The following is a 108773-nucleotide window of genomic DNA, read 5'->3' as shown; positions in this document are numbered from 1 at the left end:
TCACGGGCACGCCCATACGCTTGACGGCCGGAATCACGACCGCCAGCTCGGCGCTTTCGCCGGAATACGAGATCGCGATCAGGACATCTTGCGGGGTGACCATGCCGAGGTCCCCGTGCGCGGCTTCGGCCGGGTGCAGGAACAGGGCCGGGGTGCCGGTCGAGGCCAGGGTGGCGGCGATCTTGCGGCCGATGTGACCCGATTTGCCGATGCCGGAGACGACCACGCGGCCCTTGCAGGCCATCATCAGCGCCACCGCACGCGGCAGGCTGTCGTCCTGGCCGAGGCGCGCGGTCAGCTTGCGGATCGCCTCCGCCTCGATGTCCAGGGTCTCGCGGGCCAGCTCCAGAGCGCGCTGCGCCTGGGTCTCGTCAAAACTTGTCAGCATTATTTTTTCATCGGTTACACTCATGGTGGAAGTATATCCGAATTGAGAAAGCAAAAAACTTGCCAGATGTAACCGAGCGTATATATTTACAGGACCCAGACCCGCAGCCCGCATGACATCAGGCCTTGAACTAACTTTACTTCTTCTGGGCAGCGCCGTCCTCGGTGTGGTGGCGTTCCGCATGCTGCACCTGCCCCCGATGCTGGGTTACCTGGCCGTCGGCGTGCTGATCGGGCCGCATGCCCTGCACCTGGCCGACAACGGCCCCACCACCCACGCGCTGGCGGAATTCGGCGTGGTGTTCCTGATGTTCTCGATCGGCCTCGAATTCTCGCTGGCCCAGCTCAGGGCGATGCGCCGCATCGTGTTCGGGCTCGGGCTGGCCCAGGTGTCGCTGACCATCCTTATCACCATGCTGGTCGCCCTCGTCAGCCCACGCCTGCCGCCGCCGCTGAACGTCGGCTGGCAGGCCGCGCTGGCCCTGGGCGGGGCGCTGGCAATGTCCTCCACCGCGATCGTCTCCAAGATGCTGACCGAGCGTCTCGAGCTCGAAAGCGAGCACGGACGGCGCATCATCGGGATCCTGCTGTTCCAGGATCTGGCGGTGGTGCCGCTGCTGATCCTGATCCCCTCGCTGGCGCGGCCGGCCGAGGAGCTGGCCATGAACCTGGGCTGGGCCGCCGTCAAAGCCGCCGGCGTGCTGGCGCTGCTGCTGTTCTTCGGCCAGAAATGGATGCGCAAGTGGTTCACCATCGTCGCCAAGCGCCGCTCGCAGGAGCTGTTCATGCTGAACCTGCTGCTGGTGACCCTGGGCGCGGCCTGGATCACGGAGCGCGCCGGCCTGTCGATGGCGCTGGGCGCTTTCGTGGCCGGCATGCTGATCTCCGAGACCCAATACAAGCACCAGGTGGAAGAGGACATCAAGCCCTTCCGCGACGTGCTGCTCGGCCTGTTCTTCATCAGCATCGGCATGCTGCTCAACCTGGAGCTGGTGCTGGCCAACTGGTGGCTGGTCCTGGCGATGCTGGTGATTCCGGTGCTGCTGAAGTTCGCCCTGATCGCGGCGCTGGCCAAGGCCTTCGGCTCGTCCGACGGCGTGGCCATGCGCACCGGCCTGGCCCTGGCGCAGGCCGGCGAGTTCGGTTTCGTGCTGCTGAACCTGGCCTCCGGTTCGAAGCTGATCGACCCTTTCCTGATCCAGCTGGTGCTGGCGGCCATGGTGCTGTCGATGCTGCTGGCGCCCTTCGTGATCGCCAACAGCGACAAGCTGGTGATGAAGATCGCCTCCAACGAATGGATGCTGCAGTCGCTGCAGCTGACGCAGATCGCGAGCCGCACGATGGCGGCGCAGAAGCACGTGATCATCGCCGGCTTCGGGCGCAGCGGGCAAAGCCTGGCCACCCTGCTCTCCGAGGAAAAGCTGCCCTGGTATGCGCTCGACCTCGACCCCGAGCGGGTGCAGGAAGCGCGCGCCGCCGGCGCCAACGTCTCCTACGGCGACTGCTCGCGCAGGGAAGCCCTGATCGCGGCCGGTATCAATCGCGCCAGCGCGCTGGTGATCACCTTTGCCGATACCCGCCTGGCGCTCAAGGTGCTGCACCTGGTGCACGAGCTGGCGCCGAAATTGCCGGTGATCGTGCGCGCCCATGACGACACCGAACTCGACGTCCTGAAACGCGCCGGCGCCACCGAGGTCGTGCCGGAGGCGCTGGAATCGAGCCTGATGCTGGCCTCGCACGCGCTGGTGGTGATGGGCGTGCCGCTGCGCCGCGTGGTGCACCGGGTGCAGGCCGCGCGCGACGAGCGCTACGCCTCGCTGCGCGGCTTCTTCCACGGCGCAGGCGACGTCAAGGAAGACCCGGAACACAGCTACGTGCGTCTGCACTCGGTGGTGCTGGCCGAGGACGCCGGCGCGGTCGGGCGCTGCATCGGCGACCTCGGGCTGGATGAAGTGGGCGCCGAAGTGACGGCGGTCCGGCGCGGCAACCAGCGCATCGAGCCGGAAGAGGACACCGAACTGCGCGCCGGCGACGTGGTGGTGTTGCGCGGGACCGGAATGGCGGTGAGCCGGGCCGAGGGGCGCCTGCTGCGCTGACGCCCGCGTGCGGCCTTACGCCGCGGCGACCGTGAAGCGGGCCCGCACATGGCGCGGCTGCTCGATCTCGTCGGCGATCGCCACCGCCAGGTCGGCCACCGAAATACCCGCCGGGCCCTCGCCCGCCATCAGCAAGTCCTCCCCGCCGACCCGGTAGGCGCCGCTGCGTTCTCCCGGCGCCAGCATGGCCGGCGGGCTGAGGAAAGTCCAATCCAGACTGGTATTGCCTCGCATGGCGCTCAGCGCATCGCGCGCCGCTTTCGCGCCCGGCACCACGTTCGGCGGCACATGGCCGGCGAATTCCGGGGTATCCACCAGTTGCACGCCGGGCGCCACGAACAGGCTGCCGGCGCCGCCGACGACCAGCAGGCGCTTGACACCGGAAGCCTCGACGCCGCGCACGATCGCCTCGCTGCCGCGCATGAATTGCGCATACAGATCGGGATGCTCCCAGCCGGGATTGAATGCCGATACGACGGCGTCGTGGCCACGTACGGCGTCGGCCACCACCGCACTATCCGCCGCATCGAGACTGCGGACCAGCAGTTGCGGATGCGATGCGATACGTTCCGGATGGCGCGCCAGCGCCGTTACCTGGTGCCGGCGGCCCAGCAGCTCTGCGAGGACGGCCGCACCGACAAAGCCGGTGGCGCCAATCAGGGCGATTTTCATGCTTGCTCCAATCATCGTTGAGGAAGCATCATGCTATTGACTTCACGATGACCTGATAAGACCCGTAAAATCACCAGGACTTTGAAGTGGAGCTTAATAATGGATGACCTGAGGCCGCTGGCCATATTTGCGGAAACCGTCGCAACCGGTTCGATGAGCGCGGCCGCGCGCCGGCTCGGCATCAGTCCGTCGGCGGTCAGCCAGGCCATACGCCTGCTCGAGCGCCAGGGCGGCGTGACGCTGCTGCACCGCTCGACCCGCAAACTGAGCCTGACAGAGGCAGGCGAACGCTATTATCCCCACTGCCGCCGCATGCTGGACGCCGCCCACGCCGCCGCGGAAGCCCTGCAGCAGGCGCGCGATGCACCGACGGGGGAATTGAGGGTGGCGGCGCCGGTCGGCTTCGCGAATCACATCGCACCGGCGCTCGCGCCTTTGCTGGCGGAGGCGCCGCAGCTGCGCCTGCGCCTTCTGGTCGACGACGCCATGATCGACCTGATCGAGGCCCGTATCGACGTGGCGCTGCGCGTCGGCCGGATGGCCGATTCGAACTGGGTGGCGCGGCGCCTGTGCGACTTCGACATGATCCTGTGCGCCGCGCCCGCCTACCTCGAACGCCACGGCATGCCGCGCACGCCGGAGGATCTGCCCGGTCACCAGTGGCTGGCGTTCGGACGTGAGGGCCAGGAGAGCACGCCGGGCAGCTTTGCCGCGGCCCAGGGGAACGCAAGAAGCGCGGCGCCGGGATTCCCGGGACTGCTGGTGCCGATGGACCTGCAGAACGCAGATGGCAAGCTGCAGCGCACCGTGGTCGAAGCGCGCATCGTCAGCAATAACCAGGTATCGCTGCAGCAGATGTGCGAACACGGTCTGGGCATCGCACGCATGGTGCGTGCCGACGTGCTTCCCGCATTGCTGCGCGGGGACCTGGTCCAGGTGCTGCCGTCGTGGCGGCTGGCGGCAATGCCGGTATGGGCCGTCACGCCGCGGCGCGAAGGCGAAGCGGCGAAAGTCCGGGCGGCGCTGGATTGCCTGAAGCGCTACTTTGCCGCGCTGGCGTAGGTGCCCGATATGACCCGGTTGCGTCCCTGCTGCTTGGCCTCGTACAAGGCCTGGTCGGCCTGCGCCACCAGCGCCTGGGCCACGGCCTCGATCGCGTGCTCGCGGTCGAAATCGTTCAGGGCCGCCACGCCGATCGACACCGTCACCGACAAGCCCTGCCCTTCCGGCAGCAGGAAGGGCTGGTCGGCCACGCTGGCGCGGATGCGCTGCGCCACGATGCCGGCGCTGTTCAGGTCCGCATCGATCAGCAGCACCACGAATTCCTCGCCGCCGAAGCGGCCCAGCGCATCCGACATGCGCAGCTCGGCCTTGATGCGCGACGCGACTTCGCGCAGCACGTCGTCGCCGGCCTGGTGGCCATAGGTGTCGTTGACCTGCTTGAAGTGATCGATGTCGATGTACATGCAGGCGATGCGGTAGGACTGGCGGCGGGCACGCGCGATTTCCTCGGCCAGGCGGCGGTCCATGTAGCGGCGGTTGTAGACGCCCGTGAGCGCATCGGTCAGGCCGATGTACTTCAGCATCTCGTTGCTGATCACGTTCTCGAGGCAGATCGCGATGATCGACCCCATGTGCTCGACGAAATCGGTGCCCAACAGCGGCGTGAAGCGGCCGGGGTCGCGGCTGCCCAGGTTCAGGCTGCCGATCAGGCGGCGGTTGCGGATCAGCGGCACCAGGGCGATGCTGGCCAGGCCGGCGGGCGGCAGCGGGAAGGCCATGCCGTGGCTGACCGGGTGGTAGGGCAGCAGCCGCGGACGCGGCAGGCGGCCCGGCTCGAGCGCGAAGCCCAGTTCCTCGGGGTGTTCATGGAACAGCAGGTTGGGCAGGGCGTCGAAGTCCACGCCCAGCTTGTGCATCACGGTGAAGATGTCGGCGCCGGTGTCGACCAGCGACAGGGTCACGATGTCCAGGCTGGAGACGATCGGCAGCTGGCGGAAGATGGTGGCGACCAGCTCCTGGAAGCTGCCCGCGCCCACGATGTCGAGGTCGAAGGCCTGGTGGCGCATCATGATCGCGTGGTTGCTCTCCGCCTGGTCGATCAGGCTGGCGAGCTGCCTGCGCAGCGCGGCGTTTTCCGCCATCAGTTCGCGCACACTGGCGCCCTGCTGCTCGTGCATGGACGTTCCTTTCAGCAATTAGCCCTAACATTACGCCAACTCGGCCGTAATGCAAATGGAAACTGTAGCAGGCGTTGTCAGAATGCGAGTTCGGCCGTCAGTTCCTGGCCCACCCGCAGCCGGCTGCCGACGCCCGCCGAGACGATGCAGTTCATGCCCAGGCAGATGCCGCCGTCCAGCCTGGGGTTGGCGCGGTAGGTCTGCAGGATGTCGAGCGGATCGGGGCCCGGGATGCCGGTCGCCTGGTCGATGGAGGGAATCGGGCAGCGCGCGCAGGGTTTCACGGGACGGATCTCGGCCGCGCCGGTGCTGAGGGAAGCGGTGTAATCCTCTTCGTAGGCTTCCAGCCCGGCCACCACCAGGTTGGGGCGGAAGCGGTCCATGGGCAGGGCTGCGCGCCCGGCCGCGCGCAGGCGGATGTTCACGTCGTCGAGCGAGGACTGGCCGATCAGCAGCAGCGGATAGCCGTCGGCGAAGCGCGTCTGCGACGGCAGGCCGCCGGTCCACTTGACGCTGGTCGCGCGCACCACGTCGTGCCGGAAGCGCACCAGGCGGACCCGTTCACGGGCGTCGAGCGCCTCGGTGAACCAGCCAGCGGCGACGTCGCCGCAGTCGGCAGCGCCGATGCTGTCGTCCCAGATCTGGACGTAACGGGTGGGTGCGGCTTCATCCCAGGCCAGCGGCAGCAGCAGGTCGCCCATCTTCGGGCCGCTCATGCGCAGGTTGCCGCCGTCGGGCGCCGGCCGGATCAGCGCCATACGCGGATATTCGCGCTGCGTCAGGAACTGGCCGGATTCCGTCACCAGCATCCATTCGCGGTCGTGCACGCCTTGCGCGGCCAGGCCGGATTCGAGCAGGGTGGCTTCCTGGACCGCCATGCCGGCGCAGGATTTGATCGGGTACAGCAGGAGTTGGGACAGGGTGGGCATTGCGGCGCTGGATTCGACGTCGGGCCGCATAGTATCGCACCAAGCTGTCCCGGTTTCAGGATTTTTGCTGGAATGCCGAGGACAGGGTCCCATGGTCGAACCCGGGCGCATCGCTGCCGCCGACGGCGTAGCGGTACAGCACGGCCGAATAGATCCCGCTCAGCGTCGCGTGCACCAGCATGCAGGCGAGGCCGGCCAGCACGGCAACGATGGCGAAGAGCAGGTACAGCGCCGGCGCCGCGCCCAGCTTGACCATGAACAGCGTCAGCACGACCGCGCCCGCGATCAGGAAGAAGTACAGCAGGCCGAAGGCGGCGCTCAGCCCGACCTGCCCGGCCACGTTCTCGCCCCAGGTCCGCTTGAGCAGGGCCGTGCTTTCGGAGATCGCGCCGGTCGCACTCTGCCCGCCGGTGGCGATCACCGGCACCACCAGGAAAGTGGCGACGGCCCAGCCGGCGCCCAGCAGGCCGGCGATGAAGCGGCCGATGAAGCCGACCCGCTCCTGGATGGCGCGCAGGATCACGCCGACGGTGGCGGAAATGACGGCATAGCCGAAGATAGCCCCGATGCGGCCGTTGGCGATGCGCAGGCCGTCGCCCAGGCTTGGGCTGCCGCCGTCGAGCCGGATCATGACCGCGCCGACCAGGGCGGTGTTGAAGTAGAAGATGACGAAGTACTGGACGATGTAGAACAGGAAGGCCGCCGAATACGCGCCGCCGCGGCCAATGCCGTCGATCGAGGCCAGGCCGAGCAGCGGCAGCGCGAAGGCGGCCAGCACCAGCACCAGGGCCAGGCCGGAGATGATCGGGAACAGCATCAGGTGCTTGTCCTGCCTGAGCACGTCGGCGCTGGCGCCGACGAGGCGGAAACTGCGTTTCAGACGGTCGAACATGGTTTCTCCTTGAAATGTTTAATGAGTGGCGCTATTCCGCCAGGCTAGCACCGCCGCCTTGAGCGCGGCGGCCTCGCGTAGCGCCGCCGCCATTTCCTGGTCCGGGACATTCTGGTGGTTCCGGAAGATGTGATCGAACTCGTCTTCCAGGCGGCCGGCGCGGTACAGGAGGTCGTCGGGCGCGTGCTGTGCGGCCAAGGTTTTCGTGTCGATCTCGCCGCTCACGATGCTGCGCTGCAGGCCGTAGATGAAGCGTCCGATGCGCTCGTAATCCGACGTGGCTTCCTGATGTACCGCATGGCCGCTCAGCTGCGCTTTCACATAGGCCAGCCATTGGTCGTCGGGATTCACAACGCCGTCTACCTTGTCGAGCTGCTCGAAACTGCGCCAGGTCGGCCGCGCGTCCAGGAACACGAGGTAGCTGTTGCCGACGACGAAACTGGGATGGATGACGCAATCGCCGTCGTTCATCACGCGTCCGCCGCCGCGGGCCCAGAACACGAAGGCCCGGTGTTGGTCGAAGCTGCTGTCCTTGGCGCGGGACGATCCGGCGCGTCCGGTTACCGTAAACACTTTACGATCCGGGCCCGCTAGCTGGTCCAGCACCAGGAAACGGTATTCGACGTCCTCGCCGCCCAGCGGAGTGGCACCGATCACTTGCGCCACCGCGACATCGGTCGCCGCAGCGAGCTGCTCGGCGGCGCCGATGAGTTGCGCCGCAGGCGGCACCCGGCAGGCCTGGGAGGCCGCCGCACCGAGCGCCAGCACCCCGAAGGCGAGGCCGCGCATTATCGTCATCTTGTTCATCATGAACCCAGCTTATCAGCCCGGTGGAAGGAAAAATGCGTGCTTTGTCACGCGGCGCATGGATTGCCATTGTCTCAAAACCCACGTACACTCCGCCCGTCGCTTCTTCATGAAACGACAACAACGCTAGGGGTCCTGCGCCGGTCGAACAGATCGGACGCGGGTGAGAAATACCCTCCGAACCTGATCTGGATAATGCCAGCGAAGGGAAGCTACAGAGTCCTCGCATGCCCTCGTGCCTGCGCCTGCCTTTGCACTCCTCCGCTGGATCGCCGATCTTCAGTGAACACAAGGAGTGCACTTGAACGCCGATCCGAAATTCCTGTCCGCCAGCGCCACGGTCGATGCCGCGGCCGTGACGCCTCTTCCCAATTCGCGCAAGGCCTACGTGGCCGGCTCGCGTCCCGACATCCGGGTGCCGATGCGCGAGATTCACCAGTCGCCGACGCCGGCGTCCTTCGGCGCCGAGCCGAATCCGCCGGTCTGGGTCTACGACACTTCCGGGCCCTACACCGATCCGGAAGTGCGCATCGACATCCGCGCCGGCCTGCCCTGCCCGCGCAGCGGCTGGATCCGCGAGCGCGGCGACACCGTCGAACTGGCCGGTCCTTCATCCTCGTATGGCCAGCAGCGCCTTCGCGACCCGAAGCTGGCCGAGTTGCGCTTCGACCTGCAGCGCAAGCCGCGCCGCGCCGACGGCGGGCGCAACGTCACCCAGATGCACTATGCACGCCAGGGCATCGTCACGCCCGAGATGGAATTCGTCGCCATCCGCGAGAACCTGCGGCGCGAGGAGTACCTGCGCAATCTGGAAGCGGCCGGCCCCACGGGAAAGAAAATGGCCGCCATGCTGGGCCGCCAGCACCGGGGCCAGTCCTTCGGCGCGGCGATCCCGCCGGAGATCACGCCTGAATTCGTGCGCGACGAGATCGCGCGCGGCCGCGCCATCCTGCCGGCCAACATCAACCACCCGGAATCCGAGCCGATGATCATCGGCCGCAACTTCCTCGTGAAGATCAACGCCAACATCGGCAATTCGGCCGTCACTTCGTCCATCGGTGAGGAAGTCGAGAAGATGACCTGGGCCATCCGCTGGGGCGGCGACACGGTGATGGACCTCTCTACCGGCAAGCATATCCACGAGACGCGCGAATGGATCATCCGGAACAGCCCGGTCCCGATCGGCACCGTGCCGCTCTACCAGGCGCTGGAAAAGGTCAATGGCAAGGCCGAGGAACTCAGCTGGGAGATCTATCGCGACACCCTGATCGAACAGGCCGAGCAAGGCGTCGACTACTTCACCATCCACGCCGGCGTGCGCCTGCCCTTCATTCCGATGACGGCGGAGCGCCTGACCGGCATCGTCTCGCGCGGCGGCTCGATCATGGCCAAGTGGTGCCTGGCCCACCACCGCGAATCCTTCCTGTACACGCACTTCGAAGAGATCTGCGAGATCATGAAGGCCTACGACGTCGCCTTCAGCCTGGGCGACGGCCTGCGCCCCGGCTCCATCTACGACGCCAACGACGAAGCCCAGCTGGCGGAACTGCGCACCCTCGGCGAACTGACGCAGGTCGCGTGGAGGCACGAGGTCCAGACCATGATCGAAGGCCCGGGCCACGTGCCGCTGCAGCTGATCAAGGAGAACATGGCGCTGCAGCTCGACCAATGCCATGAGGCGCCCTTCTACACCCTGGGCCCGCTGACCACCGACATCGCGCCCGGCTACGACCACATCACCTCGGGCATCGGCGCCGCCAACATCGGCTGGTATGGCACCGCCATGCTGTGCTACGTCACGCCGAAGGAGCACCTGGGCCTGCCCGACAAGGACGACGTCAAGGACGGCATCATCACCTACAAGATCGCGGCGCACGCGGCCGACCTGGCCAAGGGCCACCCCGGCGCGCAGATCCGCGACAACGCCTTATCGAAAGCGCGCTTCGAATTCCGCTGGGAAGACCAGTTCAACCTCGGCCTCGATCCGGACAAGGCGCGCTCCTTCCACGACGAGACCCTGCCGAAGGACTCGGCCAAAGTAGCCCATTTCTGCTCGATGTGCGGACCGCATTTCTGCTCGATGAAGATCACCCAGGAGGTGCGCGATTACGCGGCGGCCGGCATGCATGAAAAGGCGGTGGAGTTCGTGCGCAAGGGCGCCGAGCTCTATGGGAAGGCCTGAGCATGCTGGAGATTGAACTGAACGGCACGCCGTATGAGCTGAATGCTGTGCTGCCGGGCGCGGCCAGCCTGCATGCGCTGGTCGAATCGCTGGGCCTGTCCGGCCAGGCGCTGGCGCTGGCGGTGAACCGCCGCGTGGTGCCGCGCGAGCACTGGCGCACCACCCTGCTGCGGCCGCGCGACCGCGTGGACGTCGTGCGCGCCATCGGCGGCGGTTAAACAATCGGAGAAAAATATGAACGACATGAACGACCGGCCCCTCGTCATCGCCGGCAAAGAATACCGCTCGCGCCTGCTGGTCGGCAGCGGCAAGTACCGCGATCTGGACCAGACCGCGGCCGCCACCGAAGCCTCGGGCGCGGAGATCATCACCGTGGCCATCCGCCGCGTGAACATCGGCCAGGACCCGCACGCACCGAATCTGCTGGACGCGGTGCCGCCCTCGCGCTACACCATCCTGCCGAATACCGCCGGCTGCTACACGGCCAGGGATGCGGTCTACACCCTCCAACTGGCGCGCGAGCTGCTGGACGGGCACAAGCTCGTGAAGCTCGAGGTGCTGGGCGACGACAAGACCCTGTTCCCCAACATGCCCGAAACCCTTCGCGCCGCTGAGGAACTGGTGCGCGACGGCTTCGACGTGATGGTTTATTGCAGTGACGACCCGATCCAGGCGCGCATGCTGGAAGAGATCGGCGTGGTTGCCGTGATGCCGCTGGCGTCCCTGATCGGTTCCGGCATGGGCATCCTGAACCCGTGGAACCTGTCGCTCATCATCGAGCAGGCCAAGGTGCCGGTGCTGGTCGACGCCGGCGTCGGCACAGCCTCGGACGCCGCCATTGCGATGGAGCTGGGCTGCGACGGCGTGCTGATGAACAGCGCCATCGCCCTGGCCCGCGATCCGGTGCGCATGGCGCGCGCGATGCGGCTGGCGGTGGAAGCCGGCCGCGACGCGTATCTGGCGGGACGGATGCCGCGGCGCTTCGCGGCTTCGCCTTCGTCGCCGATGGTGGGAAGAGTCTGATGCGGCCCTGCGTACTGGTGTTTTCCGGCCTCGATCCGTCCGGCGGGGCCGGTATCCAGGCCGACATCGAGGCGATTGCGGCCCAGGGCGCGCACGCGCTGCCCATCGTGACGGCGCTGACGGTGCAGGACCACGAGCGGGTGCACGAGGTGGCGCCGGTGGATGCCGCCCTGCTCGCGCGCCAGGCCATGCTGCTGGTCGACACGATGACGATCCGCGCGGTCAAGATCGGCATTCCCGGCAACCTGGCGAATGCCGAAACGATCGTCTGCATCGTCCAGCTGCTGCGCGTGCGCATGCCGACGCTGCCGGTGGTGCTCGATCCGGTGCTGGCCAGCGGCCGCGGCGACCCGCTCGCGCGCGGCGATGCGCTGGCGGCGCTGGCGCCGCTGCTGGCGGTGGCGACGGTGCTCACGCCGAACCTGCCGGAAGCAGCGGCTTTATCCGGCGCGATGGCGTGTCCTCATGTGCTGGTCACCGGCGGCCATGGCGACGGCGATGAAGTCGTCAACCGCTGGCACAGCCGCGACGGCGTACGCGAGTGGCGCTGGCCGCGCCTGCCGGGCGAGTTCCACGGCAGCGGCTGCACCCTGGCGTCGAGCCTGGCCGCGCGCCTGGCCCTGGGCGACCCGATGGCGCAGGCGCTGGAACGCGCCCAGCGCTGCTGCAACCAGGCGCTGGCGGATTCGTATGCGATCGCCCACGGCCAGCGGATTCCACGGCGGATCGAACATCGGGGAGCCTGAGCATGGATATGAAAGGACTGTATCTGGTCACGCCCGACTGGGCGGACACAGACCGGCTGCTGGCGGTAACGGCGCAGGCACTGGATGCCGGCGCGGCGCTGGTCCAGTACCGCAACAAGACGGCTTCCGCGGATTTGCGTGAGGAGCAGGCGGCGGCCTTGCTGGCGCTGTGCCGCCGCCATGGCCGCCCGCTGGTCATCAACGATCACGCCGGCCTGTGCCTGCGGCTGGATGCAGACGGCGTGCACGTCGGCGGCACCGATGCGCCGGTGGCGGCGGTGCGGGCGGCGCTTGGTCCTTCGAAGATCGTCGGCGCTTCCTGCTACGGCCAGTTGGGGCTGGCGCGGGCGGCGCAGGATGCGGGGGCCAGCTACGTGGCCTTCGGCGGATTTTATCGGTCTAAAGTGAAGGCGTACGAGGTGAGCACGCCTTTGCATCTCGTTGCGCAGGCCAGGGAGCTGTTACGGGTGCCGGTGGTGGTGATCGGTGGGATGACGGTGGAGAATGCGCGGCCGCTGGTGGGGCTGGGGGCTGACATGGTGGCGGCGATCAGCAGTGTGTATCTGGCGCCGGATCCGTTTGCGGCGGCGCGGGAGTTTGCTGAGCTGTTTTGAGACTGGTTGAACGCGTGGGCACGGGGTGCCCACCCTACCTGCTGTTCGTAGGGTGGGCACCCCGTGCCCACGCATGACGTTTGCTTACGCCTTCGCCAGCTTGAACTGCGTCAGCTCACCGGTCAGGTAACCCACAGCCGCCCCGAACTTGTCCTTGTAGTTCGCCTTGATCAGCGGATCCAGCGTGGTCTTCACGTTGGCGTGGATGCCGCCCCAGTCGCCCGGGTGCTGGAAGTTGCTCATGATGTAGGTCCAGCCGTTGATGTCGTCGACCGCGTGCAGGCCGGTCGATTCGCCGCCGGCCGGCACCGACAGCAGGCGCGAGAGCTGTTTGGTGTCGACGTTGTAGGCCCACAGGAAGTTGTTGACGTGCTGGCTGCTGTCCTCGCCGATGAACAGGGTGCGCATCTTTTCCGAGAACTTCAGGTTGTCCGGGTTGCCGACCTTGTTCGGGTTGGCGGTATTGCCCAGCGCGTCGGCGGCGATGTCCTCGCCCACCAGCAGGGCCTTCGTATCGGCCGGCATCCACTCGCTGTTGATGGCATTGCCGGCGGTGTCCTTCTGGCCGCCCTTCAGGTTCAGCATCATCACCGCGCCGGCGTCGAGCGCCTTCGGGATCGAGATGCCGTTGCCCGGCACGTTCAGCGCATTCCCCGCCACCATCGAGCCCTGGCAATTCTGCAGGGCCGAGTAGGCGATCTTGTCCTTCAGGTTGACGGTCGTGCCTTCCATCTTGGTGAAGCCCATCGAGGCGCCGACCAGCGCGGCGTAGCGGTGGGTTTCGAGGAAGGCGGCGGCCTTCTCCATGCCCGGCTTCAGCTTCAGCCACTCGGTACGGCCGTTCGCAGCGACCTTGGTGTAAGTGGCGTCCGCCGGATCGGTGGTTTTGACGTCCATGATGTCGGTCGGCTTGATCGAGGCGGCCAGCGAGCGGATCTCGTCGCTGGTGGCGGAGCCCAGCTTGATCCAGGTGAGCGGCGCGGCGGCGGCGGCCGGGTCCAGCGAGAAGCCGGCGCCAACCTTGGCCACGTACAGGGTGCCGCTCGACAGGTCCTTCTCCTTGTCGGCCACGAACACGAAGTAGCCGCTGTTGGTGGCGTCGTCGCCCATCAGCACGGTGCGGTTGTCGCCCATCACCTGCACCAGTTCGTGCGAGATGCGGCCCATGCAGTAGTGCTTCTTGATGGATGCGGTGCCATCAAGGTTGACCGTCACTTCAGGCAGGTGGCCGTAGTTGTAGGGGTTGGCCTTGGTCTCGTCGCCGTACAGGCTCTTGCTGAAGCCCTTGAACTGGGCGTCGGTGGCGGCAGTGAAAGCGTTCGGCTCGTACTCCTCGCTCGACAGATGGGTGCCCCACGGCGACAGGCTGGCGCCGCAGGTGATCCACAGGCCGTTGACGCTCGAGGTGTCGACGTTGTGGTACTTCACGAGGCTCAGCTTGCCGTTGGCCGGGTCCTGGTCCAGGGTCAGCACGGCGATCGGCGACGGCAGCTTGCCATACATGCCGGTCACGCCGTCCTGCGCCCAGGTGGTGTATTCGAACTGCACCACGGCGAACACGGTATTGCCTTTCACACCGGTCACTTTGGCGTTCGGCACGGTCAGCAGCGAGGTGCCGTCCGGCGAATCCGAGAAATACTGGCGCTCCTTGCCGGCCACGGTGGTGTCCAGGATCGGCTTGTTGTTGATGTCGTAGTAGCCGCCGGCGAGGATGGTGCCGCCATTGCCGTTCGGGACCAGGTCGCCGGTGATGAAGAAGGGTTTATAGGACAACTTGAAATCCAGCTTGCTGCTGTCGCTGAAAGTCACGCTCATGGTCGAGCCGACCGTGGTGGTGGCCATCGCCGCGGCATCGCTCAGGGCCGGCGCCGTCGTCGAACTGAAGGAGACGCTGGACAGGGTGACGGGCGGCGGCGTGGTCGTTACCGGCGGGGTCGGGGCGGTCGTCACCGGGCTGTCGTCGCCACCGCCGCAGCCGGCGAGCATGGCGCCCACGGTGCCGGCGCCGATCGGCAGCATCGGGGTCGCACCCAGCAGGCGAAGCAGGCGGCGGCGGGACAGGTCGGTATTCGGATTCATGCGTCAACACTCCAGGATCAGGTCAGTGGGACCGCGTCGTAGCGCGGCGATCGCTGGGCAGAATAGTGGAGATGTATGTCAGGAAGATGACGGAAATTTAACGGTTTGATGACATGCGGCCCTGTGTTTACCCGCAAACGCGCTTTGTCATGTCGGGAATCTCTTAAAAGTTGTAAGCATCCGCAACAAAGCTGCATTGCTCATCTGTTCGTAAATTGACCTCTTCCGAAGTCAACGCCGATCATTTTTCCTGACGAGAAAACATACATATCTGACTTTTCGGTCATTTATATGCACAGCGGTAACAGATTCTTACTAATCCGACAGTTTTTCAAAAGAAACAAGCTGCTACCTTTGTTCGGTCGCGATGCGGGTGCATCGCGGCACAGTGAAAACCAAAACAAAGGAAAAACAATGAAGAAGACAATTTTCGCAGCGCTCGCAGGGATACTTACGATGGGGGCAGCGCAGGCCCAGACCACCAGCTTCACCGACACGGCGCCGCATGCCTACGTTGGCATCGGCACGGGCATGGTCAAGGACTCCATCACGAACGACCGCAAACGCACGACCAAGATTTTCGGCGGCTATGACTTCGACCAGAACTGGGGTGTCGAAGCCGGCTATTCCTGGCTGGGCAAGACCGGGTTCTATGTCCCCTTCGGCAACAACGACTTTGCCTACACTCACGTAAAGAGCTCAAGCTTCTACGCCGCCGCGAAGTACACGATCCCGGTGAGCGAGCGCTCGTCGGTGTACGGCAAGCTGGGCTTGGCCCATAGCGAACAGAAGTACTCGAGCCAGGCGCCCGGCTGGAATTTCAAGGAAAGCGATAACGGCCTGTATGCCGCGGCAGGCGCACAGTTCAAGGTGACCGACAGGGTGTCGCTGTACGCTGAAATCGAGCGTAACGGCAAGTCGCCGCGCAACGGTCCCAAGAACCATGTCCTCAACGCCGGCCTGAAGTTCGGCTTCTAATCAGAACGCGTTCTAAGCTGCCACCGCGTTCAGCGCCTCCATCGACGCGACCAGGTCGGTAAAACGCTGGCCCTGCACGGCCACATGGCTGCGCAGGAAGTCGGCCGCCTTCTGGCCGTCGCCGTCGATGATGGCCTTGACCACCGCGTCATGCTCGCTGAACGAGTGCTTCATACGGTCGCGCACCCTGAGCTGCAGGCGCCGGTAGGGACGGAGCCGGCGCGACAGGGCGCGCGCCTGCTCCGCCAGGAAGTGGTTGTGGCTCCCCGCAAAGATCATCTGGTGGAACACCTCGTTGCGGTAGTAGTACTCGTCCGGGTCGCGCGCCTCGTAGGCGCTGCTGCAGGCCTGGTGCGCTTCCAGCAGCTTGGCATGCTCGGCGGCCGACATGCGCCGCGCCGCCAGGCGTGCACACATGGCTTCCAGCTCGGCCATCACCTCGAACATCTCCACGATCTCGTGCGGCGACACCGTCGACACCACCGCCCCGCGGCGCGGCCGGATCTGCACCAGCCCGGCCGAGGCCAGCTGGATCAGTGCTTCGCGGATCGGGGTACGCGATGCCCCGAATTCATTGGCCAGTTCCGTCTCGTCGAGGTGCTGCCCCGGCAACAACTTCCCAGTGGCAATTCTTTCCTCAATCTGTTCGCGTAGCCGATCAGAGAGCTTTTTCATGGCGCTGCTTCCTGCTTAAAAAAATCATATTAACCTGATTGACATTGTATTTTTTCTGGTTCATCTTGTATACATAAACAAAAAATTTGCATGCAACAGCATGCGTTCCCGTGAAGAGAACTGAGGAGATAGATATGGCAATCAAGCGACGCACCGCCCTGGGTGTACTGGCACTGAGCATCGGCATGGCATTCGGCGCGGCCCCGGCCTGGGCCGAGACCACCACCATCAAGATTTCGCACCAGTTCCCTGGCGGGACCATCGACAAGGGCGATTTCCGCGATCGCCTGGTGCGCATGTTCGCCGCCGAGGTCGAGAAACGCACCAAGGGCGGCGTGAAGTTCGAGATCTATCCCGGCTCCTCGCTCATGAAAACCAACGCCCAGTTCTCGGCGATGCGCAAGGGCGCGCTCGACATGTCGCTGGTGCCGCTGTCGTACGCCGGCGGCGAAGTCCCCGAAACCAATATCGGCCTGATGCCCGGCCTGGTGACCTCGTATGAACAGAGCGCCGCCTGGAAGAACGCCGCGGTCGGCAAGGAACTCACGAAAATCCTCGCCGAGAAGGGCGTGGTGATGGTCAGCTGGATCTGGCAAGCCGGCGGCATGGCCTCGCGCGGCAAGCCGATCGTCGAGCCGGAAGACGCGAAGGGCATGAAGATCCGCGGCGGCTCGCGCGAGATGGACCTGATCCTGAAGGAAGCCGGCGCCGCCGTCGTGACCCTGCCCTCGAACGAGATCTATGCCGGCATGCAGACCGGCGCCATGGACGCCGCCCTCACCTCCTCGACCTCGCTGATCTCGTTCCGCCTGGAGGAAGTGTCGAAGGCGCTGACCACCGGCCGCGGCAAGTCCTACTGGTTCATGCTGGAGCCGCTGATGATGTCGAAGGCCGCCTTCGACCGCCTGACGAAGGAGCAGCAGGCCATCATCCTGCAGGTCGGCGCCGAAATGGAAGCCTTCGCGCTCAAGGAAGCCAAGGAAGACGATGAAGAAGTCGCCAAGGTGTTCACCAAAGCCGGCGCCAAGGCCGTCGACCTGAGCGACGCCACCGTCAAGAAATGGCAGGACATCGCCCGCCGCACCGCGTGGAAGGACTTCGCCGCCAAGAACGCCAACACCGCCAAGCTGCTGCAGCTCGCCGAACAGGTGAAGTGATGAGCGCGCACGGATTCGAGGCGCAGGCGCCGCAAGCGCCCGCGCTGCCCTCGCACCGCGGGGCGGCCACCCTGGCCCTGTTCCTCAACAGGGTCAATCACCTGCTGCTGGTGATCTCCATGGCGGCGATGATCCTCACCGCCCTGGTGCTGAGCTATTCGGTGGTGATGCGCTACTTCTTCAAGGTCGCCACCGACTGGCAGGACGAGGCCGCGGTCTTCATGCTGGTCGGCGCCACCTTCTTCTGTGCGGCCTACGTGCAGTCCTTCCGCGGCCACATCGGCATCGAGGCCCTGGCCGGGCTGCTGTCGCCGCGGGTGAACCGCATCCGCCTGATGCTGGTGGACCTGCTGTCCTTCCTGTTCTGCGCCTTCTTCTCCTGGAAATCGTGGGCGATGTTCCACGAAGCCCTGGTCGAAGGCCAGACCACCTCGTCGACGCTGGCGCCGCCGCTGTGGATCCCGTACTCGCTGATGGCCTTCGGGATGACGCTGCTGACGGTCCAGATCCTGGTGCAGCTGATCGGCCGCCTCACCGAAAAGGAATAAATCATGAGCGCTCTTTCTCTCGGCGTCGGCTACGCCGCCGCCACGCTCGTCGTCATGTTTTCGGGCATGCCGATCGCCTTCGCATTGGGCATGGTCGCCACCGCGTTCATGTACTTCTTCATGCCGGCCTCCTCGCTCGACACGATCACCCAGAACGTGTACGAAGAGATGGCCTCGATCACCCTGCTGTCGATCCCGCTCTTCATCATGAAGGGAGCGGCGATCGGCAAGTCCCCGGCCGGGCGCGACCTGTACTCGGCCATCCACGCCTGGCTGAACAAGGTGCCGGGCGGCCTGGGCATCGCCAACGTGTTCGCCTGCGCGCTGTTCGCCGCGATGGCCGGTTCCTCGCCGGCCACCTGCTCGGCGATCGGCTCGGCCGGTATCCCCGAGATGCGCAAGCGCGGCTATTCGCCCGGCTTCGCGGCCGGCATCATCGCCGCCGGCGGCACGCTCGGCATCCTGCTGCCGCCCTCGATCACGATGATCCTGTACGCGGTGGCCGCCGAGCAGTCGCTGGGCCGCCTGTTCCTGGCCGGTATCGGCCCCGGCCTGATGCTGGTGCTGCTGTTCGCCGGCTATGCCGTGTACCGGGCGCGCAAGGAATACCGCCTGGCGCATGAACTCTACCAGCGTGGCGGCGAGAAGTCGGCCTACCTGGACACGCACAACTACACGCTGGCGGAGAAGGTCGAGATGCTGCCGCGCGTGCTGCCTTTCCTGGTCCTGCTGACCGGCGTGATGATCGCGCTCTACGGCGGCTATGCCACGCCTTCGGAAACCGCGGGCCTGGGCGCGCTGCTGGCGATCGTGCTGATGGCCGTCGTCTACGGCATCTGGCGGCCGAAGGAACTCGGGCCGATCCTGAGCTCGACGATCAAGGAGTCGACCATGCTCCTCATGATCATCGGCATGTCCCTGCTCTACTCCTACGTGATGAGCTACCTGCACATCAGCCAGTCGGCGGCGCAGTGGGTAGTCGGGCTGCATCTGTCGAAGTGGGTGCTGCTCTCGGTGATCCTGCTGATGGTGATCGTGTTCGGCTTCTTCCTGCCGCCGGTGTCGATCATCCTGATGACCGCGCCCATCATCCTGCCGCCGCTGCGCGAAGCCGGCTTCGACCTGATCTGGTTCGGCGTGGTGATGACCATCGTGATGGAAATGGGCCTGATCCACCCGCCGGTGGGACTGAACATCTTCGTCATCAAGAACATCGCCCCGGACATCCCGCTGTCCGACGTGATCTGGGGCGTGATGCCTTTCGTGGTGCTGATGTTCGTGGCCGTGATCCTGCTGTGCGTGTTCCCGCAGATCTCGACCGCGCTGCCCGACATGATCATGGGAGCGCGCTAGATGGCTGCGAATGAACGAAGCTGGGACCGGCAGCGCGCCAACCGCGAGGGGCGCCTGCAACGGGCCCGCGAAAGGCTCGGCGCCGGCTTGCAAGGCAAGATCGTCGATACCGCGCAGGCAGCGGAGCTGATGCACCAGGTGATCGAGTGCGGCGACCGCGTTTGCCTGGAAGGGAACAACCAGAAGCAGGCCGATTTCCTGGCCAGGACCCTGGCTTCGCTGGACGCCGGCCGGGTCAACAACCTGCACATGCTGCAGTCGGTGCTGGCCCTGCCCGAGCACCTGGACGTGTTCGACAAGGGCATCGCCGCAAAGCTGGACTTTTCCTTCTCCGGACCGCAGGCAGGACGCCTGGCGAAACTGGTCTCCGCCGGCAAGCTGAATATCGGCGCGATCCACACCTACCTGGAGCTGTTCGGCCGCTACTTCATCGACCTGACGCCGCAGGTGGCGCTGGTGGCGGCGCAGGCCGCGGACCGCCACGGCAATCTGTACACGGGCCCGAACACCGAGGACACGCCGGCCATCGTCGAAGCCACGGCATTCAAAAGCGGCATCGTGATCGCGCAGGTGAACGAGATCGTCGACGAGCTGCCGCGTATCGACATTCCTGCCGACTGGGTCGACTTCGCGGTGGCGGCGCCGACGCCGCACTACATCGAGCCGCTGTTTACGCGCGACCCGGCCTTGATCTCGGAAATCCAGGTGCTGATGGCGATGATGGCCATCAAGGGCATTTACGGCGAGTACCAGGTCGAGCGCCTGAACCACGGCATCGGCTTCGACACCGCCGCCATCGAACTGCTGCTGCCGACCTATGCGGCCTCGCTGGGCCTGAAGGGCAAGATCGGCCGCAACTGGGCGCTGAACCCGCACCCTGCGCTGATCCCGGCCATCGAAGCCGGCTTCGTCGAGACCGTGCACTCCTTCGGCTCCGAGCTCGGCATGGAAGATTACGTCCGCGCGCGTCCCGACGTGTTCTTCACGGGCCCGGACGGCAGCATGCGCAGCAACCGCGCCTTCAGCCAGGTGGCCGGTCACTACGCCTGCGACATGTTCATCGGCTCGACCCTGCAGATCGACTTGCAGGGCAACTCGTCCACCGCCACGCTGGGCCGCATCTCCGGCTTCGGCGGCGCCCCCAACATGGGCGCGGATGCGCGCGGCCGCCGCCATGCCAGCGCAGCATGGCTGAAAGCCGGCGAGGAAGCGCGCCGCGGCACCAACGCCATCCCGCGCGGCCGCAAGCTGGTGGTGCAGATGGTCGAGACCTTCCGCGAGCACATGCAGCCGGCCTTCGTGGAGACACTGGACGCCTGGCAGCTGGCCGAGCAGGCGAAGATGGCGATTCCGCCGGTGATGATCTACGGCGACGACGTCACCCACATCCTGACGGAAGAAGGCATCGCCAACCTGCTGCTGTGCCGCACCGAAGAAGAACGCGAGCAGGCGATCCGCGGCGTTGCCGGCTACACCCCGGTGGGCCTGGCGCGCGACGCCCGCATGGTGGAAAACCTGCGCGACCGCGGCATCGTCAAGCGCCCCGAAGACCTCGGCATCGACAAGCGGCTCGCCACGCGCGACCTGCTGGCGGCCAGGAACATGAAGGACCTGGTGCGCGCTTCGCACGGTCTGTACAAGCCGCCCAAACAGTTCAGGAACTGGTAATCATGGAAACCCTACGATTCAATTTCAGTGGCGGCCAGCGCCGCCTGGACGGCGCGCGCCTGGTGGGCGTGGTCGGTTCCGGCAATCTGGAAGTGCTGATCGAACAGCGCCCATTGAACGGCGCCTGCGAAGTCGAGATCAGCACCGCCGCCCACGGCTTCGGCCCGATCTGGGAAGCGGTGGTGCGCGACTTCCACCTGCGCTGGCAGTTGGCCGACGTCCACGTGGCCATCAACGACATGGGCGCGACCCCGGCGGTGGTCAGCCTGCGGCTCGACCAGGCGGCCGAATCGATCACCGGAGGGGTCTCATGAGCAGCTACCAGGAAGCCACCGCGCGCCAGCGCATCGCCGGCATGCTGGACCCGGGCAGCTTCGACGAATTCCTGCCGCCGCAAAAGCGCGTCACCAGTCCTCACCTGCCCCAGCTGGATGCCCCGGTCTCCTTCGACGACGGCGTCGCGGTCGGCCGCGGAACGATGCACGGGCGCCGGGTCTTCATCGCCGCCCAGGAGGGCGGCTTCATGGGCGGCGCGGTCGGCGAGGTGCATGGCGCCAAGCTGGTCGGCATGCTGAAGCGCGCGGTCGACGAGAAAGCCGACGCAGTGCTGCTGCTGCTGGAAACCGGCGGCGTGCGCCTGCACGAAGCGAATGCCGGCCTGATCGCCGTGTCGGAAGTGATGCGCGCGGTGATGGACGTGCGCGCCGCCGGCATCCCGGTGATCTCGCTGGTGGGCGGCTCGAACGGCTGCTTCGGCGGCATGGGCATCGTGGCCCGCTGCACCAACGGCGTCGTCATCTCCGAAGAAAGCCGGCTGGCGATGTCCGGGCCGGAAGTGATCGAGACCGCCGGTGGCGTGGAAGAATTCGACGCCCGCGACCGCGCCCTGGTCTGGCGTGTCACCGGCGGCAAGCACCGCTACCTGCTGGGCGATGCGCAAGCCATCGTGGCCGACGATATTGCAAGCTTCCGTTCCGCTGCGCTGGCATTGGCCGATGCGGCGCGCAGCAGTGGTAACGGCAGCGGCACCGAGCTGACGCTGGAGGCGCTGGAAGCAGAGCAGCGCATGCTGGCGAACCGCATCGAGCGCTTCGGCGGCCTCGAGGATCCGCTCGAAATCTGGGAAGCGCTCGGCATCGACGACCCGCACAGCGTGCCCCTGCTGGAGACCGACGCATTCCGCGAACTGGCCGACGGCCACCGTGAAGGAGCAGCAGCATGAACTGGCAGACCGTGGCGGACGCCCTGTTCCCGCAGGGCCATCGCATCGCCGAACGCGACAACTTCCTGAGCGGCGAAGCGCAGGTGGGCGGGCAAACCGTCGCCATCATCGGCACCACCGAACACACGCCGATCGGCGTCGAGATCGCGCTGGCGCAGGCCACTGCCATCCTCGACACCGTGCGCAATCACCCGGGACGGGCGATCGTGATCCTGGTCGACACCGTCGGCCAGCGCCTGCGCCGGCGCGACGAAATGTTGGGCATCAACAGCTACATGGCCCACCTGGGCAAGTGCATCGAACTGGCGCGCCGGCGCGGCCACCGCATCGTCGGGCTGGTGTACGACCAGGCCTTGTCGGGCGGTTTCATCACCAGCGGCCTGATGGCGGACGCCTGCTATGCGCTGCCCGACGCCACCATCCGCGTGATGGGCCTGCCGGCGATGGCGCGCATCACCAAGGTGCCGCTCGAAAGGCTGGAAGCGCTGGCGGTGGACAATCCCGTATTCGCGCCGGGTCCGGAAAACTACCTGCGCATGGGTGGCGTGGCCGCGATCTGGTACGGCGACCTGGCTGCCGCCATGGCGCAGGCGCTGCATGAAGCGCAGCCGGAAGACCGCCGCGCGGCGCTGGGACTGGAACGCGGCGGCCGCAAGCTGGCGCTGCCGGTTGCGGCGGCAGTACGCACGGGGTCCGATGTACAGGCGGCATGACCTGGTCTGGCTGACGCCGCAGGGCTGGGACACTGCGCTGCACGGCCTCGAAGGCAGCCCGCGCGAGCTCGCCCTCGAGTGGCACACGCGCGGCCTGCCGGCCGTGGTGCGACGCAGCGAACCGGGCACGCCGCCCACCCTGCTCTGCCTGGGCATTCCGGCGCCGCCGGACGCACACAGCGGCCAGAAAATCAGGCTCGGTTTCACCGCCGAGCGCAGCCAGGTTGCGGAGGCGCGGCCGGCGCTGGCGCTGGACCAGGCGGAAGCGCCGGCCGCCTGGCAGCCTGGCCTGGCCAGCCTGGGCATCGCCTTGCGCGCCGCGGGCGTCGACTGCCGCGTGTTCGGCTCGCTCGCGATGCAGACCCTGACCGGCAAGGCCTATCTTGGCGCCAGCTCCGACGTCGACCTCCTGCTGCGCCCCCTGAACGGCGCCCAGCTCGAGGCCGGCCTGGCGCTGCTGGCGCGCCATGCACAAAGCCTGCCGCTGGATGGCGAGATCGAATTCCCCTTCGGGCACGCGGTGTCCTGGAAGGAGTGGCTGGGAACGGACGCCCACGGCGGCGCCGAACGCGTGCTGGCCAAGCACCTGGACGCGGTTTGCCTGAAGCGGCGCGACGAGTTGCTCGGCCAGTTTGGCGTGGATGGAGGCTGGCATGGCTGAGGCCTGCTTCCTGGAACGCGTCGATGCCGCTGCCGATACCGCCGGCGTTCTGATTGCACGGCTTGCGGTGCGCAGCCTGTACCAGGAACTGGCGCTGTATCCCAAGCCGGGACTGGTCTCGCTGGTCGATACCGGCAGCCACGACGACATGGATGCCGCGACCTTTGTCCGCAGCCTGTTCTCGCTGCGGCGCTATTTTCTCGATATCGCGCTGGCCGGTGCGCAGGGTGCTGAATTCCCTGTACTGCGCGAGCTCGGCATCGAAGCGGAGCGGCGCATGCTGGCGGCGACCGGGGGTATCAACACGCATCGCGGCGCCATCTTTTCGCTGGGGATGCTGTGTGCGGCGGCCGGGCGCGCTGTCTCCTGGCAGCCAGACATGCTGCGCGCAACGCTGGTGGACCGCTGGGGTTCGGCGCTGTCTCAGCATCGTGGAGCGGCCGCATCAAACGGTGCGCTGGCCCGCGCACGTCACGCAGCGCCCGGCGCACGCGAGCAGGCGGCGGCTGGGTTTCCCGCCATTTTCGAATTGGCCTTGCCTGTGCTGCGCCGGACGCTGGCTTCTGGCCGCGGCCTGCGCTGCGCGCGCATCGACACGCTGTTCACGCTGATGGCGGAGCTGTCCGACACCAATGTCTATCACCGCGGCGGCGCGGACGGGGCGCGCATCGTGCGCGAGACCTCACTGCGTTTCCTGGAACGCGGCGGCACCGCGGCGGCCAGCTGGGAACACGATGCTGTGGCCGCACACCGCGTCTTCGTCGCGCATCGCCTGTCGCCGGGCGGCGCGGCCGACCTGCTGGCGGCGACCTGCTTCGTGCATTCGCTGGATACCTCGTCATGACGATGCGCCTGGCCATCCTCTGCCCCGGACAGGGTTCCCAGAGCCCGGCCATGTTCGACCTGGCGGCGTCCGATCCGGCGGCGATGGATCGCGTCCAGGCCTGGCTGCGCTCGGCCAATGGTCCGGTGTCGCAGGCTGCACTGCCGGAACTGCTCGCCCACCCTTCGGTCATGTTCGACAACCGCAGCGCGCAGCCGCTGGTGGTCGCCGCCACGCTGATGGCCTGGTCCATGCTGGCCGATCGTCTGCCGCGGCCTGCGCTGGTGACCGGCTACAGCGTCGGCGAGATCAGCGCTTACGCGATTGCCGGTGCGCTGCCGCTAGACCGGGCGGTGGCTATCGCCTCGCAACGGGCGGCGATCATGAGCGAGGCTGCGGAGCGCAGCGGCGAGCAGGGCCTGGCTGCAGTGTCCGGCATCGCTGCACAGGCTGCGCTGGAACTCGTGACGCAAGCCGGCTGCGAAGCGGCCATCGATACGCCCGGCGCGCTGATCGCCGGCGGCCTGCGCGCCGATCTCGAGCGGGTGGCGGCACTCGCAGCGCACACCGGCGCCGGCTGCAAGCCCCTGCCCATCAATATCGCTTCGCATACCGGCCTCCTTGCCGATGCGGTCGATCCGCTACGCAGCCTGCTGCAGGGCCACGCACGCGCGCCTGCTTTGCCCTTGCTGGCGGGCGTGAGCGCAAGCACGGTCAGCGACGGTGCCCAGGCCGCGGACCTGCTGGCCCGGCAGACCGCCAGCACCATCCACTGGACCGACTGCCTGGACGCTATCTTCGAGGCGCGCATCGACGTGGCGCTCGAGCTCGGTCCCGGCAATGCGCTGTCGAAGATGCTGCGCGAGCGACATCCGGACATTGCCTGCCGTTCGGTGGCGGATTTCCGCAGCGTCAAAGGGATTGTGGCCTGGGTCGAGGCGCAGGCCACAATCCCATGAAAAAAGCCCCGGCGCCAACAGGCGCACGGGGCTTTCTTATTGGAGCCGCAGGATCAGACGTTGAACAGGAAGTTCAGCACATCCCCATCCTTGACCACATATTCCTTACCCTCAGCCCGCATCTTGCCCGCTTCCTTCGCACCAGCCTCGCCCTTCAGCGCGATGTAGTCCTCATAGGCAATCGTCTGCGCACGGATGAAGCCGCGCTCGAAATCGGTGTGAATCACGCCGGCCGCCTGCGGGGCGGTGTCGCCGACATGGATGGTCCAGGCGCGCACTTCCTTCACGCCGGCGGTGAAGTAGGTTTGCAGGCCGAGCAGCTTGTAGGCGGCGCGGATCAGGCGGTCCAGGCCCGGCTCTTCCATGCCCATGTCGGACAGGAAGGCGGCCTTGTCGGCGTCGTCCAGATCGGCGATTTCCGCTTCGATGGCGGCGCTGATCGCCACGATCGGCGCATTCTGCGCTTTCGCGTATTCGGTCAGCTGGTCCAGCAGCGGGTTGTCCTTGAAGCCGGTGTCGGACACGTTGGCAACGAACATCGCCGGCTTGGCGGTGATCAGGCACAGGGTCTTGATCATGGCCATCTCGTCGGCGTCGAGGCCGGCGGTACGCACCGGCTTGCCTTCGTTCAGGTGCGGCATCAGGCGCTCGCAGATGGCAACCAGCTTGGCCGCATCCTTGTCGCCCGAGCGCGCCTTCTTGTTCTCGCGATGGATCGCCTTTTCGACGGCGCCCATGTCGGCCAGCGCCAGTTCGGTCTGGATCACTTCGATGTCGTCCAGCGGGCTGACCTTGCCGGCCACGTGGATCACGTTGTCGTCTTCGAAGCAGCGCACCACGTTGACGATGGCGTCGGTCTCGCGGATGTGCGACAGGAACTGGTTGCCCAGGCCCTCGCCCTTCGAGGCGCCCGCCACCAGGCCGGCGATGTCGACGAATTCGACGATGGCATTGACCATGCGCTCGGGCTTGACGATGTCTGCCAGCGCCTGCATGCGCGGATCCGGCACCTCGACCACGCCGACGTTCGGCTCGATGGTGCAGAACGGATAGTTTTCAGCCGGGATGCCGGCCTTGGTCAGGGCGTTGAACAGGGTGGACTTGCCGACGTTGGGCAGGCCGACGATGCCGCATTTGAGACTCATGGGAAGCTTTCAGTGATCGAATTTACGAAACCCCATATTGTACCTCTGCTCGCCGCCAAAGACTGCAAATGCTCGCTCAAAGCGGACGAATGCGCGACAGATCGGGCTTGTTCACAAACGCCGCAAACTCGTCCCGCAGGCGCCCGCCCTCATCCATCGCCTGCTTCCAGGCAAGAATCCGCGCCTCGTGGTTCAGTCCGTAGAACTTGAAATCGCTACGATCGATTAGTTTCCCACGCGGCAACTTGCCCAAAAATTCAGCACTCGGCGCAACGATCAGCACATTGTCCAGCCAGCTACGGTTCGGCCCGCGTGCGGCGCGGCGCCAGGGCAGCGCCTTGTCCAGCCAGCCCGGCACGATGTGTTCGCTGAAGTGCGGGTAGAACACGAGCGCGCCCTGCTCCTGCTCGGCCAGGCGGGCATACGGCAGGGCCAGGTTGTAGTCGATGATGCCGCCGTCCCAGTAATGGCCCGGCGGCGCCCCGGCGATGTCGCGCACCGGCTTCATCAGCATGGGCAGCGTACCGGAGGCCAGCAGGCCGGACGCCAGGTTCTCGCCCGTGAGCGGCGAGAAGTGCGTGGCGAAGCTGTCGAAGCGCTCGCGCAGCCAGGACGCGGCACTGCGCACGTCGCCGATCACCACGCGGTCCATCAGGTGCGCCAGGCGGTCGCGCGAGGCCAGGTTGTGCAGGGCCGCCGCGGCGAATCCCTTCATTTCCGCATAGCGGTGGCCGGGGGCGGAAAGAAGACGCTTGCCGCGCACCGTCAGCAAGTGCAGGCGGTGCTGTGGGTGGTTGACGATGTCGTCCTCGTGGCCGCGCACGAATTCTTTCAAGAGACCCTGCACCACCTCGTCGATCTGTTCCTGCGACGGTTTGGTGCTGGTGTAGCGCTGGCCGCTGTAGAGCTCGCCCAAACGCTCGAAGGCCTTGACCGGATCCTTCTGGCAGGCGGCGGCCATGCGCCAGGCGCCGATCGAGGAGCCGATCAGGGTGCGCTCGCGCGGCGCGGTGGGAAACCACTCGCCGAACACCCACTGGTCGAGCGAGCGGAAGATCAGTCCCTTGGGACCGCCGGCGGCGGCCGGCACGACGGCGATGTCGCGTGCGCGCAAGCCATGCGCGCGGATCTGAGCCAGGGCCAGCGGCCCGGCGTGGAAGGTTAAGGCGCTCATGGGCGAAATTATCGCAGGCCTTGCCGTGCTGCGCTTCCCTCCACTCAAATTGCATTGTGACAATAGGTGAGTTTTTGGCGCAAAGATCTCGCATACACTCGGTTACCACTCGTCAAGGAGGCACTATGGCCACGCAAGCGCTGTTCGATATCGGTAACGTCATGATGGATCCCACGCCGACCTTTGCCCGCTTGAAGGGCAAGACCAGCGCCTGGCTTCCCCTGCTGATCCTGATCGTGCTGTCCATGGCGATCCTCTACTGGTGGATCTCGACCCTCGACTTCGCCTGGTTCGTCGAGCACCTGGTGGCGTCGCAGCCCAAGGCCACGCCGGAGGTGCGGGCGGCGATGGAAAAATTCATGACGCCGACCTCGATGCTGGTGAGCTCGAGCATCGGTGCCGTGGTCGGCACCTTGGTGGCGCTCCTGCTGTCGGCCCTGTACTACCTGATCGCGAGCAAGGTCATCGACGCCCAGATCGGCTTCGGCAAATGGTTCGGCTTCGCGGTGTGGACCAGCGTGCCGCGCCTGCTGACGATTCCGCTGTCCGCGCTGCAGATCGTGACCTCGCACGGCCGCCTGGCGCCCGAAGACCTGAACATGGCTTCGCTCAATTTCCTGGTGTTCCACCTGCCGATTGGTAACCCCTGGGCCAGCCTGGTCGGCAGCATCGACCTGACGATGTTCTGGAGCATCGCCCTGGCCGTGCTCGGCCTGAAAGTCTGGACCGGCCGTTCGACCGCGACCTGCGTGACGGTCGCCCTGCTGCCCTACGCGATCGTCTACGGCCTGTGGGCCGCGAAAATCGCCTTCTTCGGATAAGCCATGCGCAAGAAACTGATCGGTGCGGCCGTCGCAGCCGCCGTCATTGCCGTCCCGGTGGCGGTCAAATTCGGCAGCAGCAAGCCGAGCCGCGAGGCCGAGCTGGCGACCGTGCAGAAGCTGGAGATCCACCCGTCCATCCTCGCCACCGGCAACCTGGTGTTCCGCCAGGAGGTGCAACTGTCGGCCGAGGTCATCGGCAAGGTGGCCGGGGTGCTGGTCAAGGAAGGCGACCAGGTGAAGCGCGGGCAGATCCTGCTGAAACTCGATCCGACCGTCTACCTGGCCGAGGTGGCGCAGCAGGAAGCCAGCCGCCGCAACGCCGCGATCGCCATCGAGCGCGCCCAGATCAACCTGGCAAACCAGCAGCGCAGCCTGGAGCGCACCGGCCAGCTGTACAAGGCCAAGTACATCGACATCTCGAAGTACGACGACGCCGTGCACCAGGTCGACGTCGCCAAGGTCGACCTGCGCGCCAGCCGCGAGACCCTCGAGCAGGCCAGCGCCCAGCTGTCGCAGTCGCGCGAGCACCTGGCCAAGACCGAGGTGCGGGCGCCGATCGACGGCACCGTGACCGCGGTCCCGATCAAGATCGGCGAGACCGCCGTCGCCAGCGCCACCGGCATCGCCGGCTCCTCGCTGATGACGATCGCCGACGTCGGCTCGATCATGGCCGAAGTCAACGTGGACGAAGCCGACATCGCGCGCGTGGCCGTCGGCCAGCAGGCCAAGGTGTTCCCGTCTGCCTACCCCGACCAGCCGCTCACCGGCAAGGTGGAGAGCGTGGCGATGGCGCCGAAGAGCGCCATGCCCGGCGCACAAAGCCAGGGCCGCAACTACGTGGTCAAGCTGCACCTCGACGAACCGAAGCTGGCGCTGCGCTCGGGCATGACCTGCCGCGTCGAGATCGTGGTCGGCGGCAGCGCTGCCCGTCCCGCGGTGCCGATCCAGGCGGTGATGAACGAAGAAGTCGCCGGCGCGAAGGAGAAGGACCACGTCAGGAACACGAACTATGTGTTCGTGATCCAGGACGGCAAGGCGAAGAAGACGAACGTCGAACTGGGCCTGTCCGACGACGCCAACCAGGAAGTGACCAAGGGGCTGGCGCCCGGCCAGACCATCGCGGTCGGCCCGGCACGCCTGCTGCGCGAGCTGCACGACGGCGACCAGGTCAGCGCCAAGAAGGCGGACGTCAAGGCTGCGGACGCGAAGGTCGCGCAGCGATGATCCGCCTGCAGGGCATCACCAAGGAATACCGGATGGGCGACCAGACGGTCCACGCGCTGCAGGGCATCGACCTGGGTATCGAACGCAACGAGATGGTGGCCTTCATCGGGGCGTCCGGTTCCGGCAAGTCGACCATGATGAATATCGTCGGCTGCCTGGACCGCCCGAGCAGCGGCGAGTACTGGCTCAATGGCCGCGCCGTGGCCACGATGTCCGGCGATGACCTGGCGCGCGTGCGCAACCAGGAAATCGGCTTCATCTTCCAGAGCTTCCACCTGCTACCGCGCGCGAGCGCGGTCGACAACGTGGCCCAGCCGCTGATCTACCGCGGCATCCCGCTGCGCGAACGCCTGGCGCTGGCCGCGCAGGCGCTGGAGCGCGTCGGCCTGGGCGCGCGCATGCACCACCGTCCCAATGAACTGTCCGGCGGCCAGCGCCAGCGGGTCGCGATCGCGCGCGCGCTGGTGGGCAACCCGTCCATCCTGCTGGCCGACGAACCGACCGGCAACCTCGATTCGGCCACCAGCCTCGACATCATGGCCCTGATCCGCGAGCTGCACGCAGGCGGCCAGACGGTCGTCATCGTCACCCACGAACCGGAAATCGCGGAGCAGTGCCAGCGCGTGGTGCGCCTGCGCGACGGCCGCGTCATGTCGGATACCCGCGTGGCGGAGCGTGCGGCATGAACCTGTTCCTGGAAGCCGTGCGCTCGGCGCTGGCATCGATCCGCGCGCACCGGCTGCGCAGTTTCCTGACCTCGCTCGGCATCGTCATCGGGGTGGCGTCGGTCATCACCGTGATCTCGCTGATCCAGGGCCTGTCGAAAAGCGTCAGCGACCAGTTCGAGGGACTGGGCGGCAACGGCCTGACGATCCAGGCGCGCAACGAGTTCAAGGACCGCATGCGCGGCAAGATCAACTACCTGCGCGTCGAGGACGTCGAGCAGCTGCGCCTGCGGGTCGACGGCATCCGCGAGCTGAGCCCCTTCTTCGTCCCCGGCCAGTCCGAGGTGCGCTTCACGGGCATGACGGCCACCGCCCAGGTGTTCGCCACCTCGGCCAGCTACCAGGAGGTGAACCAGCGCTTTGCCCGCCTGGGACGCTTCATCAGCGACTCCGACAACGCTGGCGCGCGGCGCGTGGCCGTGATCGGCGAAAAGCTGATCCACGACCTGCACCTGCCCGAGAATCCGGTCGGGCAGTTCATCCTGTACGGGAACGAGTGGTTCAAGGTCATCGGCGTGATGGAAAAGCGCGGCGAGGTCTTCGGCATGTCCCAGGACAACTACATGATCATCCCGTTCAAGACCGGGCAGAGCCTGATCGGCAATAACACCCGCCCCTACCTGGCGATCACGGTGGCCGTGCGCGACCTGGCCCGGCTGGACGAAACGCGCAGCCGCATCCGCGCCGTGATGCGCCAGGCGCACCGCCTGAAACCCGACGAACGCGACGACTTCGAGATCGAATCGGCGGACCAGATCGCGAAGAGCTTCGACAAGCTCAGTGCGACGGTGACCCTGGTGATGAGCGGCGTGGTCGGCATCGCCCTGCTGGTGGGCGGGATCGGCATCATGAACATCATGCTGGTGTCGGTCAAGGAGCGGACCCGCGAGATCGGCATCTGCAAGGCGATCGGCGCGCGCAGCCGCGACATCCTGCTGCAGTTCCTGATCGAGGCGGTGACCCTGTCGCTGCTGGGCGGCCTGCTGGGGCTGGCGATCGGCTACGGCCTCGGCGTGGGGATCGCCGCCATGATTCCCGATTTCCCGCCGGCCGTGGTGCCGTGGTGGGCGGTGGCGCTGTCGGTGCTGTTTTCGGGCAGCGTGGGCGTGGTGTTCGGGGTGGTGCCGGCCAGCCAGGCCGCACGGCTGGATCCGATCGACGCCTTGCGCTACGAGTAAGGTAGGCACAGGCGCGCTTGTGCGTGCTCAAGGGTTGAAGCATGAGCCTGCGTAACATGGTCCGGTCGCGTTTGCGCCCCATGCGCCCGGAGTCTTCATGCCTTGTCGATATTGCGCCATGCTATTTATGTGCTTGCTGTTCCTGTGCGGACCGGCACCGGCGCGCGACACCGGCACCGATCCGGCGCTGACGATCGACCGCTTCATCCAGCACTACGTGGTCGAACCCGACGGCAGCTACCGGCTCGACGTCGACCTCGCCCGGACCATCGTCCAGCAACGCGCGCTGCGCAGCCACGGCCAGTACGCGATCAGCTACAACCGCACCCTGGACGAGATCCTGGCGCTCGATGCGTACACGCAAAAGCCGGACGGGCGGCGCGTGCCGGTGCAGCCGGGCCAGGTGCAGGACCAGCAGGAAGCCGCGGCCGCGCCCGGCGAGGCGCCGATGTTCGAAGACACGCGCCTGAAAGTGGTGGTGTTTCCCGAAGCGGCGGTGGGCGACCAGCTGGTGCTGCGCTACACGCTGCGGCGCAAGGCGACGCTGTTCCCCGGCCATTTCGAGGACCTGTCGTCCGCGCCCTTCTACGCCAGCAAGAATTACCTGCTGGTCTACGACATGCCGGCGTCGATGCCTCTGTACGCGGACGCCGCCGGCTTCGCGGCGGTGCCAAGCGACAGTCCGCCGGGGCGCCGGCGCTATCAATGGCGCTACGTGAACGGCGACAACGAGCGCCTGGAGGCCGGCTCGGTCAGCTACCTGGACTACGGCAAGCGGCTGGCGGTATCGACCTTTGCCGACTACGCGGCCTTCGCCCGCGCCTTCCGCTCGGGCGCCGCCGGCAGGACGCAGCCCTCGCCGGCCATCGCGGCGCTGGCGCGCCAGCTGACGGCCGGGCTGCCGGACGCGCGCGCGCGCGCGCTGGCGCTGTCGGACTGGGTCAGGCACAACATCCGCTACGTCGGCGTGTACGTGGGCCCGGGCGGCGTGGTGGCGCACCCGGCCGCCACCGTGCTCGAGAACCGCTACGGCGACTGCAAGGACCACGCCGGCCTGCTGGAAGCCTTGCTGGCGGCGGCCGGCATCGACAGTACGGGCGCGCTGGTCAACAGCGGCAACGCCTACCGCCTGCCGGCGGCGCCGACGCTGGGTGTGTTCAACCACATGATCACTTATGTGCCCAGCCTCGGCCTCTACCTCGATCCGACCGCCGAAGCGATGGGCGCCGGCTATCTTCCTGCCGGCATCCTCGGCAAGCCGGTGCTGCTGCTCAAAACAGGCGGCTTTGCGATGACGCCCATCCTGCAGCCGGAGCGCAACCGCAGCACGACCTGGTTCGACATCCGCCGCGATGGCCGTAGCAGCTTCAGGCTCAGCAAGACAGCCGTGGGCGCGATCGCCGAACCCTACCGCACCGCATTGCGCGATGCGCGCCAGGCCGAGCGCGAAGCCTTTGCTCAGCGCATGCTGCAGGGTTTAGGAAGAAAGAGCCGCGGCGTGTTCGATGCCCTGCCCGGCGATGGCGGAAAGGCCGGCGCGGCCGATGGCGACGAGGTCAGGCTGTCCTTTTCCGGCACCAGCGACGGCTTCCTCGACCTGCCCGGGCCGAGCGCCCTGGCCACGACCTACGATTTCTGGGGCGGACTGGCGGAGGCCGTGTCCAGCCTGGGCCAGGAAAGCGAACGGCGCCAGGACTTCGTCTGCCCCGCCCTCGACCACGAGGACGAGACGGGCTTCCGCTTCCCGAAAGGCGTGCGCATCCTGGCGCTGCCGAAGCCGGTAAAGCTGATGGATGGCGGCATCTATTATCGGGCCAGCTATGCGCGGCGCGGCAAGGACGTCGTAGTGAAGCGCCGCCTGACCTTCCGCCACGGCCGTGCCACCTGTACGCCGGCCGATTACCGCGCCATGCAGCCGGCGCTGGAACGCATCAGCCGCGATCTGCGCAGCCAGATCGTGGTGAGCGGGGACTAGGCGCGCAGCTTTTCGATGGCCGCGTCAGTCAGCTCGAAGCGCAAGTCGACCCGGTCCCGCCCCGAACGGTAGCCGCCCGGCCAGCGCGCGATCTCCTCGAAGCCGCAGCGTTGAAAGAAGCCGGCCGTGTGCGGGTGCGTATCGACCGTGACGTAACGCGGACGCTGCTTGCGGCCGGCCATGTGCAGCAGGCGGTAACGCAGCAAGGCGCGGCCGATGCCGCTGCCGTGGCGATCCGCTCGCACCAGGCCGAACACCAGCGTGCCCAGGTTGTAGAAGCTTGACAGCTCGTAGCCGCCGAAGGCCACCACCTGGTCTCCCTCGACCACGACGAAGAAGGGACCGTCCGGTTCGTCGAGGGCCGAGCGCAGCCAGGCTTCCTCGGAGGCCGGAAAATGGTCGGGGACATTGCTGCGGAAGGCTGCCAGCACCGCCTTGCGGTCGGCGTCCCGATAGCGTCTGATGCGCTGCTTCATTGCGTGCTCCTTGTTCACTCTCCTGTTGGCCGGTACATTATGGCCATGCAACTCGACGAAACCATCAGCGTGGAAGATGCCGTGCAGGTGCTGGCCATGGTCGGCGACCTGAGCATGGGCCTGCCGCCGGATCACTCGGTCCGCACGGCGCGCCTGGCCGCACGCCTGGCGGAAGAAAACGGCGATGCCGCGGATGCCTGCACCAGCACCCGCCTGGTCGGGCTGCTTCGCTGGTCGGGCAGCACGGCCACCGCCGCCGGCTTTGCCAGCCTGCTCGGCGACGACGTGCTCGGCCGGCACGCCATGGTAACCCGTACCCTGTCCGGCAATCCCAACCTGACCCTGCCGAACGTGCTGCCGCTGGCCCAGATGCAGTGCGAGGTCGCGGGCGACATCGCCCGGCTGCTCGGTCTGCCGGGCGACGTCGAGGAAGCGCTGCGCCAGCTGTTCGGCAGCCACCATCGCGGCGACATGCAGGATGCGCTGTTCGCACCCAACATCCCGCGCGCCGTCTACTACGTGCGCCTGGCCGGTGACCTCGAAGTGCTGGCGCCGGCCCACGGCACCGAGGGCGCGATGCGCCTGATCGGCGAGCGCGCCGGCGTGAAGTATCCGGCGACCCTGGTCGAACGCCTGGCGCCGCATGCGCAGGAATGGATCGATGCGCTGGGCGAGCCGTCCTGCGCGGCCGACTACGAAGGCCACGACCGCCGCGTGCCGCTCACCATCGTCGCCGACGTGATCGAGCTGAAGCTGCCCTGGCTGGCCGGCTACTCGCGCCGCGTGGCGGAGCTGGCCAAGCGCAGCGCGGTAGGCGCCGGCCTGATCGCCCTCGAGGAAAAGCCGCTGGTACGCGCCGCCCTGCTGCACGGCATCGGCCGGGTGGCGGTCCCGAACAGCGTGTGGCAGCGGCCGGCCAAATTGAGTGACCTCGAGTGGGACCAGGTGCGCAAGGTGCCGTTCTGGACCGCGCGCGCCGGCGCCCAGGTGCCGGCCATCGCGCAGGATGCGACCCTCGCCTCCTTCGTCTACGAGCGCATGGACGGCAGCGGCTACTTCCGCAAGGCGCGAGGCGAGGCGATCGGACCGCAGGAACGGGTGCTGGCGGTGGCCGCGGCCTACACCGCGATGACCTCGCCGCGGCCCTGGCGGCCTGCCCATGGCGATGCCGCCGCCGGGACCCTGCTGGTGGCGCAGGCCGGCGCCGGACGCTTCGACCGCCAGGCGGTGGCCGCCGTGCTCGATGCGGCGCGGGCGATGGCCCCGAAGCCGGGGCGTGCCAGGCCGGTGCACGATGCGCTGCTGTCCTCGCGTGAGGTGGAGGTGCTGCGCCACATCAGCCTCGGCGAGACCAGCCGCGAGGCGGCGCGGGCGATGAAGATCAGCCCGGCCAGTGTGCGGACCCACGTGGACACGATTTTCGAAAAGCTTGGGGCACACTCGCGCCCCGCTGCAACGCTCAAGGCCCTGACCCGCGGCTTGATTTAGTGCCGGTTGCGTGGGCACGGGGTGCCCACGTACGGCATCGGCAAGTCAGTCGGTATGCAGCTGCGTCGTCGCCTGCGCCATCTTCCCGTCGCACACCATCGGAATGATGCGCAGCGCCTTGTCGATCGCTTCCTCGATCAGGCTCTGCTCTTCGCGGCGCGGGCGGTGCAGCACGAAATCGGCCACTGCCTGCTGCAGGTTGAGCGTGCGCGGATGGCCGATGCCGAGGCGCAGGCGCCAGTAGTCCTGGGTGCCGAGCGCCGCGGTGATGTCCTTCAGGCCGTTGTGGCCGCCCGAGGAGCCGCCGCGCTTGAGCTTGGCCGCGCCGGGCGGCAGATCCAGTTCGTCGTGCACGACCAGCACCTCTTCCGGCGCGATCTTGAAGAAGCGCGCCAGCGCGCCGACCGACTGGCCGGAGCGGTTCATGAAGGTCAGCGGCTCCAGCAGCCAGACGTCCTTGCCCGAGATCGAGGTCTTGGCGACCATGGCGTTGAAGCGCGATTCGCGCTGCAGGTGGCAGCCGGGCAGCGTGTTGGCGAGGTTGTCGACTAGCCAGAAGCCGGCGTTGTGGCGGGTTTGTTCATATTCCGGGCCGGGGTTGCCGAGGCCGACGATCAGGCGGATGTGCATAAATTGTCAGAATAAGGATGCGTTAGGCTCGATTATCGCGGAAACCGTGCTGCGACAGATAACAAAAAACCCGCCGGACCAGGGTCGGGCGGGTTTTTGTCTTGCCGCTCCCGAAAGAGCGGCAGCGAGCAGCGATTACTCAGCAGCGGTTTCAGCAGCTGCAGCACCGCGCGGGATCGACGAGGTGGCGACGGTCTGGTCCTTGCCGTGAGCAACCACGGACACGCCTTCCGGCAGGGTCAGGTCGGACACGTGCACCGATTGACCGGCTTCCAGCTTGCTCAGGTCGACGGTGATGAATTCCGGCAGCTTGCCCGGCAGGCAGGACACGTCCAGCTCGTTCAGCACGTGCGACACGATGGCGCCGCTCAGCTTGACTGCCGGCGAGACGTCGGCGTTGATGAAGTGCAGGGCGACCTTGGTGTGGATCGGCTGCGAAGCGTCGACGCGCTGGAAGTCCACGTGCAGGACCAGTTGCTTGTATGCGTGCATCTGGAAGTCGCGCAGCAGGACTTGCTGGGCTTTACCATCCAGTTCCAGGTCCAGCACGGAGCCGTGGAATGCTTCTTTCTTGAGGGCGTGCCAGAGGGCGTTGCCATCGACGGCGATCAGTTCCGGGGTGGCGGCGCCACCGTAGATGATGCCCGGGGTCTGGCCAGCTTTGCGCAGGCGGCGGCTCGCTCCGGTCCCCTGCAGTTCGCGTTTGAATGCGACGACTTTCATGGTATTACTCCAAAATAAAGGGCTCGCGCCGGAGATATCGGCCGGTTGCCCAGGTAATGGACACCCCCGCGACCAGGGGCATCCGTGAAATGAGCGCTGACTGCGCACTCAAGAAATTCTGTAATGCATCGTGGGCACGGGGTGCCCACCCTACCGTTCAAAGTAGGATGGGCACCCCGTGCCCACGTTCTTATCTTAGTCGACGAACAGCGAGATAACCGAGTCGCCCTTCACGATACGCTTGAAGGTTTCGGCCAGCAGCGGTGCGCAGGTCAGCTGGCGGATCTTGCCGCAAGCCTGGCCGGCCGGGCTCAGCGGAATCGTGTCGGTGACGACCAGCTCGTCCAGCGGCGAGTTCGAGATACGCTCGATTGCCGGGCCGGACAGGACCGGGTGCGTGCAGTAAGCGACCACTTTCTTGGCGCCGCGCTCTTTCAGGACTTCAGCGGCCTTGGTCAGGGTGCCTGCGGTGTCGACCATGTCGTCCATGATCACGCAGTTGCGGCCTTCGACTTCACCGATGATGTTCATGACTTCCGACACGTTCGCCTTCGGGCGGCGCTTGTCGATGATCGCCAGGTCGCAGCCGAGGCGCTTGGCCAGCGCACGGGCGCGCACCACGCCGCCGACGTCCGGCGATACGACCAGCAGGTCGTCGTAGTTGCGCTTCTGCAGGTCGCCCAGCAGGATCGGGGATGCGTAGATGTTGTCGACCGGGATGTCGAAGAAGCCCTGGATCTGGTCGGCGTGCAGATCCATGATCAGCACACGTTCCACGCCGGCTTCTTCCAGCATGTTGGCAACCACCTTGGCCGAGATCGCAACGCGCGCCGAACGCGGGCGGCGGTCCTGGCGGGCATAGCCGAAGTACGGAATTGCCGCGGTGATGCGGCCTGCCGATGCGCGCTTGAGAGCGTCGACCATCAGCATGATTTCCATGAGGCTGTCGTTGGTGGGAGCGCAGGTCGATTGCAGAACGAAGACGTCCTTGCCACGAACGTTCTCGTTAATTTCGACCATGACTTCGCCGTCGGAGAACTTCGAGACCACGGCCTTACCGAGAGGAATGCCGAGGCTTTTTGCGACCCCTTCTGCTAGCGCCGGATTGGCATTGCCGGTAAAAACCATCAGGTTTTCGTAAGCCATGGGGAGTCCCAGAAGAGTAATTGAAAAATCTGAAAAGCCGTTAATGCAAGAAGATTAACGCTTGAAGTACAAAAAAAATGGGCCGCTCTAGGCGGCTCCACTTCGATTGCCTGCTGGAGCACTAGTCATCAACAGGTCAGGCAATAAAACTTTGGCAGGGGAACAAGGATTCGAACCTTGGTATGCCGGAATCAAAATCCGGTGCCTTAACCAGCTTGGCGATTCCCCTACACGAACTTGCTGCTTGCCGACGCTTTAACTATGTTGCCGCTGCGTCGACAGGCAAAATTTTATTCTACAACTCGTTGATTTGCAATAGCGATTTCATCGGATGTTTCGTTAGCGACCTTGCTTTCCATGCTGTCCACTTTGCCGGCACTTGCTTCAGTACCTGCTCTGCTTCTTGCTCTGTGAAAAACGCGCTGAACACACACGCTCCGGAACCAGTCATCCTGGCCGCCCCGTGATTTCCCAACCATTCGACCGCCTCTGCTACCGGCGGGAACAGGCGGGCTGCCACGTCCTGCAAATCATTCTTCCCGAACCCAACTGAATCTTTCGACGCAGCTTTGTGCCCTAGGAAGTCCGCTACTGTAACGGGTTTCGTGTTTCTTGTCAAATCCGGCGCCGTGAAAATCGCGGCAGTCGGCACCGAGACGCCCGGTGCTATCACCACATACCAGCAGTCCGGGCCCGGCACTGCCTGCAAGTCCTCGCCTACCCCTTCGGCGAAAGCGGTCTCGCCGAACAGGAAAAAGGGGATGTCGGCGCCCAGCGGCAAGCCGATCGCCATCAGCTCGGCCGTGCTCAAGCCGGCCCGCCACAGGTAGTTGGCCGCCATCAGCGCGGTGGCGGCGTCGGACGAGCCGCCGCCCAACCCGCCACCCATCGGCAGGCGTTTTTCGATCCGCACATCGATGCCCGCAGGCAGCTTATTAAAGCGACGTTCGTATTCAGCCTGCAGTGCACGCAAGGCGCGCACGATCAGGTCCTGCTCTTCGGGCACGCCGGGCACCTCGTTGACGCGGACGATACGCTCGTCCTCGCGCAGGTCGAAGTCGAGGGTGTCGCCGTGATCGATGAGCTGGAACACCGATTGCAGCAGGTGGTAGCCGTCGGGGCGGCGGCCCGTCACGTGCAGGAACAGGTTGAGCTTGGCCGGCGCCGGGCAGCCGTGCAGCGAGGTCAGGACCATCTCAGCTTTCCGGGAGGATGGTGATGCTGATCGACAGTTCGCCGCTGTTGGCGGTGGCGCCGCGCTCGGCGCGGATCAGCTTGGGCAGCGGTGCGCCGTTCGGTCCCGGCTTGTCCTGCCATTCCGTAAAGCGCAGGCTCCAGCCGTCGCGCGTGTAGACGTTGTTGTTGGCAGGCGAGGCCGCGAAGCGCTTGCCCTGGGCGTCGACCGCATAGCCTTGCAGCCAGTCGCGCAGCCCTGCCACCGGCAGCGCATAGCCGAGGGTCTGCTGGGTCAGCGCGTCGATGTCCTTGGCCGTGCGCGGCTCGCGATTGGCCTGGGTCAGCGTGGCAGCGTCCGGGGTGACGGCGATCTCGGCGGCGGTCTGCCCGGTGGGCGTGAACAGCGCCACGTCGATGCGTCCCGGGCGCTGGGCCCAGCTGAAACTGGCGCTGACAACTTCCCGTCCACCCTCGCTTTTCTGGGAGACGACGTTGATTTTGCCGTTCAGGTCGATGGTGTCGCGGTAGGCGCCGACCGAAGCGCTGGACAGATTCGCGGTGGAAGTGGCGCAGCCCGCCAGGGAGATGGCGATGGTGGCTGCGGCAAGGAGTTGGCAGGACAGTCGGGTCAGGGAACGTTGCATCGAATCGTGAATGTTTATTTCAAAAACAAGGTCTTATTGAAAGATTCTTTCAGAGCGAAGCGCGCAGGCGCGTCAGCGTCGTTTTGAGCGCATCGTTTTTCGGATCCTTGGCACGGGCTTCGCGCCACAGCTTGCGCGCATCGTCGTGCTGGCCCTTCTTCCACAGCACCTCGCCCAGGTGGACGGCGATCTCCGGGTCGTTGCGCAGCTGGTAGGCCTTGCGCAGCTGGGTCTCGGCCGCGTCCAGCTTGCCCAGGCGATATTGCACCCAGCCCATGCTGTCCATGATGAAAGGATCGGCCGGCGCCATCTTCTGCGCCTTGTCGATCAAGGCGTAGGCTTCCTTCAGGCGCACGTTGCGGTCCGCCAGCGAATAGCCGAGGGCGTTGTAGGCGTGGTGGTTTTCCGGCGACTTGGCGATCACCTGGCGCAGCGATTTTTCCATCACCTGGGTCTTGCCCATTTTCTCCGCCATCAGCGCGAAGTCGTACAGGAAATCGGTGTTGTCCGGGAAGCGCTTAAGGCCCTGTTCCATCAGTTTGAAGGCTTCCTGGTTCCTGCCGGCGTCGCGCAGCAGCTGGGCTTCGATCAGCACGATCTGGGCCTGCTCGGCCTTGTCCTCGGGTTTCAGGGTGCCCAGCAGCTTGCGGGCGCCCGGCAGGTCGCCCTGCTTGGCGGTCAATTGCGCCCGGCGCAGGTCGGCGCCGAACTGGATTTTGGGATCGCTGGTGTCGAGGCGATCGAGCCAGCTCAGGGCGGCGGGGATGTCGCCGCGTTCCTCGGCCAGCTGGGACAGGATCAGCACCGCCTTGGTCGGATCGCGTTCCTCGTCCGGGGCCTTGTCCATGACGTCGACGAAGCGCGTGAAGTAGTCTTCGGCGGTCTTGCTGTCGTTCATCTGCATCGACAGGATGCCGAGCGCGTACAGGGTGCCCGGATTGTTCGGCTGGGCTTTATCCAGGGTCAGGAACTCCTGGCGCGCGGCTTCGTACTGCTTGGCGTTGACCAGCAGGCGGGCATAGGCCACGCGCACTTCCTTCGCGTCCGGGTGCGCCACCAGGTAGTCGGCCAGCACTTTGGCGGACTGCTCCTCGCCTTCCGTCACCTGGGCCAGGGTCAGAATGGCGATTTCGGAATCGGGCTTGATCTGCAAGGCGGCGCGGGCTTCGCGCTCGGCATCCGCCTTGGCGCCGCGGGCCAGCGCCGTTTGCGCCAGCACCACGTGGGTCTCCATCATGTTGCCGTAGGGCGCGACCAGGCGCTCGAGCATGGCGACGGCGGCTTCCTTGTCCTTGGCGCGCATCACCAGCTGCTGCATCTGGAACATCACCAGGCCGCGGGAGCCCGGTGTGGCGTCGGCCAGGCGCTGTTTCAGCGCATTTTCTGCATCGGCGAGGTTGTCGGAGAGGATGACCAACCCCAGATAGTACTGATTGGCTTCGTCGGAATTGGGCGAGAACTGGCGCCACAGCTTGACCGCGGCGAGGGCATCCTCGGCCTGCTTGGCGGACAGCGCCATCTCGGCGGCCCGCTTGGCCAGGCGCGGATCCCTGGTCTGCTGGGCCAGGCTCATCAGCGTCAGGTAGGGTCCCTGCCAGTCGCCCTTCTTGTAGGCCAGCTCGGCATTCATGAGCTGGGTCATCATCTGGGGCGTCAGGCTCACGTTCGGCACTTGCTCATCGCTCTGCGTGGCGTCCTGGGCAGCTTCGCCAGCAGCAGCGCGGCGCTGGGCTTCGGCGGCGGCGAGCGGCCGGTCGGCGTTGTCCTGGGACGGCGCGGTCTGCTGTTTGGGCGCCACAGCGCACGCGGATAACAAGGCCGAGAGAGTTACAATGGCGAAAGTGTTTTTCAAGGTCGATCCCGCATTGACAAGATGGACCGATTCTACGCTCAACGCCCCTCGCGCGTGCGCCGCTGCAACACGAATTTACATACTTTTCTACTGTTCTTCTTTGAAACATGCCTGAACTCCCGGAAGTAGAAGTGACCCGGCGCGGCGTCGCGCCGCACCTGGAAGGCCGTGTCGTCGAACAGGTCGTGCTGCGCCGCGAGGGCCTGCGCTGGCCCTTCCCGCCCAACCTGAACGAGCTCCTGAGCGGCCGCGAGATCCTGTCGACCAGCCGGCGCGGAAAGTATCTGCTGATCCATTTCGAGCACGGCACGCTGATCGTCCACCTCGGCATGTCCGGCCACTTGCGGGTGCTGCCGGAGGGCGTCGACCTCAAGAAACACGACCACTTCGACCTGGTCGTGCGCGGTCCCGAAGGCCGGCGCGTGCTGCGCCTGCACGATCCGCGCCGCTTCGGCGCCGTGCTCTGGCATGGCAACGACGACGGCGAACTGGAACAGCACATCCTGCTGCGCGGCCTAGGCGTCGAACCGCTCGAGGACGGCTTCTCGGGCGCCCTGCTGCATCGCGAAACGCGCAAGCGCAGTGCGCCCATCAAGCAGGTGCTGCTGGCCGGCGACATCGTGGTCGGGGTCGGCAATATCTACGCCTGCGAGAGCCTGTTCCGCGCCGGCATCAACCCGAAGACGGCGGCCTCGCGCATCAGCCGTGCCCGCTATGACAAGCTGGCCGAGGCCATCCGCGAGATCCTTGCTGCCGCGATCGTGCAAGGTGGCAGTACCTTGCGTGACTTTATTGCTGTAAATGGTCAATCCGGATATTTCCAGCAGACATATTTCGTCTATGATCGTGCAGGAGTGCCTTGCAGAAACTGTGGCGCGCCGGTGCGCCAGATCGTCCAGGGCCAGCGGTCGACGTTCTACTGCGCGACCTGCCAAAAGTAAGGCATTAATAGGCGGTACAACATGCAAGATATTCAACACTACGGGGCCTGGCGCACGCGCGTGGCCGAAGCGCTGGAACAATACCGCGGCTGGGTCCAGGCGGCCGAACTGCTGGACGGCGCCGCCGAGCAGCGTCTCGCGCGGGCGCTGACCCGCGTCCGCGACGACCGCCTGTCGGTGGCCTTCGTGGCCGAGTTCTCGCGCGGTAAATCCGAGCTGATCAACGCGATCTTCTTCGCCGACTACGGCCAGCGCATCGTACCCTCCAGCCCCGGCCGCACCACCATGTGCCCGACCGAGCTGGCCTGGGAGCCGCAGCTGCCGCCCTGCATCCGCCTGCTGCCGATCGAGACCCGCGCCCAGCGCCTGGCCACCAGCGACTACCGCGAAGATGCCGCGGCATGGACCGTGCTGCCGCTGGACCTCGACTCGCCGGAGCGCATGATCGAGACCTTCCGCCAGGTCAGCGTCACGCGCCGCGTCAGCGCCGACGAGGCGCGCAGCTACGGCCTCTACGATCCGGAAGACCCGGACCTGGCCGGCACGGTCGGCGACGACGGCCTGGTCGAGATCCCGCAATGGCGGCATGCGTTGATTAATTTTCCGCATCCGCTGCTGAAGCAGGGCTTGGTGATCCTCGATACGCCGGGCCTGAACGCGATCGGCACCGAGCCGGAGCTGACCCTCAACCTGATCCCGAACGCGCACGCGGTGCTGTTCATCCTGGCCGCCGAGACCGGCGTGACCAAGAGCGACATCGAAGTCTGGCGCACCCACATCGGCGCCGGCCCGGGCCGGATGGTGGTGCTGAACAAGATCGACGCGCTGTGGGACGAGCTGCGCAGCGAGCAGGAAAACGACGCCGCGATCGCGCGCCAGCAGGCCAGCGTGGCCCAGCTGCTCGGCGTGACCGAAGCGCAGGTGTTCCCGGTGTCGGCCCATAAAGGCCTGGTCGGGCGCGTCAACCAGGACATGGCGCTGTTCGAGAAGAGCCGCATCGGCCTCTTGGAATCGGCCCTGTTCAACGAACTTATTCCGGCGCGCCAGGACATTCTGCGCCGCCAGCTGCGCGAGGACATGGACGCCATTACGGCCGGCCAGCAGGCGCTGCTCGGCACCCGCATCCGCGACCTGGTCGAGCAGCTGCAGGAGCTGCAAAGCCTGCGCGGCAAGAACCAGGGCGTGATCGCCCACATGATGCGCCGCGTCGAGATGGAAAAGAAGGAGTTCGACGCCAGCCTCTTTAAACTGCAGGGCACGCGCGCCGTGTTCGCGACCCTGTCGACGGAGCTGTACACCAGCATCGGCATGGACGTGGTGCAGGAGCAGGTGGAAGCCGTGCGCACGGCGATGGAAGGCGTGCGCTTCGCCACCGGCCTGCGCGCCCCGGTGCGCGTGTTCTTCGACGAGGCGCGCGCGAACCTGGATGCCTCCAGCGCGAAGATCGGCGAGATCTCCGCCATGATGGAGAGCATGTACCGCAAGTTCTCGACCGAGCACGGGCTGGCGCTGGCCATGCCGATGGCGCTGTCCCTGGGCCGCTACCGCTTTGATATCGACGCCATCGAAGCGATCTGGCAGAAGCAGTCCGGCACCGCCACCCTCCTGATCACCAGCCGCAGCACCATGCTGGAGCGCTTCGTCGATTCGATCGCGGCGCGCGTCAAGGCCACCTTCCGCTCGGCGAATGCCGACGTCGAAGCCTGGCTGAAGGTGATCATGGCGCCGCTGGAGGCACAGATCCGCCAGCACCGTGAACAGCTGCGCCATCGGCAGTCCTCGATCCAGCGCATCCACGATGCCACCGAGGGGCTGGAACAGAAGATCGCCGCCTTCGAATCGGCGCAGCAGGACCTGGAGCAGGTCAAGGCAAGGCTGGCGTTGCTGACGGGTGCGGTGACGCGGGTACTGGATGCGTCGCTCTCCGAAGAGGCGTCTTCGGCATCGGCAGCGCAGACTTTGGAAGTGGCATGAAACGATTGACTGAATTCGACGCCAGCGAGCTGGCGGACCCCAGCTTTTCGCGCGCCGTGATCGACTGGCAGCGCAAACACGGCCGCCACGCGCTACCGTGGCAGAACACGCGCGACGCCTACCGGATCTGGCTGTCCGAAATCATGCTGCAGCAGACCCAGGTGGCTGCGGTACTCGGCTATTACGCGCGCTTCCTGGAGCGCTTCCCGACCGTCGTCGCCCTGGCCGAAGCGCCAGTGGAAGACGTGATGGCGTATTGGGCGGGCCTCGGCTACTACACGCGGGCGCGCAACCTGCACGCCTGCGCGCGGCGCGTGGTCGCCGAATATGGCGGCGTGTTTCCGTCGGATCCGGCGCTGCTGGCGGATTTGCCCGGCATCGGACGCTCGACCGCCGCGGCCATCTCCGCGTTTTCGAGCGGCACCCGCGCGGCGATCCTGGATGGGAACGTCAAGCGCGTGTTTGCGCGCGTGTTCGGCATCGATCAATTTCCCGGCCTGAAGCCGGTCGAGGATGCGCTGTGGCGCCGCGCCGATGCCTTGCTGCCTCTCGAAGAGGGGATTGAATCCTATACCCAGGGCTTGATGGACCTGGGTGCGACCCTGTGCACGCGCTCGAAACCCGACTGCCCCCGCTGCCCGCTGCAGGATCGCTGCGTGGCCTACGCGACGGGCCGCACCGCCGAACTACCGATCCGCAAACCGAAAAAGGCAACGCCGGAAAAGCGCACGCAGATGCTGGTCGTGATCGACAAGGGCCAGGTACTGCTCGAGCAGCGGCCCGGCACCGGCATCTGGGGCGGCTTGCTGTCGCTGCCGGAGGTGGATGGCCACGTGGCGCTGGACGACGAGGAAGAGCTCGACCTGGGCGCGGCGGCCGAAGCGGCGGAAAAGTTCGGGATTGTGGCGGAGACGGAAGCGCTGCTGCCGCTGGAGCACGGCTTCACGCACTACAAGCTGCACATCCATCCCTACCGGATCGGCTTGGCCTCGCGCGGCGAGATCCCGGCCGGCTACCAGTGGTGGGACCTGGCCCGCATCGAAGAAGCAGCCCTGCCGGCGCCGGTCAAGAAGCTGCTCGGGCAGCTGGGCCAACCCTCCCTCTTCGGCTAACCCGACAATTCGGGGTCAGAGCACTTTTTTGAACAATTGTCCCGATAAAACATCGGGCTGCATCGGCTTGCGCGCTGCCTCTGGCTAGCGCAAGTCGTTCACAAAAGAGATGCCAAGAGGCCATTGCCCGAAAAAGTGCTCTGACCCCGAATTTTTAGAGTTCGTCGAGGGAGAAGATGCGCTTGTGCTCGCGGATCGCATAGCGGTCCGTCATGCCGGCGATGTAGTCGGCAATCTTGCGGGCTTGTTTCATGGTGTCGCCTGGCGCCGCCTGGTAATCGGGGGGCAGCAGCACCGGGTCCGTCATGAAGGCTTCGAACAGCTCGCGCACGATGCGGCTGGCTTTTACGCGCATGCGGTTCACCTTGTAGTGGCGGTACAGGTTCGCGTACAGGAAGCGCTTCAAGGCCGTGGTCTCTTCGCGCATCCTGGCCGAGAAGCGGATCAGCGGCGGGCTGGCGCGCACGTCGTCGATGCTCTTCGGGTTCGCTTCCTTCAGCAGCCTGCACGACTCCTCGACCAGGTCCGCCGTCATCGCCGTGATCATCAGACGGATCGTTTCGTACAGCTCGCGCCGGCCCGGCAGGCCCGGGTACTGCTGCACGACCTGGCGGTGCAGGCGCGCGAACAGCTCGACCTCCTCCATCTGCTTCATGCTGAGCAAACCGGAACGCAGGCCGTCGTCGATATCGTGGTTGTTATACGCGATTTCGTCGGCCAGGTTGGCCAGCTGGGCTTCCAGGCTGGGCTGCTTCTTGTCGAGGAAGCGCTGGCCCAGTTCGCCCAGCTGGCGCGCGTTGTTCGGCGAGCAGTGCTTCAGGATGCCTTCGCGCGTTTCGAAGGTCAGGTTCAGGCCGTCGAAGGCGCCGTAGTGCTCTTCGAGTTCGTCGACCACGCGCAGGCTTTGCAGGTTGTGTTCGAAGCCGCCGTGGTCCTTCATGCATTCGTTCAGCACGTCCTGGCCGACGTGGCCGAAAGGCGTGTGGCCAAGGTCGTGGGCCAGCGACACCGCTTCAACCAGGTCTTCGTTCAGGCGCAGGCTGCGCGCCAAGGTGCGCGCGATCTGCGCGACTTCGATCGAGTGCGTCAGGCGGGTGCGGAACAGGTCGCCCTCGTGGTTCAGGAAGACCTGGGTTTTATATTCCAGCCGCCGGAAGGCGGTGGAGTGGATGATGCGGTCGCGGTCGCGCTGGAATTCGCTGCGCGAGCCGGCCGCGGGTTCGGGATGGAGACGCCCACGGGACTTCGACGAGTGCGCCGCATAAGGGGCCAGGTGGGCGTCGAAATCGATCATCCGCGCGCCTTTTCCCGATTCGTCGCCACGTTCGCCGCCAAGGTCGCCAGCAGCTGTTCCTGCGGCGCACCGGTGATGCTCGGGCTGCCCAGGGGTTTCAGCAGGATGAACTTGATCGCGCCGCCCTCGTTCTTCTTGTCGACTTCCATCAGCTCGATCCAGCGCTCCGCGCCCAGGTCCGGCGCTTCCACCGGCAGCCCGGCCGCCTTGACCAGCCGGCGCACGCGCAGCGCGCTGTCGGCGTCCAGCAGGCCGAGACGGTGCGACAGGTCCGCCGCCATTACCATGCCGCAGCCGACCGCTTCGCCGTGCAGCCATTCGCCGTAGCCCAGGCCGTTCTCGATCGCGTGGCCGAAGGTATGGCCGAAGTTCAGCACCGCGCGCAGGCCGCCCTCGCGCTCGTCGCGCCGCACCACGTCGGCCTTGATCTCGCAGGAGCGCAGGATCGCATGCGCCAGCGCGGCGTGGTCGCGCGCGACCAGCTTGCCGATGTTCGCTTCGATCCAGTCGAAAAAGCCCAGATCCAGCACAGCGCCGTGCTTGATCACCTCCGCCAGGCCGGCCGACAGCTCGCGCGCCGGCAGGGTGTCGAGGGTGGCGGTATCGGCGATCACGGCGCGCGGCTGGTAGAAGGCGCCGATCATGTTCTTGCCGAGCGGGTGGTTGATGCCGGTCTTGCCGCCCACCGAGGAATCGACCTGCGACAGCAGGGTGGTCGGGATCTGCACGAAGGGCACGCCGCGCATGTAGCTGGCGGCCGCGTAGCCGGTCAGGTCGCCGATCACGCCGCCGCCCAGCGCCACCAGGGTGGTCTTGCGGTCGCACTTGTTGGCCAGCAGGGCGTCGAACACCAGGTTCAGACTCTGCCAGTTTTTGTGTTCTTCGCCGTCCGGCAGCACGATGGTGACGACTTCGCGGCCGGCTGCGCGCAGCGGGCCCGCCACCTTGTCCAGGTAGAGCGGCGCGACCGTGGTGTTGGTGACGATCGCCACCTTGCCGCTGCCGGAGCCAATGTGGCGCGTCAGCAGCGCGCCGTCGTCCAGCAGCCCGCGCCCGATCAGGATCGGATAGCTGCGTTCGCCGAGATCGACGTTAAGGGAGATGCATGCCTGTTCGTTCATGTTTGTCCGTGGCTTGGCCCGCTGGCGTGCCGCGTCCATCGCGGCCAGCTGGTCCAGAATTGTCTGAACCATCGATTGTACGTTAGGCCGCCCGGTATCGATGACGAGGTCGGCGATCTCGCGGTACAGGGGCTCACGCTGCGCGGTCAGGTCTTCCAGCTTGCGGCGCGGATCGGCCGTCTGCAGCAGCGGGCGGTTCTTGTCGTGCGAGGTGCGCGTCAGGATGCTGTTGACGCTGGCGCGCAGGTAGATCACGGTGCCGCGCTCGGCCAGCAGGCGCCGGCTGTCCGGATTCAGCACGGCGCCGCCGCCGGTGGCCAGCACCAGGCCGCTGCCGGCCGATAACTCGCGGATCATGTCGGCTTCGCGCCGGCGGAAGCTGGCCTCGCCTTCGATCTCGAAGATCCAGGGCACCGATGCGCCGGTGCGGGCCTCGATCTCATGGTCGGAATCGGCAAAGTGCATGCCCAGCCGGCGGGCCAGCATGCGCCCGATCGTGGTCTTGCCCGCACCCATCAGGCCGACAAGGAAGATATTGTTATTCTTGCAGTGAGGCACTATTCGCTATCGCTCAAAATGCAAACGGCCAGGATACCCTGGCCGCCGCATGGTCAAACCCCGTTTTTACGGGCAGGTGAACAACAGTTTAAACGGAATAGCGGTCACTGTGCCTCCCGGCGTGGTGATCGCCACGTTGAACGATGCCTGCGCCGAGCTCTTGCACTCGGTCGGGGTGGTGCTGGAAATGCTGAACGTGTGGATCGAACCCTGGGCGCCGCTGACCGTGTTGCCGGTCTTGTCGTCGCCGGAGCTGCCGTGCGGCGCGATGTTCGGCACGGTCGCCGGCGAGACGGCGGCCGCGTTGGCGTTCAGGACGCTGGTCAGCTCGACGCGGGTACCGGCCGGCATCGGGTTGTTGTTGACGTCGTTGATCTGCAACTGGAACACCTTGGTCTCGCTGGACTTGACCGCACCCAGGTCGTTGGCGGCGCCGAAGGACACCAGGGCGCCGTTCATGGTCGTGTTCACGGCCCCGCTGCCGCTCATGAAGATGGCGGTCTTGGCGAACACGGTGTTGGTGCCGTCGGTCGAGCTGGCGCAGACGGTGGCCAGGCCCGGACGGGTGCTGTCCGCGCTGGAACCGCTGCCGGTATTGCAGGGCGTGGCCGGGGTGCCCGGGATGGCGACGCGCGGATTCTGCGTACGGAAGATGACCGAGCACAGGCCGTTGACGGTGTTGCAGCCGCCTTTGTCGGCCGAACCGATGGCGCCCATATTGGTCTGGAACACGACCGGGGTGCCGTCCGGGACCGGGTTGCCGAAGGCGTCGGCCAGCATCACCTGCACGTTGGTGGCGTTCGGGTTGTCGATGCTCCAGCCTTCGACGTTGAACGACCCCGAGCTGATCGAGAATGCGCGCTGCACCGGCAGGCCGGTGGTCACGACGATCGAGTCCGACATGGTCGAGATGTCCCCATTGCCGTTGGCGGCGGTGCCCGGCAGGGTCGCCATCACGCGGAACGAGGTCGGGGTGCTGCCCGAGTTGACGGTGGTGACCACGCTGCCGGTGGCATCGGTGGTGTCGCTGGCCTTGTTGATCGTGACGGCGCTGGTGCTGGCGCTGAAATTCACCTGCTTGCCGGCCAAGGGGTTGCCGAAGATGTCGACCACCTTGAAGCTCAGGGTCGCGGTCTCGGTGCGGCCGTTGCCGCCCTGGCCGCGGATCACGATCGACTTGTCGGATGGCGCTGCCTGCACGAACTGGACCGACGCGGCGGCCGGTGCGGCGATCTGCAGCTGGGTGCTGGCCGATTTCGCCACGCCGTCGGCGGACACGGTGATGGTGTCGTTGTTGGCGCAGCCCTTGTCGCGGTAGACCGTCTGCGCGGTGCCGTTGTTGGTGGCGACGGTGGTGGCCAGGGTGGCCTTGCCGGCGGCCACGCAGGCCGAGCTGAAGCTGACGTTGACCTGCTGCTCGGTGTACTTGCCGGAGCCGGCCAGCACGTCGACCGACAGCACGGTCGAGCCATAGGCCTGGATGCTGGTCGGCGACGCGCTCAGGGCGCCGAAGCTCAGCGTGGTGGCGCCGACCGAGTAAGCCGATTCGCCGGTGATGGTGCTGCCGGCCACGGAAGTGCTGGCGGTGACCTTGGCGGCGCCGCCGGCGGCCAGGCTGGCCACGCGCATGGTGACGCTGGCCACGCCATTGACGTCGGTCAGCGCGGTGCCGGCCGTGGGCGAGAATACCGCCAGGTTGTTGTCGGTAGCGAAGCTGACGATGGCGTTCGGCACCGGCTTGTTATCCTTGTCGAGCACAGTCGCCTTGACCGTCAGCGGGGTCGCGCCGGTCAGGGAGTTGCTGCTTGCGCCGCTGGCGTTCACCGAGGTGACGTTCACTTTCGGCGCCGCGGTAACCGTGGTGCCGCCGGTGCCGGTCCCGCCGCTGCCGGTCGAACCGCTGCCGCCGACGGAACCGGGATTACCGCCACCGCCGCCGCATGCGGCCAGTACCAGCGCCATCACCAGCGCGGTGGCCACGGGCGCGCCGTAGCGCTTGAAGTTGGTATTGCTCATGTCTGCCTTCTTCTTGTTGATTGGTTTGATCGAATCAGTGCGCCGCGTTCTGCAGTCGGTCGGTCACGATCTTCGGGGTGATGAACACCAGCAATTCGGTCTTCGAGGTCGAACGCGCGGTGGTCTTGAACAGGTGGCCGACCACCGGCAGGTCGCCCAGCATCGGGACCTTGGAGTCGTTTTCGCTCTCGCTCTGCTGGTAGATACCGCCCAGCACGACGGTGCCGCCGTTCTCGACCATCACCTTGGTCTTCACGTGCTGGGTATTCACGGCGAAGCCGGAGGCGGTGCTCTCGCCCTTGGAATCCTTGGAGACGTCGACGTCCAGCACCACGTTGCCGTCCGGCGTGACCTGCGGGGTCACTTCCAGGCGCAGGTTGGCCTTCTTGAAGGTGACCGCGGTGGCGCCGCTGCTGGTGGCCTGCTGGTAGGGCAGCTCGACGCCCTGCTCGATCACGGCCGGCACGTTGTCCTCGGTGACCACGCGCGGGCTGGAGATGATCTTGCCCTTGCCGTCGGCTTCCAGCGCCGACAGTTCCAGGTTCAGGAAGCGGTTCGCGGCCGACGAGAACAGCGAGAACGCGATGGTCTGCGCCGCCACGCCGTTGATCGGCGCCGCCGGCAGGTTGACCAGGGTGCTGTTGGCAAACGTGCCGCTCGGGTCGACCTGGCCGCTCACCTGGCCGGCGCCGGTCAGGTTGCCGCCGATCGCCAGGCGGTTGTTGCCGTTCAGCTGGTAGCCGCCGTCGCCGCCGCGTTCCGTGCGCAGGTCGGCAAAGCCCAGCTTGGCGCCGAGGTTGCGCGAGAAGCCGTCATTCGCTTCGACCAGGCGGGCCTCGACCAGCACCTGCTTGGTAGCGACGTCGACCTTCTGGATCAGCTTGCGCACGTCGTCCAGCTTGGCCGCGGTGTCGGTCACGAACAGCTGGTTGGTGCGGGCGTCGATGATGGCGCTGCCGCGCTTCGACAGCACGCGGTTGGTGTTGCCGCCAGCCGTGCCCGCGCCTGCGCCGCCCGCGTCCAGCCCGAACACCGTGCGGAAGGCCTCGGCCTTCTGGTAGTTCAGCTGGAAGATCTCGGAACGCATCGGTTCGAGGTCGGCAATCTGCGCGCGCTGCTCGAGCTCCAGTTTTTCCTTGGTCAGCAGTTCTTCCTTGGGCGCGATCCACAGCACGTTGCCGTTCTTGCGCATGTCGAGGCCCTTGGCCTGCATGATCACGTCGAGCGCCTGGTCCCACGGCACCTGCTTCAGCTGCAGGGTCAGGCTGCCGCTGACGGAGTCGCTGGCGATGATGTTCAGGCCCGAGATGTCGGCCACCGCCTGCAGCGCGGCGCGCACTTCGACGTTCTGGAAGTTGAACGAGATCTTCTCGCCCTTGTAGCCCTGCGGGCCGGAGGCCAGGCGGTTCGGGTCTTCCTTGACCGGCTTGACGTCGATGACCAGCTGGGTGTCGCTCTGGTACACGCTCTGTTCCCAGCTGCCCTGGGCGTCGATGGTCATGCGCACGTTCTCACCCTGCGGCGCGGTGGTGATGCGGGTCACCGGGGTGCCGAAATCGGTCACGTCCAGGCGGCGGCGCAAGGTCGGCGGCAGCGCGGTGCGCATGAAGTCGACGTGGATCTGGTTACCGGCCTGGCGCACGTCCACCGGGACCTGGCTGTTCGGCAGGTCGACCACGATGCGGCCTTCGCCGTTGGCGCCGCGGCGGAAGTCGAGGTCGCGCAGGGTCTGGCGGGCCGCCGCGGGGGCTGCCGCTTGTGCCGGCACGCCGGCCGCCGTCACTGCCTGCGCCGCGCCGCCCGAACCTTCGACGGTCAGGATCACCGACTTGCCGTCGATCGCGGCGGCATAGCTCAGCGGGCGCTTCAGGTTCAGCACCAGGCGGGTGCGCTCGCCGGCCTGTACCACGTTCAGGCCGCGCACGTCGCCGAGGTTGATGTCCTGGGCGCTCTTGCCGGTGGCGTTGGCGGTGGAGCCGAAATCGAGCGCGATGCGCGCCGGGTTCGTGATCGAGAAACCGATCGGCAGCTTGGCGGGCGTGTCCTTCATCGCCACGTTGATGACAACGTTATTGCCTTGCTGGTTGGCGCTGATCGATTCGATCGCGTTGTTCTGCGCGAAGGCGCTGCTGGCGCCGAACGCCAGCACCAGGCTGAGGGCGATGCTTCCAAGTCGGGTCATTTGCGGTTCTCCTTGCTTTGCAGTTCCAGCTTCGACAGGCGTTCGACCCACTCGCCGGCGGCGTCCTGCACCACTTCACGGATATTGATGGCGTCGTCGCCCACGCGGGTGACGATGCCGAAATTCTGGCCGATGCGCTGACCTGCGCGCACCTGGTAGACCGAGCGGTCGACCTGCAGCAGCGCGTAGTTCACGCCGGCCTTCTGCATCGTGCCGACCATCTGCATGGTGTCGAGCGGGAAGCTCTCCAGCAGTTCGCGCGGGCGCTTCAGGTCCGGCTTGTTCGGGTCCGGCGAAGCCTCGGCGGCCTTGGCCAGCTGGTTCAGCAGCTTGTTCGGGCTGAAGGGTTCCACCTCTTCCTTGGCGTTGTAGGCGTAGGGAATGAAATCCTTCGGCTCCGACAGCGGCTTCACGGCCGGCCGGGTTTCCTGCTTCACCTGGTCCATCCAGGCGTGGACTTCCTTGACGTCGCTGTCGCCGCAGCCGGCCAGCAGCAAGGCCACGGCCGCGAAGGAAGCGGTCTTCTTCATCTGCCCGCTCATGACTTGGCCTCCTTCTTCTTTTTCTTGCGGGCCTGGGACTGCTGGTCCAGCTCGTCCTGGTCGAGGTAGCGGAAGGTCTTGGCGACCGCGTCGAGCGACAGCACGCCATCCTTGCCGGTGCTGAGCGCGAGATTGTTCAGGGTGACGATGCGCGGCATCTTCGCCATGTCGGCGGCGAATTCGCCGATGTCGTGGTAGCTGCCGGTGACCTTGATGTCGATCGGCAGCTCGGCGTAGTAATCGCGCACCACCACCTGGCCCGGGCGGAACAGCTCGAACTGCAGGCCGCGGCCGATGCCGGCCTGGTTGATGTCCGACAGCAGGGCCGCCATCTCGGCCTTGCTCGGCAGCTGCTTCTCGAGCCGCTCGACGTAGCGGTTGACCTGCTGCTGCTGGGCTTCCAGCGCCTCCAGGTTGATCGCCTGCGCCATCTTGCTGCGGTACTCGTTGCGCAGGGTTTCCTCCTGCGCGGCCAGGGCGTCGTGTTCCTCGAACTGGCCGCTCCAGTACAGGAAGTAGCCGCCCACCAGCACGGCCACCATCACGCCGGCCGCGCACAGCAGGCGCGGCGCCAGCGGCCACAGGCCCGGGTGGCGGCCCTGCAGGCCCTCGAACTGGGCCGAAAAGTCGGCGCCCAGCTGTTTCAAATCGATGTTCATGATTTCGGTCCCGGCTTGGCGTTTTCCTTGGCCAGCTCTTCTTTTTCACGCGCGCGCTTGATCGACACGTTCAGCGTGAATTCGACGACCTTGCGTCCGGTCTTGCTCTGGGCCAGCGTGGCCGCGCGCACCTCGGTCAGGTCCGGGCGTTCCAGCCACGGCGAATTGCCCGACAAATTGCGCAGCAGTTCGGCCACCCGTTCCTGCGACTGGGCGACGCCGTTCAGCAGCACCTTCTGGCCATCCTGCTTGAAGCTCTTCAGGTAGACCCCTTCCGGCGTCTGGCGCACCAGTTCGTCGAGCAGGTAGACCGGCTGGTTGCGGTCGCCCTGCAGGTCTTCGACCGCCTGCTGGCGCGCCTTCAGCGCCTCGATCTCGGCCTTCAGGTTGGCGATCTTCTTGATCTTGACGTCGAGGTCCGCGTTGGCTTGCTTGAGCACCTGGTTGCGCTGGTTCTGGGTCGAGATCTGGCTGGCGTTGTAGGCGCCCACCATCAGCACCAGGGCGCCGCCCAGCAGGCCGCCCAGCGCCATCAGCGCCGCGAAGGCGGTCTGCTTCTGCTTGCGTTTCGCTTCCCGGTGGGGAAGCAGGTTAATCCGGATCATCAGCCAAACCTCCGCAGTGCCAGGCCGCAGGCGACCAGGTAGGCCGGCGCTTCGTTGCGCAGCTGCTGCTCGCGCACCGAAGAACCCAACTGCATGCCTTTGAAGGGCGAAATCACCGCGCTCGAAATCTTGGTGCGGCTGGCGATGATGTCGAGCAGGCCCGGCACCAGGGCGCAGCCGCCGGCCAGGTAGATCTGGTCGATGCGGGTGTACGGGGTCGAGGTGAAGAAGAACTGGATCGCGCGCGTGACTTCCAGCGCGGCGTTCTCCAGGAAGGGCGCGAGCAGGTCGCCGGTATAATTGTCCGGCAGGTCGCCCGCCTTCTTGCGCGCTTCCGCCTCCTCGAAGGACAGGCCGTAGGCGCGCACGATATCTTGCGTTAGCTGGATCCCGCCGAAGGGCTGCTCGCGCTCGTAGATGGTCTCGCCGTTCTGCAGCACCGAGATGTGGGTGGCCTGGGCGCCGATCTGGAACAGGGCCACGATCTGGCCTTCCTGCGCGCCGCCCTGCTCGTCGATCGCACGCTGGGCTGCGCTGCGCGCCGCATACGATTCGATGTCCATCACGGTGGCGGTGAGGCCGGCCGCTTCCGCGATCGCGACCCGGTCCTCGACCTTCTCGCGGCGCGCCGCCGCCAGCATCACTTCCATGTCTTCCGGCGAATTCGGGGCCGCGCCGATGACGTCGAAGTCCAGGCTGACCTCGTCCAGCGCGAACGGAATGTATTGGCTTGCTTCGGATTCGACCTGCACTTCGAGCTGGTCTTCGGCCAGGCCGGCGGGCAGGATGATTTTCTTGGTGATGACGGCGGCCGGCGGCATGCCGAGCGCGACGTGCTTGACCTTGGTGCCGCTCTTCTTCCAGACCCGCAGCACCGCCTCCGACACCGCTTCGATGTTTTCGATGTTGCCGTCGACGACAGTGCCGCGCGGCAGCGGCTCGGACGCATAGCGCTCCAGCCGCAGTTCGCCTTTGCCGGCATCGGCCAGCTCCACCAGGCGCACGCCGGACGTACTGATGTCGATCCCGATCAATGGCGGGTTGGACTGTCCGAACAAGGAACCTAGACTGATCACGAGCGTTGCTCCCTCTTTTACTACTGCTGCGTTCCGCGGAACGGCTTATTGAACGCCCGGGCGGGGAATGATTTCTTAGAATAATTAGCCACTTACTGCAGCTAATTTATGTATACGCTTAAGGCACTGCGTTAAATCGTAGCAATAAGGATGACCACAGACAAGAAATTTCTGCACAGGAACATATTTAGCCGAAGCGGGAAAGAGACACTTCGTGATAAGCGCTTTTCCGCTGTGATAGCTCAATCTTGACGCTCTTTACACACCTGTTATCGACTTGACCAGTCGTGTTTCCACCCCGACCCTGCCTTATAATGAATCTGGTCAACATAGCGAACCATTCATGCGCATGAAAGCATCTTCGAACGGGGCGCCGACCCCGCCGTCTCCGCCCTCGTCTTCAAACAAGCACAGCCCGAAGCGAATCGTCCTCACCCTGCTCGCCGCCCTGTCCGGGTTGGCCGTGTGCGGGGTGCTGGTGGTCGTGTTCGCGCTGGCGATGGCCTATCCCAACCTGCCCGCCCTGGATACCCTGACCGACTACCGGCCGAAGATGCCATTGCGGATCTTCACCGCCGATAACGTCCTGATCGGCGAGTTCGGCGAGGAGCGCCGCACCCTGGTGCACTTCAAGGACATCCCGGACGTCATGAAAAAGGCCGTGCTGGCGATCGAAGACACCAACTTCTACGAGCACGGCGGCGTCGACTACTGGGGCATCCTGCGCGCAGCCTTCCACAACGCCACCGGCGGCGCACGCCAGGGCGCCTCGACAATCACCCAGCAGGTGGCGCGCAACTTCTTCCTGTCATCGGAACAGACCCTGAAGCGCAAGGCCTACGAGGCCCTGCTGGCCTGGAAGATCGAGAAGAACCTGACCAAGGACCAGATCCTCGAGGTCTACATGAACCAGATCTACCTGGGCCAGCGCGCCTTCGGCTTCTCGTCGGCGGCGCAGATCTACTTCGGCAAGGACCTGCGCGACATCACGGTGGCCGAAGCGGCCATGCTGGCCGGCCTGCCGAAGGCGCCCTCGGCCTACAACCCGGTGGTGAATCCGAAGCGCGCGCGCCTGCGCCAGCAGTACATCCTGCAGCGCATGCACACCCTCGGCTACATCACCGACGCGCAGTACGAAACCGCGAAGAACGAGGAACTGAAGATCAAGACCGACAGCACGGCCTTCGGCGTGCATGCCGAGTACGTGGCCGAGATGGCGCGCCAGCTGGTCTACGAGCAGTTCAAGGAAGACACCTATACGCGCGGCCTGAACGTGTTCACCACCATCACCAAGGCCGACCAGGACGCCGCCTACCTGGCGCTGCGCCGCGGCGTGATGGACTACGAGCGCCGCCACACCTACCGCGGCCCGGAAAAGTACATCGAGATCCCCTCCAGCAAGGGCGAAGCCGACGAAGCCATCGAGGCCGAACTGGCCGAACACCCGGATTCCGACGACATCGTCGCCGCCATCGTGCTGCAGGCCTCGCCCACCCAGGTGACGGCGGTGCTGGCTTCCGGCGAGGAGATCAAGATCAGCGGCGCCGGCCTGGCCTTCGCCCAGGGCTGGCTGTCGCCGAAAGCGGCCGAGACCCGCCGCGTGCGCCGCGGCGCCGTGATCCGCGTGACCCAGGACGGCGGCTCGAGCTGGAGCATCACCCAGATGCCGGAAGTGGAATCGGCCTTCGTGGCGGTGAATCCGGACGACGGCGCGATCCAGGCGCTGATCGGCGGCTTCGACTTCAACCGCAGCAAGTTCAACCACGTCACCCAGGCCTGGCGCCAGCCGGGATCCTCGTTCAAGCCCTTCATCTACTCGGCCTCGCTGGAACGCGGCTTCTCGCCGGCGACCCTGATCAACGACGCCCCGATCTCCTTCGACGCCGGCTCGACCGGCGGCCAGGCCTGGGAGCCGAAGAACTACGACGGCAAGTACGAAGGCCCGATGACGATGCGGCGCGGCCTGACCAAGTCGAAGAACATGATCTCGATCCGCATCCTGAACAAGATCGGCGCCCGCTATGGCCAGGAATACGCGACCCGCTTCGGCTTCGACGCGGATAAAAACCCGCCCTACCTGACCCTGGCGCTGGGCGCGGGCGCGACCACGCCGCTGCAGATGGCCGGCGCCTATTCCGTGTTCGCCAACGGCGGCTACCGCGTGATGCCTTATCTGATCTCGAAGGTGACGGATGCGGACGGCAAGGTGCTGTCGGAAGCGCGCCCGGAACGCGCCGGCGTCGACGCCAACCGTGTGATCGACGAGCGCAACGCCTGGCTGATGGACAGCATGCTGAAGGACGTGGCGCGCTACGGCACCGCCGCCAAGGCCCAGCAGACCCTGAAGCGCCCCGACATCGCCGGCAAGACCGGCACCACCAACGACTCGATCGACGCCTGGTTTGCCGGCTACCAGCCGCACCTGGTGGGCATCGCCTGGATCGGCTACGACCAGCCGCGCAACCTGGGCAACAAGGAAACCGGCGGCGGCCTGGCGCTGCCGATCTGGATCGGCTTCATGCAGAAAGCATTGAAGAACGTGCCGGTCGAGGACCGCCCTGCCCCCGCCGGCCTGGTGCAGTACGGCGACGAGTTCTACTACATGGAAAACCCGCCGGGCACCGGCGTGCAGTCGCTCGACGTCGGGGTACCCGCGCCCGCTACGGAGCAGAAGGCGCGCGATGCCGTGAGAAACGAGTTATTCTGACGAAACTGACGAATTGGCGAAAGAGCATCCATGAGCAACCAGAACACCTCCAGCACGGCATTCATCTCGACCGGCATTCCCGGCCTCGATAATGTCCTTGGCGGGGGCCTGACCAGGGACAGGCTGTACCTGGTCGAAGGCGACCCGGGCGCCGGCAAGACCACGATGGCGCTGCAGTTCCTGGCCGAAGGCGCGGCGCGCGGCGAGACCGTGCTCTACATCACCCTGGCCGAGACCGAAGTCGAGCTGCGCGCGGTGGCGCAGGCCCACGGCATGTCGCTGGACGGCGTGACGGTGCAGGAAGTGATCCCGGACGAAAGCCTGCTCGACCCGGGCGAGCAATACACGGTGCTGCACCCGGCCGAGGTCGAGCTGGGCGAAACCAACAACCTGATCCTCAAGCTGGTCGAGAAGCTCAACCCGACCCGGGTGGTGCTCGACTCGCTGTCCGAACTACAGCTGCTGTCGGGCAGCCCGCTGCGCTACAGGCGCCACGTGCTGGCGCTGAAGCAGTACTTCGCCAAGCGTTCCTGCACCGCCATCCTGCTCGACGACAAGACCTCGGTCCAGGGCGACCAGCAGGTGCGCAGCATCGCCCACTGCGTGATCTCGCTCCAGCACACGGATTCCGAATACGGCGCCGAGCGGCGCCTGGTGCGGGTCCTGAAATACCGCGGCGTGGCCTTCCGCCGCGGCCCGCACGATTATTCGATCCTGACCGGCGGCCTGACCGTCTATCCGCGCATCGTGGCCGCGGAAACGCGCGAACTGCGCCGGCGCAACCAGGTCGGCAGCGGCCTGCCGGCGCTCGACATGCTGCTGGGCGGCGGCATCGAGGAAGGCTCCAGTACCCTCATCTCCGGGCCGCCGGGCACTGGCAAGTCCAGCGTGGCGGTGCAGTTCGTGAAGGCGATGACCGACCTCGGCGAGCGCGCCGCCATGTTCCTGTTCGAGGAATCCTTCAATACCATGCTGAACCGCAGCGAAGGTCTGGGCATCGACCTGCGCGCGCCTTACGAAAGCGGTCTCCTGGAGGTGCACCAGATCGATCCGGCCGAGATGTCGCCGGGCGAATTCAGCCACGCCGTGTGCGGCGCCGCGGACGAGGGCGCGCGCGTGGTCGTGATCGACAGCCTGAACGGCTACATGAACGCCATGCCCGAAGCCGGCTTCCTGTCCACCCACCTGCACGAGATCCTGACCTACCTGGGCCAGCGCGGCGTGGTGACCTTCCTGGTCGGGGTCCAGCAGGGCATCGTCGGCAGCACCATGTCGACCGGTATGGACGTCAGCTACATGGCGGACAACGTCCTGATCCTGCGCTATTTCGAGGCCCAGGGCGCGGTCCAGAAGGCGATTTCCGTGTTCAAGAAGCGCGGCAGCGTCCACGAGACCACCCTGCGGCAGTTCGACATCACGCCGCGCGGCATCGCGGTCGGCCCGGTGCTCAGCAATTTCCAGGGCATCCTGACCGGCGTCCCGACCATCCTGGAGGCCGACCGCAGCCAGGGCAACCCCTTTTCCGCGACGTGATGCCTGAGGCCGGTCTCGAATACCGCATCCTGATTCATGCGCCGGTAGGAAAGGACGCAAGGCTGATCGCCGAACTGTTCGGACGCGCCGGCATCGAGTGCGGCGTGTGCGCCCATCTCGGCCAGCTGATGGAAGAGCTCGGGCGCGGAGCCGGGGCGCTGCTGGTCGCCGATGAGGCGATCACTCCGGAATTCCTGCGCGCGGTGGGCCACTTCATCGAGCACCAGCACGGCTGGTCCGACCTGCCGGTGCTGGTCATGAGCCGGCGCGAAGCCGCCTCGCCGGGGCTGCAGCACCGCTACCTGGAACTGGGCAACGTCTCGCTGCTGGAGCGCCCGGTGCAGGGTGTGACCCTGGTGAGCGCGGTGCAATCGGCCTTGCGCGCCCGCCGCCGGCAATACGCGATGCGCGAAGTCGACCAGCGCAAGGACGAGTTCCTGGCCATGCTGGGGCACGAGCTGCGCAATCCGCTGGCGCCGATCCGCGCCGCTTCCGACCTGCTGCGCATCCCGACGCTGGAGCGCGACAAGATCCAGCAGACCAGCGAAATCATTTCGCGCCAGGTGAAGCACATGACGGGGCTGATCGACGACCTGCTCGATCTGTCGCGCGTGTCGCGCGGCCTGGTCACGCTCGACGAAACCCTGCTGGACGCCAGGCAGATCGTGACCGGCGCCGTCGAGCAGGTGCGGCCGCTGATCGACAGCCGCCGGCACCGCGTGACCATCCAGATGCCGCACGAAGGCGTCTTCGTGCACGGCGACCAGAAGCGCCTGGTGCAGATCGTCGCCAACGTGTTGAACAACGCCGCCAAGTACACGCCCGAGGGCGGCGAGATCGTGGTGGCGCTGTCCGCGGATGACGACACCGTCAGCTACACCGTCAGCGACAACGGCATCGGCATGGCGCCGCACATGATCGGGCAGGTGTTCGACATGTTCGCCCAGGCGGAACGCAGCTCCGACCGTTCGCAGGGCGGGCTCGGGATCGGCCTGGCGCTGGTGCGCAACCTGGTGGCCCTGCACGGCGGCCGGGTCGCGGCCTACAGCGAGGGCATCGGCAAGGGCAGCCGCTTCACGATCACGCTGCCGCGCGCCCAGGAGCCCGGCCGCGCCGCCGTCCCGGAACAGCACGGCATGGCGCCGACGCAAGCGCGGGCGCTGCGCCTGCTGATCGTCGACGACAACGACGATGCCGGCCAGATGCTCGGCCTCTACCTGGAAGCCGCGGGCTACCGGGTGACGGTGGTGCAGAGCGCGCGCGCCGCACTGGAAGCCGCGCGCATCGATCCGCCCGACGCCTGCCTGCTCGATATCGGCTTGCCCGACATGGACGGCAACGAGCTGGCGCGGCAATTGCGCCAGCTGCCGGCCCTGGAGGCGGCGACCCTGGTCGCGATTACCGGCTACGGCCAGGAGGCGGACCGCGCCAGGACCGCGCAAGCCGGCTTCGACCACCATTTCGTCAAGCCGGTGGACATGCAGGCCTTATTGGGCGTGCTTGCCGGCTGACGCGGGCACGGGGTGCCCGCCCTACGTTCGCTGTAGGGTGGGCACCCCGTGCCCACGCTCACATCAGCGCAGCTTGACCGGCGCCCCGCCCTGCTGGGTGGCGTAATCCGCCAGCGAGGTAAACAGCTCGCTGTCGTCGCGGGTGTTGCGCCACTCGCCGTTCACGCGCTTGTAGTGGAAGCCGCCGGCGCGCGCCGCCACCCACATCTCCTGCAAGGGCGCCTGGCTGTTGACGATGATTTTCGAACCGTTGTCGACGAATTCGATTTCGAGCACGTTGCCGCTGCGCTTGCATTCGACGTCGACCACGTCCTGCTCGAACAGGCGGTCGAAGGCCAGTTCGATCTCGTTCAGGGTGGCGTCGGCCAGGTCCAAAAATTCGGTTTCGGTCATGCTACACTCCAAGGTCTGCTAATCAAACCGTGATTCTAATCGTGAAGTCCCCATTTGCGCTCCCGGCCGCAGTTGCCATGGCCACCCTGCTGTCCGCCTGCGGCCAGCCCGGCCCGCTCTACATGCCCAAGCCGCCGGCCCGCGCCGCTGCCGCCACGCCGGCGCCTGCGACCCCGGTGACGCCCGTGACGACAGCCTCGCCGCCTGCGCCGGCAGCCGGCATGACCGTCCCGACCTCTGGATCGAACGCCAACAACACGCAAGCTCCGCAATCCTCTTCCCCCGCCACCCAACAGTAACCATGTCGCATTTCTCGTACCAAGACGGCGTCCTGCACGCCGAAAGCGTTCCCCTGCCCGCCATCGCCCAACAGTTCGGCAGCCCGACCTACGTCTATTCGAAGGCCCAGCTGCTGCAGAACTTCCGCGGCTACGCGGCGCCCAGCCAGGGACGTGACGCCCTGGTCTGCTATGCGATGAAAGCCAACTCGAACCTGGCCATCCTCGACATCCTGGCACGCGAAGGCGCCGGTTTCGACATCGTCTCGGGCGGCGAACTGCTGCGCGTGATCGCCGCCGGCGGCGACCCGGGCAAGGTGATCTTCTCGGGCGTGGGCAAGACCGTGGCCGAGATCGAGCTGGCGCTGAGCAAGGGCATCCTCTGCTTCAACGTCGAATCGATCCCCGAACTGCACCGCATCAACGAAGTGGCCGGCCGCCTCGGCAAGCGCGCGCCGGTGTCGCTGCGCGTGAACCCGAACGTCGATCCGAAGACCCACCCCTACATCGCCACCGGCCTGAAGGCCAGCAAGTTCGGCGTGGCCTTCTCGGACGCCCTGGCCACCTACCGCAGCGCCGCCGCCCTGCCGCACCTGGACGTGGTCGGCATCGACTGCCACATCGGCTCGCAGCTGCTGGACGACGCCCCGCTGCTGGAAGCCCTCGACAAGCTGATCGAACTGATCGACACCCTGGCGGCTGAAGGCATCGTGCTGCACCACCTCGACGTCGGCGGCGGCCTGGGCATCGACTACGGCACCGGCGACAATGCCCCGGTGGCGATCGGCGATTACGTCTCGCGCGTATTCGCGCGCATCGACGCCTGGCGCGCCGAGAAGTACGAGGGCAGGCCGATCAAGGTGATCTTCGAACCGGGCCGCTCGATCGTCGGCAATACCGGCGTGCTGCTGATGTCGGTGGAATTCCTCAAGCCCGGCGAGGAAAAGAACTTCTGCGTGGTCGACGCCGCGATGAACGACATGGCGCGCCCGGCCCTGTACCAGGCCTGGATGGACGTCAAGCCGGTGGCCCGGCGCGAGGGCGCCACAGTCAAGTACGACCTGGTCGGCCCGATCTGCGAATCCGGCGACTGGCTGGCGCGCGACCGCGAGCTTGCCATCGAGCCGGGCGACCTGCTGGCCATGATGACCGCCGGCGCCTACGGTTTCACGATGGCCTCGAACTACAACACCCGCGGCCGTGCGGCCGAGGTGCTGGTCGACGGCGACAAGGTCCACCTGATCCGCCGCCGCGAAGAGCCGGCCGAGCTGTTTGCGATGGAAGCGATCGTCAAATAAGCTGCGCAGCGAATAAGGAGCCGGGATTTCGATCCCGGCTTTTTTATTCCTTCGCGCCCGGCGTGATGGACTTGCTGACCTTGCCCTGCTCGTCCAGCATCTGGATTTCCGCCTTGCCGTCCGCCGACACCAGCAGCATCATGCGCGTGCGTCCCTGCGCGTCCTTCAGCATCAGCGACGAGCCCTTGCTGCGCGTATTGCCGAGCCAGATGCGGTTCTGCGACAGCCTGCCTTCGTCGGCCAGCTTCTTCCAGTACGCCTCCTGCTGCGCTTCCGGCAGTTTGCGGCTTTCCTCGCCGAAGTGCGTGACGTCGGCAATCGACGTGGTCTTGAAATAAGGGACGTCGTTGATGCTGATGCCGGTCTGCTGATGCATGGCGCTGTCGTTGTTGAGCAGTTGCAGCGCCTGGTCCTGGCGGAAGCGGTCGAAGGTCAGCGACAGGCCGGACGAAATCTTGCCGTCGGCGGCGATGCTGCCCTTCTGGATCAGGCCGCCGTTTTCCGTGCCTTCTTCGTTGATGAACAGCATGCCGGCAAAGTCGCGCCGGTTCGGACGGGGGCGCTCCTTGCCTTCCTGGAAGTCGCCCGGGAACTGGGCCTTGTTCGAGATGACGATCCGTTTGGTGCCGTCCGGCTCGACGATGTTGATGCGGCCGACGGTGATCTCGTCGAAGGTCTCGTGACGGGGTGGGCTTTTGGCGCCGGTCAGGGTGAGGACGGCGGCCAGGGCGGCGGCCATGGTGGTGGCGCCGGCGAGGAAGGTGCGGATCTGCGACATGGGAAATCCCTTGGTGGGTGCTTAGCGGGCTTTGGTTTTCAGGCGGCGCAGGCGCCATTCGATGAACAGGCCGACGAAGCCGGATAGCAGCACGATCGCGCCGAGGTATTGCAGGACGCGGTTGCCGGGCGAATGCACGTAGGTGGTGTGGACCAGGTCGAAGCGGCGGCGGCCGTTTTCGGCGGGTTCGAAGTAGACCGTGCCGCGGTTGACCGGCGACTCGACGGTGACCGGCCTGGAACGGTTCGCCAGGAAGGCTTGCAGCTCCTTCAGCGCGTCCTGCCGGGTGATGATGCCGGCGTCCTCCTTGAGCGCCAGGATTTGCCTCTGCTTGTCGAAAATGTCTTCCGCCTCGCCTGCACGAATCACACCGGGCGAGTCGTATTTGTAGAGATTGTTCGAAAAGAAAATGCCGTCGTTCGCCGCCAGCATCATGGCAAAGCCGAGCACCCAGGCCACTGCCGAGCCGTATAGCCACCGCCTGGTATCTTTGACCTGGGCGACCACGGCCTGGCTGGTGAACTGGGACACCGCCGGAATATGGCGCAAGGTGGTCGCAAGGACGTCCTTGTCCACCTCGCTCAGGAAGGCCGCGGCGTCCATCTCGAGGCCGGCGAGGATGGTGGAAAACATCTCGGCCGAGGGCACCGATTTGTCGTTTTCCAGCTTGGACAGGTAGGACTGCTCGATGCCCGCCAGCTGCGCAAATTGCGGCTGGGTCAGGCCTTTATCGGTGCGGATCTGTTTGAGTCTTTCGCCAAAATTCATGACAAGCTTTCCTGAACGTCAATGGAATGCTTGTATTCTTGGCTATTCATGCATGACTTGGAAGATGAATATGCGCGAATAACGGTGAATTTTGGCCAAAACTACTGTCAGTGCCGGCCGCGCCAGCCGCCGCGTCCTCCTCCCCAGCCGCGGCCACCCCAGCCGTGCCCGCCGTAATGACCGTACCCGCCGCCGCGATAGCGATGCTCGTAGTAGCCGAAGCTGAGCGAGATCGGCGGCCCGACATAGGTCGGATAGCTGTAGGGATAGTAATAGTAGGGAGCGGCGGCCACCGGCGCCGCGTCGTAGGCCGCATACGGCGGCGGTGCGTAGACGCAGCCTGCCAGGGCCCCGCCCGCCGCCAGCGAAAGGATCAGGCGTTTCGCCGCGCCTTGTCCATAAAGTTCCATGTCGACGTCCTCATCTGCCGTCTACCTTGATTCTAGGCGAGGGGAGGCCGATTGCAATCTCATTTACTTTTCTGCGCGCCTGCATGGGTGCTAAGCTTCCCAGATCCATTTTGAAGGCGGCCCATGCAAGCACTCGATCCTTCCGACAGCCCGTCCCTGCCCACACTGACCCTGCCCGGGGTCGGCAGCCGGCGCATCCTGCTTGGCTTGCTGCAGGGCCTGCTGCTCTACCTGCTCTACCGGGCCGGCAAGGAGCAAAGCTGGCCGGCCACCGTGCCGCTGCTGTTCGTGCCGCTGGTGCTGGCAGCTTTGATAGCGCCGGTGATCCTGGTCTCCGGCCTGGGCCACATTCCGCGCCGCCAGCTGATCCTGTGGGGCGGCGCAGCCATGCTGCTGCTGGCCGGCCTGGGTTGCTACGATGCCTGGCGCGTGGCCGACCTGCCCTTGCCGCCCACCAGGCAGGATGGTCCCTTCCCGCCCTCGCCCGGGCTCTACCGTTCCCTGTATCCGTCGCCGCAGCTGCTGTTCTTCGCCATGGCCGGCTTCTTCATCGCCCATACCCTGGTGCTGGCCGCCGTGCGCGACAAGCGCCGCATCGCCGCGTATGGCACCTATTTCGACATCGCCTGGAAGCACGGCGCGCAACTGGCTTTCAGCGGCCTGTTCACCGGCGTCACCTGGCTGGTGCTGGCCCTGGGTGCGCAGCTGTTCGAGCTGGTCAAGCTGACTTTTCTTACCGAGCTGATCCGCGAGGAATGGTTCGCGATTCCGGTCACCGCCTTCGCCTTCTCCTGCGCGATGCACCTGACCGACGTGCGCCCGGCCATCGTGCGCGGCATCCGCGGACTGCTGCTGGTGCTGTTGTCCTGGCTGCTGCCCGTCATCGTGCTGCTGGTCGGCGGCTTCCTGCTGGCCCTGCCCTTCACCGGCCTGGAACCCTTGTGGAATACGAAGCGCGCGGCCGCGGTGCTGCTGGTTGCCGCCGCCGGCCTCGTGGTGCTGATCAATGCCGCCTGGCAGAACGGCGAGGACGGCAAAGCGGTCGCGCGCGTGGTGCGTGTGGCCGCGCGCGCGGCAAGCCTGCTGCTGGCGCCGCTGGTGCTCATTGCCGTGTACGCCCTGAGCCTGCGCGTGCGCGACTACGGCTGGACCGGGGACCGGGTCAGCGCCGCGGCCTGCATGCTGGTTGCCGCCTGCTATGCGGCCGGTTATTTCCGCGCCGCCCTGCGCCCTGGCTGGCTGCCCTCGCTGGCGGCGGTCAACACCGCCACCGCCTTCGTCGTCCTCGGCCTGCTGCTGCTCTTGTTTTCTCCCTTGCTCGACCCGGCCAGGGTCTCGGTGGCCAGCCAGGCCGCGCGGCTGGCGTCCGGCAAGGTACAGGCCGACCGTTTCGACTTCGCCTTCCTCCGCTTCGACGGCGAGCGCTATGGGCGCGCCGCGCTGGACCGCATCGAACGCGAAGCCACGGGAGCGGAGGCGGCGCTGGTGCGGCGCCGGATTGCGCTGGTGCGCAGCATGAAGAGCCGCTGGAACCGCATTGCGCCGCCAGCGCAGCCGGCCGACATGAAAGCGAACCTGATCCTGCGCCAGCCGCGCATGAAGCTGCCGGACAGCTTCCTGCGCACCGACTGGGCGCTGAAGGGCGACGCTTTCACCTATCCGGATTGCCTGCGCGAGCCGGGCAAGCGCTGCGATGCCTTCCTGCTGGACGTGAACGGCGACGGCAAGCCGGAGGTGCTCCTCAGCAGCCGCGGCGACGCTGCCAGCGCCGTGCCGGCCAGCTTCATGCCGAATGCCGTCGTGTTGGCCGAAGATGCGCAGGGACAGTGGTCGGCGCTGGCCCGCGTCATGCTGCCGCAAGCCGATTGCCAGGCCTTGCTGGACGACCTGGCGGCGGGCAAGGTCGCGGTCGCGCCGCCGGCCCTGGCGGACATCGAGATCGGCGGGGCACGTGCGCGCCTGCTGCCGCTGGCGCCGAATTACGGCTGCCTGCGTCGCAAGCGCTAGGCGGACGAACGACTGCAGCGCAGCAGGCGCTGCACGCATGCCCCCACCGCCGCATGCAATTCGGGCGGCTGGCGGATCTCGAAATCGAAGGGCATGCCGGCCAGCTGGCGCGCGAACCAGTCCAGCTCGTCCGACTGGGCGTGGATCACCACGCCCTCCGCGGTTTCTTCCAGCACCCCGGCCTCGGCAAACAGGTGGGCGCGCACCGAGGCCGCATCGGTTTTCAACAACACCTCGATGGTGATGGCGCGCGGCAGCGTGGCCACCGCCTGCACCACATGGGCCATCGCATCGAATCCTGGCGGACGTTCGAATTGCTCCGCCAGCGGCTCGACCACGACCACCCGGTCCAGCCGGAAGGTGCGCAGCGCCTGCCGCAGATGGCACAGGCCGGCCGCGTACCAGCGCCCATGGCGCAAGGCCAGGCCGTAGGGATCGAAGCGGCGCATCGATTCCTCGCCTCGCTGGTCGCGGTAGCGCAGCAGCACCCGCCGGCAGGCCTGGGCGGCGCCGGTCAGCGCCACCAGCGCCTGGTTGTCGGGCGGCGCAATCGCGCGCGCCGCATCCAGCTTCACGGTTTCGTCGACGTCCCGCACACGCCGCTTCAGCCCATCCGGCATCACGCGCTCCAGCTTGGCCTGGGCGCTGGCCACCGCCGGCGCCGCCTCCGCCAGGCCCAGGCCGCGCGCGGCGAGCAGGCCGAGCGAGAGCGCCAGCGTCTCGTCTTCGGTGAACATCATCGGCGGCAGCTTGAAGCCCGGCATCAGGGCATAGCCGCCCGCCGGCCCGCGCTCGGCCGTGATCGGGATGCCGATGTCTTCCAGCTTGCCGATGTAGCGCCGCAGGGTGCGCCGGTCCACGCCCAGGCGCGGCGCCAGCTCGGCGCCGGACATGCGGCCATGGGTCTGCAGCAGCTCCAGCAGGGCGAGAACGCGCGTGGTCGGTCGGTACATAGGACCAATTATGACCTATATACCGCTTACGCTGGCGTTTTGACCATGGAGATAGCCGTGAACGCGACTGCAACGCTGTGGCTGTATTTTGTCCTTGTATTCGGCATCATCGCCCTCCCCGGGCTCGACATGGCCTATGTGCTGGCCAATTCGCTGACGGGCGGCCGCAGCGCCGGGCTGGCCGCGGTGGCGGGCATCGTCGCCGGCGGCGTCTGCCACATCGCGATGGGCGCGCTCGGCGTGGCGGCCATCGTGCAGCTCTGGCCCGCGCTGTTCAATCTGTTGCTGGTCGCCGGCGCGGCCTATATCGCCTGGATCGGCTGGCAGCTGACGCGTGCGGGCGCGACCACGCTCAAGGTGCGCACGGATACGCCGGCGCGCCCGGCATCGTCAGTGTTCCTGAAGGGCATGCTGACCTGCCTGCTCAACCCCAAGGCTTATGTGTTCATGCTGGCGGTGTTCCCGCAGTTCCTGAAACCGGCGCAGGGTCCGATCTGGGCCCAGGCCAGCGCGCTTGGGCTGATCACGGCCGGCACCCAGGCCGGCGTCTACGGCGGCGTGGTCCTGCTGGCGCAACGGGCCGGCGGCTCGATCGGGGCCAGCGGCCTCGCCACGCGCGCGGTCGGCATGCTGCTGGTCGGCACCGGCGTGGTCACCGTGGTGCAGGGGTGGCAGGCATGAGCCGCCGCCTTTTAAACGGCGCCGCACTTGTCTGCGCGCTGTCCTTGCCGCCTGTTGCAGACGCCCTCGCGCAGGACTGCTGCCCGGTCGTCGAACTGCGGCAGTACACCATGTACCCCGGCAAGCGCGACGCGCTCATCAGCCTGTTCGAAGAACGCTTCATCGAAAGCCAGGAAGCCACCGGCATGCGCATCGCCGCCACCTTCCGCGACCTGGCCGGTCCGGACCGCTTCGTGTGGGTGCGCGGCTTCACGGACATGCAGGCGCGCCACGAGGCCCTCACCGCGTTTTACTACGGCCCCGTATGGCAGGCGAATCGCGAGCGGGCCAATGCCACGCTGGCGGACAACGACAATGTGCTGCTGTTGCGGCCCGCCTTTATGGGCAGCGGCTTCGCGCTCGATGGCCTGGTGCGGCCTGCATTGGGGTCGAAGGCCGGCGGCCGGCTGGTGGTCGCCACCATCTACTATCTGCGCGCGGATGCCCTGCCCGGCTTTGCCGCCGCGTTCAAGCGCGACATCGCGCCGTTACTGGAAGGAAGCGGCGCACGCATCCTGGCGCAGTATGTGTCGGAGAAGAGCCGGAATACCTTCGCACGTTTGCCGGTGCGGGAGAAGGAAACCGTCTTCGTCAGCTTTGCCGCCTTCGAGGATGCGGACGGCTACGTCAGGCAGCAGCGGGCGCTGGCGGCGGACGCGCGTTGGCGTAGCGTGCTGGCTGCGCATGCCGCAGGCATGGAGCGGGCGCCGGAGACTTTGATGCTGCAGCCGACGGCGCGTTCGCTGGTGCGCTGAAGAACCAGCGTCAGCTCCTAGACCGGCCGGGCACCGGCAGGCTTCCTGCGCGGCCAGTAGCCCCACATGACGCCGAACAGGCAGGCCAGCAGGATGAATCCCCATTCCATGCCGTGCTCGCCCGGACCCGTCACATACCAGCCATGCGGGCGATGGAAATGGATGATGCCGAAGCTGACGATGACGATATGGCCCAGGCAGGCAGGAACGATGGCGCGGCCGGCGATCAGCGCCACGCTGCACAGGGTTTGCAGGATCAGCACCAGCCAGGCCAGGACGCCTCCCATCGGATAACCCAGGCTGGCGAGGTAGCCGCCGAAGCCCGGCGCGACATCGCGATAGTGGAAGTAGCCATGCAGGGGATGCATGAGGATGATCAGGGCTACCCCTATCCGCACGATGTCCAGCCCTTGCACGGCATTGCCTGGCTTCGCGTTGAACCATTTATCGAGCATGAACTAGCACCAATCCTTGTCCGGCTGCATTTTTAACCGCTTCGCCGCATCGATCACATCCTGCAATTCCACCGGGTCGCTGAACGGGTCCACGTCCAGCTCGGTCACCCGGTTCAGCTCCTTCTGCCAGCGCCGCAATTCGGCGATGTACTCCTCATCCGGCACCCGCTTCAAATCGCCCTGCTCATCGCACACGTCGCAGATGCCGTTGTGAACCCACTCGCCGGTATGCCAGTCGGGCATGTCGACCGCCGGGAACAGGCAAATGCCCTGCAGGTCGATGCCGCGGTCCACCGCCGCCAGCGATTCCTGCATCACGTCCCTGAGCCAGCTCTCGCGCCCGTGGCCGAGGCCGCTGGTTTCACCGATGATCATCGGCCGGTGGTAGCGCTGCCAGGCCATCTCCAGCATGTCGCAGAGCGGGGCGATGCGGTCGTCGCCGGGCGCCAGCGGGGCGTGCGGGCCATGCTCGCGGTATTCCATCTGGCCGAAGGAGTAGACGTTCGCGCCGACGATATCCAGGATCTCCGGCGCGCCGCCCAGTTCGGGGTGCTCGCGTCCGGCGATGATGTCCCAGGCCATGAAGGTGTCGACGCAGGTCTCGTGGTGGGCGGCGTCGACCTGGTCGGGGCGGTCGCGCGGCGCCACCACGCGCACCAGCGGATCAACGTGCACCATGCGCGCTTCCGGGTCGACTTCGCGGATCGCTTTGACCCCGGCGATCGCGGCCCGGCACAGCGCCAGCCGCAGGCGCATCCGGTCTTCGCGGCGGCAGTGATAGGGCGCGGCCCAGCCCCATTCGCCGGCGCAGAAAGAGAAGAAGGTGATCTCGTTGATGGGGGTAAAGAAATGCGGGCCGCGGACTTTCGGCACCACGTATTCGGCGGCGGCGCGGCAATAACGGGCGAAGCGGTCGACGAATTCGTCGGAGAAGGGATCGAGATCGTCCGGGTAGCCGTAGTGGCAGAGGTCCCAGATCGGGATGATTTTCGACGCGTTCATGGCGTCGATGAAGGGATCGATGTGCGAAAAGTCGTAGCTGCCGCCCTTGTCCACCGTCGGCCACGGAATGCCTTCGCGGGCCACGGCGATGCCGAGGCGGCTCAGCTGCTGGTAATCCTCGGCGACGTGGCGGTCATGCCCGGTTTCCGCAACCAGGTTGCGCCGCACGCCCTCGCCCCACAGGAAGGTGGAGCATTCGAAACCGGACAAAAAGAATGTTGGAAAGATCCCTGGACGCTGCGCCACCCGGCTCTCCTTTCGTTTTTACTCCCGCTCGCGCGAGCGGTCTTCCGGCCAGGCCTGGCGGGCGCAGGCGGCCGCCTGCTCGTTCCAGCGTCCATCCAGCACCATGCAGCGCTCGACCGAGGATCCGGTGCGGAAGCGCGACACGGCCAGGACCAGCACGAGGGCTAGTACCAGCAACAGGCCGATGACGGACGGTCCCTTCATCATGCTAGGAGACCGGGCGGGACGTGGCGGGACTGCGCGTGCGGCTCCAGCTCCAGTACACGCGCAGGCCGAGCAGCACGGCGACGACCGTGCCCCAGACGATGGGCTGCTCGAAGTTATGCTTGCCCGCCTTCATCCACCAGTAATGCAGGATGGCCAGCGGCGCGATCGCGTAGATCAGGCGGTGCAGCTGCCCCCAGCGCCGGCCGAGCCGCTTGATCATGGCGTTGGTGCTGGTGGCGGCCAGCGGCACCAGCAGGACGAAGGCGATGAAGCCGACGGTGATGAAAGGCCGCTTGAGCACGTCCTTCCACATGGCGCCGAAGTCGAACTGATGGTCGGCCCACAGGAAGGTCAGGAAGTGCATCAGGGCGTAGAAGAAGGTGTATAGCCCCAGCATGCGCCGCAAGCGGATCAGCCAGTTCCAGCCGGTGAAGCGGCGCAGCGGCGTGATGGCGAGCGTGGCGCACAGCAGGTAGAGGGCCCAGTCGCCGGTGCCGTGGGTGACGAACTCGACCGGCTCGACCGGCACCTGCTGCAGGATCAGCCAGACGATGCGCGCAAACGGCAGCAGCGCCAGCACGAACAGCACGCTCTTGATGGCGGCGAGCTGTTTCGGCGATGGGCTGGTAGTCGGTCGTACTGGCGCGTTCTTTGTCATCGAGCCTCGCTCAGAAGTACTTCTTCAGGTCCATCCCACTATACAGGGAAGCGACCTGGTCGTAGCCGTTGAACATCAGGGTCTTGCGCTTGGGCGCAAAGAAGCCGCCTTCACCGATGCGGCGCTCGGTGGCCTGCGACCAGCGCGGATGGTCGACGTTCGGGTTCACGTTCGAATAGAAGCCGTATTCCTCGGGGGCGATGCCGTTCCAGGCGGTGCGCGGCTGGTCCTTCAGGAAACGGATGCGCACCAGCGACTTGGCCGACTTGAAGCCGTATTTCCAGGGCACGACGATGCGCACCGGGGCGCCGTTCTGGTTCGGCAACACCTGGCCATACATACCCACCGTGAGCAGGGTCAGCGGGTGCATGGCTTCGTCCATGCGCAGCCCCTCGACATACGGCCATTCCAGCACGCGGCTGCCCACGCCCGGCATCTGGCGCTTGTCGCCCAGGGTCGTGAATTCCACGTACTTGGCATTGCCGTTCGGCTCGACCTGCTTGATCAGGTTGGCCAGCGAGTAGCCGACCCAGGGAATCACCATCGACCAGCCCTCGACGCAGCGCAGGCGGTAGATACGCTCTTCCAGCGGCGCCAGCTTGGTCAGCTGGTCGATGTCGAGGGTCAGCGGTTTCTTGACCTCGCCCTCGATTCGTACCGTCCACGGCCGCGTGCGCAGGGTGTGCGCGTTCTGGGCCGGGTCGGATTTGTCGGTGCCGAATTCGTAGTAGTTGTTGTAGTGGGTCGCGTCTTCGAAGGAAGTCTGCTTTTCCGTGGTCGACAGGCCGGCGTTGTGGGCTGCGGCAAGCTTTGCGGCCGGCGCTCCCTGGGCAAATGCCTCACGGTTCGCAAGTTCCCACAGCGAGGAGCCGACGGCCGCGGTGGCCGCGATCTGGGCAATGAACTTGCGTCGGCCTTCGTAGACCTCCCGCGGCGTTATTTCGGATGGGAACGGCAAGTCGATACCGTTCGGGTTACGTTTGATCAGCATGGCTGGCTCCACTAAGCAGGTCGGACGCTCACATTGCGTCCGACATAACAACCTTACACCATCTGTTCCTGCCTAGCCGTCACCGTTGAGCTTTCTTACGATTTGTAATCTGGCTGTCATCTCAGAGCTTGCCGTACGAGTGCAATCCCGACAGGAACATGTTCACGCCCAGGAAGCCGAAGGTCGTGATCAGCAGGCCGAGGATGGCCCACCAGGCGGCGGCGCGTCCGCGCAGGCCGGACATCAGGCGCATGTGCAGCCAGGCCGCATAGTTCAGCCAGATGATCAGGGCCCAGGTTTCCTTCGGGTCCCAGGACCAGTAGCCGCCCCAGGCCTCGGCCGCCCACAGCGCGCCCAGGATGGTCGCCACCGTGAAGAAGGCAAAGCCGACCGAGATGGCCTTGTACATCACGTCGTCCAGCACCTCCAGCGAAGGCAGGCGGTCGGCCAGGATGCCGTGCGACTTGAGCACGTAGGCGCAGCCGACCATGGCCGCCAGCGAGAAGGTGCCGTAGCCGATGAAGTTGGCCGGCACGTGGATCTTCATCCACCAGCTCTGCAGGGCGGGTACCAGCGGCTGGATCTCGGCGGCGCCGCGCGCCACCGTGTACCACAGCAGGAAGCCGACCGCGGCCGAGATGACCAGCAGCACGAAGGGGCCCAGCTGGCGGGTGCCGTAGCGCTGTTCGTAGTACAGGTAGAACAGCGCGGTGATCATCGAGAACAGGATGAAGACTTCGTACAGGTTTGAGACCGGGATATGGCCGACGTCGGCGCCGATCAGGTAGGACTCGTACCAGCGCACCATCATGCCCGTAAAGCCCAGCACCACGGCGGTCCAGCACAGCCTGGAGCCGACGCTGGCGCCGAACGGCGACCTGGCGATCAGCCCGCCCCAGTAGAACACGGTCGAGAAGCCGAACATGGTGCTCATCCACAAGATTGCGGACTGGCTCGACAGCATGTACTTGAGGAAGAAGCGCTGGTTGGTGGCATCCAGCGAACCGCCATACAGCGAGATCGCCCACAGCGACAGCAGGCCGACCAGCGGAATCAGCCAGCGCACCGGTTTCCAGTGCCAGCCGAGGAAGGCGAAGGTGGGCGCGGCCAGCACCAGGATCGCCTGTTCGTAGACGTCCATGAAGCTGCCGTAGCGCTGCAGCGCAAACAGCGCCGCCGCCAGCAGGCCGGCGCCGTACAGCCAGTCGATGGCCGTAAGCCGTTTGAAAAAGCCCGGGGGCTGCGTGTACGCCGTCTGCGAAGGCGTGCCGGGGGTGTGCGTTGCTTGCGACATAGGTTCTCTCCAGTTCCAGGTCTAGCTTACGCCGATTTGCGCGGATTGCGGCAGCCTGGTCTTCAAATCGTCGAACTCGCGCTCGAAGTCGAGCGTCTTGCGCTGGGTGCTCATTGCCATCATGGCGTGGGCATCGCCGCCCTGCTCCTTCACCCATACCCAGATGCGGCGCTCGCGGATGTAGAACATCGAAAAGATGCCCAGCACCAGCAGCAGGCAGCCCAGGTAGACCACTTTCTTGCCCGGAGAACGCGTCACCTGCAGTACCGACGCCTTTACTTCCGTGAAATCTTCGAGCGACAGGTACACCGGCGCACCATAGAAGAAGCTGTCCGACAGCGCGTTCGTCGCCAGCTGCAGGAAGCGGCCATGCGCCTCGGTCGGCTCGACCGGCGGCTCGCCCGCGCGCGCATGGGCAGCCTGCCACAGCTCCCACATGGCGCCGTTGAGCATCTTCATGAACACGTTCGCTGCCTTTTCCTGTTCGGGCGCCGGAATTCGCTCGAGGAACTGCGAGACCGCCAGGTAACCGCCTTTTCCGTTCGACCCATCGCCGGCGAAGATGGCCAGGGTCTTGACCGCCGATTCCTGCAGCTGGCGCGCCAGCACGGCGTCCTCCTTGGCCTGCGGCATGGCGCGCTCGGCATAGCGGCGCGCGGCTTCTTCCCGCAATGTCGGGTCGGCCAGCGCGGCGCGCAGGCGCATCCATTCGCGCACGCCGTGCCGGTCGTCGGCCGGGATGCGCAGGAAGCTGAACGGGTCGCCCGGATTGCTGCGCACGCCGGCCAGGTAGACCTCTGCACCTTCGAGCGTCACCGGCTGCATGTAGTTCATGAATTCGCGCGCCTGGCCGGTCTTGTCGCGCAGCTTGTACTGCACGCTCGGGCCGACATTCTTGAGGTCCTTGTTGTTGGCGTTCTTCGCCGCCGAGCCCGTGTGCTCGGACAGGGTACGCGCCAGCTGGGCCTCGAGCGACTCGCCTTTCTTGACGTCGCGCACGTCCTGGCCCTGGCCTTCTTTCGTGTTCTCGACGTTGAAGGCGCGGAAGCCCGACCACTCGACGGTATAGGGATCGTCGCCGTGTTTCAGCTCGGTTACGCTGCCGACTTCACCGGCGATATCGAAAGCCTTGTCGGAGGCGCCCGCCATCGGATAGCCGGTCAGCTTCAGCTTGCTGCCGCCGTCCTCGATGCCGGACTGGTAGATCGCCACGCCGCGGTAGATCAGCGGCTGGTTGACCTTGATGCTGGCCGGGAAGGTTTTGCCTGTCTCGGGATCGTGGATCGTGACTTCGCTGGCGAACAGCTTGGGCATGCCGGTCGAGTAGAAGTCGACGATGAACTTGTTCAGGTGGATCGTGAACGGCAGCTCCTGGATCAGCACGCCGCTCGCCTGCTGCAGGATGGCGGTGCTGCTGTTCTGCCCTTCCGGGATCATGGTGTTGCCGCGGTAACTGGGGTTGCCCAGGCCGAGGCGGTGCTGCGGCGGGATCTGCGAGATCAGGCCGGCGCCCATGTAGGGCGTCTTACCCATGAACCATTGCTGGAAGCGGACAGTCAGGTCGGAATCGAGCAGGCCGCCCAGCAGGATGATGACGATGGCCGAGTGCGCGAAGATGTAGCCGAATTTGTTGGCCGCGCCCTTCTTGGCCGCCACCAGCACGCCGTTCGGCTTGTCGACCAGCTTGACGCGGTAGCCGGCGTCATTGAGGCGCCGGGCGGTCTGGCTGGCCAGCGCCACCGCGCTGCCCGCCGTGGTCCATTCGGTCTTGTGGTGGAAGTTGCGCAGCGATTCCTCGCGCACGCTCTCCCGCCAGCTGCGCATGTCGCGCAGCATCTTGGGCGCGTTGCGGGCGATGCACAGGCTGGTCGAGACGATCAGGAAGGCCAGGATCAGCAGGAACCACCAGGCGCTGTAGACCGCGTACAGGCCCAGCTTGCGGAAGATCTCGAACCAGAACGGGCCGAACTGGTTGATATAGTCCGGTTCGGCCTTGTTCTGCTGCATGATGGTGCCGATGATGGCGGCGATCGCCAGCATCATCAGCAGGGCGATCGCGAAGCGCATCGAGGACACCAGTTCGACTGCCTCGGCCAGTGCGCGGCGGCGCGTCTTCAGTTCAATTCCGGTGGTGCTCATCGAATTCCTGGCGGGCGCCAGGCGCCCGGGTTGCTTCCGCTTACTTCAGGCCGGCGATGTAATCGGCGACGGCTTTCATTTCCTCGTCCGACATGCGCTTGGCCAGTGCGCCCATCTGCGGGCTGTTGTTGCGCGCGCCCGTCTTGAAGGCCTGCAGCTGGTTGAGAGTGTAGTCCTGGTGCTGGCCGGCCAGGCGCGGGTACTGGGCCGGGATGCCCGAACCGGTGGCGCCGTGGCAGCTGGCGCAGGCGGCCACGCCGCGGTCGGCGATGCCGCCGCGATAGATCTTGCGGCCCAGTTCAACGGTGTCCTTGTTTTTCGCGGCGCCCTGCTTCGGCTGCTGGGTGGCGAGCCAGGCGGCGATGTTCGATTTTTCTTCCTCGCTCAGCATCTTGGCGTAGGTGGTCATCACCGGCTGCTGGCGGTTCGGGGTCGTGAAGTCGACCAGCTGCTTGTGGATGTAAGTACCGACCTGGCCGGCGAGCTTGGGATTGGCGACGATGGTGGAGTTGCCGCCGGCGCCATGGCAGGAAGCGCAGGCCGGCAGGCCGCGTGCGTTGTCGCCGGTGTCGTACAGGGAGCCGCCCTTGGCGGGGTCAAGCTTCGGCGCCGCTGCGCCGTGGGCCGCATCGGCTGCGGAGGCGCTACCGGCAAATGCCAGGGTCGCGAGCAGCAAAGACTTTACGATTGCCGCACCTGCGGCCGGGAAAAACACACGATTCATTCAAGCACCCTGAAAAAGTAGAAATATTCTTGCAGTTACAGTGCAGCGGCCATGCTCGTGTCCTGCCATCAGACTTACAAACGACAGGTAACTCCCTATTGTACAATAGCTTTGTTTCCGAACCGCCTTTTTCGTTGCCTTTTTCGCTTTACTTTCCGCATACTCTTTCATGTCCAAACTCTGGCAAGCCCGTTTCTTCACGACCGTCAACCAGCTGCGCGACCTGCCGCGCACGCAGGCGCCGGAAATCGCCTTCGCCGGACGCTCCAATGCGGGCAAGTCGACGGCGATTAACATTCTCACCAACCAGAAGGGCCTGGCCTTCGCGTCCAAGACGCCCGGCCGCACCCAGCACATCAACTTCTTCTCGATCGGCGGCGCCCACATTGCCATGCACCGCAAGGACCCGACGAACGTCGACGAGATCCGCGCCCTGCTGGTCGACCTCCCCGGCTACGGCTATGCGGAAGTGTCGGGCGACGCCAAGCTGCACTGGCAGCGGCTGCTGGGCGACTACGTCCAGCGCCGCGAGCAGCTGGCGGCCCTGGTCCTGATCATGGACTCGCGCCGCCCGTTCACCGAGCTCGACATCCAGATGCTGGAATGGTTCGCCCCGACCGGCAAGCCGATCCACTGCATCCTCACCAAGGTGGACAAGCTGAACCGCAACGAATCGACCAACGCGCTGCGCCAGGCGCGCCAGGTGCTGGACAGCTACGTCGACGAGGAAGGCAATGGCTTCCCCTTCACCGTGCAGCTGTTCTCGGCCCTCAAACGCGTGGGCATCGACGAAGCGAACGACAAGATCATCGAACTGCTGGGCCTCGAAGACGACGAAGAAGACGATAGCGACGCCCCGCAGGACGATTCACTCTGATCATTTTCCGAGGACCGATATGCCCATCATCACGCCATCCCAGTACCCTGCCGTGCGCATGCGCCGCATGCGCCGCGACCCGTTCTCGCGCGCCCTGATGCGCGAAAACACCGTGACCTCGTCCGACCTGATCTACCCGGTGTTCATCCTCGACGGCCAGAACCAGCGCCAGCAGGTGGCCTCGATGCCGGGCGTGGAACGGGTCTCGGTCGACCTGCTGATGAAGGTGGCCGAGGAATGCGTGACGCTCGGCATCCCGGTGATGGCGCTGTTCCCGGTAGTCGACCAGTCACTCAAGACCTATGACGGCGTCGAAGCCACCAATCCGGACGGCCTGGTGCCGCGCGCCGTGAAGGAACTGAAGCGCAACTTCCCGCAACTGGGGATCATGACGGACGTCGCGCTGGATCCGTACACGACCCACGGCCAGGACGGCCTGCCGGACGAGAACGGCTACATCGTCAACGAAAAGACCATCGCGATGCTGACCCGCCAGGCCCTGGCCCAGGCCGAGGCCGGCGTCGACATCATCGCCCCCTCGGACATGATGGACGGCCGCATCGGCGCGATCCGCATGGCGCTGGAAGAGAAGGAGTTCATCCACGCCCGCATCATGGCCTACTCGGCCAAGTACGCCTCCGGCTACTACGGCCCCTTCCGCGAAGCGGTGGGCTCCAGCGCCAACCTGGGCAAGGCCGACAAGAACACCTACCAGATGGACCCGGCCAACAGCGACGAAGCCCTGCGCGAAGTGGCGCTGGACATCGCCGAGGGCGCCGACATGGTGATGGTCAAGCCCGGCATGCCCTACCTGGACGTGGTGCGCCGTGTGAAGGACGAATTCAAGGTGCCGACCTTCGCCTACCAGGTCAGCGGCGAATACGCGATGCTGCAGGCGGCCTTCCAGAACGGCTGGCTGGATCCGGACAAGGTCCTGCTCGAGACCATGATGTCCTTCAAGCGCGCGGGCGCGGATGGCGTGCTGACCTATTTCGCGCTGGATGTGGCGCGGCGCCTGAAGGCGATGGCCTGAGTTCCGGCTGCCTGAAACGAAAAACCGCGCTCGATGCGCGGTTTTTTTTTATCTCGGCGGTTTGTAGTCCGGGAACATTTCCTTGTACAGGAAATCCATCAGTTCCTTCTCGTCCTGCGGCCTTGCCGACATCGTCACCACCTTGTTCAGGCGGTGCGAATCCCATTCGAAGTCGCCGTTCTTTTCCTTGCGGATCAGCTCGATCATCTTCTTGACGATGGCAGTCTCGATGTCGGGCTCGTTGCCGCGATCGACCGAGGCGGTGGTCAGCCAGCGCCGCTTGAAATTCGGATTCCAGCCGCGGAACTTCACGTCGGCATGACTGAAGGTCTTGTTGGTGACACTGAACACGCCGCCGGTTTCGTTCGGGTCCTGGCCGCCGCGGCCGTTGATGGCGGCGATGTTGGCCAGCGCGTTGCGCATGCCGCGCTGGGCGTCGCTTTCCTCGGCCGGCTGCTCGCTGCGGGCGCCGCGCGCCTGGCGCCGCTTCTCGATATAGGCCGCCATGTCGGTTTCGTCCGGCTGCAGCTTGGTCTCTTCCTTGGGCTTGGGCTTCGGCGGCTCGACCGGCTTTTCGTTCGGCAGCGTGATGGTATCCGGCAGGCGCGGCACCACGATCGGCGGCGGCGGCGTGAATTTCGGGGTCGGCAGCGCGGTGCTGGGGCTCTGCTTGGCCGCGGGCTGGGCGGCTTGCGGGGTCGGCTTGTTCGGTTTTACCGGCGGCAGCCAGACCACGGCCTCGCCGGCCTTGGGCGGCGCGTGGTGCTCTTCTTTGGGCTGGAACAGGTAGATCGCCACCAGCAGCAGGTGCAGGCCGACCGTGACGATCAGGCCGGTACGGTTGGGGCCCTGCTCTCCGTAAGTGACCGTTTTCCGCCCGGGCAGCGGCTGACCGCAATGTGCGCAGACATCGCTGTCTTCCGTATGGATGTGGGAATGGTCACGCAAGATGGTTGAACAACTTTCCGGGAAGTAGCAAAGAATGGTCCGAGGGCCGCAGTCTAACCTGTTTTGGGTGAGACGCACATGTTTGTTGGACCTTCGCTAACAGCTTACAAGCTGCCGGAATTGATGGTTGTTACAGAATGTATCCGTGATGCGACAGGAGGCGGGTCATCGTGGGCATGTGATGCCCACCCTACAATTGGTCGTAGGGTGGGCACCCCGTGCCCACGTAACAAGTTCAGGCTGCCTTGGTCAGCACCACCTTCGGCGCCTCATGCTGGGGATGCGTCTCCAGCGCCGCCAGGTGCTCGTCCGTCATCGGTCCCTTGCCGCTGTACCTGTCGAGGTAGAGGTAGATCACCGGGGTGATGTACAGGGTGATGACCTGCGAGAAGATCAGGCCGCCGCACACCGCCAGGCCCAGCGGCTGGCGCAGCTCGGCGCCGGCGCCCAGGCCGAGGGCGATCGGCAGCGCGCCCATCAGCGCGGCCAGGGTCGTCATCAGGATCGGACGGAAGCGCAGGATGCAGGCCTCGCGGATTGCCTGCTCAGGCGTCAATCCCTGGTTGCGCTGGGCGTCCAGGGCGAAGTCGATCATCATGATCGCGTTCTTCTTGACGATACCGATCAGCATCAGGATGCCGATCATGGCGATCATCGTCAGGTCCATGTTGAACAGGCGCAGGGTCAGCAGCGCGCCCACGGCCGCCGACGGCAGGCCGGCCAGGATGGTGATCGGGTGGATGAAGCTCTCGTACAGCACGCCCAGCAGGACGTAGATCACGCCCACCGCCGCGATAATCAGGATCAGCTGGCTCGACTGCGAGTCCTGGAACACCGCCGCGTCGCCGCCGTATTTGGTGATGATCGAGGCCGGCAGCTTCATGTCGCGGCCCATCTGCTCGATCGCCGCGGTGGCGTCGCCCAGCGGGGCGTCCGGCGCCAGGTTGAAGGACAGGGTAATCGCCTGCAGCTGGCCCTGGTGGTTGACGGCGATCGGGCCGACCGTGCGTTTCACCGTCGCCAGGCTCGACAGCTGCACCAGCTGGCCGGTCTTGCTGCGCACCGACAGGCGCGACAGCGCATCCTCGAACTGGCGGTCTTCGGTGGCCGTTTCCAGGATCACGTAATAGCTGGCCGCGGTCGAGTAGATGGTCGACACCTGGCGCTCGCCGAAGGCGGCGTACAGCGCGGTGCGCACGTCGCCCAGCTGCACGCCGAGCAGGTTGGCCTTGTCGCGGTCGATGTCCAGGGTCGCCTGCAGGCCCTTTTCCTGGGTGTCGCTGGTGACGTCGCGGAACAGCGGGTTGCCGCGCATGCGCTCCTGGAACTCGTTGGCCCAGGTGCTGATGTCCGCGCCCGACACGCTCTGCAGCGTGTACTGGTAGCGGCTCTTGGACTGGCGGCCGCCCAGCTGCAGGTTCTGCACCGGCGACATGTAGACGTTGATACCGGCGATCTTGCGGGTGGCCTTGCGCAGGCGCTCCATCACCTGCGGCATCTTGTCGCGCTCGTCGCGCGGTTTCAAGACCACGAACATGCGGCCGTTGTTGCCGCCGCCCGAGAAGGCGGTGGTGTCCTGCACCGCTGGATCGGCCTGGATCGCGGCCGCGACCTGGGCGTGCAGGGTCTGCATGGCGGAGGACGAGATGTCTTCGGCGGCTTCGGTGGACACGCGCAGCTGGCCGATGTCTTCTTCCGGGAAGAAGCCTTTCGGGATGGTCGTGTACAGCAGCGCCGTCAGCGCGAAGGTACCGAAAGCGATCAGCAGCACCACGAAGCGGAATTTCAGGGCGATATCGAGGGTCTTCTCGTAACCGTTGCGGACCTTGGCGAAGCCACGCTCGAAGTGGCGGCCGATGAAGCTCTTCTCTTCCGTGTGGTCGTGGCCGTGCTCAGGCAGCAGGCGCGAGGACAGCATCGGCACCAGGGTCAGCGAGACCACCGCCGACACCAGGATCGCCAGGCCGACGATCACGGCGAATTCGTGGAACAGCAGGCCGATCACGCCCGGCATGAAGAAGATCGGGATGAACACCGCCACCAGCGAGATCGAGATCGAGATGATGGTGAAGCCCATCTCGCGCGACCCTTCCAGCGAGGCGCGCAGCGGCTTCTTGCCCATTTCGATGTGGCGCACGATGTTTTCCAGCACCACGATCGCATCGTCGACCACCAGGCCCACCGCCAGCGTGATGCCGAGCAGCGAGATGTTGTCGAGGCTGTAGCCGAAGGCGTACAGCAGGCTGAGGGCGCCCAGCAGCGAGATCGGCATCGTGATGGCCGGGATGAAGGTGGCCGAGACACGGTGCAGGAACAGGAAGATCACCAGCACCACCAGGCCCACGGTCAGCGCCAGCGTGAAGTTCACGTCGTGGATCGCTTCGCGGATCGACTTCGAGCGGTCGTTGACCAGGTTGATCTTGATGGAGGCCGGCAGCTGCGACTGGAAGCGCGGCAGCAGCTCGCGCACGTGGTCGACCACGGCGACGGTGTTGGCGTCCGGCTGGCGCTGCACCAGCAGCACGATGGCGCGCTCGCCGTTGTAGGCGCCGTAGGCCTTGGTCGACTGGTAGCTGTCCTCGACGGTGGCGACATCCTTCAGGCGCACCGGCTGGCCGTCGCGGGTGGCGACGATCAGTTCCGCGAAGTCGGCCGCCTTCATCATCTGCGGCGGGCCCTGGATGGTCAGCGTCTGCTGCGGGCCGTCCAGGATACCGAGCGCGGCGTTCGAGTTGGCCGTGCGCAGCGAGGCCGCCAGCTCGTCCATCGTCAGGTTACGCGCGTTCATCAGGTCGGTCTTGGCGCGCACGCGCACTGCGAACTTCTTGCCGCCGTTGACCTGCACCTGGGCCACGCCCGGCAGGGTCGAGATGGCCGGCGACACCAGGTTCTCGGCGTAGTCGTTCAGCTCCGACAGGTTCATCGACGGCGAGGTCATGGTCATGAACAGCACCGGCGCGTCGGCCGGGTTGACCTTGCGGTAGGACGGCAGGTCCGTCATTTCCTGCGGCAGCTGGCGCTGGGCCGCCAGCAGCGCGGCCTGGACGTCGACCGCCGCCTTGTTGACGTCGATCGAGGTATCGAACTCCAGCGTCAGCGAGGTATTGCCCTGGGTGCTGGTCGAGGTGATCAGGTTGATGCCGGCGATGGTCGAGAACTGCTTCTCGAGCGGCAGCGCTACCGACGAGGCCATGATCTCCGGGCTGGCGCCCGACAGGTTGGCGTTGACGTTGATGACCGGGGTGTTATAGCTCGGCAGCGCGGCGACCGGGATGTGCATGTAGGCCAGCACGCCGACCAGGATCAGGCTGATCGACAGCAGCACGACCATGATCGGCCGGCGGATACAGAGTTCGGAGAGACTCATGCGGCGCCGCCCTTTTTGCCGCCGGCGCCGGCATCCTTGCCGCCTTCGCCCGCGCCGTGTCCGTTACCGTTGCCGCCCTTGGCCATGTCGGACGCCAGGCGCACCTTGCCGCCCGGACGCACGTTCTGCTTGCCCTCGGTGATGATCTGCTCGTTGCCGCTCAGGCCGCTGACGGCGGCGTCCGTGCCGGCGCCATACAGGCGCTGCACCGGCACCTGCTTGGCCGAATGGTCGGGGTTCAGCACGTACACGAAGGTGCCCTGGGCATTCGTGATGATCGCGTTCTGCGGCACCACCACGGCGTCCTTGATGGTCTGCACGGTGACTTTGGTGCCGACGTACTGGCCCGGCCACAGCGTGGTGTCGCGGTTGGCGAATTCGGCCTTGACCTTGATGGTGCCGGCGGCCGGATCGACGGTGTTGTCGATGAAGCTCAGGGTGCCGGTGACCGGCGCCATGCCGGCGCCCGGGGTCGCCTCGACCTCGACCTTGCCGCGCTTCTGCGCCGCCAGCAGGGCCGGCAGGCTGGCTTCCGGCAGCGTGAAAGCGATCGTGATCGGGTCGAGCTGGGTAATCGTCGTCAGGGAGGTCGCCGGCTGCACCAGGCTGCCCGGGTAGACCACGATGCCGCCGACGCGGCCGGACATCGGCGCACGGATCGAGGTGTAGCTGGTGCTGACGCCGGCAGCGCGCGCTGCGGCGGTATCGGACTGCAGGGTGGCTTTGGCCTGGTCGACCTGGGCCTTCAGGGTGTCGACGGCGCTCTGGGCGATGAATTTCTGGGCCACCAGGTCCTGGCTGCGCTTGAGCTGGCGCTCGAGGTCGGCCAGCTGGGCGCGGTCGCGCTCGACCTGGGCCTGGGCCTTGTCCTGGTTGGCGCGGTCGGCGCGGTCGTCGAGCGAGAACAGCAGCTCGCCGGCCTTCACGAACTGGCCTTCCTTGATGTGGACCTGGCGGATGGTCGCGGTGGTCTGCGGGTGCAGGTCGACGGTGCGGATCGGCGTGACGGTGCCGTTGGCCTGCTGCACCACCGGGACGTCGCGGCGCTGCGGCGCCACCACGTTGACGACCGCCGGCGGCTGGCCGCCCTTGCCCTTGGCGCCGGCGGCAGCGCCGGCGTTTGCAGCTTCCTTTTCCTGGCTGCAGCCACTGGCGGCGGCGAGGACGATGACGGCGGCGGCGATGGCCCCCAGATGATTCTGTTTCATTCCACTCCCTGTGCCGCCTATGCCGGCGGCTTCTTTTTTATAGTTTCGATGAGGATGACATGCGCTCGATCGGCGCGCGGGTCTCCGCGGAGATTTTCGCACATCGGCATGACAAGGCCGTGAACGGCCAGCCATGAAAAAAACGTATCCCCTTACTTCCCTGGGTAATACTCCGGCAACATGAAAGTCACTTCCAGGCCGCCGTCCGGATGGTTCGCCAGCGCGATGCTGCCGCCATGCTGTTCGGCGATGTTGCGCGCGATCGTCAGCCCGAGGCCGGTGCCGCCCGACTCGCGCGAGCGCGAGCCCTCGACGCGGTAGAACGGATCGAACACGCGCGCCAGCTCGGCCTGCGGGATGCCGGGACCGGCGTCGCGGATGCGGATCCGCGCCGCGCCGTTGATGCGGTCCACCGTGACCCTGGCCGACTGGCCGTACTTGACGGCATTGTCGATCAGGTTGACCAGGCAGCGGCGCAGGTCCATCGGGCGCCCCAGCAGCGCCATGTTGGCGGTGCCGGACAGGCTGACGCGCTGGCTGGCGTCGGCGGCGTCGGCGCACACCGAATCCAGCAGCGAATCCAGATCCATCATCTGCATGGTCTCGGTGGTGTCCATGCTGCGCGCCAGGTCCAGGCCCTCGCGCACCATCGCCTGCATCGCCGACAGGTCGCCGATCAGGCGCTGCTGCAGTTCCGGCTCGCTCACCTTTTCCAGGCGCAGGCGCATGCGCGTCAGCGGGGTCTGCAGATCGTGCGTGATCGCGGCCAGCATCTGGGTGCGCTGGAAGATGTACTGGCGGATCCGCGCCTGCATCGCGTTGAAGGCGGCGCTGGCCTGGCGGATCTCGTCGGCGCCGGTCAGGTCCAGTGGCGGGTGGTTGATGTCGTTGCCAAGGTCCTTGGCGGCCTGGGCCAGCTGCTTGAGCGGACGGATGGTCATGCGCGCCACCAGGTAGGCCAGGAAGCCGATGCTGACCAGCAGCAGCGCGATGGTGCCGGTGTAGTCGGCGTGCGCCGGTGAGGTGGCCGAGCGCGGCGGCAGCACCGACAGGATCAGCGGGGTGCCGTCGCGCAGGCTCACCAGGATGCTTTCGCAAGTGCCGCGCCACTTCATGCGCAGCAGGCCGAACACCACCGGCTGCTCGCGCGCCAGCGCGCAGGCGGCCGGACGGGCGGCCAGCGACTGCAGGCGGTAAGACTGGTTGGCGCCCGCCTTGTTCATGCGCGTCGTCAGCGACTGGGTGAATTCGGTCGGCGCCGGCATCAGGGCCGGCAGGCTGGCGGCCACCGCTTCGAGACGCATGCCGGGACGGTTCGCCACCTGCAGGTAGGCGCTGCGCGCGGATTCGGGGACGATCTCGGTGGCCATGATCAGCTGTTCGGCGCGGTCGAGATTGTGCAGGTCGCGGAACTCGTCGATCACGCGCGAGCGCTCGGCGTCGGCCAGCAGCTGGGTCAGCGCGGCGGTCAGCAGGACACCCAGCAGCAGGGTAACGAACACGCGGCCCGTCATCGAGCCGAGGAATGCCTTCACGCGCTGGGCTCCACGCTCACCTGGCCGGCCAGCACATAGCCGCCGTTGCGGACCGTCTTGATAATCTGGGGCATGCGCGCATCCTCGCCCAGCTTCTGGCGCAGGCGGCTGATCTGGATGTCGATCGAGCGGTCGAACGGATCGGCGTCGCGGCCCTGGGTCAGGTTCAGCAGCTGGTCGCGGTTCAGCACGCGGTTCGGGTGCTCGAGGAACACGCGCAGCAGGCGGAACTCCGCGCCCGACAGCATGATGACCACGCCCTGCGGATTGACCAGGTGGCGCGCGGTCAGGTCCAGGGTCCAGCCGGAGAATTTCATCTGCTGCACGCTCTCGGTCTGCGAGTTCGGCGGCATCGCATGGCTGCGGCGCAGCACGCTGCGGATGCGCGCCAGCAGTTCGCGCGGTTCGAAGGGCTTGGGCAGGTAGTCGTCGGCGCCCATCTCGAGGCCGAGGATGCGGTCGAGCGGTTCGTTGCGGGCCGTGAGCATGATCACCGGCAGGGTCGAACTGGCGCGCAGCTTGCGGCACAGGGTCAGGCCGTCGTCGCCGGGCAGGTTCAGGTCGAGGACGATCAGGTCGGGGCGCGCTTCATCCAGCGTCTTCCACATCGCGGTGCCGTCGGCGGCAGCCAGCGCCCGGTAGCCGTTCGCTTCCAGGTAATCGGCCAGCAGCGAGCGGATATCGCGGTCGTCATCGACGATCAGAATGGTAGAAGGATTATCCATGGCTGCCATTATCCCGACTTCACTGCCCCCTGAACAGCCACTTTGTATCGGCTTGTATATGGATGGCGCACGGAAACAAATTGATACAAAGGGTGAGACAGCGGACACGCTGCACTTACACTTTTCACCGATGATAGAGTCATCGTGCAGCGAGATGTTCTCAAGTTGATGCACGCAGCCGTGGCAGCCGCCACACCAGAGCGTCTAACAAAGCCCTCAGGGCAAGGCGCATCGTCGAAGACAGTACGCCAGTACGGCGAGACGAATGCAACGCCGCCATGGGGGCTCTGTTAGACGCTCTCAACCTGACTAGGAAACAAGAGATGAACACCTACCGCAAAACGTTGATTACCGGCCTGGCCGCACTGTCCCTGGGCGGCGCCATGCTGGGCGCCCAGGCGCAAACCCAGGCCCCGGACGGCCATCCGAAAGCGCAGCTGAGCAAGGAAGAACGCCAGGCCAAGCGCGCCGAATTCTCGGCCAAGCGCGAGCAGATGCGCGCCCAGCGCGTGGCCAAACTGCACGACGAGCTGAAGATCACGCCGGCCCAGGAAAGCGCCTGGAACGCCTTCGTGGCCTCGATGAAGCCGGCGCAGCGCGCAGACCAGCAGCACGGCGACCGCGCCGCCATGGCGAACCTGTCGGCGCCCGAGCGCGCCCAGAAGATGATCGAGCGCCAGAAGGCCCGCACGGCCCACATGGAACAGCGCCTGGCTGCGCTGAACAGCTTCTACTCGGTGCTGTCGCCGGACCAGAAGAAGGTCTTCGACGAGAAGGCGGCGCGCATGCAGTCGCGTTTCGGACGCCATGGCGGGCATGGCGGCTGGCAGCATGGCCAGCGCGGCGATACTGCGCGCGGCTGAATCACGCCGGTGTGATGTGAAAAGGGACGCTCCGGCGTCCCTTTTTTGTCATTGCAGCTTCGCCAGCGAGGCCAGGAATTTGGCGCTGTCCTGGTAGCCGATCACGCGCCCATCCGGAATCTCCTTGCCGGCACGGTCGAACAGGATGATCCCGGGCGGCCCGAACAGCCCGAAGCGCTTCAGCATCGCCCGGTCGGCCGCATCGTTGGCGGTCACGTCCACCTGCAGCAGCACCGTGTTCGCCAGCCGCGCCTTGACGGCCGGATCGACGAAGGTCAGCTTTTCCATCTCCTTGCAGGACACGCACCAGTCGGCATAGAAATCGAGCATGGCGGTCTTGCCATTGGTCGCGGCCAGCGCCTGGTCGAGCTGCTCGACGGTCTTGATGCGGGTGAAGGCCAGCGTCTGGGCCGGCGCACCGCCGGTAAAGCGCGCCAGCGGCGCCAGCGGGTCGCGTGCGCCGCTCGCCAGGCCCACCAGCTGGGCCGCGCCGAGCACCGCCAGGCCCGCGCCCAGGGCCATGCCGGCCCAATGGCGTTTGGCGCCGGCGCCGCCCTTGAGCAGGTAAAAGCCGTAGCCCAGCAGCAGCGCGGCCCACAGCAGCATCTGCAGGAGGCCGGGCAGCACCGGCGCCGTCATCCACAAGGCCATCGCCAGCATCAGCACGCCAAAGAAACGCTTCACGGATTCCATCCACATGCCGGCGCGCGGCAGCAGCGAGCCGGCCGACACGCCCACCAGCAGCAGCGGAACGCTCATCCCGATCGCCATCGCGAACAGCGCGGCGCCGCCTACCAGCACGTCGCGGGTCTGGCTGATGTAGACCAGGGCGCCGGCCAGCGGCGCGGCGACGCAGGGGCCGACGATCAGTGCGGAGATGGCGCCCATCACGAACACGCCGGCCAGCTTGCCGGAAGCCTGGCGGCCGGAGGCATCGGCCAGGCGCGTCTGCAGCGCGGCCGGGACCTGCAGCTGGAACACGCCGAACATCGACAGCGACATCGCCGCGATCAGCAGGCCGAAGGCGCCCAGCACCCAGGGGTTCTGCAGCGCCGCGGCCAGGCCCTCGCCGAGCAGGCCGGCGGCCACGCCCAGCAGGGTGTAGACGATCGCCATGCCGAGCGAATACGAGAGCGACAGCACGAAGCCGCGCGTGCGGCCGATCTGCCTGCCCTCGCCGACGATGATCGACGACAGGATAGGCACCATCGGCAGCACGCAGGGGGTGAAGGCCAGGCCCAGGCCGAGCAGGATGAAGGCGGGGACGATGGCGAGCAGGCGCCCGCCCTGCAGCAGGGCGGCGATGCCGGAGAGTTCGGAGGGGGCAGTAGTGACGACGACCGGTGCGGCCGCGTCGCTTGCCGTGGCTACGGCGGTCGTGGCGGCGGGTGGGCTTGCGGGCGCTGCGGCGGCCGGCGCGGGCTCGGCGGCCGTTGTGGCGCCGCTTACTGCTGCCGCCTGCGCGTTCGCGGCGGGCTGCTGGACGGCGGCGGACGGCGGCGACAGCTTGAAGCCTGGCGCGCCCTCGACGGCCGGCGTCGAACCGGGCGAACCGCTGCCGGACTGGCCCGGCGGCGCACTCATCTGCGGCTGCGACTGCCCTGCCCCGCCGCCATTACCCGCCACCAGGCGCACGCTGGCGTCCTGCGGCGGATAGCACAAGCCCTTGTCGGCGCAGCCCTGGCCGGTGACGTTCAGCGTGAACGGGCCTTCTCCCTGGACCGGGATGCGGATCGTCACGCCGTGGTGATAGGTTTCGACCTCCTTGTTGAAGGTCTCGTCGAATTTCACTTTGCCGGGCGGGATCTGCGGCTCGCCGAGCTTCGCGCCGGCGGCGCTGAACTTGAAGCGCTCGCGGTACATGTAGTAGCCGTCGGCGATCGCATAGCTGACCTCGGCCGTGTGCGGATCGAGCATGCGCGCGGACAGCTTGAATGCCTGTTCGGGCGGCAGGAAGTCTTCCTCGGCATGGGCGGAGGCGAGCAGGACGAGACTGGCGAACAGCGAAAGCAGGAGTCGGAGCATAAGGACCACGAAATGAGCAGGTGTTGGTTCAACGCAGCAGCATGGTACACCCGGCCTGCTCCTGATGCACGGGCGAAAAAAAACCAGGCGCGAGGCCTGGTTTTTTCATACGCGGACTACCGATTACTCGGCGGTCGGTGCGTTTTCGTCGACGCCGACTTCCGGACGGTCGGTCAGCTCGACGTAGGCCATCGGCGCGTTGTCGCCAACACGGAAGCCCATCTTCAGGATACGGGTGTAGCCGCCATTACGGTTCGCGAAACGCGGGCCGATGTCAGCGAACAGCTTCTGGACGATCTCACGGTCGCGCAGGCGGGCGAATGCCAGACGCTTGTTTGCCAGGGTGTCTTTCTTGCCCAGGGTGATGATCGGCTCGACGACTTTGCGCAGTTCCTTTGCTTTCGGAACGGTGGTCTTGATCGCTTCGTGACGCAGCAGCGAAACGGTCATGTTGCGCAGCATGGCCAGGCGGTGGGACGAAGTACGGTTCAGCTTACGGAGGCCGTGACGGTGACGCATGGTAAATCCTTTCGAGTTTTAAATTCCAGTTCTTCGATCGTTCATGCACTTGCGCGCATGAACGCGGACCGGTTCAAAGTGAGATGAACGCCCGCGCGATATTGCGCGGGCGGGTACTGCAAATTACTTCTCCAGACCAGCCGGCGGCCAGTTCTCGAGTTTCATGCCGAGGGTCAGACCGCGGGAAGCCAGGACTTCCTTGATCTCGTTCAGCGACTTGCGGCCCAGGTTCGGGGTCTTCAGCAGTTCGTTTTCCGAACGCTGGATCAGGTCGCCGATGTAGTAGATGTTTTCGGCCTTCAGGCAGTTTGCCGAACGGACGGTCAGTTCCAGGTCGTCCACCGGACGCAGCAGGATCGGATCGACCAGCGGCGCACGCGACGGGGCTTCCGCAGCGGCTTCGGTGCCTTCCAGGGCGGCGAACACGTTCAGCTGGTCGACCAGCACGCGGGCCGATTGGCGGATCGCCTCTTCCGGGGTGATGACGCCATTGGTCTCGATGTTGATGATCAGCTTGTCCAGGTCGGTACGCTGCTCGACACGGGCCGATTCCACGGCGTAGGACACGCGGCGCACCGGCGAGAACGATGCATCCAGAATGATGCGGCCGATGGTCTTGTTGGTGTCTTCCGACAGGCGGCGCACGTTACCCGGCACATAGCCGCGGCCCTTCTCGACCTTGATCTGCATGTCCAGCTTGCCGCCGGCGGTCAGGTGAGCGATCACGTGTTCCGGGTTGATCAGTTCGACGTCATGCGGCAGGTCGATGTCCGATGCCAGGACGGGGCCTTCGCCTTCCTTCTTCAGGGTCAGGGTCACGGAGTCACGGTTGTGCACCTTGAACACGACGCCCTTCAGGTTCAGCAGCAGGTCGACCACGTCTTCCTGCACGCCGTCCAGCGACGAATACTCGTGCACGACGCCGGCGATCGTCACTTCGGTCGGCGCGTAGCCGATCATCGACGACAGCAGGACGCGGCGCAGCGCGTTGCCCAGCGTATGGCCATAACCACGTTCGAACGGCTCCATCACGACTTTCGCGTGGCCGGCGCCGAGGGTCTCGACGTCGATGATACGTGGCTTCAACAGACTGTTTTGCATGAAAGGTCCTTTATCAATACCCTCGGCTCGTTACACCGATAAGGCTGATGGCATCAAGTGAAAACGCCTGCTCCGTAGAGCAGGCGGGTACAGCGAATTTGGTTTTGACGACGGCACAGGGCCGGCTGAGCCGTACCTGTGCCGTCCTTCATCGACCGGATCGCGGATTAACGCGAGTACAGTTCGACGATCAGTGCTTCGTTGACGTCAGCGGCGATCTCGTTACGCTCCGGGAACGAACGGAAGGTGCCTTCCATCTTCTTCGAATCGACCGACACCCAGCTCGGCATGCCGACTTGTTCGGCCAGCGACAGCGCTTCGACGATACGGGTCTGCTTCTTGGCCTTTTCGCGGACAGCGACGACGTCGCCGGTCTTGACCTGGTAGGAAGCGATGTTCACGACCTGGCCGTTCACGGTGAAGGCTTTGTGGCTGACCAGCTGGCGCGCTTCGGCGCGGGTCGAGCCGAAGCCCATGCGGTAAGCGACGTTGTCGAGACGGGCTTCCAGCAGCTTCAGCAGGGTTTCGCCGGTGTTGCCCTTGCGGCGCGACGCTTCGGCGAAGTAGCGGCGGAACTGGCGCTCCAGGATGCCGTACATGCGCTTGACCTTCTGCTTTTCACGCAGCTGGTTGCCGTAGTCCGAGGTACGCTGACCCGACTTGACGCCGTGTTGGCCAGGCTTGACGTCCAGTTTGCACTTGGAGTCGAGCGAGCGACGTGCGCTCTTCAGGAACAGGTCGGTGCCTTCACGGCGCGACAGTTTTGCTTTTGGTCCGATATAACGTGCCACGTTAAACTTCCTTTATTTGAATGATCACGCCCCGGATGCGGTCCGAATAGATGCGGCCGCAACAGGCGCTAGTCCAGTTCTGCATGAGACCGGACGTGGCTTACAAAACCTCGGGTCGCAATGACCCAAGGCGACAATAGCCGGGCAGTATAACCCATTTCTGGGCTAACTGCACCGGCGATTCTTTGACGACGATCTCGTCGCGTATCTACCACAGGCGGGCGAACCCGCCGGCGATATTAGATACGGCGGCGCTTCGGCGGACGGCAGCCGTTGTGCGGAACCGGCGTCACGTCCTGGATCTCGGTGATCTTGATACCCAGGTTGTTCAGCGCGCGCACAGCCGACTCACGGCCCGGGCCCGGGCCCTTGATACGCACTTCCAGGTTCTTCACGCCGTATTCCTGAGCGACCTTGCCAGCAGCTTCAGCTGCGACCTGCGCCGCAAACGGGGTCGATTTACGCGAACCCTTGAAGCCGGCGCCGCCGGAAGTTGCCCACGACAGGGCGTTGCCCTGACGATCGGTGATCGTGATGATGGTGTTGTTGAACGACGCGTGGACGTGTGCGATGCCTTCGGCGACGTTCTTCTTGACCTTCTTACGGATACGCGCTGCTGCTGCGCTGCTTTGTTGCTTAGCCATGGTCGGTTCCTAGATTATTTCTTCAGCGATTGAGCGGCTTTGCGCGGGCCCTTGCGGGTACGTGCATTGGTACGGGTGCGCTGACCGCGGACCGGCAGGCCCTTACGGTGACGCATGCCGCGGTAGCAGCCCAGGTCCATCAGACGCTTGATGTTCATGGACAGTTCGCGACGCAGATCGCCTTCGACCACGAACTTGCCAACCTGCTCACGCAGCTTTTCCAGTTCGTTGTCGTCCAGGTCCTTGACCTTCTTGTTGGTTGCAACGCCGGTCGCTGCGCAGATCTGCTGCGAACGGGTACGGCCAATGCCGTAGATCGCCGTCAGGCCGATGACGGTGTGCTGATGATTGGGGACGTTGACCCCTGCAATACGTGCCATTCGTTATTCCTCGTATTAACCTTGACGCTGCTTGTGACGCGGCTCGACGCAGATCACACGGACCACGCCCTTGCGCTTGATGATCTTGCAGTTGCGGCAGATCCGCTTGACTGAAGCATTAACTTTCATTTTGCACTCTCTTCCAGATTCGATTACTAAATGTTTTACTTGGTGCGGAACACGATGCGGGCCCGGGACAGGTCGTACGGCGTCAACTCAACCGTCACCTTGTCGCCAGGCAGAATGCGGATGTAATTCATTCGCATTTTACCCGAGATATGTCCCAGCACCACGTGCCCGTTTTCCAGCTTCACGCGAAAGGTCGCGTTCGGGAGATTCTCGAGAATCTCCCCTTGCATTTGGATGACGTCGTCTTTTGCCATTCGGTCTGCTCACTCCTGGGTATCGGCCGCCGCTCAACGCGACGGGATACCGCCTTTGAAATTCGCCTTGCGCAGCAGCGATTCATATTGCTGCGACATGACGTAGTTCTGTACTTGTGCCATGAAGTCCATGGTCACCACCACCACGATCAGCAGTGAGGTGCCGCCGAAATACACTGGAACTTTCCAGTACGACGTCATGAATTCAGGCAGCAGGCACACCAGGGTGATGTAGACCGCACCGGCCAGGGTCAGGCGCATCAGGATCTTGTCGATGTAGCGCGCAGTCTGCTCGCCCGGACGGATGCCCGGAACGAATGCGCCGCTCTTCTTCAAGTTGTCCGCCGTTTCCTTGCTGTTGAATACCAGCGCCGTATAGAAGAAGCAGAAGAACACGATCGCCACCGCATACAGCAACGCATGGATCGGCTCGCCTGAGCCCAGCGACGCTGCGAGGTCCTTCAGGAACCCGATGAAGGGGCTCGAAGTATCCTTGCCGCGCGTGAACCAGTCGACGATCGTGGCCGGGAACAGGATGATCGACGAAGCGAAGATCGGCGGAATCACACCAGCCATATTCAGCTTCAGCGGCAGGTGGCTGGTTTGGCCACCGTAGATCTTGTTACCGACCTGGCGTTTCGCGTAATTCACCAGGATCTTGCGCTGGCCGCGTTCAACGAACACGACCGCGTAGGTCACCAGGGCCACCAGAATCACGATGAGGATTGCGGAGAAGCTATTGATCGAACCTTGGGACACCAGGGTGAACAGATTACCCAGTGCGCTCGGCAGACCAGCCGCAATACCGGCAAAGATGATGATCGAGATACCGTTGCCAAGACCACGTTCCGTGATCTGCTCACCCAGCCACATGAGGAACATGGTGCCGGTCAGCAGGGTCACGACAGTCACAAGGCGGAAAGCCATGCCCGGATCGAGCACGAGGCCTTGCTGAGCTTCCAGCGCGACCGCGATACCGAACGCCTGGAACAGAGCCAGCACCACCGTGAAATACCGGGTGTACTGGGTGATCTTGCGGCGGCCGGCTTCGCCCTCCTTCTTCAGTGCCTCCATCTGCGGCGAGACGATCGACACCAGCTGCATGATGATCGAAGCCGAAATATAAGGCGTGATACCGAGAGCGAACACGGCAAAGCGGGACAAGGCGCCGCCCGAGAACATGTTGAACATGCCAAGGATGCCACCTTCGTTCTGCTTGAACAGCTGGGCCATGGCGACCGGATCAATCCCGGGGACCGGGATGTGAGCTCCGATGCGGTACACGACCAATGCCCCAAGCAGGAACCACAACCGGCCCCAGGGGAAACCGGAAGCGGCGCTTTTACCAAGTTGTGAATTAGTCGCCAATTTTTGCTCCGATCAGGCAGCGGTCGCGTTTAGGCGACCGAGCCGCCAGCTGCTTCGATCGCTGCCTTCGCGCCAGCGGATGCCTTGATGCCCTTCAGGTTCACCGCTTTGGTGATTTCACCCGACAGGATCACGCGCACGTCGCGAGCCACGACCGACAGCACGCCGGCTTGCTTGAGCACCAGGATGTCGACATCGCCGACGGCCAGGTTGTTCAGGTCCGACAGACGGACTTCAGCCTTGAACGTAGCGTTCAGGGACTTGAAGCCGCGCTTCGGCAGACGGCGCTGCAGAGGCATCTGACCGCCTTCGAAGCCGACTTTGTGGAAGCCGCCCGAACGCGATTTCTGACCTTTGTGACCGCGGCCGGCAGTCTTGCCCAGGCCCGAGCCGATACCGCGACCGACGCGACGCTTAGCGTGCTTGGCGCCGTCAGCAGGTTGAATGGTATTGAGTTGCATTGTTTTCTCCGTTAACCAAGCCGGGGCTTAGTCGACAATTTTCACGAGGTAGTTGACCTTGTTGATCATGCCGCGGACCGCCGGGGTGTCTTGCAGCTCGGAGACCGAGTTGACACGACGCAGACCCAGACCGCGCACGGTGGCGCGGTGATCCTGACGGGTACCGATCAGGCCTTTGACCAGCTTGACTTTGATGGTGTTTGCCATGGTAATTCCCCTTAACCCAGGATCTCTTCGACCGACTTGCCGCGCTTGGCAGCGATGTCAGCCGGGGTGCTCATCTTCGACAGACCGTCGAGGGTAGCGCGAACCAGGTTGTACGGGTTCGACGAACCAGTCGACTTGGCGACCACATCGGTCACGCCCATCACCTCGAAGATTGCGCGCATTGCGCCGCCGGCGATCACGCCGGTACCCGGCTTGGCCGGGGACATCAGGACGCGCGAGGCGCCGTGACGACCGGTAACGGTGTGCTGCAGGGTACCGTTCTTGAGGGGCACTTTGATCAGGTTGCGGCGGGCTTCTTCCATTGCCTTCTGCACGCCGACAGGAACTTCCTTCGACTTGCCTTTACCCATGCCGATGCGGCCATCGCCGTCACCGACAACGGTCAGCGCTGCAAAACCCATGATACGACCACCCTTGACCACTTTGGTCACGCGGTTGATCGCGATCATTTTCTCGCGCATGCCATCATCCGGCTTGTCGCTTGCCATTTTCGCTTGCATTTTTGCCATGACGATTCTTCCTTAGAACTTCAGACCGGCTTCACGCGCGGCTTCTGCCAGCGCCTTCACACGGCCGTGGTAACGGAAACCCGAACGGTCGAATGCCACTTCGGTGATCCCTGCTTTCAGTGCTTTCTCTGCGACACGCTTGCCGACCAGTGCGGCTGCAGCAGCGTTGCCGCCCGCACCCGACTTGCCGCCCAGCTCGGCGCGCACTTCTGCTTCCAGCGTCGAAGCCGAAACCAGGACCTTCGCATCCGGGCTGATCAGGTTCGCATAGATGTGCAGGTTGGTACGGTGCACCGACAGGCGGTTCACGCCCAACTGCGCGATCTTGATGCGGGTTTGGCGTCCGCGACGCAGACGCGATTCTTTCTTGTCCATCGTCAGCTCCGATTATTTCTTCTTGGTTTCTTTAAGCTTCACCACTTCATCCGCATAGCGGACACCCTTGCCCTTGTAAGGCTCAGGCGAGCGGTAAGCGCGCACTTCGGCGGCAACCTGGCCGACCTTTTGACGATCGATACCCTTGATCAGGATTTCGGTCGGGGTCGGGGTTGCTGCAGTGACGCCTTCCGGCATCGCGTGCAGAACCGGGTGCGAGAAGCCCAGGGACAGGTTCAGGGCGTTGCCCTGCACAGCTGCCTTGTAGCCCACGCCAACCAGGGTCAGCTTGCGCTCGAAGCCCTTGGTAACGCCGGTAACCATGTTGTTGACCAGAGCACGCAGGGTACCCGACATGGCGTTCGATTCACGGGAATCGTTCACTACGTCGAAGGTCAGCGTGCCGTTGTTGTTTTCCACTTTGACCAGGCCGTTCAGCGGCTGGGTCAGGGAGCCCAGCGGGCCCTTGACAGTGATTGCCGATGCAGAGATCTGCACATCGGTGCCGCTTGGGACGGCGATCGGCATCTTAGCTACTCGAGACATCGTCTACTCCTTAAGCCACGTAGCAAAGCACTTCGCCACCGACACCGGTTGCACGTGCTTTACGGTCGGTCATCACACCCTTCGGGGTCGAGACGATAGCCACGCCCAGGCCGTTCATGACCTGAGGGATTTCGTCTTTGCCCTTGTAGATGCGCAGGCCAGGACGGGAAACGCGCTCGATGCGCTCGATAACCGGACGGCCAACGTAATACTTCAAACCGATGTTCAGTTCCGACTTGCCACCTTCGGTGGACACGGCGAAATCTTCGATGTAACCCTCGTCCTTCAGGACGTTGGCGATCGCAACTTTCACTTTCGACGACGGCATCGACACGTTGGTCTTTTGCACGCCTTGTGCGTTGCGGATGCGGGTCAGCATATCGGCGATAGGATCGCTCATACTCATTGCTTATTCTCCTATTACCAGCTAGCTTTGGTCATACCCGGGATTTCGCCTTTCATGGCGAATTCGCGGAGTTTGGTACGGGCCAGACCGAATTTACGGAAGGTGCCACGCGGACGGCCGGTCATGGCGCAGCGGTTACGCTGGCGGCTCGGCGCCGAGTTACGCGGCAGGGCCTGCAGTTTCAGGCGTGCTTCGTATTGCTCTTCTTCGGTCTTCGACTGGTCGTTGATGATTGCTTTAAGAGCGGCACGCTTCGGGGCGAATTTCTCCACCAGGTCTGCACGCTTCTTTTCGCGGTTGATCAATGCAAGTTTTGCCATGCTCTTAGTTCCTGAACGGGAATTTGAAGGCGGCGAGCAGCGCTTTGGCTTCTTCGTCGGTCTTGGCGGTGGTGGTGATCGAGATGTTCATGCCACGCAGCGCGTCGATCTTGTCGTAATCGATTTCCGGGAAGATGATCTGCTCTTTGACGCCGATGTTGTAATTGCCACGACCGTCGAAGGACTTGCCACTCACGCCGCGGAAGTCACGCACGCGCGGCAGAGCCACGGTGATGAAACGGTCCAGGAATTCGTACATGCGGGCGCCGCGCAGGGTCACCATCGTGCCGATCGGGTAGCCTTCGCGGATCTTGAAACCTGCGATTGCCTTGCGAGCCTTGGTCACGACCGGCTTCTGGCCGGCGATCTTGGTCAGGTCGCCAGTGGCGTGCTCGATGATCTTCTTGTCGGCGACAGCTTCCGACAGACCCATGTTCAGGGTGATCTTGGTCAGGCGCGGCACTTCCATCACCGACTTGTAGCCGAATTTCTCGGTCAGTTCGGAGACGACTTTGTCTTTGTACAGTTGTTGCAGACGGGCCATTTCTTATTACCCCTTCACTACTTCGCCGTTCGACTTGAAGACGCGGACTTTTTTGCCATCCACTTCTTTGAAGCCAACGCGATCAGCCTTGCCGGACGCTGCATTGAACAGCGCGACATTCGACACGTGAATCGGCATGGTCTTGTCGACGATACCACCAGTTACGCCGGTCATCGGGTTCGGCTTGACGGCCTTCTTGGCCACGTTCACGCCTTCAACGATGACGTGCTCAGCATCTACTCGCTGCTGAACGACACCGCGCTTGCCCTTGTCTTTACCGGCCAGAACGATGACTTCGTCGTTTTTACGAATCTTATCCATTACGACTCCCTTACAGAACTTCAGGTGCCAGGGACACGATCTTCATGAACTTTTCGGTGCGCAGTTCGCGGGTCACCGGTCCGAAGATACGGGTGCCGATCGGCTCCAGCTTGGCGTTCAGCAGAACGGCGGCATTGCCGTCGAACTTCACCAGGGAACCGTCCTGGCGGCGCACACCTTTAGCGGTACGCACGACCACGGCATTGTAGATTTCACCTTTCTTGACGCGGCCGCGCGGAGCAGCCTGCTTCACGGTGACCTTGATCACGTCGCCAATGCTGGCGTAACGGCGTTTGGAGCCGCCCAATACCTTGATGCACAGAACTTCTTTGGCACCGGTATTGTCGGCTACTTCGAGCCGGCTTTCGGTTTGAATCATGATATTTTCTTTCCCAACTTAAGCCGTAGAAAATCCCACGGATAATCCGTGGGCCTGCGGTCAGTCTTGGTCCCGCCGTAGCGCCCCTGCTGGAGCATTACGTTTGGGTGATTGGACTTTCCAATACTTCATTGCAGGCCGCAGACATCGCGGGGACAACTGCGGCAACACATGAACGAAGCCCGCTAGTATCTCAGATACCAGCGGGCCTCGCAAGACAAATTTTAAGGCTTAGAGAACCTGTGCTACTTGCACAACACGGGTCAGCGTCCACGCCTTCGTCTTCGAGATCGGGCGACCTTCCTGGATCTCGACCGTGTCGCCGGTCTTGGCCTGGTTGGTCTCGTCGTGCGCGTGATACTTGTTCGAGCGCACGATGATCTTGCCGTACAGCGGGTGCTTGACGTGACGCTCGACCAGCACGGTTACCGTCTTGTCCATCTTGTCGGACACGACCTTGCCGACCAGCGTACGCTTCAGCGCCGTTTTAGTGGTGTCGTTCATTTGGCTTCCTTCTGGGTCATCACGGTTTTGACGCGGGCGATATCGCGGCGCACCTTCTTGAGCTGAGCAGTGTTGGTCAGCTGCTGCGTTGCGATTTGCATGCGCAGGCCGAACTGTGCCTTCAGCAGCTCATTCAGCTCTTGCTGCAGAGCTGCCTGGTCTTTGCCGCGGAGTTCCGTTGCTTTCATTCTTAACTCCTGTTATTGGCCGACTTGGCGCACCACGAAAGTGGTTGCCAGCGGCAGTTTGGCAGCGGCCAGGCGGAATGCTTCGCGCGCCAGTTCTTCTGCGACGCCGTCCATCTCATACAGGACCTTGCCCGGCTGGATTTCAGCGACGTAGTACTCCGGGTTACCCTTACCGTTACCCATACGGACTTCGGCCGGCTTGTTCGAGATCGGCTTGTCCGGGAAGATACGGATCCAGATACGGCCGCCACGCTTGATGTGACGGGTCATGGCACGACGTGCCGCTTCGATCTGGCGAGCCGTGATACGGCCGCGGGCAACGGCCTTCAGGCCGAACTCACCAAACGACACAGCGGTGCCGCGGGTGTGCGAAATGCCGGTGTTACGGCCTTTCTGCTCTTTACGATACTTTCTGCGGGATGGCTGCAGCATGCTTATTCTCCTGCTTTCTCAGCAGCCGGCTTGGCAGCACGGCGGCCTGCTGGTGCGGTACCTGGCTTGGCGCCCGGGCGGCCACGGCCAGCCGGTTTGCCATCGTCACGACGCGGACCGCGCGGCTTTTTCTCGTCGGCCGGCACGTCGATCACCGGAGCTTCACCGGTCGGCGAACGGTCACCCTTGTAGACCCAGACCTTGACACCGATGATGCCGTAGGTGGTCGAGGCTTCGCTGGTGCCGTAGTCGATATCGGCGCGCAGGGTGTGCAGCGGCACACGGCCTTCGCGGTACCATTCGGTACGTGCGATTTCGATGCCGTTCAGACGGCCCGACGACATGATCTTGATGCCGACAGCGCCCAGGCGCATGGCGTTCTGCATCGCGCGCTTCATTGCGCGACGGAACATGATGCGCTTTTCGAGCTGCTGGGCGATCGAGTCGGCGATCAGCTGCGAGTCGATTTCCGGCTTGCGGATTTCTTCGATATTGACGTGCACCGGCACGCCCATGATCTTCGCCAGCGAAGTCTTCAGGACTTCGATGTCTTCGCCTTTCTTGCCGATGACCACGCCCGGACGCGACGAGTAGATCGTGAAGCGGGCGTTCTTGGCCGGACGCTCGATGACGATGCGGCCGACAGAAGCGTTCTTCAGCTTCTTCTTCAGGAAAGCACGGGCTTCCAGGTCTTCCTTCAGCATGTCGGCGAAGTTGCCGTTGCCAGCGTACCAGCGCGAGGCCCAGTTACGGGTCACCGACAGGCGGAAGCCGGTCGGGTGGATTTTCTGTCCCATCGTGTGACTCCTTAGTTACCGACAGTCACGTAGATGTGACAGGATTGTTTCGAAATGCGATCACCGCGGCCTTTGGCACGTGCCGTAAAGCGCTTCAGGATCGGACCCTTTTCGACGTAGATCTGAACGACCTTCAGTTCGTCGATGTCGGCACCATCGTTGTGCTCGGCGTTGGCGATTGCCGACTCCAGCACTTTCTTGATGATGGTGGCGCCTTTCTTCGGGCTGAACTGCAGGATGTTCAGCGCGGCGTCGACCTTCTTGCCGCGGATCAGGTCCGCAACCAGGCGGCCCTTCTGCTCCGACAGGCGCACGCCTTTGAGGATAGCTTTAGTTTCCATTATTTCTTCGCCTTCTTGTCAGCGGCATGGCCCTTGAACGTACGGGTCAGGGCGAATTCGCCCAGCTTGTGACCCACCATGTTCTCGGACACATACACCGGCACGTGCACCTTGCCGTTGTGGACGGCGATGGTCAGACCGATGAAGTCCGGAGTGATCGTCGAGCGGCGCGACCAGGTTTTGACTGGCTTCTTGTCTTTGGTCGCTTGCGCGGCTTCGACTTTCTTCACCAGGTGGGCATCGATGAACGGCCCTTTTTTCAATGAACGAGTCATGTTTTATCCTTATTTCTTGCCGCGACGCGAGACGATCATCGACGAAGTGCGCTTGTTCGAACGCGTCTTCTTGCCCTTGGTCTGCTGGCCCCATGGCGACACCGGATGACGACCGGCTGCCGTACGGCCTTCACCACCACCGTGCGGGTGGTCGATCGGGTTCATGACGACACCGCGGACGGTCGGGCGGACACCGCGCCAACGCATTGCACCGGCTTTACCGATCTTGCGCAGGCTGTGCTCGGCATTGCCGACTTCACCCACGGTGGCGCGGCACTCGATGTGCACGCGGCGCACTTCACCCGAGCGCAGGCGAACCTGGGCGTAGGTGCCTTCACGGGCCATCAGGACGACAGCGGCGCCGGCGGTGCGGGCCATCTGTGCGCCTTTACCCGGCAGCATTTCGACGCAGTGCATCACGGTACCAACCGGGATGTTGCGGATCGGCAGGCAGTTACCCGACTTGATCGGCGCTTCGGCGCCGCTCATCAGCGTGTCACCGACAGCAACGCCCTTCGGAGCGATGATGTAGGCACGGGCGCCGTCGGCGTAGCACAGCAGCGCGATGTGGGCGGTACGGTTCGGGTCGTATTCGATACGCTCGACCTTGGCCGGAATGCCGTCCTTGCTGTTGCGCTTGAAGTCCACGACACGGTAGTGCTGCTTGTGACCACCACCGATGTGACGGGTGGTGATGTGACCGTTGTTGTTACGACCGGCGGTCTTCGATTTCTTCTCAACCAGGGCTGCGAACGGACGGCCTTTGTACAGGCCCTCGGTCACAACCTTCACCATGCCGCGGCGGCCTGGGGAGGTTGGCTTCATCTTAACGAGTGCCATTATTTAGCCTCCTCGACAAAATTGATTTCCTGACCCGGCTTCAGGGCCACGAAAGCACGCTTGGTGTGGTTGCGACGACCGACGAAACGACCCGAACGCTTTTGCTTGCCTTCGCGGTTCACGGTCTGCACCGACTCGACTTCCACCTTGAACAGCAGTTCGACGGCGGCCTTGATTTCCGGCTTGGTCGCGTCCGGCAGAACCTTGAACACGATCTGTTCGTTCTTTTCAGCGACGAAGGTCGCCTTTTCGGAAATGACCGGAGCCAGCAGCACCTTCATCAGGCGCTCTTCGCTGAATTTGATTGCGGCGCTCATGCGTACATCTCCTCGATCTTGGCCAGAGCAGCTTTGGTGACCAGGACTTTCTTGTAGAACACCAGCGACATCGGGTCAGCGTGCTTCGGCTCGACAACCAGCACGTTCGGCAGGTTGCGCGATGCCAGCAGCAGGTTTTCGTCGATGGTGTCGGTGATCACCAGGACCGATTCCAGGCCCATGCCCTGCAGCTTTTGCGACAGCAGCTTGGTCTTCGGGGCTTCGATGGTCAGGTTCTCGACGACGTTCAGACGCTCTTCGCGGGCCAGCTGCGACAGGATCGAGCACATACCGGCGCGATACATCTTCTTGTTGACCTTGTGCGAGAAGTTCTCGTCAGGCGAGTTCGGGAAGATGCGACCACCACCACGCCACAGCGGCGAGGACGACATACCGGCACGAGCGCGGCCCGTACCTTTTTGACGCCACGGCTTCTTGGTGGTGTGGGAGACTTCTTCACGATCCTTCTGCTTGCGGTTACCCGAGCGCGCGTTAGCGGCGTAGGCGACCACGATCTGGTGGATCAGTGCTTCGTTGTAATCGCGACCGAAGACTTCATCGGTGGCGTTCACGTTCGAGCCGGCTTGGCCTTGCTCGTTCAGGAGCTTCAGTTCCATCGTTTACGCTCCTTTCTTTGCTTTGACCTTGACGGCCGGCTTGACAACCACTTGGCCGTTCTTGGCGCCAGGAACAGCACCCTTGACCAGCAGCAGTTGACGCTCGGCGTCGATACGGGCGATTTCCAGGTTCTGGGTGGTGACGGTAACGTCGCCCATGTGACCGGTCATGCGCTTACCAGGGAACACGCGGCCCGGATCCTGCGCCATACCGATGGAGCCAGGAACGTTGTGCGAACGCGAGTTACCGTGGGTTTGACGACCCGAAGCAAAGTTGTGACGCTTGATGGTACCGGCGTAGCCTTTACCGATCGAGGTGCCTTGCACGTCGATCTTCTGGCCGACTTCGAACATCGACACATTGACTGCGTCGCCTGCTTTCAGTTCAGCGGCTTGTGCGGCTTCGATGCGGAATTCCTTCAGCAGCGTACCGGCTTCGACGCCAGCTTTGGCGTAGTGACCCGCACTGGCCTTGTTCACGCGGGAAGCGCGACGTTGACCAAATACGACCTGAACAGCGGAGTAACCGTCAGTTTCAGGAGTTTTTACTTGCGCAACACGGTTGTTCGACACGTCCAGCACGGTGACAGGAATCGAATCCCCATCATCCGTGAAGATGCGCATCATGCCAACCTTGCGACCGAGGAGGCCCAGGCTCATTTTTTCTCCATTCCCACCTACGATTGGGCGGGGCTAATTGAACTACAAAAACGCATGGGCAAAAAAAGACTAGCCCATACCGAAGCCGGCTAGTATAGCGCGCGGCTCGAGTAGGCGCAACAGGAGAATGCGATGAGTAACGCGCTCTGTTGCGTTTTACGCTTTTGTCATGGAGAAGAGAGGAATCCGTTCTTGGCGAACGGCACAGAAGAGGCCTTACTGCACCTTTTCTCTGCAGGCTAGCGGCCTGCGATCTGAGGAATTCTGGTGGGCGGTGCAGGATTCGAACCTGCGACCCCTTGGATGTCGACCAAGTATTCTAACCAGCTGAACTAACCGCCCGGGGAGGCCGCATTATACGAAATGGTTTTATTGTTGCGCAAGGCTTTTGTTGCGAAATTTTTCGCGTGGGCCCGCACATCCCCTGCCCGCTACAATGTGCTCATCTGATAAGAGGGGTAGCGGATGGATCACGTCTTCTTCGGCAACACCGTCTATAAATGGCTCAGCGCCTTCGGCGTGGCGCTCGCCGTCATGCTGCTGCTGTGGCTGCTCAAGCACGTGCTGGTGCGGCGCCTGGGCATCATTGCCGCCCGCACCGCCACCCGCCTGGACGACATCGCCGTCGCCGCGCTGGAGTCGACCAAGATGCTGGTGATGACCGTGATCGGCCTCTACGTCGGCTCGCTGATGCTGGCCCTGCCCGAAGGCGTGCGCGTCATCGTCACCCGCACCGCCATCACCATCGGCCTCATCCAGGGTGCGATCTGGGGCAACGCCGCCCTGCGCAGCTGGTTGCTGCAGTACTACGAGAACCGGGCGACGGACCCGGCGCGCGCCACCTCGGCGGCGGCGGTCGGCTTCATCGCGCGTATGGTGCTGTGGGTGGTCATCCTGCTGATGATCCTGGATAACCTGGGTGTCAACATCACGACCCTGGTGGCCTCGCTGGGCATCGGCGGCATCGCGGTGGCCCTCGCCGTGCAGAACATCCTCGGCGACCTGTTCGCCTCGCTCTCGATCGTGCTCGACAAGCCCTTCGTGATCGGCGACTTCATCGTCGTCGACAAGTACCTGGGCACGGTCGAATACGTGGGCCTGAAAACGACGCGGATCCGCAGCCTGGGCGGCGAGCAGCTGGTGTTCTCGAATGCCGACCTGCTGAAAAGCCGGCTGCAGAACATGAGCCGGCTGGAATCGCGCCGCGCCGCGTTCACGGTGTCCGTCACCTACGACACCCCGGCCGCCATGCTGCGCGCGATCCCGGCCATGCTGGCGGACATCGTCAAGGCTCAGCCAATGGTCCGGCTGGACCGCTCGCATTTCACCGGGATCGGCGCGTCGTCGATGAACTTCGAAGTCGTGTACTTCTACGATTCGCCGGATTATCTTTCCTTCATGGATGTGCAGCAGGAGATCTGGCTGCGCATCGTCGAACGCTTCGATGCGGAGGGGATCGAGTACGCCTACCCGACCCAGACCTTGCAGGTGCGTGGCGGCGCGAAAGAAGTGCCCGGGATTACGCCGGATGCCGGCCCGGCGCCTGCCGCGAGCTGATCAGTGCAGCGGGGCGGTCGAGGCCCGCACGATCAGTGAGCTGGCCAGCGCGATATTGCGCAGCGGCTCATGCCCGCCGCGTATACGCTCGATCAATTGAACGATGGCCTGGCGCGCCATCTCGCGCTTGGGCGGGGCCATCGTGGTCAGCGGCGGCGTCGCGTAGCAGGCCGCGCCGATATCGTCATAGCCGACCACCGACAGCTCGCCCGGCACCCGCACGCCGGCGCAGCTGGCCGCACACAGGCCGCCGATCGCCATCAGGTCGCTGGTCACGAAGACCGCCGTCGGGCGCTGCGGCCGCGCCAGCAGCCTGCCGAAGGCCGCGTGGCCGCCGGCGCTGGTGAATTCCACGTGCAGGACCTCGCTGGCGGGCACCTCGATGCCGGCCTCGCGCATTGCGCGCATGAAACCGCCGACGCGCTCGCGGCTGCGCGGCAGATCGGCCGGCCCGGAGACGCAGGCGATGTCGCGGTGGCCCAGTTCGATGAGGTGGCGCGTGGCCTGATAGGCGCCCTCCTCCTGCCTGGCCAGCACCAGGTCGGCGTCCAGCCCGGGCAAGGCGCGCTCGAGCTGGATGATGGGCACGGACTCGTGGCGCAACAAGAGATCGTGGTCGTCGTCAGCGCCGCTGGCCACCAGCACCAGGCCGTCGATGCGCTTTTCCATCAGCAGGCGCAGGTAGGCGGTCTGCTTCTGGGCGCCGCCATGGGCGTTGCAAAGGATGATGTGATAGCCGAGCTCGAAGGCGGCATCCTCGATCCAGCGGATCAACTCGGCAAAATAGGGATTCGAACTGTTCGGCACGAGCACGCCGATGGTGTTGGTCTTGTCGTTCTTGAGGCTGCGGGCGACGGCGCTCGGGACATAGCGCATCTCATCGATGATGCCCAGCACCCGTTGACGCACCTCGTCGCTGACGGCGCGCGTGTTGTTGATCACATGCGAAACGGTCGAGATCGACACCCCGGCACGTTGCGCCACCTGCTTCATTGTCGCCATCGCGTTCCTCCTGAGGCGCGATTATCGCCGATATGTTTCAATATTTATAATTTTCTTTTGCGTCGTGCGTTCCCGCTTTCTTTTCAGATCAGGCCGGCAGTCGACTTATCAAGCGCCTGCCCATGAAGACGTGGATTATTTCTCCTGCTGCAGCACCTGCGATTCGTGCTTGCGATACGCCGCACTATTCCTGGCTTGCTCGACTGCGTTCCAGAGGCGCGCGGCGAGTTGGGGATTGTTACGGTAAAAGGTATTCGAAAAGACGAGGTAATACGCCTTTTCGACCAGCGGCAAGGGCAGGACCTCCAGCTTGCTTGCGATCGGGCTGTGCATCAGCTTGGCGGTCGTACGTCCGCCCAATGCAGCCCCGGCGAGGCGCCCGGCAATCAGCTTTTCCGCCAGCTCATCGGAGCGCTGGCTGCCCTCATCGACCGGAATTCCCTGGGCGCGCAGGAGCTCGCCCACCGAATAGCCAAGCTGGAATCCGATCCGCCCTTCGAGGTTTTGTATGTTCTTGCCGTCCCAGTTGAGCCGGCTTCCGCGGGGCCGCACCAGCACATAGGAATCCATGTGCATGCGCTTGGAGGCATCCGCTTGTGGATGCGCGGCGTTGGCGTCCACGCCGGGAAAGGCTCCGATTCTCGCGCGGCCGGGATTGAAGCTGACGGAAAAGGCGCCGTCGATCTGGCTGGTCTTGAGCTGCTCGAGACAGCGCTTCCAGGGCATGCTGTGGTAGACGAACTTGACGCCGGCACGCTTTTCCACGTCGGCGAGCATTTCGAAGTTCAATCCCTCGAAGTCCAGGGTGCGCCAGGGAAGCACTTCCTGGCGTTCGAAGCAGAGTGCAATCTGGGCGGGAGCGGCGGCGCCCGCCATCGGGGCGATGAGGACGCAGGCTGAAACAAGTACTGTAAGCAGGAAGCGGCGCATGGAATGCGATCCGTAGTCAGGCGTCCAATAGGAAGCAAAAGACTATCAGAACATGCTGGACTTGCGCTACTGCAAATACACGCTTCCGCAAGCACAAAAGAAAACGGGGCCGGCCCACCGAAGTGATGCCAGCCCCGTTTCTACCGGCAGACGAATCCGCCGGGCGACACGAGATTATTGCAGCTTGATTTCGACGTCGACGCCAGCCGGCAGGTCCAGCTTCATCAGTGCGTCAACGGTCTTGTCGGTCGGGTCCACGATGTCCATCAGACGCTGGTGCGTACGGATTTCGAACTGGTCGCGCGAGGTCTTGTTGACGTGCGGGGAACGCAGCACGTCGAAACGCTGGATGCGGGTCGGCAGCGGGACCGGGCCCTTGACGACGGCGCCGGTGCGCTTGGCGGTGTCGACGATTTCCAGAGCGGACTGGTCGATCAGTTTGTAGTCGAACGCTTTCAGGCGGATACGGATTTTCTGATTCGGAGCGGACATGCTAATTCCTTTAAAAGAACGTTCCGGCGAGGCCGGCAATGTGTGAAAGGTAATGCGGGTGCTTCGGTACTGCTCAAGAGGCGGGAGTATATCACCGTTCTTGGACAAAAAGATGGGGACAGCCTGAAAAGTCTGTCCCCATCCGTTGTGCCGGCGGGACACTGCCCCACCGGCGAATCGGCTAATCGAAATTAGGCGATGATCTTGGCAACCACGCCGGCGCCGACGGTACGGCCACCTTCGCGGATTGCGAAGCGCAGACCTTCTTCCATCGCGATCGGGGCGATCAGCTTGACGGTGATCGACACGTTATC

Annotated in this window: 115 protein-coding genes, 2 tRNA genes and 1 riboswitch (1 of these 118 running past the window's edge); of the genes, 39 read left to right on the top strand and 78 right to left on the bottom strand. The window is 65.1% G+C overall.

Annotation, left to right across the window (positions count from 1 at the left end; translation table 11 throughout):
• Positions 1 to 412, bottom strand: the 5' end (the start) of a protein-coding gene (locus tag AC07PE_RS24155; protein ID WP_498769286.1) for a KpsF/GutQ family sugar-phosphate isomerase. Its footprint begins 611 nt before the window's first position; 412 of the gene's 1023 nt are visible here — the first part of the coding sequence; it begins with the start codon at positions 410 to 412; its stop codon lies off the left edge, out of view.
• 88 nt (positions 413 to 500) lie between these two features.
• Between AC07PE_RS24155 and AC07PE_RS24150 the strand changes: the two genes are divergently transcribed.
• Positions 501 to 2483, top strand: a complete 1983-nt coding sequence (locus AC07PE_RS24150; protein WP_498769284.1) for a monovalent cation:proton antiporter family protein — start codon at positions 501 to 503, stop codon at positions 2481 to 2483.
• 15 nt (positions 2484 to 2498) lie between these two features.
• Here AC07PE_RS24150 and AC07PE_RS24145 read toward each other — a convergent pair whose 3' ends face one another.
• On the bottom strand, positions 2499 to 3155 hold the full coding sequence (locus AC07PE_RS24145; RefSeq protein WP_498769282.1) for an NAD(P)-dependent oxidoreductase: 657 nt from the start codon (positions 3153 to 3155) through the stop codon (positions 2499 to 2501).
• A gap of 99 nt (positions 3156 to 3254) precedes the next feature.
• On the opposite strand from AC07PE_RS24145, the gene AC07PE_RS24140 reads away from it, so the two are divergent.
• Positions 3255 to 4217, top strand: coding sequence for a LysR family transcriptional regulator (locus AC07PE_RS24140; protein WP_498769280.1), 963 nt, complete (start codon positions 3255 to 3257; stop codon positions 4215 to 4217).
• On the opposite strand, the gene AC07PE_RS24135 is transcribed toward AC07PE_RS24140, so the two are convergent.
• The 4 genes from AC07PE_RS24135 to AC07PE_RS24120 form a co-directional block, all read right to left on the bottom strand.
• Entirely contained in the window at positions 4196 to 5335 is a 1140-nt protein-coding gene (locus AC07PE_RS24135) for a GGDEF domain-containing protein (RefSeq protein ID WP_498769278.1), read from the bottom strand. The genes AC07PE_RS24140 and AC07PE_RS24135 overlap by 22 nt on opposite strands.
• A gap of 77 nt (positions 5336 to 5412) precedes the next feature.
• Positions 5413 to 6264 carry an MOSC domain-containing protein gene (locus tag AC07PE_RS24130; protein ID WP_498769276.1) on the bottom strand — a complete coding sequence of 284 codons (852 nt, stop codon included), beginning with the start codon at positions 6262 to 6264 and terminating at the stop codon, positions 5413 to 5415.
• 55 nt (positions 6265 to 6319) lie between these two features.
• On the bottom strand, positions 6320 to 7156 hold the full coding sequence (locus AC07PE_RS24125; protein WP_498769274.1) for a DUF6159 family protein: 837 nt from the start codon (positions 7154 to 7156) through the stop codon (positions 6320 to 6322).
• A gap of 18 nt (positions 7157 to 7174) precedes the next feature.
• Entirely contained in the window at positions 7175 to 7966 is a 792-nt protein-coding gene (locus AC07PE_RS24120) for a hypothetical protein (RefSeq protein WP_498769272.1), read from the bottom strand.
• Positions 7967 to 8081: 115 nt separating this feature from the next.
• Positions 8082 to 8190, top strand: a riboswitch (TPP riboswitch).
• Between the two features lie 74 nt (positions 8191 to 8264).
• On the opposite strand from AC07PE_RS24120, the gene thiC reads away from it, so the two are divergent.
• Genes thiC through thiE form a run of 5 tightly spaced genes read left to right on the top strand, consistent with a single transcriptional unit; the run spans position 8265 to position 12528 of the window.
• Positions 8265 to 10145, top strand: a complete 1881-nt coding sequence (thiC, locus tag AC07PE_RS24115) for a phosphomethylpyrimidine synthase ThiC (protein WP_498769270.1) — start codon at positions 8265 to 8267, stop codon at positions 10143 to 10145.
• Positions 10146 to 10147: 2 nt separating this feature from the next.
• Entirely contained in the window at positions 10148 to 10363 is a 216-nt protein-coding gene (thiS, locus tag AC07PE_RS24110; protein WP_498769268.1) for a sulfur carrier protein ThiS, read from the top strand.
• Between the two features lie 25 nt (positions 10364 to 10388).
• On the top strand, positions 10389 to 11168 hold the full coding sequence (locus AC07PE_RS24105) for a thiazole synthase (RefSeq protein WP_498769543.1): 780 nt from the start codon (positions 10389 to 10391) through the stop codon (positions 11166 to 11168).
• Positions 11168 to 11914: a bifunctional hydroxymethylpyrimidine kinase/phosphomethylpyrimidine kinase gene (gene thiD / locus AC07PE_RS24100; RefSeq protein WP_498769266.1), complete on the top strand. Its 747-nt coding sequence runs from the start codon at positions 11168 to 11170 to the stop codon at positions 11912 to 11914. The genes AC07PE_RS24105 and thiD overlap by 1 nt, the downstream gene beginning before the upstream one ends.
• A gap of 8 nt (positions 11915 to 11922) precedes the next feature.
• A complete protein-coding gene (gene thiE / locus AC07PE_RS24095; protein ID WP_498769541.1) occupies positions 11923 to 12528 on the top strand; it encodes a thiamine phosphate synthase in 606 nt (201 codons plus the stop codon).
• An 84-nt stretch (positions 12529 to 12612) separates the two neighbouring features.
• On the opposite strand, the gene AC07PE_RS24090 is transcribed toward thiE, so the two are convergent.
• A complete protein-coding gene (locus tag AC07PE_RS24090; RefSeq protein ID WP_498769264.1) occupies positions 12613 to 14607 on the bottom strand; it encodes a PhoX family protein in 1995 nt (664 codons plus the stop codon).
• 414 nt (positions 14608 to 15021) lie between these two features.
• On the opposite strand from AC07PE_RS24090, the gene AC07PE_RS24085 reads away from it, so the two are divergent.
• Positions 15022 to 15585, top strand: a complete 564-nt coding sequence (locus AC07PE_RS24085) for a porin family protein (protein ID WP_498769262.1) — start codon at positions 15022 to 15024, stop codon at positions 15583 to 15585.
• A 12-nt stretch (positions 15586 to 15597) separates the two neighbouring features.
• Here AC07PE_RS24085 and AC07PE_RS24080 read toward each other — a convergent pair whose 3' ends face one another.
• Positions 15598 to 16260: a GntR family transcriptional regulator gene (locus AC07PE_RS24080; RefSeq protein ID WP_498769260.1), complete on the bottom strand. Its 663-nt coding sequence runs from the start codon at positions 16258 to 16260 to the stop codon at positions 15598 to 15600.
• 134 nt (positions 16261 to 16394) lie between these two features.
• Here AC07PE_RS24080 and AC07PE_RS24075 point away from each other — a divergent pair, with 134 nt between their 5' ends.
• Genes AC07PE_RS24075 through AC07PE_RS24030 form a run of 10 tightly spaced genes read left to right on the top strand, consistent with a single transcriptional unit; the run spans position 16395 to position 25364 of the window.
• Positions 16395 to 17417, top strand: coding sequence for a TRAP transporter substrate-binding protein (locus AC07PE_RS24075; protein WP_498769258.1), 1023 nt, complete (start codon positions 16395 to 16397; stop codon positions 17415 to 17417).
• Positions 17417 to 17965 carry a TRAP transporter small permease gene (locus AC07PE_RS24070; protein ID WP_498769256.1) on the top strand — a complete coding sequence of 183 codons (549 nt, stop codon included), beginning with the start codon at positions 17417 to 17419 and terminating at the stop codon, positions 17963 to 17965. Before AC07PE_RS24075 ends, AC07PE_RS24070 begins: the two co-directional genes overlap by 1 nt.
• 3 nt (positions 17966 to 17968) lie before the next feature.
• Complete coding sequence (locus AC07PE_RS24065; protein WP_498769254.1) at positions 17969 to 19318, top strand: TRAP transporter large permease; 1350 nt, start codon at positions 17969 to 17971, stop codon at positions 19316 to 19318.
• A complete protein-coding gene (mdcA, locus tag AC07PE_RS24060; RefSeq protein WP_498769252.1) occupies positions 19319 to 20986 on the top strand; it encodes a malonate decarboxylase subunit alpha in 1668 nt (555 codons plus the stop codon). It begins immediately after the preceding gene.
• A gap of 2 nt (positions 20987 to 20988) precedes the next feature.
• Entirely contained in the window at positions 20989 to 21300 is a 312-nt protein-coding gene (gene mdcC, locus AC07PE_RS24055) for a malonate decarboxylase acyl carrier protein (RefSeq protein ID WP_498769250.1), read from the top strand.
• Positions 21297 to 22208: a biotin-independent malonate decarboxylase subunit beta gene (locus AC07PE_RS24050; RefSeq protein ID WP_498769248.1), complete on the top strand. Its 912-nt coding sequence runs from the start codon at positions 21297 to 21299 to the stop codon at positions 22206 to 22208. Before mdcC ends, AC07PE_RS24050 begins: the two co-directional genes overlap by 4 nt.
• On the top strand, positions 22205 to 22921 hold the full coding sequence (mdcE, locus tag AC07PE_RS24045) for a biotin-independent malonate decarboxylase subunit gamma (RefSeq protein WP_498769246.1): 717 nt from the start codon (positions 22205 to 22207) through the stop codon (positions 22919 to 22921). The genes AC07PE_RS24050 and mdcE overlap by 4 nt, the downstream gene beginning before the upstream one ends.
• Positions 22905 to 23582: a malonate decarboxylase holo-[acyl-carrier-protein] synthase gene (mdcG, locus tag AC07PE_RS24040; protein WP_498769244.1), complete on the top strand. Its 678-nt coding sequence runs from the start codon at positions 22905 to 22907 to the stop codon at positions 23580 to 23582. The genes mdcE and mdcG overlap by 17 nt, the downstream gene beginning before the upstream one ends.
• Positions 23575 to 24426: a triphosphoribosyl-dephospho-CoA synthase MdcB gene (gene mdcB, locus AC07PE_RS24035; RefSeq protein ID WP_498769242.1), complete on the top strand. Its 852-nt coding sequence runs from the start codon at positions 23575 to 23577 to the stop codon at positions 24424 to 24426. Before mdcG ends, mdcB begins: the two co-directional genes overlap by 8 nt.
• Positions 24423 to 25364: an ACP S-malonyltransferase gene (locus AC07PE_RS24030; protein WP_498769240.1), complete on the top strand. Its 942-nt coding sequence runs from the start codon at positions 24423 to 24425 to the stop codon at positions 25362 to 25364. Before mdcB ends, AC07PE_RS24030 begins: the two co-directional genes overlap by 4 nt.
• A gap of 53 nt (positions 25365 to 25417) precedes the next feature.
• Here AC07PE_RS24030 and ychF read toward each other — a convergent pair whose 3' ends face one another.
• Together ychF and AC07PE_RS24020 are read right to left on the bottom strand one after the other, a co-directional pair.
• Positions 25418 to 26509, bottom strand: coding sequence for a redox-regulated ATPase YchF (gene ychF / locus AC07PE_RS24025; protein ID WP_498769238.1), 1092 nt, complete (start codon positions 26507 to 26509; stop codon positions 25418 to 25420).
• Between the two features lie 76 nt (positions 26510 to 26585).
• Entirely contained in the window at positions 26586 to 27683 is a 1098-nt protein-coding gene (locus AC07PE_RS24020; protein WP_498769235.1) for a patatin-like phospholipase family protein, read from the bottom strand.
• 125 nt (positions 27684 to 27808) lie between these two features.
• Here AC07PE_RS24020 and AC07PE_RS24015 point away from each other — a divergent pair, with 125 nt between their 5' ends.
• The 5 genes from AC07PE_RS24015 (at position 27809) to AC07PE_RS23995 (ending at position 33609) form a co-directional block, all read left to right on the top strand.
• On the top strand, positions 27809 to 28504 hold the full coding sequence (locus AC07PE_RS24015; RefSeq protein WP_498769233.1) for a YIP1 family protein: 696 nt from the start codon (positions 27809 to 27811) through the stop codon (positions 28502 to 28504).
• A gap of 3 nt (positions 28505 to 28507) precedes the next feature.
• Entirely contained in the window at positions 28508 to 29731 is a 1224-nt protein-coding gene (locus tag AC07PE_RS24010) for an efflux RND transporter periplasmic adaptor subunit (protein WP_498769231.1), read from the top strand.
• Entirely contained in the window at positions 29728 to 30417 is a 690-nt protein-coding gene (locus AC07PE_RS24005) for an ABC transporter ATP-binding protein (RefSeq protein ID WP_498769229.1), read from the top strand. Before AC07PE_RS24010 ends, AC07PE_RS24005 begins: the two co-directional genes overlap by 4 nt.
• Complete coding sequence (locus AC07PE_RS24000) at positions 30414 to 31634, top strand: ABC transporter permease (protein ID WP_498769227.1); 1221 nt, start codon at positions 30414 to 30416, stop codon at positions 31632 to 31634. The genes AC07PE_RS24005 and AC07PE_RS24000 overlap by 4 nt, the downstream gene beginning before the upstream one ends.
• A gap of 127 nt (positions 31635 to 31761) precedes the next feature.
• Entirely contained in the window at positions 31762 to 33609 is a 1848-nt protein-coding gene (locus AC07PE_RS23995; protein WP_498769225.1) for a DUF3857 domain-containing transglutaminase family protein, read from the top strand.
• Here AC07PE_RS23995 and AC07PE_RS23990 read toward each other — a convergent pair.
• Positions 33606 to 34085 (bottom strand): GNAT family N-acetyltransferase, encoded by a 480-nt coding sequence (locus AC07PE_RS23990; RefSeq protein WP_498769223.1) that lies wholly within the window; start codon positions 34083 to 34085, stop codon positions 33606 to 33608. The two genes, AC07PE_RS23995 and AC07PE_RS23990, sit on opposite strands and share 4 nt — an antisense overlap.
• Positions 34086 to 34130: 45 nt before the next feature.
• On the opposite strand from AC07PE_RS23990, the gene AC07PE_RS23985 reads away from it, so the two are divergent.
• Positions 34131 to 35573: an HD domain-containing phosphohydrolase gene (locus tag AC07PE_RS23985; RefSeq protein WP_498769221.1), complete on the top strand. Its 1443-nt coding sequence runs from the start codon at positions 34131 to 34133 to the stop codon at positions 35571 to 35573.
• A 45-nt stretch (positions 35574 to 35618) separates the two neighbouring features.
• Here AC07PE_RS23985 and pth read toward each other — a convergent pair whose 3' ends face one another.
• The 7 genes from pth to AC07PE_RS23950 form a co-directional block, all read right to left on the bottom strand.
• Complete coding sequence (gene pth, locus AC07PE_RS23980; RefSeq protein ID WP_230024164.1) at positions 35619 to 36203, bottom strand: aminoacyl-tRNA hydrolase; 585 nt, start codon at positions 36201 to 36203, stop codon at positions 35619 to 35621.
• Between the two features lie 135 nt (positions 36204 to 36338).
• The gene (locus tag AC07PE_RS23975) at positions 36339 to 36926 is read right to left on the bottom strand and encodes a 50S ribosomal protein L25/general stress protein Ctc (RefSeq protein ID WP_498769219.1); all 588 of its coding nucleotides are present in this window, start codon (positions 36924 to 36926) and stop codon (positions 36339 to 36341) included.
• A 195-nt stretch (positions 36927 to 37121) separates the two neighbouring features.
• A complete protein-coding gene (locus AC07PE_RS23970) occupies positions 37122 to 38072 on the bottom strand; it encodes a ribose-phosphate pyrophosphokinase (protein WP_498769217.1) in 951 nt (316 codons plus the stop codon).
• 152 nt (positions 38073 to 38224) lie between these two features.
• Positions 38225 to 38301: transfer RNA gene (locus AC07PE_RS23965), tRNA-Gln, on the bottom strand.
• Between the two features lie 66 nt (positions 38302 to 38367).
• Positions 38368 to 39267, bottom strand: coding sequence for a 4-(cytidine 5'-diphospho)-2-C-methyl-D-erythritol kinase (gene ispE, locus AC07PE_RS23960; protein WP_498769215.1), 900 nt, complete (start codon positions 39265 to 39267; stop codon positions 38368 to 38370).
• Position 39268: 1 nt separating this feature from the next.
• Complete coding sequence (locus AC07PE_RS23955; RefSeq protein ID WP_498769213.1) at positions 39269 to 39892, bottom strand: outer membrane lipoprotein LolB; 624 nt, start codon at positions 39890 to 39892, stop codon at positions 39269 to 39271.
• A gap of 49 nt (positions 39893 to 39941) precedes the next feature.
• Positions 39942 to 41690 carry a tetratricopeptide repeat protein gene (locus AC07PE_RS23950; RefSeq protein ID WP_498769211.1) on the bottom strand — a complete coding sequence of 583 codons (1749 nt, stop codon included), beginning with the start codon at positions 41688 to 41690 and terminating at the stop codon, positions 39942 to 39944.
• Positions 41691 to 41851: 161 nt separating this feature from the next.
• Here AC07PE_RS23950 and mutM point away from each other — a divergent pair, with 161 nt between their 5' ends.
• From mutM to mutY, 3 genes are read left to right on the top strand one after another with little or no spacing between them, the layout of a single operon-like run.
• The gene (gene mutM / locus AC07PE_RS23945) at positions 41852 to 42685 is read left to right on the top strand and encodes a bifunctional DNA-formamidopyrimidine glycosylase/DNA-(apurinic or apyrimidinic site) lyase (protein ID WP_498769209.1); all 834 of its coding nucleotides are present in this window, start codon (positions 41852 to 41854) and stop codon (positions 42683 to 42685) included.
• A 21-nt stretch (positions 42686 to 42706) separates the two neighbouring features.
• A complete protein-coding gene (locus tag AC07PE_RS23940; RefSeq protein WP_498769207.1) occupies positions 42707 to 44659 on the top strand; it encodes a dynamin family protein in 1953 nt (650 codons plus the stop codon).
• On the top strand, positions 44656 to 45771 hold the full coding sequence (gene mutY, locus AC07PE_RS23935) for an A/G-specific adenine glycosylase (protein ID WP_498769205.1): 1116 nt from the start codon (positions 44656 to 44658) through the stop codon (positions 45769 to 45771). The genes AC07PE_RS23940 and mutY overlap by 4 nt, the downstream gene beginning before the upstream one ends.
• Before the next feature lie 154 nt (positions 45772 to 45925).
• On the opposite strand, the gene AC07PE_RS23930 is transcribed toward mutY, so the two are convergent.
• The 8 genes from AC07PE_RS23930 to AC07PE_RS23895 all read right to left on the bottom strand — a co-directional run bounded on the left by AC07PE_RS23930 (position 45926) and on the right by AC07PE_RS23895 (position 55824).
• The gene (locus tag AC07PE_RS23930; RefSeq protein ID WP_498769203.1) at positions 45926 to 47065 is read right to left on the bottom strand and encodes a deoxyguanosinetriphosphate triphosphohydrolase; all 1140 of its coding nucleotides are present in this window, start codon (positions 47063 to 47065) and stop codon (positions 45926 to 45928) included.
• On the bottom strand, positions 47062 to 48744 hold the full coding sequence (gene aroKB, locus AC07PE_RS23925; RefSeq protein WP_498769201.1) for a bifunctional shikimate kinase/3-dehydroquinate synthase AroKB: 1683 nt from the start codon (positions 48742 to 48744) through the stop codon (positions 47062 to 47064). Before aroKB ends, AC07PE_RS23930 begins: the two co-directional genes overlap by 4 nt.
• Positions 48745 to 48810: 66 nt before the next feature.
• Positions 48811 to 50760 (bottom strand): Ig-like domain-containing protein, encoded by a 1950-nt coding sequence (locus AC07PE_RS23920; RefSeq protein WP_498769199.1) that lies wholly within the window; start codon positions 50758 to 50760, stop codon positions 48811 to 48813.
• A 34-nt stretch (positions 50761 to 50794) separates the two neighbouring features.
• On the bottom strand, positions 50795 to 52942 hold the full coding sequence (locus AC07PE_RS23915) for a type IV pilus secretin PilQ (protein ID WP_498769196.1): 2148 nt from the start codon (positions 52940 to 52942) through the stop codon (positions 50795 to 50797).
• Complete coding sequence (locus AC07PE_RS23910; protein ID WP_498769194.1) at positions 52939 to 53484, bottom strand: pilus assembly protein PilP; 546 nt, start codon at positions 53482 to 53484, stop codon at positions 52939 to 52941. The genes AC07PE_RS23915 and AC07PE_RS23910 overlap by 4 nt, the downstream gene beginning before the upstream one ends.
• The gene (locus AC07PE_RS23905) at positions 53481 to 54143 is read right to left on the bottom strand and encodes a type IV pilus inner membrane component PilO (RefSeq protein WP_498769192.1); all 663 of its coding nucleotides are present in this window, start codon (positions 54141 to 54143) and stop codon (positions 53481 to 53483) included. The genes AC07PE_RS23910 and AC07PE_RS23905 overlap by 4 nt, the downstream gene beginning before the upstream one ends.
• Complete coding sequence (locus AC07PE_RS23900) at positions 54140 to 54748, bottom strand: PilN domain-containing protein (RefSeq protein WP_498769190.1); 609 nt, start codon at positions 54746 to 54748, stop codon at positions 54140 to 54142. Before AC07PE_RS23900 ends, AC07PE_RS23905 begins: the two co-directional genes overlap by 4 nt.
• The gene (locus tag AC07PE_RS23895; RefSeq protein WP_498769188.1) at positions 54748 to 55824 is read right to left on the bottom strand and encodes a pilus assembly protein PilM; all 1077 of its coding nucleotides are present in this window, start codon (positions 55822 to 55824) and stop codon (positions 54748 to 54750) included. Before AC07PE_RS23895 ends, AC07PE_RS23900 begins: the two co-directional genes overlap by 1 nt.
• A gap of 349 nt (positions 55825 to 56173) precedes the next feature.
• Between AC07PE_RS23895 and AC07PE_RS23890 the strand changes: the two genes are divergently transcribed.
• The 3 genes from AC07PE_RS23890 to AC07PE_RS23880 are packed head-to-tail and all read left to right on the top strand — an operon-like array spanning position 56174 to position 61575.
• Positions 56174 to 58531 carry a penicillin-binding protein 1A gene (locus AC07PE_RS23890; protein WP_498769186.1) on the top strand — a complete coding sequence of 786 codons (2358 nt, stop codon included), beginning with the start codon at positions 56174 to 56176 and terminating at the stop codon, positions 58529 to 58531.
• Positions 58532 to 58561: 30 nt separating this feature from the next.
• Positions 58562 to 60064 carry an ATPase domain-containing protein gene (locus tag AC07PE_RS23885; RefSeq protein ID WP_498769184.1) on the top strand — a complete coding sequence of 501 codons (1503 nt, stop codon included), beginning with the start codon at positions 58562 to 58564 and terminating at the stop codon, positions 60062 to 60064.
• Positions 60064 to 61575, top strand: a complete 1512-nt coding sequence (locus AC07PE_RS23880; RefSeq protein WP_498769183.1) for a hybrid sensor histidine kinase/response regulator — start codon at positions 60064 to 60066, stop codon at positions 61573 to 61575. Before AC07PE_RS23885 ends, AC07PE_RS23880 begins: the two co-directional genes overlap by 1 nt.
• A 63-nt stretch (positions 61576 to 61638) precedes the next feature.
• On the opposite strand, the gene cyaY is transcribed toward AC07PE_RS23880, so the two are convergent.
• Positions 61639 to 61968 (bottom strand): iron donor protein CyaY, encoded by a 330-nt coding sequence (cyaY, locus tag AC07PE_RS23875; protein WP_498769181.1) that lies wholly within the window; start codon positions 61966 to 61968, stop codon positions 61639 to 61641.
• A gap of 77 nt (positions 61969 to 62045) precedes the next feature.
• Here cyaY and lptM point away from each other — a divergent pair, with 77 nt between their 5' ends.
• Both lptM and lysA read left to right on the top strand, forming a co-directional pair.
• Positions 62046 to 62267 (top strand): LPS translocon maturation chaperone LptM, encoded by a 222-nt coding sequence (gene lptM, locus AC07PE_RS23870; RefSeq protein WP_498769179.1) that lies wholly within the window; start codon positions 62046 to 62048, stop codon positions 62265 to 62267.
• A 2-nt stretch (positions 62268 to 62269) separates the two neighbouring features.
• Positions 62270 to 63544 carry a diaminopimelate decarboxylase gene (gene lysA / locus AC07PE_RS23865; RefSeq protein ID WP_498769177.1) on the top strand — a complete coding sequence of 425 codons (1275 nt, stop codon included), beginning with the start codon at positions 62270 to 62272 and terminating at the stop codon, positions 63542 to 63544.
• Between the two features lie 43 nt (positions 63545 to 63587).
• On the opposite strand, the gene AC07PE_RS23860 is transcribed toward lysA, so the two are convergent.
• From AC07PE_RS23860 to AC07PE_RS23850, 3 genes are all read right to left on the bottom strand, one after another.
• On the bottom strand, positions 63588 to 64322 hold the full coding sequence (locus tag AC07PE_RS23860; protein ID WP_498769175.1) for a hypothetical protein: 735 nt from the start codon (positions 64320 to 64322) through the stop codon (positions 63588 to 63590).
• Positions 64323 to 64343: 21 nt separating this feature from the next.
• A complete protein-coding gene (locus tag AC07PE_RS23855) occupies positions 64344 to 65090 on the bottom strand; it encodes a helix-turn-helix domain-containing protein (protein WP_498769173.1) in 747 nt (248 codons plus the stop codon).
• Between the two features lie 107 nt (positions 65091 to 65197).
• Positions 65198 to 65500: a hypothetical protein gene (locus AC07PE_RS23850; RefSeq protein ID WP_498769171.1), complete on the bottom strand. Its 303-nt coding sequence runs from the start codon at positions 65498 to 65500 to the stop codon at positions 65198 to 65200.
• A 123-nt stretch (positions 65501 to 65623) separates the two neighbouring features.
• Here AC07PE_RS23850 and AC07PE_RS23845 point away from each other — a divergent pair, with 123 nt between their 5' ends.
• Positions 65624 to 67507 (top strand): DUF4153 domain-containing protein, encoded by a 1884-nt coding sequence (locus tag AC07PE_RS23845; RefSeq protein ID WP_498769169.1) that lies wholly within the window; start codon positions 65624 to 65626, stop codon positions 67505 to 67507.
• On the opposite strand, the gene AC07PE_RS23840 is transcribed toward AC07PE_RS23845, so the two are convergent.
• Positions 67504 to 68460 (bottom strand): helix-turn-helix transcriptional regulator, encoded by a 957-nt coding sequence (locus tag AC07PE_RS23840; protein WP_498769167.1) that lies wholly within the window; start codon positions 68458 to 68460, stop codon positions 67504 to 67506. The two genes, AC07PE_RS23845 and AC07PE_RS23840, sit on opposite strands and share 4 nt — an antisense overlap.
• 57 nt (positions 68461 to 68517) lie before the next feature.
• Between AC07PE_RS23840 and AC07PE_RS23835 the strand changes: the two genes are divergently transcribed.
• Entirely contained in the window at positions 68518 to 69141 is a 624-nt protein-coding gene (locus AC07PE_RS23835) for a LysE family translocator (protein WP_498769165.1), read from the top strand.
• The gene (locus tag AC07PE_RS23830) at positions 69138 to 69935 is read left to right on the top strand and encodes an NIPSNAP family protein (protein WP_498769163.1); all 798 of its coding nucleotides are present in this window, start codon (positions 69138 to 69140) and stop codon (positions 69933 to 69935) included. The genes AC07PE_RS23835 and AC07PE_RS23830 overlap by 4 nt, the downstream gene beginning before the upstream one ends.
• A 17-nt stretch (positions 69936 to 69952) precedes the next feature.
• Here AC07PE_RS23830 and AC07PE_RS23825 read toward each other — a convergent pair whose 3' ends face one another.
• The 8 genes from AC07PE_RS23825 to AC07PE_RS23790 all read right to left on the bottom strand — a co-directional run bounded on the left by AC07PE_RS23825 (position 69953) and on the right by AC07PE_RS23790 (position 77651).
• Positions 69953 to 70390, bottom strand: coding sequence for a DoxX family protein (locus AC07PE_RS23825; protein WP_498769161.1), 438 nt, complete (start codon positions 70388 to 70390; stop codon positions 69953 to 69955).
• A gap of 3 nt (positions 70391 to 70393) precedes the next feature.
• The gene (locus tag AC07PE_RS23820; protein ID WP_498769159.1) at positions 70394 to 71602 is read right to left on the bottom strand and encodes a glycoside hydrolase family 1 protein; all 1209 of its coding nucleotides are present in this window, start codon (positions 71600 to 71602) and stop codon (positions 70394 to 70396) included.
• A 54-nt stretch (positions 71603 to 71656) separates the two neighbouring features.
• Positions 71657 to 71842: a hypothetical protein gene (locus AC07PE_RS23815; protein ID WP_498769157.1), complete on the bottom strand. Its 186-nt coding sequence runs from the start codon at positions 71840 to 71842 to the stop codon at positions 71657 to 71659.
• A gap of 4 nt (positions 71843 to 71846) precedes the next feature.
• Positions 71847 to 72503: a protein-methionine-sulfoxide reductase heme-binding subunit MsrQ gene (msrQ, locus tag AC07PE_RS23810; protein ID WP_498769155.1), complete on the bottom strand. Its 657-nt coding sequence runs from the start codon at positions 72501 to 72503 to the stop codon at positions 71847 to 71849.
• 10 nt (positions 72504 to 72513) lie between these two features.
• Positions 72514 to 73494 carry a protein-methionine-sulfoxide reductase catalytic subunit MsrP gene (msrP, locus tag AC07PE_RS23805; RefSeq protein WP_498769153.1) on the bottom strand — a complete coding sequence of 327 codons (981 nt, stop codon included), beginning with the start codon at positions 73492 to 73494 and terminating at the stop codon, positions 72514 to 72516.
• 121 nt (positions 73495 to 73615) lie between these two features.
• On the bottom strand, positions 73616 to 74788 hold the full coding sequence (ccsB, locus tag AC07PE_RS23800; protein ID WP_498769151.1) for a c-type cytochrome biogenesis protein CcsB: 1173 nt from the start codon (positions 74786 to 74788) through the stop codon (positions 73616 to 73618).
• Between the two features lie 21 nt (positions 74789 to 74809).
• A complete protein-coding gene (locus tag AC07PE_RS23795; protein ID WP_498769149.1) occupies positions 74810 to 76927 on the bottom strand; it encodes a cytochrome c biogenesis protein ResB in 2118 nt (705 codons plus the stop codon).
• 40 nt (positions 76928 to 76967) lie between these two features.
• Positions 76968 to 77651 carry a c-type cytochrome gene (locus AC07PE_RS23790; RefSeq protein ID WP_498769147.1) on the bottom strand — a complete coding sequence of 228 codons (684 nt, stop codon included), beginning with the start codon at positions 77649 to 77651 and terminating at the stop codon, positions 76968 to 76970.
• 169 nt (positions 77652 to 77820) lie between these two features.
• Between AC07PE_RS23790 and yihA the strand changes: the two genes are divergently transcribed.
• The gene (gene yihA, locus AC07PE_RS23785) at positions 77821 to 78528 is read left to right on the top strand and encodes a ribosome biogenesis GTP-binding protein YihA/YsxC (RefSeq protein WP_498769145.1); all 708 of its coding nucleotides are present in this window, start codon (positions 77821 to 77823) and stop codon (positions 78526 to 78528) included.
• A gap of 19 nt (positions 78529 to 78547) precedes the next feature.
• The gene (hemB, locus tag AC07PE_RS23780) at positions 78548 to 79561 is read left to right on the top strand and encodes a porphobilinogen synthase (RefSeq protein WP_498769143.1); all 1014 of its coding nucleotides are present in this window, start codon (positions 78548 to 78550) and stop codon (positions 79559 to 79561) included.
• Between the two features lie 48 nt (positions 79562 to 79609).
• On the opposite strand, the gene AC07PE_RS23775 is transcribed toward hemB, so the two are convergent.
• From AC07PE_RS23775 to AC07PE_RS23755, 5 genes are all read right to left on the bottom strand, one after another.
• The gene (locus AC07PE_RS23775; RefSeq protein ID WP_498769141.1) at positions 79610 to 80509 is read right to left on the bottom strand and encodes a hypothetical protein; all 900 of its coding nucleotides are present in this window, start codon (positions 80507 to 80509) and stop codon (positions 79610 to 79612) included.
• A 235-nt stretch (positions 80510 to 80744) separates the two neighbouring features.
• The gene (locus AC07PE_RS23770) at positions 80745 to 83876 is read right to left on the bottom strand and encodes an efflux RND transporter permease subunit (RefSeq protein WP_498769139.1); all 3132 of its coding nucleotides are present in this window, start codon (positions 83874 to 83876) and stop codon (positions 80745 to 80747) included.
• Entirely contained in the window at positions 83873 to 85084 is a 1212-nt protein-coding gene (locus tag AC07PE_RS23765; RefSeq protein WP_498769137.1) for an efflux RND transporter periplasmic adaptor subunit, read from the bottom strand. Before AC07PE_RS23765 ends, AC07PE_RS23770 begins: the two co-directional genes overlap by 4 nt.
• 152 nt (positions 85085 to 85236) lie before the next feature.
• Positions 85237 to 86619, bottom strand: a complete 1383-nt coding sequence (locus tag AC07PE_RS23760; RefSeq protein ID WP_498769135.1) for an ATP-binding protein — start codon at positions 86617 to 86619, stop codon at positions 85237 to 85239.
• Positions 86616 to 87344: a response regulator gene (locus AC07PE_RS23755; RefSeq protein ID WP_498769133.1), complete on the bottom strand. Its 729-nt coding sequence runs from the start codon at positions 87342 to 87344 to the stop codon at positions 86616 to 86618. The genes AC07PE_RS23760 and AC07PE_RS23755 overlap by 4 nt, the downstream gene beginning before the upstream one ends.
• A 323-nt stretch (positions 87345 to 87667) precedes the next feature.
• Here AC07PE_RS23755 and AC07PE_RS23750 point away from each other — a divergent pair, with 323 nt between their 5' ends.
• Entirely contained in the window at positions 87668 to 88207 is a 540-nt protein-coding gene (locus tag AC07PE_RS23750) for a Spy/CpxP family protein refolding chaperone (RefSeq protein WP_498769131.1), read from the top strand.
• A 48-nt stretch (positions 88208 to 88255) separates the two neighbouring features.
• On the opposite strand, the gene dsbD is transcribed toward AC07PE_RS23750, so the two are convergent.
• The 30 genes from dsbD to AC07PE_RS23600 form a co-directional block, all read right to left on the bottom strand.
• The gene (gene dsbD / locus AC07PE_RS23745; RefSeq protein WP_498769129.1) at positions 88256 to 90232 is read right to left on the bottom strand and encodes a protein-disulfide reductase DsbD; all 1977 of its coding nucleotides are present in this window, start codon (positions 90230 to 90232) and stop codon (positions 88256 to 88258) included.
• A gap of 123 nt (positions 90233 to 90355) precedes the next feature.
• Positions 90356 to 90751: a 50S ribosomal protein L17 gene (gene rplQ, locus AC07PE_RS23740; protein WP_047826107.1), complete on the bottom strand. Its 396-nt coding sequence runs from the start codon at positions 90749 to 90751 to the stop codon at positions 90356 to 90358.
• 123 nt (positions 90752 to 90874) lie between these two features.
• Positions 90875 to 91852, bottom strand: a complete 978-nt coding sequence (locus tag AC07PE_RS23735) for a DNA-directed RNA polymerase subunit alpha (protein ID WP_036240374.1) — start codon at positions 91850 to 91852, stop codon at positions 90875 to 90877.
• 167 nt (positions 91853 to 92019) lie between these two features.
• Positions 92020 to 92643 carry a 30S ribosomal protein S4 gene (rpsD, locus tag AC07PE_RS23730; RefSeq protein WP_498769126.1) on the bottom strand — a complete coding sequence of 208 codons (624 nt, stop codon included), beginning with the start codon at positions 92641 to 92643 and terminating at the stop codon, positions 92020 to 92022.
• A gap of 239 nt (positions 92644 to 92882) precedes the next feature.
• Positions 92883 to 93287 (bottom strand): 30S ribosomal protein S11, encoded by a 405-nt coding sequence (gene rpsK / locus AC07PE_RS23725; protein ID WP_036172227.1) that lies wholly within the window; start codon positions 93285 to 93287, stop codon positions 92883 to 92885.
• Between the two features lie 14 nt (positions 93288 to 93301).
• The gene (gene rpsM / locus AC07PE_RS23720; protein ID WP_047826109.1) at positions 93302 to 93667 is read right to left on the bottom strand and encodes a 30S ribosomal protein S13; all 366 of its coding nucleotides are present in this window, start codon (positions 93665 to 93667) and stop codon (positions 93302 to 93304) included.
• A 15-nt stretch (positions 93668 to 93682) separates the two neighbouring features.
• A complete protein-coding gene (rpmJ, locus tag AC07PE_RS23715) occupies positions 93683 to 93796 on the bottom strand; it encodes a 50S ribosomal protein L36 (protein ID WP_005663407.1) in 114 nt (37 codons plus the stop codon).
• A 35-nt stretch (positions 93797 to 93831) separates the two neighbouring features.
• Complete coding sequence (gene infA / locus AC07PE_RS23710) at positions 93832 to 94050, bottom strand: translation initiation factor IF-1 (RefSeq protein WP_005663428.1); 219 nt, start codon at positions 94048 to 94050, stop codon at positions 93832 to 93834.
• A gap of 33 nt (positions 94051 to 94083) precedes the next feature.
• Complete coding sequence (gene secY / locus AC07PE_RS23705) at positions 94084 to 95418, bottom strand: preprotein translocase subunit SecY (RefSeq protein WP_498769123.1); 1335 nt, start codon at positions 95416 to 95418, stop codon at positions 94084 to 94086.
• Positions 95419 to 95447: 29 nt separating this feature from the next.
• Positions 95448 to 95879 (bottom strand): 50S ribosomal protein L15, encoded by a 432-nt coding sequence (gene rplO / locus AC07PE_RS23700; protein ID WP_498769121.1) that lies wholly within the window; start codon positions 95877 to 95879, stop codon positions 95448 to 95450.
• A 27-nt stretch (positions 95880 to 95906) separates the two neighbouring features.
• Positions 95907 to 96086 carry a 50S ribosomal protein L30 gene (rpmD, locus tag AC07PE_RS23695; RefSeq protein ID WP_498769119.1) on the bottom strand — a complete coding sequence of 60 codons (180 nt, stop codon included), beginning with the start codon at positions 96084 to 96086 and terminating at the stop codon, positions 95907 to 95909.
• Between the two features lie 11 nt (positions 96087 to 96097).
• Positions 96098 to 96616 carry a 30S ribosomal protein S5 gene (rpsE, locus tag AC07PE_RS23690; RefSeq protein WP_498769117.1) on the bottom strand — a complete coding sequence of 173 codons (519 nt, stop codon included), beginning with the start codon at positions 96614 to 96616 and terminating at the stop codon, positions 96098 to 96100.
• A 12-nt stretch (positions 96617 to 96628) separates the two neighbouring features.
• Positions 96629 to 96991 carry a 50S ribosomal protein L18 gene (rplR, locus tag AC07PE_RS23685; RefSeq protein ID WP_036240357.1) on the bottom strand — a complete coding sequence of 121 codons (363 nt, stop codon included), beginning with the start codon at positions 96989 to 96991 and terminating at the stop codon, positions 96629 to 96631.
• 12 nt (positions 96992 to 97003) lie between these two features.
• On the bottom strand, positions 97004 to 97537 hold the full coding sequence (gene rplF, locus AC07PE_RS23680) for a 50S ribosomal protein L6 (RefSeq protein ID WP_498769115.1): 534 nt from the start codon (positions 97535 to 97537) through the stop codon (positions 97004 to 97006).
• 10 nt (positions 97538 to 97547) lie between these two features.
• On the bottom strand, positions 97548 to 97943 hold the full coding sequence (rpsH, locus tag AC07PE_RS23675; RefSeq protein ID WP_230023611.1) for a 30S ribosomal protein S8: 396 nt from the start codon (positions 97941 to 97943) through the stop codon (positions 97548 to 97550).
• A 14-nt stretch (positions 97944 to 97957) separates the two neighbouring features.
• Entirely contained in the window at positions 97958 to 98263 is a 306-nt protein-coding gene (gene rpsN, locus AC07PE_RS23670; RefSeq protein WP_498769112.1) for a 30S ribosomal protein S14, read from the bottom strand.
• Positions 98264 to 98267: 4 nt separating this feature from the next.
• Complete coding sequence (gene rplE / locus AC07PE_RS23665) at positions 98268 to 98807, bottom strand: 50S ribosomal protein L5 (protein ID WP_047826117.1); 540 nt, start codon at positions 98805 to 98807, stop codon at positions 98268 to 98270.
• A 6-nt stretch (positions 98808 to 98813) separates the two neighbouring features.
• A complete protein-coding gene (gene rplX, locus AC07PE_RS23660; protein ID WP_047826118.1) occupies positions 98814 to 99128 on the bottom strand; it encodes a 50S ribosomal protein L24 in 315 nt (104 codons plus the stop codon).
• 10 nt (positions 99129 to 99138) lie between these two features.
• Positions 99139 to 99507 (bottom strand): 50S ribosomal protein L14, encoded by a 369-nt coding sequence (gene rplN / locus AC07PE_RS23655; RefSeq protein ID WP_036172202.1) that lies wholly within the window; start codon positions 99505 to 99507, stop codon positions 99139 to 99141.
• 231 nt (positions 99508 to 99738) lie between these two features.
• Entirely contained in the window at positions 99739 to 100011 is a 273-nt protein-coding gene (gene rpsQ, locus AC07PE_RS23650) for a 30S ribosomal protein S17 (protein WP_258844034.1), read from the bottom strand.
• Positions 100008 to 100199: a 50S ribosomal protein L29 gene (rpmC, locus tag AC07PE_RS23645; RefSeq protein ID WP_056449176.1), complete on the bottom strand. Its 192-nt coding sequence runs from the start codon at positions 100197 to 100199 to the stop codon at positions 100008 to 100010. Before rpmC ends, rpsQ begins: the two co-directional genes overlap by 4 nt.
• Positions 100200 to 100211: 12 nt before the next feature.
• The gene (rplP, locus tag AC07PE_RS23640; RefSeq protein ID WP_005663456.1) at positions 100212 to 100631 is read right to left on the bottom strand and encodes a 50S ribosomal protein L16; all 420 of its coding nucleotides are present in this window, start codon (positions 100629 to 100631) and stop codon (positions 100212 to 100214) included.
• A gap of 2 nt (positions 100632 to 100633) precedes the next feature.
• The gene (rpsC, locus tag AC07PE_RS23635) at positions 100634 to 101428 is read right to left on the bottom strand and encodes a 30S ribosomal protein S3 (RefSeq protein WP_435571143.1); all 795 of its coding nucleotides are present in this window, start codon (positions 101426 to 101428) and stop codon (positions 100634 to 100636) included.
• 11 nt (positions 101429 to 101439) lie between these two features.
• Positions 101440 to 101772 (bottom strand): 50S ribosomal protein L22, encoded by a 333-nt coding sequence (gene rplV / locus AC07PE_RS23630; RefSeq protein ID WP_171085678.1) that lies wholly within the window; start codon positions 101770 to 101772, stop codon positions 101440 to 101442.
• Positions 101769 to 102044: a 30S ribosomal protein S19 gene (rpsS, locus tag AC07PE_RS23625; protein WP_078034747.1), complete on the bottom strand. Its 276-nt coding sequence runs from the start codon at positions 102042 to 102044 to the stop codon at positions 101769 to 101771. The genes rplV and rpsS overlap by 4 nt, the downstream gene beginning before the upstream one ends.
• 9 nt (positions 102045 to 102053) lie before the next feature.
• Positions 102054 to 102884, bottom strand: a complete 831-nt coding sequence (gene rplB, locus AC07PE_RS23620; protein WP_498769107.1) for a 50S ribosomal protein L2 — start codon at positions 102882 to 102884, stop codon at positions 102054 to 102056.
• On the bottom strand, positions 102884 to 103201 hold the full coding sequence (gene rplW, locus AC07PE_RS23615) for a 50S ribosomal protein L23 (protein WP_230023578.1): 318 nt from the start codon (positions 103199 to 103201) through the stop codon (positions 102884 to 102886). Before rplW ends, rplB begins: the two co-directional genes overlap by 1 nt.
• Positions 103198 to 103818, bottom strand: a complete 621-nt coding sequence (rplD, locus tag AC07PE_RS23610) for a 50S ribosomal protein L4 (RefSeq protein ID WP_477360951.1) — start codon at positions 103816 to 103818, stop codon at positions 103198 to 103200. Before rplD ends, rplW begins: the two co-directional genes overlap by 4 nt.
• Before the next feature lie 3 nt (positions 103819 to 103821).
• Entirely contained in the window at positions 103822 to 104478 is a 657-nt protein-coding gene (gene rplC, locus AC07PE_RS23605) for a 50S ribosomal protein L3 (protein ID WP_498769104.1), read from the bottom strand.
• A gap of 265 nt (positions 104479 to 104743) precedes the next feature.
• Positions 104744 to 104820, bottom strand: a tRNA-Val gene (locus AC07PE_RS23600).
• A gap of 123 nt (positions 104821 to 104943) precedes the next feature.
• On the opposite strand from AC07PE_RS23600, the gene AC07PE_RS23595 reads away from it, so the two are divergent.
• On the top strand, positions 104944 to 106035 hold the full coding sequence (locus AC07PE_RS23595) for a mechanosensitive ion channel family protein (RefSeq protein ID WP_498769102.1): 1092 nt from the start codon (positions 104944 to 104946) through the stop codon (positions 106033 to 106035).
• Here AC07PE_RS23595 and AC07PE_RS23590 read toward each other — a convergent pair whose 3' ends face one another.
• From AC07PE_RS23590 to AC07PE_RS23575, 4 genes are all read right to left on the bottom strand, one after another.
• Positions 106036 to 107037, bottom strand: a complete 1002-nt coding sequence (locus tag AC07PE_RS23590) for a LacI family DNA-binding transcriptional regulator (RefSeq protein WP_498769100.1) — start codon at positions 107035 to 107037, stop codon at positions 106036 to 106038.
• A gap of 135 nt (positions 107038 to 107172) precedes the next feature.
• Positions 107173 to 107967 carry a substrate-binding periplasmic protein gene (locus AC07PE_RS23585; RefSeq protein WP_498769098.1) on the bottom strand — a complete coding sequence of 265 codons (795 nt, stop codon included), beginning with the start codon at positions 107965 to 107967 and terminating at the stop codon, positions 107173 to 107175.
• 174 nt (positions 107968 to 108141) lie between these two features.
• On the bottom strand, positions 108142 to 108459 hold the full coding sequence (gene rpsJ, locus AC07PE_RS23580; protein WP_005663509.1) for a 30S ribosomal protein S10: 318 nt from the start codon (positions 108457 to 108459) through the stop codon (positions 108142 to 108144).
• Positions 108460 to 108650: 191 nt separating this feature from the next.
• Positions 108651 to 108773, bottom strand: a 123-nt coding sequence (locus AC07PE_RS23575; protein WP_479723912.1) for an EF-Tu C-terminal domain-related protein, incomplete at its 5' end; no start/stop codon positions are given.

It is taken from the genome of Telluria sp. GW821-FHT07G12, from assembly GCF_059418525.1.
The sequence above is the reverse complement of the archived record's forward strand: the minus strand, read 5'-3'. Positions and strand labels throughout refer to the sequence as shown.

What these genes read in the sequence shown, in the direction of transcription:
- AC07PE_RS23975 (WP_498769219.1), bottom strand. Translation starts at nt 36,926, where the DNA reads ATGAAAGTCGTCGCATTCAAACGCGAACTGCAGGGGACCGGAGCGAGC.
- AC07PE_RS23750 (WP_498769131.1), top strand. Translation starts at nt 87,668, where the DNA reads ATGAACACCTACCGCAAAACGTTGATTACCGGCCTGGCCGCACTGTCC.
- AC07PE_RS23830 (WP_498769163.1), top strand. Translation starts at nt 69,138, where the DNA reads ATGAGCCGCCGCCTTTTAAACGGCGCCGCACTTGTCTGCGCGCTGTCC.
- mutM (WP_498769209.1), top strand. Translation starts at nt 41,852, where the DNA reads ATGCCTGAACTCCCGGAAGTAGAAGTGACCCGGCGCGGCGTCGCGCCG.
- AC07PE_RS23915 (WP_498769196.1), bottom strand. Translation starts at nt 52,942, where the DNA reads ATGACCCGACTTGGAAGCATCGCCCTCAGCCTGGTGCTGGCGTTCGGC.
- rplD (WP_477360951.1), bottom strand. Translation starts at nt 103,818, where the DNA reads ATGGAACTGAAGCTCCTGAACGAGCAAGGCCAAGCCGGCTCGAACGTG.
- AC07PE_RS24120 (WP_498769272.1), bottom strand. Translation starts at nt 7,966, where the DNA reads ATGATGAACAAGATGACGATAATGCGCGGCCTCGCCTTCGGGGTGCTG.
- hemB (WP_498769143.1), top strand. Translation starts at nt 78,548, where the DNA reads ATGCCCATCATCACGCCATCCCAGTACCCTGCCGTGCGCATGCGCCGC.
- AC07PE_RS24010 (WP_498769231.1), top strand. Translation starts at nt 28,508, where the DNA reads ATGCGCAAGAAACTGATCGGTGCGGCCGTCGCAGCCGCCGTCATTGCC.
- AC07PE_RS23795 (WP_498769149.1), bottom strand. Translation starts at nt 76,927, where the DNA reads ATGAGCACCACCGGAATTGAACTGAAGACGCGCCGCCGCGCACTGGCC.
- AC07PE_RS24090 (WP_498769264.1), bottom strand. Translation starts at nt 14,607, where the DNA reads ATGAATCCGAATACCGACCTGTCCCGCCGCCGCCTGCTTCGCCTGCTG.
- AC07PE_RS24125 (WP_498769274.1), bottom strand. Translation starts at nt 7,156, where the DNA reads ATGTTCGACCGTCTGAAACGCAGTTTCCGCCTCGTCGGCGCCAGCGCC.
- AC07PE_RS23885 (WP_498769184.1), top strand. Translation starts at nt 58,562, where the DNA reads ATGAGCAACCAGAACACCTCCAGCACGGCATTCATCTCGACCGGCATT.
- rpmJ (WP_005663407.1), bottom strand. Translation starts at nt 93,796, where the DNA reads ATGAAAGTTAATGCTTCAGTCAAGCGGATCTGCCGCAACTGCAAGATC.
- AC07PE_RS23845 (WP_498769169.1), top strand. Translation starts at nt 65,624, where the DNA reads ATGCAAGCACTCGATCCTTCCGACAGCCCGTCCCTGCCCACACTGACC.
- AC07PE_RS23815 (WP_498769157.1), bottom strand. Translation starts at nt 71,842, where the DNA reads ATGAAGGGACCGTCCGTCATCGGCCTGTTGCTGGTACTAGCCCTCGTG.
- pth (WP_230024164.1), bottom strand. Translation starts at nt 36,203, where the DNA reads ATGCACATCCGCCTGATCGTCGGCCTCGGCAACCCCGGCCCGGAATAT.
- AC07PE_RS23900 (WP_498769190.1), bottom strand. Translation starts at nt 54,748, where the DNA reads ATGATCCGGATTAACCTGCTTCCCCACCGGGAAGCGAAACGCAAGCAG.
- dsbD (WP_498769129.1), bottom strand. Translation starts at nt 90,232, where the DNA reads ATGCTCCGACTCCTGCTTTCGCTGTTCGCCAGTCTCGTCCTGCTCGCC.
- yihA (WP_498769145.1), top strand. Translation starts at nt 77,821, where the DNA reads ATGTCCAAACTCTGGCAAGCCCGTTTCTTCACGACCGTCAACCAGCTG.
- rpsC (WP_435571143.1), bottom strand. Translation starts at nt 101,428, where the DNA reads ATGGGACAGAAAATCCACCCGACCGGCTTCCGCCTGTCGGTGACCCGT.
- AC07PE_RS24070 (WP_498769256.1), top strand. Translation starts at nt 17,417, where the DNA reads ATGAGCGCGCACGGATTCGAGGCGCAGGCGCCGCAAGCGCCCGCGCTG.
- rplW (WP_230023578.1), bottom strand. Translation starts at nt 103,201, where the DNA reads ATGAGCGCCGCAATCAAATTCAGCGAAGAGCGCCTGATGAAGGTGCTG.
- rplX (WP_047826118.1), bottom strand. Translation starts at nt 99,128, where the DNA reads ATGGATAAGATTCGTAAAAACGACGAAGTCATCGTTCTGGCCGGTAAA.
- AC07PE_RS24085 (WP_498769262.1), top strand. Translation starts at nt 15,022, where the DNA reads ATGAAGAAGACAATTTTCGCAGCGCTCGCAGGGATACTTACGATGGGG.
- rplC (WP_498769104.1), bottom strand. Translation starts at nt 104,478, where the DNA reads ATGAGCCTGGGCCTCCTCGGTCGCAAGGTTGGCATGATGCGCATCTTC.
- AC07PE_RS23930 (WP_498769203.1), bottom strand. Translation starts at nt 47,065, where the DNA reads ATGATCGATTTCGACGCCCACCTGGCCCCTTATGCGGCGCACTCGTCG.
- AC07PE_RS24020 (WP_498769235.1), bottom strand. Translation starts at nt 27,683, where the DNA reads ATGAGCGCCTTAACCTTCCACGCCGGGCCGCTGGCCCTGGCTCAGATC.
- AC07PE_RS24130 (WP_498769276.1), bottom strand. Translation starts at nt 6,264, where the DNA reads ATGCCCACCCTGTCCCAACTCCTGCTGTACCCGATCAAATCCTGCGCC.
- AC07PE_RS24075 (WP_498769258.1), top strand. Translation starts at nt 16,395, where the DNA reads ATGGCAATCAAGCGACGCACCGCCCTGGGTGTACTGGCACTGAGCATC.
- AC07PE_RS24145 (WP_498769282.1), bottom strand. Translation starts at nt 3,155, where the DNA reads ATGAAAATCGCCCTGATTGGCGCCACCGGCTTTGTCGGTGCGGCCGTC.
- thiD (WP_498769266.1), top strand. Translation starts at nt 11,168, where the DNA reads ATGCGGCCCTGCGTACTGGTGTTTTCCGGCCTCGATCCGTCCGGCGGG.
- AC07PE_RS23910 (WP_498769194.1), bottom strand. Translation starts at nt 53,484, where the DNA reads ATGAGCGGGCAGATGAAGAAGACCGCTTCCTTCGCGGCCGTGGCCTTG.
- AC07PE_RS23585 (WP_498769098.1), bottom strand. Translation starts at nt 107,967, where the DNA reads ATGCGCCGCTTCCTGCTTACAGTACTTGTTTCAGCCTGCGTCCTCATC.
- msrQ (WP_498769155.1), bottom strand. Translation starts at nt 72,503, where the DNA reads ATGACAAAGAACGCGCCAGTACGACCGACTACCAGCCCATCGCCGAAA.
- AC07PE_RS23595 (WP_498769102.1), top strand. Translation starts at nt 104,944, where the DNA reads ATGGATCACGTCTTCTTCGGCAACACCGTCTATAAATGGCTCAGCGCC.
- rplO (WP_498769121.1), bottom strand. Translation starts at nt 95,879, where the DNA reads ATGCAACTCAATACCATTCAACCTGCTGACGGCGCCAAGCACGCTAAG.
- rplE (WP_047826117.1), bottom strand. Translation starts at nt 98,807, where the DNA reads ATGGCCCGTCTGCAACAACTGTACAAAGACAAAGTCGTCTCCGAACTG.
- AC07PE_RS23825 (WP_498769161.1), bottom strand. Translation starts at nt 70,390, where the DNA reads ATGCTCGATAAATGGTTCAACGCGAAGCCAGGCAATGCCGTGCAAGGG.
- AC07PE_RS23940 (WP_498769207.1), top strand. Translation starts at nt 42,707, where the DNA reads ATGCAAGATATTCAACACTACGGGGCCTGGCGCACGCGCGTGGCCGAA.
- msrP (WP_498769153.1), bottom strand. Translation starts at nt 73,494, where the DNA reads ATGCTGATCAAACGTAACCCGAACGGTATCGACTTGCCGTTCCCATCC.
- AC07PE_RS24140 (WP_498769280.1), top strand. Translation starts at nt 3,255, where the DNA reads ATGGATGACCTGAGGCCGCTGGCCATATTTGCGGAAACCGTCGCAACC.
- rpsJ (WP_005663509.1), bottom strand. Translation starts at nt 108,459, where the DNA reads ATGTCCGCTCCGAATCAGAAAATCCGTATCCGCCTGAAAGCGTTCGAC.
- AC07PE_RS23905 (WP_498769192.1), bottom strand. Translation starts at nt 54,143, where the DNA reads ATGAACATCGATTTGAAACAGCTGGGCGCCGACTTTTCGGCCCAGTTC.
- rpsM (WP_047826109.1), bottom strand. Translation starts at nt 93,667, where the DNA reads ATGGCACGTATTGCAGGGGTCAACGTCCCCAATCATCAGCACACCGTC.
- rpsE (WP_498769117.1), bottom strand. Translation starts at nt 96,616, where the DNA reads ATGGCAAAAATGCAAGCGAAAATGGCAAGCGACAAGCCGGATGATGGC.
- AC07PE_RS23855 (WP_498769173.1), bottom strand. Translation starts at nt 65,090, where the DNA reads ATGAATTTTGGCGAAAGACTCAAACAGATCCGCACCGATAAAGGCCTG.
- rplF (WP_498769115.1), bottom strand. Translation starts at nt 97,537, where the DNA reads ATGTCTCGAGTAGCTAAGATGCCGATCGCCGTCCCAAGCGGCACCGAT.
- AC07PE_RS24050 (WP_498769248.1), top strand. Translation starts at nt 21,297, where the DNA reads ATGAGCAGCTACCAGGAAGCCACCGCGCGCCAGCGCATCGCCGGCATG.
- lptM (WP_498769179.1), top strand. Translation starts at nt 62,046, where the DNA reads ATGGCCACCCTGCTGTCCGCCTGCGGCCAGCCCGGCCCGCTCTACATG.
- AC07PE_RS23790 (WP_498769147.1), bottom strand. Translation starts at nt 77,651, where the DNA reads ATGAATCGTGTGTTTTTCCCGGCCGCAGGTGCGGCAATCGTAAAGTCT.
- lysA (WP_498769177.1), top strand. Translation starts at nt 62,270, where the DNA reads ATGTCGCATTTCTCGTACCAAGACGGCGTCCTGCACGCCGAAAGCGTT.
- AC07PE_RS23890 (WP_498769186.1), top strand. Translation starts at nt 56,174, where the DNA reads ATGAAAGCATCTTCGAACGGGGCGCCGACCCCGCCGTCTCCGCCCTCG.
- rpmD (WP_498769119.1), bottom strand. Translation starts at nt 96,086, where the DNA reads ATGGCAAACACCATCAAAGTCAAGCTGGTCAAAGGCCTGATCGGTACC.
- AC07PE_RS23970 (WP_498769217.1), bottom strand. Translation starts at nt 38,072, where the DNA reads ATGGCTTACGAAAACCTGATGGTTTTTACCGGCAATGCCAATCCGGCG.
- thiS (WP_498769268.1), top strand. Translation starts at nt 10,148, where the DNA reads ATGCTGGAGATTGAACTGAACGGCACGCCGTATGAGCTGAATGCTGTG.
- rpsK (WP_036172227.1), bottom strand. Translation starts at nt 93,287, where the DNA reads ATGGCTAAGCAACAAAGCAGCGCAGCAGCAGCGCGTATCCGTAAGAAG.
- mdcA (WP_498769252.1), top strand. Translation starts at nt 19,319, where the DNA reads ATGGCTGCGAATGAACGAAGCTGGGACCGGCAGCGCGCCAACCGCGAG.
- AC07PE_RS23920 (WP_498769199.1), bottom strand. Translation starts at nt 50,760, where the DNA reads ATGAGCAATACCAACTTCAAGCGCTACGGCGCGCCCGTGGCCACCGCG.
- AC07PE_RS23765 (WP_498769137.1), bottom strand. Translation starts at nt 85,084, where the DNA reads ATGAAACAGAATCATCTGGGGGCCATCGCCGCCGCCGTCATCGTCCTC.
- rpmC (WP_056449176.1), bottom strand. Translation starts at nt 100,199, where the DNA reads ATGAAAGCAACGGAACTCCGCGGCAAAGACCAGGCAGCTCTGCAGCAA.
- rplN (WP_036172202.1), bottom strand. Translation starts at nt 99,507, where the DNA reads ATGATTCAAACCGAAAGCCGGCTCGAAGTAGCCGACAATACCGGTGCC.
- AC07PE_RS24150 (WP_498769284.1), top strand. Translation starts at nt 501, where the DNA reads ATGACATCAGGCCTTGAACTAACTTTACTTCTTCTGGGCAGCGCCGTC.
- AC07PE_RS23735 (WP_036240374.1), bottom strand. Translation starts at nt 91,852, where the DNA reads ATGCAAAACAGTCTGTTGAAGCCACGTATCATCGACGTCGAGACCCTC.
- AC07PE_RS23955 (WP_498769213.1), bottom strand. Translation starts at nt 39,892, where the DNA reads ATGCAACGTTCCCTGACCCGACTGTCCTGCCAACTCCTTGCCGCAGCC.
- ispE (WP_498769215.1), bottom strand. Translation starts at nt 39,267, where the DNA reads ATGGTCCTGACCTCGCTGCACGGCTGCCCGGCGCCGGCCAAGCTCAAC.
- rplP (WP_005663456.1), bottom strand. Translation starts at nt 100,631, where the DNA reads ATGCTGCAGCCATCCCGCAGAAAGTATCGTAAAGAGCAGAAAGGCCGT.
- AC07PE_RS23985 (WP_498769221.1), top strand. Translation starts at nt 34,131, where the DNA reads ATGCAACTCGACGAAACCATCAGCGTGGAAGATGCCGTGCAGGTGCTG.
- ychF (WP_498769238.1), bottom strand. Translation starts at nt 26,509, where the DNA reads ATGAGTCTCAAATGCGGCATCGTCGGCCTGCCCAACGTCGGCAAGTCC.
- AC07PE_RS23990 (WP_498769223.1), bottom strand. Translation starts at nt 34,085, where the DNA reads ATGAAGCAGCGCATCAGACGCTATCGGGACGCCGACCGCAAGGCGGTG.
- rpsN (WP_498769112.1), bottom strand. Translation starts at nt 98,263, where the DNA reads ATGGCAAAACTTGCATTGATCAACCGCGAAAAGAAGCGTGCAGACCTG.
- mdcC (WP_498769250.1), top strand. Translation starts at nt 20,989, where the DNA reads ATGGAAACCCTACGATTCAATTTCAGTGGCGGCCAGCGCCGCCTGGAC.
- cyaY (WP_498769181.1), bottom strand. Translation starts at nt 61,968, where the DNA reads ATGACCGAAACCGAATTTTTGGACCTGGCCGACGCCACCCTGAACGAG.
- mdcE (WP_498769246.1), top strand. Translation starts at nt 22,205, where the DNA reads ATGAACTGGCAGACCGTGGCGGACGCCCTGTTCCCGCAGGGCCATCGC.
- rpsQ (WP_258844034.1), bottom strand. Translation starts at nt 100,011, where the DNA reads ATGAACGACACCACTAAAACGGCGCTGAAGCGTACGCTGGTCGGCAAG.
- thiE (WP_498769541.1), top strand. Translation starts at nt 11,923, where the DNA reads ATGAAAGGACTGTATCTGGTCACGCCCGACTGGGCGGACACAGACCGG.
- AC07PE_RS23840 (WP_498769167.1), bottom strand. Translation starts at nt 68,460, where the DNA reads ATGTACCGACCGACCACGCGCGTTCTCGCCCTGCTGGAGCTGCTGCAG.
- AC07PE_RS23995 (WP_498769225.1), top strand. Translation starts at nt 31,762, where the DNA reads ATGTGCTTGCTGTTCCTGTGCGGACCGGCACCGGCGCGCGACACCGGC.
- AC07PE_RS23770 (WP_498769139.1), bottom strand. Translation starts at nt 83,876, where the DNA reads ATGAGTCTCTCCGAACTCTGTATCCGCCGGCCGATCATGGTCGTGCTG.
- rplR (WP_036240357.1), bottom strand. Translation starts at nt 96,991, where the DNA reads ATGGACAAGAAAGAATCGCGTCTGCGTCGCGGACGCCAAACCCGCATC.
- infA (WP_005663428.1), bottom strand. Translation starts at nt 94,050, where the DNA reads ATGGCAAAAGACGACGTCATCCAAATGCAAGGGGAGATTCTCGAGAAT.
- AC07PE_RS23755 (WP_498769133.1), bottom strand. Translation starts at nt 87,344, where the DNA reads ATGGATAATCCTTCTACCATTCTGATCGTCGATGACGACCGCGATATC.
- AC07PE_RS24105 (WP_498769543.1), top strand. Translation starts at nt 10,389, where the DNA reads ATGAACGACCGGCCCCTCGTCATCGCCGGCAAAGAATACCGCTCGCGC.
- AC07PE_RS23860 (WP_498769175.1), bottom strand. Translation starts at nt 64,322, where the DNA reads ATGTCGCAGATCCGCACCTTCCTCGCCGGCGCCACCACCATGGCCGCC.
- rplB (WP_498769107.1), bottom strand. Translation starts at nt 102,884, where the DNA reads ATGGCACTCGTTAAGATGAAGCCAACCTCCCCAGGCCGCCGCGGCATG.
- rpsH (WP_230023611.1), bottom strand. Translation starts at nt 97,943, where the DNA reads ATGAGTATGAGCGATCCTATCGCCGATATGCTGACCCGCATCCGCAAC.
- AC07PE_RS24135 (WP_498769278.1), bottom strand. Translation starts at nt 5,335, where the DNA reads ATGCACGAGCAGCAGGGCGCCAGTGTGCGCGAACTGATGGCGGAAAAC.
- AC07PE_RS24005 (WP_498769229.1), top strand. Translation starts at nt 29,728, where the DNA reads ATGATCCGCCTGCAGGGCATCACCAAGGAATACCGGATGGGCGACCAG.
- AC07PE_RS24015 (WP_498769233.1), top strand. Translation starts at nt 27,809, where the DNA reads ATGGCCACGCAAGCGCTGTTCGATATCGGTAACGTCATGATGGATCCC.
- AC07PE_RS23880 (WP_498769183.1), top strand. Translation starts at nt 60,064, where the DNA reads ATGCCTGAGGCCGGTCTCGAATACCGCATCCTGATTCATGCGCCGGTA.
- ccsB (WP_498769151.1), bottom strand. Translation starts at nt 74,788, where the DNA reads ATGTCGCAAGCAACGCACACCCCCGGCACGCCTTCGCAGACGGCGTAC.
- AC07PE_RS23850 (WP_498769171.1), bottom strand. Translation starts at nt 65,500, where the DNA reads ATGGAACTTTATGGACAAGGCGCGGCGAAACGCCTGATCCTTTCGCTG.
- AC07PE_RS24080 (WP_498769260.1), bottom strand. Translation starts at nt 16,260, where the DNA reads ATGAAAAAGCTCTCTGATCGGCTACGCGAACAGATTGAGGAAAGAATT.
- mutY (WP_498769205.1), top strand. Translation starts at nt 44,656, where the DNA reads ATGAAACGATTGACTGAATTCGACGCCAGCGAGCTGGCGGACCCCAGC.
- rplQ (WP_047826107.1), bottom strand. Translation starts at nt 90,751, where the DNA reads ATGCGTCACCGTCACGGCCTCCGTAAGCTGAACCGTACTTCGTCCCAC.
- AC07PE_RS23590 (WP_498769100.1), bottom strand. Translation starts at nt 107,037, where the DNA reads ATGGCGACAATGAAGCAGGTGGCGCAACGTGCCGGGGTGTCGATCTCG.
- AC07PE_RS24000 (WP_498769227.1), top strand. Translation starts at nt 30,414, where the DNA reads ATGAACCTGTTCCTGGAAGCCGTGCGCTCGGCGCTGGCATCGATCCGC.
- AC07PE_RS24065 (WP_498769254.1), top strand. Translation starts at nt 17,969, where the DNA reads ATGAGCGCTCTTTCTCTCGGCGTCGGCTACGCCGCCGCCACGCTCGTC.
- rpsS (WP_078034747.1), bottom strand. Translation starts at nt 102,044, where the DNA reads ATGACTCGTTCATTGAAAAAAGGGCCGTTCATCGATGCCCACCTGGTG.
- mdcG (WP_498769244.1), top strand. Translation starts at nt 22,905, where the DNA reads ATGTACAGGCGGCATGACCTGGTCTGGCTGACGCCGCAGGGCTGGGAC.
- mdcB (WP_498769242.1), top strand. Translation starts at nt 23,575, where the DNA reads ATGGCTGAGGCCTGCTTCCTGGAACGCGTCGATGCCGCTGCCGATACC.
- AC07PE_RS24030 (WP_498769240.1), top strand. Translation starts at nt 24,423, where the DNA reads ATGACGATGCGCCTGGCCATCCTCTGCCCCGGACAGGGTTCCCAGAGC.